Annotated in this window: 99 protein-coding genes and 1 pseudogene (1 of these 100 running past the window's edge); 26 read left to right on the top strand and 74 right to left on the bottom strand. The window is 61.4% G+C overall.

Features of this window, described 5'->3' with window-relative positions; translation table 11 throughout:
• The 8 genes from ACUN0E_RS19020 to ACUN0E_RS19055 all read right to left on the bottom strand — a co-directional run.
• A protein-coding gene (locus ACUN0E_RS19020) for an amino acid ABC transporter ATP-binding protein (RefSeq protein ID WP_408228230.1) crosses the window boundary here: on the bottom strand, positions 1-592 show its 5' portion. It extends 185 nt beyond the left edge of the window; 592 of the gene's 777 nt are visible here — the first part of the coding sequence; its start codon is at positions 590-592; its stop codon lies off the left edge, out of view.
• Positions 589-1,257 (bottom strand): amino acid ABC transporter permease, encoded by a 669-nt coding sequence (locus tag ACUN0E_RS19025; protein WP_408228233.1) that lies wholly within the window; start codon positions 1,255-1,257, stop codon positions 589-591. The genes ACUN0E_RS19020 and ACUN0E_RS19025 overlap by 4 nt, the downstream gene beginning before the upstream one ends.
• A 17-nt stretch (positions 1,258-1,274) precedes the next feature.
• On the bottom strand, positions 1,275-2,030 hold the full coding sequence (locus ACUN0E_RS19030; RefSeq protein WP_445567602.1) for a transporter substrate-binding domain-containing protein: 756 nt from the start codon (positions 2,028-2,030) through the stop codon (positions 1,275-1,277).
• A gap of 82 nt (positions 2,031-2,112) precedes the next feature.
• Positions 2,113-2,862 carry an IclR family transcriptional regulator gene (locus ACUN0E_RS19035; protein ID WP_445567603.1) on the bottom strand — a complete coding sequence of 250 codons (750 nt, stop codon included), beginning with the start codon at positions 2,860-2,862 and terminating at the stop codon, positions 2,113-2,115.
• A 222-nt stretch (positions 2,863-3,084) separates the two neighbouring features.
• Positions 3,085-3,975, bottom strand: a complete 891-nt coding sequence (locus tag ACUN0E_RS19040; RefSeq protein WP_408483959.1) for a transglutaminase family protein — start codon at positions 3,973-3,975, stop codon at positions 3,085-3,087.
• Positions 3,972-6,641, bottom strand: coding sequence for a circularly permuted type 2 ATP-grasp protein (locus ACUN0E_RS19045; RefSeq protein ID WP_445567604.1), 2,670 nt, complete (start codon positions 6,639-6,641; stop codon positions 3,972-3,974). Before ACUN0E_RS19045 ends, ACUN0E_RS19040 begins: the two co-directional genes overlap by 4 nt.
• A gap of 47 nt (positions 6,642-6,688) precedes the next feature.
• Positions 6,689-10,171, bottom strand: a complete 3,483-nt coding sequence (locus tag ACUN0E_RS19050) for a transglutaminase family protein (RefSeq protein WP_445567605.1) — start codon at positions 10,169-10,171, stop codon at positions 6,689-6,691.
• A 45-nt stretch (positions 10,172-10,216) separates the two neighbouring features.
• Positions 10,217-10,534 (bottom strand): hypothetical protein, encoded by a 318-nt coding sequence (locus tag ACUN0E_RS19055; protein WP_445567606.1) that lies wholly within the window; start codon positions 10,532-10,534, stop codon positions 10,217-10,219.
• Between the two features lie 29 nt (positions 10,535-10,563).
• Here ACUN0E_RS19055 and ACUN0E_RS19060 point away from each other — a divergent pair, with 29 nt between their 5' ends.
• Positions 10,564-11,874: a zinc-binding metallopeptidase family protein gene (locus tag ACUN0E_RS19060; RefSeq protein ID WP_445567607.1), complete on the top strand. Its 1,311-nt coding sequence runs from the start codon at positions 10,564-10,566 to the stop codon at positions 11,872-11,874.
• Positions 11,875-11,988: 114 nt separating this feature from the next.
• Here ACUN0E_RS19060 and ACUN0E_RS19065 read toward each other — a convergent pair whose 3' ends face one another.
• The 3 genes from ACUN0E_RS19065 to phaP form a co-directional block, all read right to left on the bottom strand.
• Positions 11,989-13,263, bottom strand: coding sequence for a DUF3443 domain-containing protein (locus tag ACUN0E_RS19065; protein ID WP_408228253.1), 1,275 nt, complete (start codon positions 13,261-13,263; stop codon positions 11,989-11,991).
• A gap of 11 nt (positions 13,264-13,274) precedes the next feature.
• Complete coding sequence (locus ACUN0E_RS19070) at positions 13,275-13,724, bottom strand: DUF2844 domain-containing protein (protein ID WP_408483991.1); 450 nt, start codon at positions 13,722-13,724, stop codon at positions 13,275-13,277.
• A gap of 648 nt (positions 13,725-14,372) precedes the next feature.
• Entirely contained in the window at positions 14,373-14,795 is a 423-nt protein-coding gene (phaP, locus tag ACUN0E_RS19075) for a TIGR01841 family phasin (RefSeq protein ID WP_408228256.1), read from the bottom strand.
• A gap of 351 nt (positions 14,796-15,146) precedes the next feature.
• Between phaP and ACUN0E_RS19080 the strand changes: the two genes are divergently transcribed.
• Together ACUN0E_RS19080 and ACUN0E_RS19085 are read left to right on the top strand one after the other, a co-directional pair.
• A complete protein-coding gene (locus tag ACUN0E_RS19080) occupies positions 15,147-15,590 on the top strand; it encodes a hypothetical protein (RefSeq protein WP_445567608.1) in 444 nt (147 codons plus the stop codon).
• 604 nt (positions 15,591-16,194) lie between these two features.
• Positions 16,195-16,965 (top strand): DUF4410 domain-containing protein, encoded by a 771-nt coding sequence (locus ACUN0E_RS19085; protein ID WP_445567609.1) that lies wholly within the window; start codon positions 16,195-16,197, stop codon positions 16,963-16,965.
• Positions 16,966-17,078: 113 nt separating this feature from the next.
• On the opposite strand, the gene ACUN0E_RS19090 is transcribed toward ACUN0E_RS19085, so the two are convergent.
• Complete coding sequence (locus tag ACUN0E_RS19090) at positions 17,079-18,176, bottom strand: NADH:flavin oxidoreductase/NADH oxidase (RefSeq protein WP_408228265.1); 1,098 nt, start codon at positions 18,174-18,176, stop codon at positions 17,079-17,081.
• Positions 18,177-18,263: 87 nt separating this feature from the next.
• Here ACUN0E_RS19090 and ACUN0E_RS19095 point away from each other — a divergent pair, with 87 nt between their 5' ends.
• Positions 18,264-18,593: an ArsR/SmtB family transcription factor gene (locus ACUN0E_RS19095; RefSeq protein WP_408228560.1), complete on the top strand. Its 330-nt coding sequence runs from the start codon at positions 18,264-18,266 to the stop codon at positions 18,591-18,593.
• Between the two features lie 39 nt (positions 18,594-18,632).
• Here the strand turns inward: ACUN0E_RS19095 and ACUN0E_RS19100 are convergent, their stop codons facing one another.
• From ACUN0E_RS19100 to ACUN0E_RS19130, 7 genes are all read right to left on the bottom strand, one after another.
• Positions 18,633-19,991 carry an ATP-binding protein gene (locus ACUN0E_RS19100; RefSeq protein ID WP_445567610.1) on the bottom strand — a complete coding sequence of 453 codons (1,359 nt, stop codon included), beginning with the start codon at positions 19,989-19,991 and terminating at the stop codon, positions 18,633-18,635.
• A gap of 27 nt (positions 19,992-20,018) precedes the next feature.
• A complete protein-coding gene (locus ACUN0E_RS19105) occupies positions 20,019-20,708 on the bottom strand; it encodes a response regulator transcription factor (protein ID WP_445567611.1) in 690 nt (229 codons plus the stop codon).
• Positions 20,709-20,718: 10 nt separating this feature from the next.
• Positions 20,719-21,537, bottom strand: a complete 819-nt coding sequence (locus ACUN0E_RS19110) for a MipA/OmpV family protein (RefSeq protein WP_408387905.1) — start codon at positions 21,535-21,537, stop codon at positions 20,719-20,721.
• 232 nt (positions 21,538-21,769) lie between these two features.
• Positions 21,770-22,381, bottom strand: a complete 612-nt coding sequence (locus ACUN0E_RS19115; RefSeq protein ID WP_408337176.1) for a glutathione S-transferase family protein — start codon at positions 22,379-22,381, stop codon at positions 21,770-21,772.
• Between the two features lie 180 nt (positions 22,382-22,561).
• A complete protein-coding gene (locus tag ACUN0E_RS19120; protein WP_408337174.1) occupies positions 22,562-23,539 on the bottom strand; it encodes a zinc-binding dehydrogenase in 978 nt (325 codons plus the stop codon).
• Between the two features lie 150 nt (positions 23,540-23,689).
• On the bottom strand, positions 23,690-24,280 hold the full coding sequence (locus ACUN0E_RS19125) for a TetR/AcrR family transcriptional regulator (RefSeq protein ID WP_408228283.1): 591 nt from the start codon (positions 24,278-24,280) through the stop codon (positions 23,690-23,692).
• Positions 24,281-24,404: 124 nt separating this feature from the next.
• Positions 24,405-25,661: a flavin-dependent oxidoreductase gene (locus ACUN0E_RS19130; RefSeq protein ID WP_445567612.1), complete on the bottom strand. Its 1,257-nt coding sequence runs from the start codon at positions 25,659-25,661 to the stop codon at positions 24,405-24,407.
• A 290-nt stretch (positions 25,662-25,951) separates the two neighbouring features.
• On the opposite strand from ACUN0E_RS19130, the pseudogene gtdA reads away from it, so the two are divergent.
• From gtdA to ACUN0E_RS19150, 4 genes and pseudogenes are all read left to right on the top strand, one after another.
• Positions 25,952-27,005: pseudogene (gene gtdA / locus ACUN0E_RS19135) on the top strand (gentisate 1,2-dioxygenase).
• 60 nt (positions 27,006-27,065) lie between these two features.
• Positions 27,066-27,764 (top strand): fumarylacetoacetate hydrolase family protein, encoded by a 699-nt coding sequence (locus tag ACUN0E_RS19140; protein WP_445567613.1) that lies wholly within the window; start codon positions 27,066-27,068, stop codon positions 27,762-27,764.
• Positions 27,765-27,823: 59 nt separating this feature from the next.
• Positions 27,824-28,468, top strand: coding sequence for a maleylacetoacetate isomerase (gene maiA, locus ACUN0E_RS19145; RefSeq protein WP_408228295.1), 645 nt, complete (start codon positions 27,824-27,826; stop codon positions 28,466-28,468).
• A gap of 121 nt (positions 28,469-28,589) precedes the next feature.
• Complete coding sequence (locus ACUN0E_RS19150) at positions 28,590-29,078, top strand: MarR family winged helix-turn-helix transcriptional regulator (protein ID WP_408228298.1); 489 nt, start codon at positions 28,590-28,592, stop codon at positions 29,076-29,078.
• A 79-nt stretch (positions 29,079-29,157) separates the two neighbouring features.
• Here the strand turns inward: ACUN0E_RS19150 and ACUN0E_RS19155 are convergent, their stop codons facing one another.
• On the bottom strand, positions 29,158-30,747 hold the full coding sequence (locus ACUN0E_RS19155) for an ABC transporter substrate-binding protein (protein WP_445567614.1): 1,590 nt from the start codon (positions 30,745-30,747) through the stop codon (positions 29,158-29,160).
• A 390-nt stretch (positions 30,748-31,137) separates the two neighbouring features.
• Here ACUN0E_RS19155 and ACUN0E_RS19160 point away from each other — a divergent pair, with 390 nt between their 5' ends.
• Complete coding sequence (locus ACUN0E_RS19160; protein WP_408228304.1) at positions 31,138-32,214, top strand: porin; 1,077 nt, start codon at positions 31,138-31,140, stop codon at positions 32,212-32,214.
• Positions 32,215-32,427: 213 nt separating this feature from the next.
• Here ACUN0E_RS19160 and ACUN0E_RS19165 read toward each other — a convergent pair whose 3' ends face one another.
• The 14 genes from ACUN0E_RS19165 to ACUN0E_RS19230 all read right to left on the bottom strand — a co-directional run bounded on the left by ACUN0E_RS19165 (position 32,428) and on the right by ACUN0E_RS19230 (position 46,521).
• On the bottom strand, positions 32,428-33,417 hold the full coding sequence (locus ACUN0E_RS19165) for an ABC transporter ATP-binding protein (RefSeq protein WP_445567615.1): 990 nt from the start codon (positions 33,415-33,417) through the stop codon (positions 32,428-32,430).
• Positions 33,414-34,400, bottom strand: a complete 987-nt coding sequence (locus ACUN0E_RS19170) for an ABC transporter ATP-binding protein (RefSeq protein ID WP_408228310.1) — start codon at positions 34,398-34,400, stop codon at positions 33,414-33,416. Before ACUN0E_RS19170 ends, ACUN0E_RS19165 begins: the two co-directional genes overlap by 4 nt.
• Positions 34,397-35,377 carry an ABC transporter permease gene (locus tag ACUN0E_RS19175; protein ID WP_445567616.1) on the bottom strand — a complete coding sequence of 327 codons (981 nt, stop codon included), beginning with the start codon at positions 35,375-35,377 and terminating at the stop codon, positions 34,397-34,399. The genes ACUN0E_RS19170 and ACUN0E_RS19175 overlap by 4 nt, the downstream gene beginning before the upstream one ends.
• A gap of 1 nt (position 35,378) precedes the next feature.
• Entirely contained in the window at positions 35,379-36,356 is a 978-nt protein-coding gene (locus ACUN0E_RS19180; RefSeq protein ID WP_408228315.1) for an ABC transporter permease, read from the bottom strand.
• Positions 36,357-36,497: 141 nt separating this feature from the next.
• The gene (gene hisC, locus ACUN0E_RS19185) at positions 36,498-37,625 is read right to left on the bottom strand and encodes a histidinol-phosphate transaminase (RefSeq protein ID WP_408337156.1); all 1,128 of its coding nucleotides are present in this window, start codon (positions 37,623-37,625) and stop codon (positions 36,498-36,500) included.
• An 80-nt stretch (positions 37,626-37,705) separates the two neighbouring features.
• Positions 37,706-38,470 (bottom strand): HD domain-containing protein, encoded by a 765-nt coding sequence (locus ACUN0E_RS19190; RefSeq protein WP_445567617.1) that lies wholly within the window; start codon positions 38,468-38,470, stop codon positions 37,706-37,708.
• Between the two features lie 58 nt (positions 38,471-38,528).
• Positions 38,529-39,197 carry a 4-carboxy-4-hydroxy-2-oxoadipate aldolase/oxaloacetate decarboxylase gene (locus tag ACUN0E_RS19195; RefSeq protein ID WP_445567618.1) on the bottom strand — a complete coding sequence of 223 codons (669 nt, stop codon included), beginning with the start codon at positions 39,195-39,197 and terminating at the stop codon, positions 38,529-38,531.
• A 64-nt stretch (positions 39,198-39,261) separates the two neighbouring features.
• Positions 39,262-39,927 (bottom strand): RraA family protein, encoded by a 666-nt coding sequence (locus ACUN0E_RS19200; protein WP_408228327.1) that lies wholly within the window; start codon positions 39,925-39,927, stop codon positions 39,262-39,264.
• Between the two features lie 2 nt (positions 39,928-39,929).
• Positions 39,930-40,613: an RraA family protein gene (locus ACUN0E_RS19205; protein WP_445567619.1), complete on the bottom strand. Its 684-nt coding sequence runs from the start codon at positions 40,611-40,613 to the stop codon at positions 39,930-39,932.
• A gap of 66 nt (positions 40,614-40,679) precedes the next feature.
• Complete coding sequence (locus tag ACUN0E_RS19210) at positions 40,680-41,687, bottom strand: DODA-type extradiol aromatic ring-opening family dioxygenase (protein ID WP_445567620.1); 1,008 nt, start codon at positions 41,685-41,687, stop codon at positions 40,680-40,682.
• A 40-nt stretch (positions 41,688-41,727) separates the two neighbouring features.
• Complete coding sequence (locus ACUN0E_RS19215) at positions 41,728-42,765, bottom strand: amidohydrolase family protein (RefSeq protein ID WP_445567621.1); 1,038 nt, start codon at positions 42,763-42,765, stop codon at positions 41,728-41,730.
• A 26-nt stretch (positions 42,766-42,791) separates the two neighbouring features.
• Complete coding sequence (locus ACUN0E_RS19220) at positions 42,792-43,547, bottom strand: FadR/GntR family transcriptional regulator (protein WP_445567622.1); 756 nt, start codon at positions 43,545-43,547, stop codon at positions 42,792-42,794.
• Positions 43,548-43,732: 185 nt separating this feature from the next.
• Positions 43,733-45,181, bottom strand: coding sequence for an NAD-dependent succinate-semialdehyde dehydrogenase (locus ACUN0E_RS19225; protein WP_408337144.1), 1,449 nt, complete (start codon positions 45,179-45,181; stop codon positions 43,733-43,735).
• A gap of 80 nt (positions 45,182-45,261) precedes the next feature.
• Entirely contained in the window at positions 45,262-46,521 is a 1,260-nt protein-coding gene (locus tag ACUN0E_RS19230) for a Rieske 2Fe-2S domain-containing protein (protein WP_408228345.1), read from the bottom strand.
• A gap of 258 nt (positions 46,522-46,779) precedes the next feature.
• Here ACUN0E_RS19230 and ACUN0E_RS19235 point away from each other — a divergent pair, with 258 nt between their 5' ends.
• Both ACUN0E_RS19235 and ACUN0E_RS19240 read left to right on the top strand, forming a co-directional pair.
• Positions 46,780-47,739, top strand: coding sequence for a PDR/VanB family oxidoreductase (locus tag ACUN0E_RS19235; protein WP_408483946.1), 960 nt, complete (start codon positions 46,780-46,782; stop codon positions 47,737-47,739).
• A gap of 155 nt (positions 47,740-47,894) precedes the next feature.
• Positions 47,895-48,644: a FadR/GntR family transcriptional regulator gene (locus tag ACUN0E_RS19240; protein ID WP_325046895.1), complete on the top strand. Its 750-nt coding sequence runs from the start codon at positions 47,895-47,897 to the stop codon at positions 48,642-48,644.
• Between the two features lie 160 nt (positions 48,645-48,804).
• On the opposite strand, the gene ACUN0E_RS19245 is transcribed toward ACUN0E_RS19240, so the two are convergent.
• The 4 genes from ACUN0E_RS19245 to ACUN0E_RS19260 form a co-directional block, all read right to left on the bottom strand.
• Positions 48,805-49,464: a hypothetical protein gene (locus ACUN0E_RS19245; protein ID WP_445567623.1), complete on the bottom strand. Its 660-nt coding sequence runs from the start codon at positions 49,462-49,464 to the stop codon at positions 48,805-48,807.
• A 121-nt stretch (positions 49,465-49,585) separates the two neighbouring features.
• Positions 49,586-50,599, bottom strand: a complete 1,014-nt coding sequence (locus tag ACUN0E_RS19250) for an alpha/beta hydrolase fold domain-containing protein (protein ID WP_408387941.1) — start codon at positions 50,597-50,599, stop codon at positions 49,586-49,588.
• A gap of 42 nt (positions 50,600-50,641) precedes the next feature.
• A complete protein-coding gene (locus ACUN0E_RS19255) occupies positions 50,642-52,126 on the bottom strand; it encodes an MFS transporter (RefSeq protein WP_445567624.1) in 1,485 nt (494 codons plus the stop codon).
• Positions 52,127-52,442: 316 nt separating this feature from the next.
• On the bottom strand, positions 52,443-53,471 hold the full coding sequence (locus ACUN0E_RS19260) for an AraC family transcriptional regulator (protein WP_445567625.1): 1,029 nt from the start codon (positions 53,469-53,471) through the stop codon (positions 52,443-52,445).
• Positions 53,472-53,715: 244 nt separating this feature from the next.
• Here ACUN0E_RS19260 and ACUN0E_RS19265 point away from each other — a divergent pair, with 244 nt between their 5' ends.
• From ACUN0E_RS19265 to ACUN0E_RS19275, 3 genes are read left to right on the top strand one after another with little or no spacing between them, the layout of a single operon-like run.
• Positions 53,716-54,627 carry an SDR family NAD(P)-dependent oxidoreductase gene (locus tag ACUN0E_RS19265; protein WP_408228363.1) on the top strand — a complete coding sequence of 304 codons (912 nt, stop codon included), beginning with the start codon at positions 53,716-53,718 and terminating at the stop codon, positions 54,625-54,627.
• Positions 54,624-56,204 (top strand): flavin-containing monooxygenase, encoded by a 1,581-nt coding sequence (locus tag ACUN0E_RS19270; protein ID WP_445567626.1) that lies wholly within the window; start codon positions 54,624-54,626, stop codon positions 56,202-56,204. The genes ACUN0E_RS19265 and ACUN0E_RS19270 overlap by 4 nt, the downstream gene beginning before the upstream one ends.
• Positions 56,205-56,229: 25 nt before the next feature.
• Entirely contained in the window at positions 56,230-57,195 is a 966-nt protein-coding gene (locus ACUN0E_RS19275; RefSeq protein ID WP_445567627.1) for an alpha/beta fold hydrolase, read from the top strand.
• Between the two features lie 109 nt (positions 57,196-57,304).
• On the opposite strand, the gene ACUN0E_RS19280 is transcribed toward ACUN0E_RS19275, so the two are convergent.
• From ACUN0E_RS19280 to ACUN0E_RS19290, 3 genes are read right to left on the bottom strand one after another with little or no spacing between them, the layout of a single operon-like run.
• A complete protein-coding gene (locus ACUN0E_RS19280; protein ID WP_445567628.1) occupies positions 57,305-58,117 on the bottom strand; it encodes a GDSL-type esterase/lipase family protein in 813 nt (270 codons plus the stop codon).
• Positions 58,117-59,442, bottom strand: a complete 1,326-nt coding sequence (locus ACUN0E_RS19285) for a glycoside hydrolase family 1 protein (protein WP_445567629.1) — start codon at positions 59,440-59,442, stop codon at positions 58,117-58,119. The genes ACUN0E_RS19280 and ACUN0E_RS19285 overlap by 1 nt, the downstream gene beginning before the upstream one ends.
• 32 nt (positions 59,443-59,474) lie before the next feature.
• Positions 59,475-60,860: a carbohydrate porin gene (locus tag ACUN0E_RS19290; RefSeq protein ID WP_445567630.1), complete on the bottom strand. Its 1,386-nt coding sequence runs from the start codon at positions 60,858-60,860 to the stop codon at positions 59,475-59,477.
• A 210-nt stretch (positions 60,861-61,070) separates the two neighbouring features.
• Between ACUN0E_RS19290 and ACUN0E_RS19295 the strand changes: the two genes are divergently transcribed.
• Positions 61,071-61,769, top strand: a complete 699-nt coding sequence (locus ACUN0E_RS19295; RefSeq protein WP_445567631.1) for a TetR/AcrR family transcriptional regulator — start codon at positions 61,071-61,073, stop codon at positions 61,767-61,769.
• Positions 61,770-61,962: 193 nt separating this feature from the next.
• Here the strand turns inward: ACUN0E_RS19295 and ACUN0E_RS19300 are convergent, their stop codons facing one another.
• Complete coding sequence (locus ACUN0E_RS19300) at positions 61,963-64,518, bottom strand: beta-mannosidase (protein ID WP_445567632.1); 2,556 nt, start codon at positions 64,516-64,518, stop codon at positions 61,963-61,965.
• 409 nt (positions 64,519-64,927) lie between these two features.
• Between ACUN0E_RS19300 and ACUN0E_RS19305 the strand changes: the two genes are divergently transcribed.
• Positions 64,928-65,551 carry a LysE family translocator gene (locus ACUN0E_RS19305; protein ID WP_408228387.1) on the top strand — a complete coding sequence of 208 codons (624 nt, stop codon included), beginning with the start codon at positions 64,928-64,930 and terminating at the stop codon, positions 65,549-65,551.
• Between the two features lie 15 nt (positions 65,552-65,566).
• Here the strand turns inward: ACUN0E_RS19305 and ACUN0E_RS19310 are convergent, their stop codons facing one another.
• Positions 65,567-66,982 (bottom strand): aminotransferase-like domain-containing protein, encoded by a 1,416-nt coding sequence (locus ACUN0E_RS19310; protein WP_445567633.1) that lies wholly within the window; start codon positions 66,980-66,982, stop codon positions 65,567-65,569.
• Positions 66,983-67,139: 157 nt separating this feature from the next.
• Here ACUN0E_RS19310 and ACUN0E_RS19315 point away from each other — a divergent pair, with 157 nt between their 5' ends.
• Positions 67,140-68,468, top strand: coding sequence for an aspartate aminotransferase family protein (locus tag ACUN0E_RS19315; protein WP_408228393.1), 1,329 nt, complete (start codon positions 67,140-67,142; stop codon positions 68,466-68,468).
• 84 nt (positions 68,469-68,552) lie between these two features.
• Here the strand turns inward: ACUN0E_RS19315 and ACUN0E_RS19320 are convergent, their stop codons facing one another.
• Positions 68,553-69,077 (bottom strand): DUF6496 domain-containing protein, encoded by a 525-nt coding sequence (locus ACUN0E_RS19320; RefSeq protein WP_445567634.1) that lies wholly within the window; start codon positions 69,075-69,077, stop codon positions 68,553-68,555.
• Between the two features lie 293 nt (positions 69,078-69,370).
• Here ACUN0E_RS19320 and ACUN0E_RS19325 point away from each other — a divergent pair, with 293 nt between their 5' ends.
• Together ACUN0E_RS19325 and ACUN0E_RS19330 are read left to right on the top strand one after the other, a co-directional pair.
• Entirely contained in the window at positions 69,371-69,622 is a 252-nt protein-coding gene (locus tag ACUN0E_RS19325) for a hypothetical protein (protein WP_063499960.1), read from the top strand.
• A 929-nt stretch (positions 69,623-70,551) separates the two neighbouring features.
• A protein-coding gene (locus tag ACUN0E_RS19330) for an IS3 family transposase (RefSeq protein WP_445565976.1) occupies positions 70,552-72,101 on the top strand; the annotation gives its coding sequence in 2 pieces (ribosomal slippage) (positions 70,552-71,026 and positions 71,026-72,101; 1,551 coding nt in all).
• A 242-nt stretch (positions 72,102-72,343) separates the two neighbouring features.
• Here ACUN0E_RS19330 and ACUN0E_RS19335 read toward each other — a convergent pair.
• The 11 genes from ACUN0E_RS19335 to ACUN0E_RS19385 all read right to left on the bottom strand — a co-directional run bounded on the left by ACUN0E_RS19335 (position 72,344) and on the right by ACUN0E_RS19385 (position 86,467).
• On the bottom strand, positions 72,344-73,552 hold the full coding sequence (locus tag ACUN0E_RS19335; protein ID WP_408228400.1) for an ABC transporter substrate-binding protein: 1,209 nt from the start codon (positions 73,550-73,552) through the stop codon (positions 72,344-72,346).
• Between the two features lie 167 nt (positions 73,553-73,719).
• Entirely contained in the window at positions 73,720-77,331 is a 3,612-nt protein-coding gene (locus ACUN0E_RS19340; RefSeq protein ID WP_445567635.1) for a molybdopterin cofactor-binding domain-containing protein, read from the bottom strand.
• A complete protein-coding gene (locus tag ACUN0E_RS19345) occupies positions 77,328-77,834 on the bottom strand; it encodes a (2Fe-2S)-binding protein (protein ID WP_445567636.1) in 507 nt (168 codons plus the stop codon). Before ACUN0E_RS19345 ends, ACUN0E_RS19340 begins: the two co-directional genes overlap by 4 nt.
• Before the next feature lie 31 nt (positions 77,835-77,865).
• Positions 77,866-79,065, bottom strand: coding sequence for an amidohydrolase family protein (locus ACUN0E_RS19350; protein ID WP_408387959.1), 1,200 nt, complete (start codon positions 79,063-79,065; stop codon positions 77,866-77,868).
• Between the two features lie 73 nt (positions 79,066-79,138).
• Positions 79,139-79,852: an ABC transporter ATP-binding protein gene (locus ACUN0E_RS19355; protein ID WP_408520048.1), complete on the bottom strand. Its 714-nt coding sequence runs from the start codon at positions 79,850-79,852 to the stop codon at positions 79,139-79,141.
• Complete coding sequence (locus ACUN0E_RS19360; protein ID WP_445567637.1) at positions 79,849-80,658, bottom strand: ABC transporter ATP-binding protein; 810 nt, start codon at positions 80,656-80,658, stop codon at positions 79,849-79,851. Before ACUN0E_RS19360 ends, ACUN0E_RS19355 begins: the two co-directional genes overlap by 4 nt.
• Positions 80,655-82,595, bottom strand: a complete 1,941-nt coding sequence (locus ACUN0E_RS19365; RefSeq protein ID WP_445567638.1) for an ABC transporter permease — start codon at positions 82,593-82,595, stop codon at positions 80,655-80,657. Before ACUN0E_RS19365 ends, ACUN0E_RS19360 begins: the two co-directional genes overlap by 4 nt.
• Positions 82,596-82,613: 18 nt before the next feature.
• A complete protein-coding gene (locus ACUN0E_RS19370) occupies positions 82,614-83,198 on the bottom strand; it encodes an amino acid synthesis family protein (RefSeq protein WP_408387963.1) in 585 nt (194 codons plus the stop codon).
• A gap of 113 nt (positions 83,199-83,311) precedes the next feature.
• On the bottom strand, positions 83,312-83,902 hold the full coding sequence (locus ACUN0E_RS19375) for an amino acid synthesis family protein (RefSeq protein WP_445567639.1): 591 nt from the start codon (positions 83,900-83,902) through the stop codon (positions 83,312-83,314).
• Positions 83,878-84,819: a UPF0280 family protein gene (locus ACUN0E_RS19380; RefSeq protein WP_445567640.1), complete on the bottom strand. Its 942-nt coding sequence runs from the start codon at positions 84,817-84,819 to the stop codon at positions 83,878-83,880. The genes ACUN0E_RS19375 and ACUN0E_RS19380 overlap by 25 nt, the downstream gene beginning before the upstream one ends.
• A gap of 40 nt (positions 84,820-84,859) precedes the next feature.
• Positions 84,860-86,467, bottom strand: a complete 1,608-nt coding sequence (locus ACUN0E_RS19385; protein WP_445567641.1) for a 6-hydroxynicotinate reductase — start codon at positions 86,465-86,467, stop codon at positions 84,860-84,862.
• A 383-nt stretch (positions 86,468-86,850) separates the two neighbouring features.
• Here ACUN0E_RS19385 and ACUN0E_RS19390 point away from each other — a divergent pair, with 383 nt between their 5' ends.
• The gene (locus ACUN0E_RS19390; protein ID WP_408228429.1) at positions 86,851-87,552 is read left to right on the top strand and encodes a TetR family transcriptional regulator; all 702 of its coding nucleotides are present in this window, start codon (positions 86,851-86,853) and stop codon (positions 87,550-87,552) included.
• A 145-nt stretch (positions 87,553-87,697) separates the two neighbouring features.
• Here ACUN0E_RS19390 and pcaC read toward each other — a convergent pair whose 3' ends face one another.
• From pcaC to ACUN0E_RS19415, 5 genes are all read right to left on the bottom strand, one after another.
• Positions 87,698-88,093 carry a 4-carboxymuconolactone decarboxylase gene (gene pcaC, locus ACUN0E_RS19395; RefSeq protein WP_279227941.1) on the bottom strand — a complete coding sequence of 132 codons (396 nt, stop codon included), beginning with the start codon at positions 88,091-88,093 and terminating at the stop codon, positions 87,698-87,700.
• On the bottom strand, positions 88,090-88,881 hold the full coding sequence (pcaD, locus tag ACUN0E_RS19400; protein ID WP_408228435.1) for a 3-oxoadipate enol-lactonase: 792 nt from the start codon (positions 88,879-88,881) through the stop codon (positions 88,090-88,092). Before pcaD ends, pcaC begins: the two co-directional genes overlap by 4 nt.
• Before the next feature lie 5 nt (positions 88,882-88,886).
• Positions 88,887-90,266, bottom strand: coding sequence for a 3-carboxy-cis,cis-muconate cycloisomerase (locus tag ACUN0E_RS19405; protein ID WP_445567642.1), 1,380 nt, complete (start codon positions 90,264-90,266; stop codon positions 88,887-88,889).
• Positions 90,267-90,673: 407 nt separating this feature from the next.
• Positions 90,674-91,333, bottom strand: coding sequence for a 3-oxoacid CoA-transferase subunit B (locus ACUN0E_RS19410; protein WP_408228441.1), 660 nt, complete (start codon positions 91,331-91,333; stop codon positions 90,674-90,676).
• A 10-nt stretch (positions 91,334-91,343) separates the two neighbouring features.
• Positions 91,344-92,048 carry a 3-oxoacid CoA-transferase subunit A gene (locus ACUN0E_RS19415; RefSeq protein WP_445567643.1) on the bottom strand — a complete coding sequence of 235 codons (705 nt, stop codon included), beginning with the start codon at positions 92,046-92,048 and terminating at the stop codon, positions 91,344-91,346.
• A 1,262-nt stretch (positions 92,049-93,310) separates the two neighbouring features.
• On the opposite strand from ACUN0E_RS19415, the gene ACUN0E_RS19420 reads away from it, so the two are divergent.
• The gene (locus ACUN0E_RS19420; RefSeq protein ID WP_408337098.1) at positions 93,311-94,240 is read left to right on the top strand and encodes a LysR family transcriptional regulator; all 930 of its coding nucleotides are present in this window, start codon (positions 93,311-93,313) and stop codon (positions 94,238-94,240) included.
• A gap of 123 nt (positions 94,241-94,363) precedes the next feature.
• On the top strand, positions 94,364-95,002 hold the full coding sequence (gene folE, locus ACUN0E_RS19425; protein WP_408228450.1) for a GTP cyclohydrolase I FolE: 639 nt from the start codon (positions 94,364-94,366) through the stop codon (positions 95,000-95,002).
• A gap of 185 nt (positions 95,003-95,187) precedes the next feature.
• Here folE and ACUN0E_RS19430 read toward each other — a convergent pair whose 3' ends face one another.
• Entirely contained in the window at positions 95,188-96,093 is a 906-nt protein-coding gene (locus tag ACUN0E_RS19430; protein ID WP_408337096.1) for a DMT family transporter, read from the bottom strand.
• 234 nt (positions 96,094-96,327) lie between these two features.
• Here ACUN0E_RS19430 and ACUN0E_RS19435 point away from each other — a divergent pair, with 234 nt between their 5' ends.
• Positions 96,328-97,365 carry a VTT domain-containing protein gene (locus ACUN0E_RS19435; RefSeq protein ID WP_408228456.1) on the top strand — a complete coding sequence of 346 codons (1,038 nt, stop codon included), beginning with the start codon at positions 96,328-96,330 and terminating at the stop codon, positions 97,363-97,365.
• Between the two features lie 143 nt (positions 97,366-97,508).
• Here ACUN0E_RS19435 and ACUN0E_RS19440 read toward each other — a convergent pair whose 3' ends face one another.
• Positions 97,509-97,676 (bottom strand): diguanylate cyclase domain-containing protein, encoded by a 168-nt coding sequence (locus ACUN0E_RS19440; protein WP_445567644.1) that lies wholly within the window; start codon positions 97,674-97,676, stop codon positions 97,509-97,511.
• Between the two features lie 57 nt (positions 97,677-97,733).
• On the bottom strand, positions 97,734-98,603 hold the full coding sequence (locus tag ACUN0E_RS19445) for a CHAD domain-containing protein (RefSeq protein WP_445567645.1): 870 nt from the start codon (positions 98,601-98,603) through the stop codon (positions 97,734-97,736).
• A gap of 187 nt (positions 98,604-98,790) precedes the next feature.
• On the opposite strand from ACUN0E_RS19445, the gene ACUN0E_RS19450 reads away from it, so the two are divergent.
• Complete coding sequence (locus ACUN0E_RS19450; protein ID WP_408228462.1) at positions 98,791-100,377, top strand: inorganic phosphate transporter; 1,587 nt, start codon at positions 98,791-98,793, stop codon at positions 100,375-100,377.
• A 102-nt stretch (positions 100,378-100,479) separates the two neighbouring features.
• Here the strand turns inward: ACUN0E_RS19450 and ppk2 are convergent, their stop codons facing one another.
• Both ppk2 and ACUN0E_RS19460 read right to left on the bottom strand, forming a co-directional pair.
• The gene (gene ppk2 / locus ACUN0E_RS19455) at positions 100,480-101,406 is read right to left on the bottom strand and encodes a polyphosphate kinase 2 (protein WP_408228465.1); all 927 of its coding nucleotides are present in this window, start codon (positions 101,404-101,406) and stop codon (positions 100,480-100,482) included.
• Positions 101,407-101,597: 191 nt separating this feature from the next.
• The gene (locus ACUN0E_RS19460; RefSeq protein WP_408390247.1) at positions 101,598-102,008 is read right to left on the bottom strand and encodes a VOC family protein; all 411 of its coding nucleotides are present in this window, start codon (positions 102,006-102,008) and stop codon (positions 101,598-101,600) included.
• A 254-nt stretch (positions 102,009-102,262) separates the two neighbouring features.
• Here ACUN0E_RS19460 and ACUN0E_RS19465 point away from each other — a divergent pair, with 254 nt between their 5' ends.
• Complete coding sequence (locus ACUN0E_RS19465; RefSeq protein ID WP_445567646.1) at positions 102,263-103,309, top strand: S1C family serine protease; 1,047 nt, start codon at positions 102,263-102,265, stop codon at positions 103,307-103,309.
• 189 nt (positions 103,310-103,498) lie between these two features.
• Here the strand turns inward: ACUN0E_RS19465 and ggt are convergent, their stop codons facing one another.
• The 6 genes from ggt to ACUN0E_RS19495 all read right to left on the bottom strand — a co-directional run bounded on the left by ggt (position 103,499) and on the right by ACUN0E_RS19495 (position 110,471).
• The gene (gene ggt / locus ACUN0E_RS19470; RefSeq protein ID WP_445567647.1) at positions 103,499-105,232 is read right to left on the bottom strand and encodes a gamma-glutamyltransferase; all 1,734 of its coding nucleotides are present in this window, start codon (positions 105,230-105,232) and stop codon (positions 103,499-103,501) included.
• A gap of 232 nt (positions 105,233-105,464) precedes the next feature.
• Positions 105,465-106,868 carry an MFS transporter gene (locus ACUN0E_RS19475; protein WP_408228566.1) on the bottom strand — a complete coding sequence of 468 codons (1,404 nt, stop codon included), beginning with the start codon at positions 106,866-106,868 and terminating at the stop codon, positions 105,465-105,467.
• 272 nt (positions 106,869-107,140) lie between these two features.
• Entirely contained in the window at positions 107,141-107,905 is a 765-nt protein-coding gene (locus tag ACUN0E_RS19480) for a phosphocholine cytidylyltransferase family protein (protein ID WP_408228477.1), read from the bottom strand.
• A gap of 27 nt (positions 107,906-107,932) precedes the next feature.
• Entirely contained in the window at positions 107,933-108,952 is a 1,020-nt protein-coding gene (locus tag ACUN0E_RS19485) for a flippase-like domain-containing protein (RefSeq protein WP_445567648.1), read from the bottom strand.
• Complete coding sequence (locus tag ACUN0E_RS19490) at positions 108,949-109,779, bottom strand: HalD/BesD family halogenase (protein ID WP_445567649.1); 831 nt, start codon at positions 109,777-109,779, stop codon at positions 108,949-108,951. The genes ACUN0E_RS19485 and ACUN0E_RS19490 overlap by 4 nt, the downstream gene beginning before the upstream one ends.
• Complete coding sequence (locus ACUN0E_RS19495; protein WP_408390255.1) at positions 109,776-110,471, bottom strand: CDP-alcohol phosphatidyltransferase family protein; 696 nt, start codon at positions 110,469-110,471, stop codon at positions 109,776-109,778. Before ACUN0E_RS19495 ends, ACUN0E_RS19490 begins: the two co-directional genes overlap by 4 nt.
• Before the next feature lie 240 nt (positions 110,472-110,711).
• On the opposite strand from ACUN0E_RS19495, the gene ACUN0E_RS19500 reads away from it, so the two are divergent.
• A complete protein-coding gene (locus tag ACUN0E_RS19500; protein WP_445570477.1) occupies positions 110,712-111,143 on the top strand; it encodes a hypothetical protein in 432 nt (143 codons plus the stop codon).
• Between the two features lie 237 nt (positions 111,144-111,380).
• On the opposite strand, the gene ACUN0E_RS19505 is transcribed toward ACUN0E_RS19500, so the two are convergent.
• The 3 genes from ACUN0E_RS19505 to ACUN0E_RS19515 all read right to left on the bottom strand — a co-directional run bounded on the left by ACUN0E_RS19505 (position 111,381) and on the right by ACUN0E_RS19515 (position 114,779).
• Complete coding sequence (locus ACUN0E_RS19505) at positions 111,381-111,971, bottom strand: hypothetical protein (protein ID WP_408228489.1); 591 nt, start codon at positions 111,969-111,971, stop codon at positions 111,381-111,383.
• A 99-nt stretch (positions 111,972-112,070) separates the two neighbouring features.
• A complete protein-coding gene (locus ACUN0E_RS19510; RefSeq protein WP_445567650.1) occupies positions 112,071-114,026 on the bottom strand; it encodes a PhoX family protein in 1,956 nt (651 codons plus the stop codon).
• A gap of 192 nt (positions 114,027-114,218) precedes the next feature.
• Positions 114,219-114,779: a hypothetical protein gene (locus ACUN0E_RS19515; protein WP_445567651.1), complete on the bottom strand. Its 561-nt coding sequence runs from the start codon at positions 114,777-114,779 to the stop codon at positions 114,219-114,221.
• Between the last annotated feature and the right edge of the window lie 564 nt (positions 114,780-115,343).

Here is a 115,343-nt window from a genome sequence, read left to right on the forward strand (position 1 = left end):
CGAGCAGCTTCATCACTTGTAGCACTTCGCCGACCAACTCGGGATCGAGCGCGGACGTAGGTTCGTCGAACAGCATCACGCGTGGTTGCATCGCCAGCGCGCGAGCAATCGCAACCCGCTGCTTCTGACCACCCGACAAACTCGCCGGCATCACATGCGCCTTGTGGGCGAGGCCAACTTTTTCCAGCAACGTGGTGGCGGCCGCTTCAGCTTCGGCCTTGCTGGCGCCACGCAACATTCGCGGACCGACAGTGATGTTGTGCAGCACCGACAGATGCGGAAACAGATTGAACGACTGAAACACCATACCCACTTCAGTGCGCAGCGCATTCAGTGAACGCTCCTTGAGCATCGCACCCTGATCCACCAGCCGATGCCCGCAGATATCGATCGTGCCGCCTTCAGCCTCTTCAAGCCCGTTGCAGCAACGCAGAAAAGTACTTTTACCCGAGCCGCTCGGCCCGATCACCACCACGACCTGCTGCGGCTGAATGTCGAAGTCGATACCGTTGAGCACGGTATGCGAGCCGAACGATTTGGTCAGTCCGCGAATGCTGACGATAGGTTCATCCACTTTGGCTACGGTATTCATTGCACCATCCCTCCTGCACGCAAGCGGCGCTCCACACGATGCAGCGCGTAATTGGTCACCTGCGTCAACACCAGATACACCAGCGCGATGGCCAGATACACTTCAAGCGATCGGTATGACACGCTGATGATCTTCTGGCCTTCGTGCATCAGATCGTCGATCGTCAGCAGCGATACCAGCGCCGAGTTCTTGATCAACGCGATGAACTCGTTGCCAAGCGGCGGAATCATGCGAACGATCGCCTGCGGCAGAATGATCGCGCGCATCGACTGCCCCGACGACATGCCGATCGAACGCGCCGCTTCCATCTGCCCGCGATCCACCGATTGAATCGCACCGCGCACGATCTCCGATACATAGGCCGCCGAATACAGGCCGAGCCCGAGCATCCCGCACACGAACGCCGGCAACAGAATGCCGAATTGCGGCAAGCCAAAGAACAGCAGGAAGAGCTGTACGAGCAAAGGCGTGCCGCGGAAAAACGTGAGGTACGCGGTACAGAAGGCGTATACGACGCGCCGCTTCGGCGTAAGCCGGCCGATACCGATCAGCAGGCCCAGCACACAGCTCAGCGCGAGGGCAGCAGCGGTCACTTCGACCGTCACCAACGCGCCATGCATGATGTCCGGAAAGCCGGCAATTACCGGCGAAAAATCGAGTTCCATTATGTCTGCTCAGCCGGTTATTGCGCGGTGGCGCCGAACCACTTCTTGACGATCACCGCGTACGTGCCGTCGGCCTTGATCTTTGCCAGCGCCGTGTTGAATGCCGCTTTCAGTTGCGGTTCGTCCTTACGCACGGCGATGCCGTAGGCTTCGGTCGTCAGCGGCTTGTCGAGCACGTGGAAACCACTGCGCGTCTTGACAAACTGATAGGCGGCGGGCTTGCCGGTCACGGCGGCATCGGCGCGGCCGATGCCGACCAGGTCGAACATTTCCTGATTCTTTTCGACTTCCACGCGGTTGATTTGCGGGAAATTGTCACGCAGGAAATTGACCGACTTCGTGCCGACCTGGACCGAGACTTTTTTGCCGTTCAGGTCGGCCACCGACTTGATCGGCGAGCCGTCTTTCGCCAGCACCACGAGGCCGCCGGCATAATACGAATCGGTGAAATCGATCACTTTCGCGCGTTCGTCGGTGATGTAGATACCGGAGATCGCCGCGTCGAAACGATGCGCGATCAGGCCCGGAACCAGGCCCTTGAAGTCGATATCGGTCCATTGCACGCGTTTGCCCATCGCTTTCGCAAGCGCATTCATCATGTCGACGTCGAAGCCGGTGCGCGCGCCGTTTTCGGTGTATTCCATCGGCGGGAAGGTCGCGTCGGTGGCGACGTTCAGCACGTCCGACGTTTGTGCGGAGGCGGCGCCGGAAAATCCGGCGAACGTCACTGCAAACGTGACGCATGCGAGGGACAACAGTCGATTCAGTTTCATGGGAGGGCTCCTTGTGGTGCGTTCAGTTCGCTCAGTTCGTTCGGTATCCAGATCGAATCCGGCCGGAAACGGCCTTGCCCGATCAATCGGTTTGCATATGCTCGGAAATAGCGCGGGCCGTGCGTAGCGTCCCGTCGATGAATTGGCTTTCGCGGCCAATGGCGCGGGTCGACGGTGCCATCAACGTGATCGACGCGCTGCTGCCGGCGCCGCGTCCGCTGCGGTGAAATATCGGCACGCTCACGCCCCACACGCCCGGGTCGACTTCGCTGTCGCTGACAGCGTAGCCCTGAGCACGAATCTGTTCGAGTTCGGCTTCGATCGCGGCGCGGCCGGCGGGGTCGTTGTCGAACACACTGTCGAGCACTTCGGTGCGTGCCTTGTCGGCCATGAACGCCAGCAACGATTTCGCCGAAGCGCCGGCTTTCAGCGGCACGGCACGGCCTTTTTCGAACGAACAGCGCAACGAGTGCTGGCTGTCGACCATTTCGAGGCACATCACCTGATGCTTGACAGCAACCACGAGGCCGATGCTTTCCTGCGAGGCACGCGCGAGTTGCTGCATTTCGCTGCGGCTCGCTTCGACGAGCAACGAATTCACATCGAATCCAAGCGCGAGTTGCAGGCTGATCGGACCCGGCGCGTAATAGCCCGCGTTTTCCGCGACGAAACCCCAGCGCTTGAGCAAGGCGATCTGCCGGTACAGCGTGCTTTGCGCGAGACCGGTGACAGCGAGCAGATCCTTGACCGACATGGCCTTGCCATGACTGGCGAGTGCCGCCAGCACCAGCAGCACCCGTTCAGCCCCTGTCACACCCTGTTCCGCGTTCACGATGAAAACTACCCACAATGAATAACGGAATCAGAATGCCAGAACATTCTCGGTTCTCAAAAATAAGATTCCCAATGAATGGGAATGAGAAGGAAGGGTTTTCCCCGAAAGCGGGATAAAAGAGCGTGCCGAGGCGGACGCGCGGCACGTCGGGTCAATTCATCCGACGAGAAAACGGCTTGCTGAAGGGTTGAAGCCGGAAAGGCGACTAAAAGCTACGGTTCAAAGCGCCAACACCGTCACCCCCACTTCCACGCGATGCGCCCCGCCCCCGAGGATCATTCCGCGTAGCAAGGACACATCGCTGTAATCGCGCCCGATCGCGAGCGTCACGTGGTCCATATCGGCGAGCACGTCATTGGTGGGGTCGAGATCGATCCAGCCACTTCCCGGGCAATACACCGACACCCACGCATGCGAGGCGTCCGCACCGATCAAACGCGGCTGCCCCGGCGGCGGATCGTTGCGCAGATAACCGCTCACGTAGCGCGCCGGCAAACCCAGCGAACGCAAACAGCCGATCATCACCTGCGCGAAATCCTGGCATACCCCGCTCTTCAATTCGAAAGCGCGCTCGGCGGGTGTGTCAAACATTGTCGCCGAGGGTTTGTAGGCGAAGTCTTCGTGAATCCGGTGCATCAGGTCGATCGCTCCCGCCACGATCGGCGTGCCGGGAGGAAAGCTCGGCAGCGCATAAGCGCGCAGCGATGGCCGCGGCACGATATTCGGCGACGCAAAGCAGAACTCCACCTCGGGCCGGAACTCGCCACCGACCCAGAAACGCAACGCGTCCGCCACGTCTTCCCATTCGGGCGTCTCATCGGGGTCGAGGTCGGTCCAGCGCGGCATAAGCGCCACCGTGGTTTCGCTGATGAGTTGCAGGCGCTCGTGCGGGGTGTCCAGAGCGAAGTACAGGACGTCGTTGCCGAATGCATCGATACGGCTATTCAGATACGACGGCTTCGGTTCGATCTTTTCGCTGTGCGAGACCACACGCTGCCACGAACAGGCGATCGGCCGGATCGTCGCGAGATGCTGCGCGGTCTCCACATACGTGGAGTAGTGGTAGGTGGTGCGATGTGAGACGGACAACACAGTGGGCGTGTTCTTCATGACCACACCTGCGATGCCACCGTACTGGCATGACTGAAATAGCGCGCGCTGATTTCATGCGCCGCCGCGCCGACATAGCCGCCGATCTGATCGCACACCGCAATCAGGTCGGCGTACGACTCGTTTTCGTCAATTGCGCACAAGGATTCGAGTGCCGGCAACGCATCGGCCCGCGGCATCAATTCCGCAAACGGACGATGCCGCATGCTGCCCGCGGCCACGGAGATCTCGTCGATCTTTTTGCGCAGGCGCTCATAGACACCATAGACGCCGCGCGGATTGGTCGGCTCGATCACCAGCAGGTCGAGCAAAGCCGGCACTTCGAAACGACCCGGATACAGCGAGCGATACGTCAGCGTGCTGTCGAACAATTGCAGCAGCAGATCGAACCCGGCCGGCGTCGCGAGCTGGCCGTTATCGGCGACCACGCGCAAGAACGACGTCATCGCCGACACCCGCTCGATGTGCCGCCCTACGAATAGCAGACGCCACGCTTCGTCGCGTGTCATGCGATCGCCCTGTGCGCCGCTGATCGCCGACAGCTGCACCGACAGACGTTCGAGCGCGTTCATCAGCGTCACACGGTCATAACGGTCGTAGCGTTCACTGCGCTCAGCACGGCCGTTACCATTCGCGCTGCCTTGAGATGAACCACCACTACCATTGCCACCGCCATTGCCGTTAGAACCCGCAGCCGGCATCAACGTCTGCAACGCATCGCGGAAGTCGTTGCGCGCCGCGAGAATCGTGCGCCAGTGATCGTTCGACAGACGTCCACGCACTTCGCCGTTCGCACGCGCCTGGTAGTTGAGATTCTGGCCGATGCTCGCAGCGCCGGTACTCTCGCTCAGATTCGCGACCAGCGCACGCTCAAACGCCTGCGGCGAATGTGGCAAGAACATATCGCCGGATTGCACGAGGCCACAATGCATGGCGAGCTCGACCAGCGTGGGGAACATCGCGTCGGCGTCGTTGCCTTCCAGCGAACCGAGAATCAGGCGCAACAGCCGCACATTGTTTTCGGCGCGTTCGCCGTAACGTCCGGCCCAGAACAGATTTTCCGCCGCCCGGCTCGACACGGTGCGATGCTTGCGCGCGAGGTCGGCGGGTTGCATCGGCGAAGGCAGCAGCGTGAAGGTCGACGTCGGCTGACTCGACAGCACCCATGTATCGACGCTGCTGCCGCCGTATTGCATCGATACCGTGGCCTGACGTTCGGCGGCCATCCGTGTGAAGCCGCCTGGCATTACATGCCAGCCGCCGTTGACGTCGGCAATCGCATAGACGCGCAGCACCGACGGACGGCGGCCAATGGTGCCGTCTTCGTAACGCGGCGTGCAGGAAAAGCGCTGCGGCTGCTGGATCGTATAGGCGTCGGGCATCGCTTCGATCCGTTCGCGCCATGTCGACAACCGCTGTCTGCCCTGTTCGATCCCGGGTGGCGCATCGCGTGGCGCGACCGGCCACGTCGGCACGATGAACGCTTCGTCCAGACGCCCGAACGCGTGGACGCGCGCCGCCTTTTCGCCGCACCACCAGGTCGCCACGCTCGGCAGCACGAGATCTTCGTCGAGCAGCACTTCGGCGATGCCCGGCAGAAAGCCATGCAAGGCCGGTGATTCGACAAAGCCCGAACCGGGCACGTTCGACACGATCACATTGCCCGCGCGCATCACCTGCAACAGGCCCGGCACGCCGATGCTCGAATCCGCGCGCAGTTCGACCGGATCGCAGAAGGCATCGTCCAGACGGCGCAGCACGACATGCACACGTTCGAGACCGGCGAGCGTCTTCAGATAGAGCATGTCGTCACGCACGGTCAGGTCCTTGCCTTCGACCAGCGTGACGCCAAGATACCGCGCGAGAAACACGTGCTCGAAGTAAGTCTCGCTAAACGGCCCGGGCGTAAGCAACGCGATATGCGGCGAACCGTCGGCCTCCGGACTGTCGTGCTGCATGGTGGCCTGCGCAGCCTGCACGAGCGTCGCGATCAGTTGCGAATAAGTGGGCGCGAGGCGGCTCACGCGCATCGTGCGAAACGGATCGGCGAATAGCGTTGACACGATCAGCCGGTTTTCCAGCGCATAACCCAGACCGGATGGCGCCTCGGTGCGGTGCGCCATGACGGTCCAGTTACCCCCGGGTGTACGCGCCAGATCGACGGCAACCACCTGCAGATATTGACCGCCAGGCGGCGTGAAGCCCTTCACGGAACGCAGATAACCCGGATGCCCGAACACCAGCGCGGGCGGCAACTGCCCACGCTCGAGCAAGGTTTGCGGCCCATAGATATCGGCAACGATCGCATTGAGCAGATGCGCGCGCTGCGTCACGCCACGCTCGATATGCGCCCACTCGGCCTCGCTGATCAGGAACGGCAGCAGGTCGAGTGCCCACGGCCGCGGCTCGCCGTTATCCGCGTAGACGTTGTAGCTGATGTCGTTGTCGCGGATCTGCTGCGCGATCGACGCGTAGTGATCCTCCAATCGCGCGATACCGTCTTCGCCGAGCCGCTCGAAGAATTGCCGCCACGGTTCGCGCAACGCGCCTGAGGCGTCGCGTAACTCGTCCCAATGTCCTTCGTAGGCCGGCAACAGCCGCAATAAGGACGAAGCGTTCGCGCGAGCCGCGGACGCTTCGAAGGGAAAAGTCGATTGAAAGGCCAAGGTCGTGTCGTTTTTAAAAGTGTGCTGCCGCTTTCCAGTCTACCAGGTTACCAGTACCGCAGGTCCAGCGTAAACGGAAACTCGAGGCTGCGCGGCGGTATGCCGACCGTGAGCGGCCCCGGCGTATGACCGGACGCCAGGAAGCGCGAGCGCCGCCGGCTTTCCGCCTCATAGGCGTTGACCGGGAAAGTCTCATAGTTGCGCCCGCCCGGATGTGCGACATGATACTGGCATCCGCCGACCGAGCGGCCAGTCCATGTATCGACCAGATCGAAAGTGAGCGGCGCATCCACGCCGATAGTCGGATGCAGCGCCGACGGTTGCGACCAGGCGCGAAAGCGCACGCCGGCCACGTATTCGCTGACGCGGCCCGTCGGCTGTAGCGGCACCGGCACGCCGTTGACGGTCAGCACATGACGGTTGTCGTTCAAACCGAGCGCACGCACTTCAAGCCTTTCCACCGACGAATCCACATATCGCACCGTGCCGCCCGGCGAGCCCTCCTCACCCATGACATGCCAGGGTTCGAGCGCGTTGCGGATGGTCAGCGAGACGCCGTTCACCGTGGCCTCGCCGACCAACGGAAAGCGGAATTCGAAGTGCGGCGCGAACCAGCTACTCTCGAAGGCGAAGCCCGCCTGGTTGAGTTCGCCGAGCACGTCGTCGAAATCCATCTTCGCGAAGGTGCCGAGCAGGAAGCGGTCATGCAGTTCCGTGCCCCAGCGTGTGAGCCGCTGCGTGTACGGCGTGTGCCAGAAACGCGCCACCAGCGCGCGCAACAACAACTGCTGCACGAGACTCATGCGCGCATGCGGCGGCATTTCGAAGCCACGCAATTCGAGCAGGCCGAGGCGGCCAGTCGGCCCATCGGGCGAATAGAGCTTGTCGATGCAGAATTCGGCACGGTGCGTATTGCCGGTCACATCGATCAGGATGTTGCGCAACGAGCGGTCGATCATCCACGCCGGCAGATTTGCGCTTTCGCGGCCGCCAAGCAGATCGATCTGCCGCTGCAACTCGCGGAACGCCACTTCGAGTTCATACACCTGATCGTTGCGTGCTTCATCGACACGCGGCGCCTGACTCGTCGGCCCGATGAACAGCCCGGAAAACAGATACGACAGCGACGGATGGTTGTGCCAATACGCGATCAGACTCGCCAGCAGATCGGGACGGCGAAGGAAAGGACTATCGGCAGGCGTCGCCCCGCCGAGCACGAAGTGATTGCCGCCGCCGGTTCCCGTATGCCGGCCGTCGGTCATGAACTTCTCGCTGCTCAGATAGCTCTCAGCCGCGGACTGATACAGATACTCCGTGTTGTCGACCAGTTGCTCCCAGCTCGAAGCCGGATGAATGTTCACCTCGATCACACCGGGGTCCGGCGTCACCTGCAGGATTTTCAGGCGAGCATCGCGCGGCGGCGGATAGCCTTCGAGCACCACCTTCATCTGCAACTCGGCCGCCGTTGCTTCGATCGCCGCGAGCAGATCGAGGTAGTCGTCAAGTTCGGTGAGTGGCGGAATGAACACATGCAGCAGCGAGCGGCCGCTGCCGAACGCTTCGGTTTCCGCCTTCGGACCCGCGGCGCGTTTCGGGTCACGCGCTTCGACGCAGATCGCCGTACGCAGCGTTTCCTTCGACGACTGCCCGCGCGCCGGTGCCGTCTGATCGTCAGTCTGAGGCGCAAAGGCCAGTACGCCGCTGCCCGGCATGCCGCTCAACAAATCCGCCGCTGACGACGACAACGCCGCCGCACGCCGCGCATCGGCGGAACTCATGGTGCGGCGGGACTCACCGTTGCCTTCGTATTGCATACGCAATTGCGCGGCCGGACGCAACGCCACCGGCGGCGCAAACGGATCGTGCGCGTGCTGATACGGATAGTCGGTCTTCGACACCCACGGCAGCGAATCGAGCGGCAAGCGATAACCCATCGGCGAGTCGCCGGGAATCAGGAACATGCGCTCGTCGCGGAAGAACCAGCGGCCGCTGACCCACTTCGGCGCCTCGTTCGGCACGTCGCGTTCACGCGCGAGCGGCAAGACAAAACCGGTCGGGCCGCCCAACCCCGCATCGAACACGCGCCGCAAACGCACGCGCTCCAGCTCGTCGTCCAGACGCGCATCGAGCGGATCGACGTTGACCGGCAGACGACGCTCGCGCCACAGGTAGTACCAGACGTCCTCGAAACCGGGCTGGATGCCGTCCGTATCGAGCGCCAGCTTGGTCGCCAGATGCGAGAGGAAACGTTGGGCGTCATCAGCCGTGTAGGTGCCCGGCTCGCGTTCGTCGGCGAAGAGCGCGGGGTCCTGCCAGCATGGCTCGCCATCGGCACGCCAGTAGAGCGACATGGCCCAGCGCGGCAACTGTTCGCCCGGATACCACTTGCCCTGGCCGATGTGCAGAAAGCCGTTTGCGCCGTAGCGCGAGCGCAGCTTGTCCATCAGCGCGACCGCGTAGCCGCGTTTGGTGGGGCCGAGCGCGTCGGTGTTCCATTCGTCGGCGTCACGATCGCGCACCGACACGAAGGTCGGCTCGCCGCCCATCGTCAGGCGCACGTCCATCTCGGTCAGGCGCTGGTCGACCTGCTCGCCCATTTTCAGCACGTCGTCCCACACTGCTTCGCTGAACGGCCGGGTGACGCGCGGCGTCTCCAGCACCCGTTCGATCGACATGATGTGCTCGAACTCGACCTCGGATTCGTCGACCGCACCGGAAATCGGCGCCGCACTGCCGGGTTCCGGCGTGCAGGCAACCGGAATGTGACCTTCCCCGGCGAGCAGGCCGGAGGTCGGATCGAGGCCGATCCAGCCCGCGCCCGGCAGGTACACCTCACACCATGCGTGCAGGTCGGTGAAGTCGACCTCGGTGCCGCTCGGGCCGTCGATGGATTTGACGTCGGGCGCGAGTTGCAGCAGGTAGCCGGACACGAAACGCGCCGCCAGCCCCAGTTGCCGGAGCGTCTCGACCAGCAGCCAGCCCGAATCGCGGCATGAACCCGCGGCGCTCACCAGCGTTTCCTCAGGCGTCTGCACGCCGGGTTCCATGCGGATCAGGTAGCGGATCTCGCGTTGCAGTCGCTGATTCAGGGCAACGAGGAAGTCGGCGGTAACCGTCGGCGTGAGGTCGATACTCGCAACGAACTCGGCGAAGCGCGGCGTCATCGGCCGCTTGACGCGGTACGGGGCGAGTTCCAGCGCGAGGCCGGGTTCATACTCGAACGGGAACTTCTCCGCCGAAGGCTCGAGAAAGAAGTCGAACGGGTTATAGACGGCCATCTCGGCGACCAGATCCACGGTCACCTTGAATTCGCGCGTCTTCTCGGGGAACACGAGCCGCGCCTGATAGTTGGCAAACGCGTCCTGCTGCCAGTTGATGAAGTGTTCGGCCGGTTCGACCCGCATCGAATAAGACAGAATGGGGGTCCGGCAATGTGGCGCAGGCCTGAGACGCACGACCTGGGGCGACAGCGTAACCAGCCTGTCGTAACGGTAATGTGTGACATGATTCAACGCGACGCGTATGGACACACAGGACTCCTGGACAAAGGATGGCAACCCGCCAAAAAGCAAGCTTCATGCCGTTAATCGAAAAACCGCGGGAACTGCCCGCCCCGCCCGGATTACCGCCTGCTGCCAAGTTTGCCGCGTCTGCCGGCCGTCCGGTCGATCGATCTGCGCGCCGTTCCACTGCCTTTTCGGATGCCGCGCACCAAAGCGGCGCAGCGCCGATGCACGATCATGCACGTAATGTGCGTTAAACCAGTGACGTCTGGCAAATGCGGCATGAAGATTGCGCGTTGCCTTCTCCTTTCTCTGCGGGCGCGAGAATGCCCGGAATGTCCCGCGGCCGACGCAGGGCCTGCTGACAAAGCGCCCCGCCTGTTGCTCCATGACTGCCACCCACCACCCGGGCCCGATCGATGAAAACTTTCCACTGCAATCGCTGCTCGCACCTTATCTTCTATGAAAACGTTCGTTGCGAACGGTGCGAGGCATTGCTCGGATATGTGCCTGAACTGGCCGAGATCAGCGCCTTCGAAGAAGCCGAAGAAGGACGCTGGCGGAGTCTGCATCCGCGTGCCGAGGGCGCGCTGTTCCGGCAATGCCACAACTATGCGGTCGAAAATGTCTGCAACTGGATGATCCCCGCCGACTCGCCCGACACGCTGTGCCGCGCCTGCCAGCTCACACGCACCATTCCGAATCTGAGCGCGCCGGACAACCGGCTCTACTGGTACCGGCTGGAGATGGCAAAGCGGCGCCTGCTTTACACACTGGCCGCGCTCGGCGTCGACGTGCCGTCGCGCCAGGCCGATCCCGACCAAGGTCTGGCATTCGAATTCCTCGAGGACGGCGACGATGGGGAGCGGGTCATGACCGGCCACGACAATGGTCTCATCACGCTGAACATCGCCGAAGCCGACGACGTCTACCGCGAAAAGGTGCGCAGCGCGATGGGCGAGCCCTACCGAACGTTGCTCGGCCACTTCCGACACGAGACAGGTCACTACTACTTCAGCCAGCTGGTCGCGAACGATCCGCACTGGCTCGAGCCCTACCGAAAGCTGTTCGGTGACGAGCGCGCCGACTATGGGGAAGCGCTCACCGCGTACTACCGCGACGGCGCGCCGGCAGACTGGCAGGCCTCGTACATCAGCGCCTATGCGACGATGCATCCCTGGGAAGATTGGGCCGAGACGTGGGCGCATTACATGCTGATCGTCGACGTGCTGGATACGTCGACCTCGTACGGTCTCGCCTTGTTGCCCGACGACCCGAGCGAGCCGACGCTGACCGACCGCACGCCCGTGGAAGATGCGAGTTTCGAGAATCTGATGAAGCGCTGGTTTCCGCTCACGTACGCGTTGAACAGCCTGAACCGCAGTCTCGGCATGCCCGACGGTTATCCGTTCACGCTGGCCTCGCCGGTGGTGGATAAGTTGCGGTTCGTGCATCGGGTCATTGCGGCAGCCGGTGACAAAAAGCAAGTACGCGAAGCGGCGAAACCGGCGAGCGAAGCCGGGGTGGTGCAAACGCCGTTGCAATCGACGCATAGGGCGCATACGGCGCGCGCACGCGCGTTGCAAGCGGTGGCGGCACAACCTGTCATGCTCCAAGAACCCGAGCAGGCGCCCGTCATCGGGACAACCCTGCCGTCAGCGCCGCCGTTGCAATCCGGGCCCAACGCCGCCAAAGCACCACCCGCCAAACGGGCCGCACGCCGACGCTAGTCCAGTTGCCGTACCCGCACATAACACGCTTCCAGCGCCCACAAAAAAGCCCGCTGCCAAATGAACCGGCAGCGGGCTTTTTCCCATCAGCGCCAAACCTGGCTATCGGTCAGGTCAATACGCGACGTAAGGCCCCGTACCACCAGGTGTCGCCTGCTGCTCGACAGCGGCATACACATTACGACCGTAGAAGAACGGCAGGCCCCAGTCGAAAATCGACGACGTCACAAAGGCCGGTCCCGCCAGCAAGGGCAACGCCGAATCGCCACTGTACGTCTGCGAAATCGTATTGGCATTGCCGACGCTGAAGTTCACCGCGCTCGTCGTGCCGTTCGCTCCCTGGATCATTGCACTCAACGACTGAGTCGACACCGGGCAGTAGTACGCGCTGTTGGGGCTCGCGCAGGCCGGCATTGCGCTGGTCTGGAAGAACAGGCCCGTCGAGCCGCTGTCCAGAATACTGCTCGAATACGTCGAGCCATTCTGCACCGTCGTAAACGTGCCGTTCGATGGGCTCACACCGATCACCTGCGCGCTGCCCAGCGCATTGTTGCTCTGCGTGCCGATGCCGAACACCAGTTGCCCGGTAACGGACTGCGCTCCGCCAGACACCATCGGCAGGCTCAGCATGGAACCGTTGTTGTCCGTGGTGAAGTACGGCACCGGATTGGCGACCTGCAGCGCTTCAGCGAGCGGGATCGATTTGCATGCCGTGCCATTGCAACCGTAATACGTACCGGTTACGGCCTGCTGCACGCAGTTCGCGCCGCAGTCATGCTTGAACACGCCGATACCCAGAATGCCATTAGCCTGCAGCGTACCCGGCGTATTGCGCGACGCACCGAAGCTGGCGCAATCTGACGGCAGCGACGCGTAGTTCGGGTCGATCACCTGAATCGGCAGAGAGGCCGCTTTTTCACCGGCGATCTGCAGGTCGGCAAGCTTCACCGAACCCCACGTGTAGCCGTCGAAGAACTGCATGCATTCGGCGATCAGATTGCCCGAGCCGTCCTTCTCTTGCGGCAGCGTCATCGAAGCGGGCAATTGCGAGGCGAACACGCGCACGCCCCACGAACCGGTGTCCACCAGGATGTGATCGATGGTTTGGCACTGGCTGGTCCCAGGCGCGCAAATCGTAATGCTGACGAACGGCATGTTCGGCACGTTGCTCACACCGGAGTCGACCGTCACGCGCACCGCGTTGGCAGCCACCACTTGCGGCGAAGGCGAGGTATTGGTGACGGTGGGACCGGCCGCGCTCGTCGTGCTGCTGGAATTCGCCGAGGAGCCGGAGCCGCTGGAGCCACCGCCCCCGCCGCCGCAGGCACTGACGAGCACGGCGAGCAGCGCCGCGCAGAACAAGGTAAGCAACGAAGACTGATGACGCATGATCGGCCCCGTTATTGAATGACGCCGACATCGACGCCCGCGGGCACCGCTTGCGGCAGATAGGCATAACCGGCAAACGCGCGCAGATGGCCACCGGAGTAGACAACCAGATCGCTGCTGGACACCGCGAGCGGCGTGCCACGGCGCGTCGCGGTTGCGGCGACGTATTGGTCGAACGAAGTGCCCAGCATGGATCTCAGATCCGGCAGCGTCGGACCTTGCCACGCGACGCCGAACACGATGCCGTTGGGCGCGACGTACTCGCGCACCAGCGTGCCGGACGGCATCGTCATCAGGTGCACGGAATACGCGCTTTGCGTAGTGGCCGTATGAGCAACTGCGTGCAGGCGTGTCTGATCGCTGTCGACAGTGCTGACGTTCTGGCCGAGCGTGGCGTGCGCGGCAAACGACAGCGCGCAGCTTGCCCCGAGCATTGCGCGAGCAATGCTTGTAGAAAGCATCGGTTTCAAGAGATTTCCTTCGAGGTGAAACGTTCGTGGCCGGCGGGTAAGCCGATCACGAGCGGGAATTCAGGGGCGCACTCCTGACCGGCGGTGCCGGTATTGCATTCAGACCGGTTGGGTTGCGTGAATGCGTCTACGGAGTGGCAGCGCGAAACTTTAGGCATCGCGCGGGGGTGAAGCAATCGTTTGCGAGACGATTTAAACCTTCTGCAATCACTGCGTCGTTCGATACCGTTTGATGTTTTCTGACAGGATCACCAAGGGGCGGTGCTTAAGCGCATATTTTTCCGATGTGTTCTGTTTAAAGCGAACATACGCATCAGGTAACGGGGCCGCAGCAGAAAAATATCGATGCGTGCAGCATGTGTCGAACGATGTAAGCGAACGCTGAATAATCCGAGGCTGTGAGCTTATTCTTTAGCTTATTCATCTGACAATTGCGGCGTGTACAGACCGCTTTTGCGTGAACAGAAAATCACGGGACAAGCGCGACTCGAGGCAAAAAAAATGCCGCGGATAACTTGATCGTTATCCGCGGCACTGGGTACTTCATTGCGACTTTCCTGCTAATTCATTGCGGCTTCCGCGCGCCGCGCCGGATCTGGATCTGGATCTGGATCACAAGATTCAGCGCGGCCGCGTCCGTTACTTTTTCTGCTGCAAGAGCGACTTAAGCTCCTGCACATTTTCTTCTACGCGTTTTGCGATCACCGCATACGACTCAGCCTGCGTCTGATATGCGGCTTGCGCCAACTGCTGCATGTCGGCGAGCGACTTATGCAGGCTTTGCTGGATCAGCTCGGCGGCTTTCGCCGGAGGCGCAGCGCCACCGGCCGACAACTGCCCTGTGAGCGACTGCAGTTCGCCCAGCGTGGTGCGCAGCATCTCGGTCTGTTTCTGGGCGAGCGACTGCATGCCCTGGAATGCCGTCTGATTCGCCTGAACCAGTGCTTCCATGTCCTTGCGTCGCGCTTCCATGATGGCGGGTACGTCGAAGCCGGGAAGCTTGAACTGCTCCAGCATTTTGGTGAAATCGCCAAACGGATTGGCGGCGTCAGGTTGGCTCATGCGAAATCCTCCTTAACGGTTGAATACTCGCCCGTGTGCATCGCCGCGATGCTTCTCCGGCATATGCACCCGTAGCGTCGCGTGCGCCGCGCCTCCCGCAGACGCCTGCTGCTTCTGGGGTCGGACGGCACATTGCGTTAATCATGCGCCATCCGGCCACATTGCGCCAGCGGGCACACCCTGGCGTCGGCCGCCTCCTTGCCGGACTGTTTTACCGGTTCGGCCACGCAGAATGCAAGGCTTGGTAAGTTACAGAACGGCTTCAGTAACCCGGTAAAACGGCATGTCGACTATCGTTGCCGATGTGCTGGCGCACTGTTGCGCCGGCGCTGTCTCAATGGGAGCGACATCATGAAAAAAGGATTGCTGGGCGCGGCACTGGCCGCCGTTTTGACCGTGGCTGCGACGGGCGCGTTTGCACAGGAAGCGGCATCGCCGCCCCCCGCCGCTCACGCGCATGACGAGCCGCATCGCGGCGACAAGCCGTTTGGGCCACACGGGCCGATGGGGCCGGGATTCGCGGTGGTCAACGATCTGGAACAGTTGCGCCGCCTGTATGCAATGAGCGGGCGTGAAGGCGAGATCGTCGCCGTGTATCACGAGGTGTTGAACAAGACGCAAGATCCGATGCTGCGCCACTACGTGTACGACTCGCTGGCCCGCGAGCAGTTGAAGCCGGCCAATACTGACCAGGCCATTGCTACGCTGCGCACCAGTCTGTCGGAGGACCTCGGCGCAGCGAACAGGTCGCCGCACGGCATGCCGGCGGGGATGCAACCGCCTGTGCCGCAATAAAGCGCGGCCGGCTACGCCGCTGGATCACCCCACGTTCGAACGTCGCACGGGAGAGCGGGCATCCCGCGACCCGTGCAATTCATTCCGACGCAAGACCAATTGGAAGCGCTCCCGCCAAAACGCAGCGCAGCCGTTCGGCGCGCTACGTTAGCTTTCGCACATAGCAGCCTTTCTGCCTACTTTTCATCTTCCCTCAGGTGATTAGGATAAGAGCACTGCAACGCTAGTGCCTGGTGAATAATGCGCTACCCGCTGAATATGGCCGTCGCCGCCGCCCTTCTCGTCTTCGTTCTTTGCTGCATCGTCAAGCTCGCCTTGAATTGATGCCCTGTCGCCGTACTTTCACCCCATGCCAAACCCGCCTTGCAACTGCATGTTTCGCCGTGACATAGCGCGAAATAATTGCTGAATGGAGTTTGCGAAGCGACACACCCATACTTCGTTTCGCTGCCGGTGCGTACGAAAAAAGACGCATGAGATCAAGGGTGCTTTTTGTGCAAATACGCGTTCGAATGCGTTCCCGATGATTAACGATCCACGGTTGCCCGATCATCGGAAGATGCGTTCGAACCTAATGGCACCGCGTGCCGACGACAGGATGAACATGTTCACTTCAGTGAGTTTCCTCAAACAGAATGCCGCCCGTTTTGCATGCATCGCCATGGTCTGCGGCAGCGCGCTCCTGACCGGCTGCGCCGGCGGCAGCATCAACAACGCAAGCCAGACCAGCGCACAGCCGCAAGTGCGCCCGGACACCATTTATGTCTACACCTTCGACAGCAATCCGGAGCAGGTGAAACTGGACAATGGCGGCATGCTGCAGAAATTGAAATCGCAGCTCGACGGCTCATCTGCCGCGCAAAAACAATCCGCCGACGCGATCGCCGTGCGTGAGCAGGTCGCCAACGAAATCGTGCATCAGTTGCAATCAATGGGGCTGCGTGCGATTCGCTCGGACATCCCCGCCCCCGCCGATCAGAACGTTCTGCTCGTGCAAGGCAGCTTCGACACGATCGACTCGGGTAATCGCCGCCGCCGCGTGCTGATCGGTCTGGGCGCAGGCAAGAGCGAAGTGAGCAGCTCCGTGCAGATTCTGTACCAACCGGCGGGCGGCACGGCGCAGCTGGTGCAAAGCTTCAACGCCACCGGCGACAGCGGCAACGCACCCGGCATGGCAGAAACAGCCGGCGTGGGCGCGGCAGCCGGGAGCATCGCGACCTCGGCGGCCGTGGGCGGCGCCTTGCATGGCGTATCCGAAACGAAGAAGGCCGGCGTTTCAGCAGACGCAAAGCGTCTGGCCGACGCGGTGGCAAAACAGGTGGCGCAGATCGGCGTAAGCGGGGGCTGGCTCTCGACGGAACACGTCAAAGGATAAGCAACCCGCAGCAGGTTCGGACTGTTGTAGATCGCGCGTGGCAGAGTGAATGGAATTCACACCCTGCCACGCGCTATTTTTTATGCATTCACAGCCTTCACGTAGCGCCGCACTCAGGCAACGGCGTAACGTTCGAGCCAATGCGCGTACGGTGCCGGCAACGTCCACGACGGACGTTCGATACCCAACTTGCGCGCCGCGTGGTACGGCCAGTGCGGATCGGCCAGATGCGCGCGACCGACCATCACCAGGTCCAGTTGCTCGCTCTTGACGGAGCGGTCGGCCAATTCCGGCGTATCGATGCCCCATGCCGACGAAACGGCGATACCGGCCTCGCGGCGCACCCGCTCAGCGATCGGCGCGAGAAACGCCGGCGCCCATGGAATACGTGCCGCAGGCGTGGAGAAACCCACGCTGACGCTCAGCATATCGAGCCCCTCGCGCTTGAAATTTTTCGCCAGTTCGATCGATTCAGCGAGCGTTTCCTCGTCGCGGCCGTCGTATTCGATCACACCGAAACGCGCCGTCAATGGCAGATGCTCAGGCCACACCTTGCGCACGGCGGCCAAGGTTTCCAGCAGGAAGCGGCTGCGGTTTTCGAGGCTGCCGCCGTATGCGTCGTCACGGTGATTGGAATGCGTCGAGAAAAAGCTTTGGCCGAGGTAGCCGTGTGCGAAGTGCAACTCAAGCCATTCAAAACCCGCATCAAGGGCTCGTTTGGCCGCGGCGACGAAATCCTCACGCACGCGTGCGATGTCGTCGAGCGTCATCGCCTTCGGCACTTTCGGCAAACCACCGCCGAAGGCAACCGCCGACGGCGCAATGGTCTGCCAGCCACGCGGATCGGTGTCGGCGATGTGGTCGTCGCCTTCCCACGGCCGGTTGGCGCTGGCTTTGCGCCCCGCGTGACCGATCTGAATGCCCGGCACCGCGCCCGCGGCCTTGATCGACGCGACCACTGGCGCGAAAGCCTGGGCCTGCTCGTCGGTCCAGATGCCCGCGCAGCCCGGCGTGATACGTCCCTCGGGCGATACGGCCGTCGCCTCGACGATCACCAGCCCCGCGCCGCCACGCGCCAGACCGGCGAGGTGCACGCGATGCCAGTCGTTGATCAGGCCGTCTTCGGCGGTGTACTGACACATCGGCGGAATGGCGATACGGTTGCGTAAGGAAACACCCTTGAGCTTGTAGGGCTGAAATAATGCGGACATCAGGCTAAACTCCTGTGAATACGCTTGTACGGTAGTTCGACAAACATCGAACTATGGAGTATGGCAGAAACCTTTATCATCCGCAGAATGCGCACATATACCCATCCTGCCGCTGAGGACTTCACGCTCGGGCGGCTCTTCCATGCTCTTAGCGACCCGGTGCGCCTCGAGATCGTCCGCCGGCTTTCAGGTGTCGACGAGGCCACCTGCGGCGACCTCGACGGCGGCCGTCCCAAGTCGAGCGTCTCCCATCATTTTCGGATCCTGCGTGAGGCGGGGCTGGTGCGCACGCGCGTTGCCGGCACCGTGCATCAGAATTCGCTGCGGCGCGCCGAACTGGACGCCCGGTTTCCGGGCTTGATGAAGGCGATCATCGAACAGATCGTCAATGAACCGGTGTTAAGCGAACCAGCCTGATAGTCGATTGAAAATCGACTGGGAATCGAGGGTGCGGTGCTACGAAAACCACACTGCGAAGCGCGTGCCCGAGACCAGACTGCTCACGGTCAAACGCCATTCGTGCGCCGTGGCGATCTCCTTGCAGATCGCAAGACCGAGTCCGGCGCCATCATGCTGCGCATCCGGCGCGCGCCAGAACCGCTTGAAGAGAAACGGCAGGTGCTCCTGCCTGATGCCCTGCCCTTCGTCCTGAACCTGCACCGAGACGGCATCGACAATCAGCACAACCGCGCTATGCGCTGGCGACGCATTGATCGCGTTCTCGACGATGTTCTTCAGCAGAATGAACAACGCGCTTCGGTCCGCCCAGATCGACGGTGGCGCGACGGTGGTTTCGAGCCGGAGCTTCACCGCCTTGCGGTCGGCCTTGCGTGCGAGATAAACCATCACATCCTGCACCACGTCGACGATATTCACCTCGCCGAAACTGAAGTTCTGCGACTCGCTGACTTCGGCGAGATGCAGTAGTTGCCGAACCTGACGCGCCATCAGATCGATTTCGCGAAACAGCAAATCCTTGTCGTCGATCCCGGGTTGCAGTTCGATCTGACCGCGGATCAAGGTGAGCGGCGTCTGCAACTCGTGCGCGGCCGACGCGAGAAACTGCTGCTGCACGGCGAAGCCGTTTTCGAGCCTGTCGAGCGCTTCGTTGAAGGCATGGATCAGCGGCTTGATTTCACTCGGAACGCCCTCGATCGAAAGACGCGTCGTGAGGTTGCGCGGCGTGATGCGCGCAGCCGCACGCGATGCCTCTCTAAGCGGCTTGAGCACCCGATGCACGGTAAATGGGAAAGTCAGGCCGAAAATGATCGTGGCCACGACAATGATCGTCTTGATGATGGCCGGTATCGGCTTGACCTTGTTGGCTATCAGCGCGTCGACGAAACGCTCGGCCGTTGCGGTCTGGATGTAGAAGATCGCCGGGCCATGCGCAACCCGCAGCGTCAGGACTGCGAATGGCTTCGTGCCTATCTCCGCCCGCTGAACATCGCCGACGGACCCGGATAGATCGCCTGCAATCCATGCTTCACTCCCCTTGGCACCGTTCGAAGCCAGCAACACGTTGCGGTGGTCGTCGAGTACCCGGTATTTCAGTTCCGTCGGCGCCACCTCGAAGAGCCACGCCATCTGCGTGGGAAGCGCCACGGAAACCGGACGGCCGGCACTGTCGAAGCGGAGTCCGTGCGCGATCGCTTTGGCACTTTCCATCTCCTCGTGCAGCCCGAGCATCTGCTGAGGGAAATGATTGAATGCATAGGTGGCGGCCGTTGCCAGCACGGTCAGGCTGATGGCGAGCGCAACGATACTGGTCACCCAAAGCCGCGCGGACAAACTGCGAATCCAGTGATTGAGCATGTTGAGCAATTGGCCGTTGATTTAATGCTACCCGGTGAGCCCTGCGGCTACCTGGAGCGCGAAGCCCGTGCCGCGAATATTGGCAAGCCGCGTCGTCGCGCCAACCGCGGTCAACTTCTTGCGCAGACGATGCAACGTGACTTCGAGCGCGTTAGGCGTGACGGCGTCGCCGAGCCCCCACGCAGCATGTTCGAGCGCCGCATGCCGCACAGTGGTGCCCGCGGCCTTCGTGAGGCACAGCGCAATCTGCAACTCGGCGGGCGCCAGCAGAACAGACTGCGCGCCACAGCGCATTGCATGTTGCTGCGGATCGACCGTGATGTCGCCGAACGAGATCACCAGTTCCGCCAGCGCCACTGGACGGCGCATCAGCGTACGCACCCGCGCAACCAGCTCACTCATGGCGAAGGGCTTGGTCACGTAGTCGTCCGCGCCGTTTTCCAGTCCGTCGACGCGGTCATGCAGCGCGTCGCGTGCCGTCAGCATGAGCGAGGGCGTCATCTGCCCTACCGCGCGTAATGTCCGCAGAAAAGCCAGGCCGTCGCCGTCCGGCAAACCACGATCGATGATGAGCACCGCATAGTTGGCGCGGCTCACACCATAATGCGCGGCCGAAATGGTGCCGAACACATCGGTCTCGATGCCTGCCGCGGAAAGCGCCTGGCGGATCATGCCGGCCAGGCGCTCGTGGTCTTCGATCAGTGCGACTCGCGACATGCGGCGGGGCTCAATTGAATTCGTAAAGGTAACCGACCCTGGCTTGCGGAATATAGCGCTTACCCACCAGTGGGCTGTCGGTGATGCCGCTGCCAAGGTGGGCGACGCCGACGTCGAGGATCAGGATCTGATGGCGGGTGAACTTGTAGTCGATACGCGTTCCCACCGAGATGTCGTAGGTCGCCTTGCCAGTATATTCCGGGCGCCCGGCGCGCACTTCGGATGAACGCACGCCGTAATAATAATCGACATATTTGCTGCTCAACCAATCCACGCCGGCGTGAGGTTCGAACTCGAATTTGCCGTATTCGAACGACTTGCTGAAGTCGATGGTGGCTTTCTGCCCTCTGTTACCGCCTTCCAGAAAATCCCCCGAAAGCGTGCCGTATGCGGTGTGCCAGGCGAGTGCCGGGCCGTACCAGAACGTGCCATTGCGGTTCTGCATGCCGCTCAGAATCGGGGCATCGGACGCTTTGTAGCCGTCGCCGATCGCGTATTGTCCGCGCAACGCGAGACTGACGTTGTCCCACTTGCCGATCTTCAGATCGACAGCCGTACCAAACGCATGCACCCATTTGTTGTCGAACGAAATCAGCGGAATCGGCGTGTATTTCGTGCCGTAGCCTTTGTAGGGCGCCTGCTCGATGCCCGCGCCGACGCCCAGGCCCCAATGCGTCACATTGGTCGAATTGTTCAGCACGGCGAAGCCCGTATCGTCCGCCGTGGGCGGTTCCGGGTTCTCGCCGTCGGCCCATGCGGCCCCCGAAACCATGAAGAACGATGCGATCGCCAACGGAAACCAGCGCTCACGGCAAAGAGATTTTTTCACGTCGAGTCCTGAGTTGATGGATGAGGCGGCATCGACTCTACGACTGCTGGACTTACTCGTTACTTACTCAAAGCGGTGAGAACTGGCATCTCCGGCGGCGGGGGTAACGGCGAATGATCAGAACCGGTGCCTCATACCCGCGGCCACCACGACCTGCTCGCGGGTCGACGAAGCCACCAGCTTCGTTCGAGAAGCCGTAAAGCGCGCCGAATCGGCAGCAGCGCTCAACCGCTTACGCGCCGCCTTTTTCCATCGCGCGTTGGTACGCAGGACGCGCCTCGATACGATCGACGAACGCCGTGATATTCGGGAATCTGTCGCGCCCGCAAAACTTCAGGCACGTCTGGGCAACGAACGAGAGTTGGATATCGACGCCCGTCAGTTCATCGCCCATGAAGTATTCGCGGCCTGCCAGTTCCTGATTCAGAAAACCCAGGTGATTCCTCAACTCGCTTTCGATTCTCGGTTGCAAGGGGGCCGCACCGTCGCCAAGACGTGCCGTGTACACCTTCAACATGAGCGGCAGCATGGCAGAGCCTTCCGCATAGTGCAGGAACTGCGCGTAACGGTCGTACTCGTCGGTTCCGTATGCCGGCGCGAGGCGCCCATTGCCATGGCGGCGAATCAGATAATCCACGATCGCGCCCGATTCGAAAACCACCTTCTCGCCGTCGCGAATCACGGGGGCCTTGCCCAGCGGATGAATTGCCATCAATTCCGGCGGCGCGAGACGGGTTTCCGGATTGCGCTGGTATTGAACGAGCTTGTAGTCGAGGCCGAGTTCCTCCAGCAACCAGGTAATGCGGCGCGAACGGGATTCGTTGAGATGATGGACTTCGATCATGGATTGGGATTTTGAGTCGGTGAGAGAAAGTGCGGGCAAAGTCTGCGCTGAAAACCCTCGACGATTCGCGTAGTTCCAGGGCAGACGTTGGAAGTAGTATCTTGCGATCTTGCATCGGCATGGCACTGCATGGCACGAGCTTGTGTGCCATGCAGCGACACGCCTCTGTCCGTTGGAACGTTAGAACCGCAGCAGCACCTTGCCCTTGCGCGCGCTCTTCTCGCTCGCCGTTGCCGCTTGTGCCACGCTCCCGACATCGAAGACGGCTTCGACCGGCAGCTTCAGTTCGCCCGATGCAGCGAGCCTCAGCAGTTCGCCGATCATGCGCGCTTTATCCGCACCCGACGTGACCTCGAAAATTTTGCTTGCCCAGAAACCCTTGACGGTCGCCTGCTTGAAGATCGCATCGCCGGAACTGATCCGCATCAATTCACCGGACATGGCGCCGAACGAAACCAGGGTGCCGTTTTCACCAAGCAGACCGAAGATGTCGCCGCTGGCATCGCCACCGACCGAATCGACACCTGCCACGAGCGGCGCGTCGCCAACGATGTCACGAACCTGCGTCTTCCAGCCATCGCTTTCGGTCGATACCGCATTGCCGATGCCCACTTCGGCCAACTCCGCAATGCCCGCCTCGCGCCGGACCAGATTGACCACATTGATGCCGCGCGCGTTGGCCAGCATCGCCAGCGTCTTGCCAACCGCACCGTTCGCCGTGTTCTGGATGAACCACTGACCGGGTTCCAGATGCAGATACTCGAGCAGCATCACCGCGCTCAACGGCATGGCGATCAACTGACAGCCCGTTTCGTCGCTGATCGCATCGGGCAACGGGACCACCACGGCCGCCGGCGCCAGAACGTAATCGGCCCAGGCTTCGTGAATGCCGGCCACCACCACGCGCTGACCGGGCTTCAAGTGTTCGACACCCGCGCCGATCGCGTCGATCACACCGGCAACTTCAGTGCCGCCCACGGCCGGCAGTTGCGGCTTGTAGCCGTATTGACCGCGAATCGTCCACAGGTCGTGATTGTGGATCGGCGACAGGGTCGATTTGATGCGCACCTGCCCCGCGCCGGGATTCGGCGTAGAACGTTCCGCGACCTGCAGCACGTCAGCGGGATTGCCGAAAGAGGAATAGATAACGCTACGCACAATCGATCTCCTGGAATGTCCAACGATAAGGGCTCCGCGCTGCACGGAGTGAGTGCTTTTGTGAGTTTCTTTGAGTGCTTCTTCGAATGCTTTGGCTAGTACTTCTGTTCGCTAAGCTTCAAGAGCGCACCGGCCTCGGCCGCGGAAAAATCAAGGCGCGCGAAGTACGCTGGCGGTGACCGCCATGGCTTGCGCCATCGCGCTTCCATCCTGTCGCAGCTTGGTGACGAGCGCCGCGCCGAGCCACATGTGATAAAGGAGTTCGGCCGCTTCTTTGGCCCGGATCTCCGGCGAAAGCGAACCGTCTGCCTGACCTTCTTCAATCACGGATGCGAGACGCATCATCAAGCGGTCCACGCCGTCGCGCAGCACCACGCGCATCTCATCCGACAGGTCGCCGACTTCCGCGCTCAGCTTCACCACCAGACACTTTTCGTCGCCGTTCTGATCGAGTTGTTCCTGTTGCCATGCGGCCCAATAGCTCAGCAGCTTGTCACGGCCGTTGACACCGGGCTGGCCGAACAGCGCGTCAAGGCGCGCCGCGTAGTCGGCGACGTACTGCTGCAATAGCTCGCTGCCGAACGACTCCTTCGAACCGAAGTAGTGATAGAACGACCCCTTCGGGATCTCGGCAGTTGTCAGAATCTCGTTCAGCCCGACCGCGACAAAGCCTTTGCGCGCGATCAGGGCGCGCCCGGCGTCGAGGATGTGCCTGCGAATGTGGGGATGGCTAGCTCTCATAGTTGGCGGATTATGGCCTCAATTAGACCAGTCGTCTACAAATTCAGTAAGCGCGAGGAAATGACCGGCTATTCCCATTGCGGAGACCGCCCGACCGGCGGTGCCCCGTTCATCCCGCCTCAAATTATCCTACCCGCTGCTTCGCCTTCAGATCGTCGAGATGAAAACCGGCGACCGTCTTGTACTGATTCGCGATCTGGCTTAGCTCTTCCGCGCTGACCACATCTTCGATCCGCCCGAAACGCTGTCCCTGCGTGCGCTCGTAAACCACCTGCAAAATCCGGTCAGGCGGTGCCTTGCGGTTCATCAGCACGACATCGCCGGTCGCCTTGACGCGTGCCCGGTCATAGGCAAGCAGCGCTTCCTCGCAGACACCCAGTTCCGCGCAACGGTCTGCCAGAAAGCGTGCGTCCAGAATCGCCTGCCCGGCACCGTTCGAGCCGCGCGGCACCATTGGATGCGCCGCGTCCCCCAACAGCGTGATGCGGCCGAACGTCCAACGCGGCAATGGATCCTGATCGACCATCGGATATTCCAGAATCGTCTCCGTCGCTTCAATCATCGCAGCCACGTCCAGCCAATCGAAATGCCAGTCCGCGAACGCAGGGAAGAAATCGACGAGGCGCCCTTTTCCGTTCCAGTCGCGGCGTGCGGGTTGCGGCGATTCGATTTCGGCGACCCAGTTCAGCAACTGATTGCCCGCGGCATCCACGTTGTCGCGAATCGGGTAAATAACCATCTTGCCGTGCGTCAGCCAGCCGGCACGCACCATGCTGCCACCGGTAAGGAACGGCGGCGCTGTGATCGTTCCGCGCCACATGTTGAAACCGGAATAGCGCGGCGCGCCTTCGTTCGGGTAGAACTGTTTGCGAATCGCCGAGTGAATGCCGTCGCATGCCACGATCGCCGCGCCACTAACGAGATGATCGTTGCCGGCACTATCGGTAAAGCGCGCGATGGCGCCTGTTTCGTCCTGGGTTGCGCTGATACACCGACGGTCTGTCACAACGCTGTCTGGCCCCAGACGTTCAAGCACCGCCTTGAGCAATATGCTTTGCAGGTCGCCGCGATGGATCGAGAACTGCGGATGATCGTAACCGGCGTAACGCCCAGCCGGCTCGCGATAAATCAGTTGCCCGTGACGATTGAAAAACACCGACTCCTGCGTCGTCACGCCGACCGCCGCCAGCTCGGCGAGCAGATCGAGTTCCGCCAGTTCACGCGTTGCATGCGGCAGCAGGTTGATCCCGACCCCGAGTGGCCTGATTTCAGGCGCCGCTTCAAAAATTCGACTCGCGATGCCTGCCTTGTGCAACGTCAGCGCCAGCGTCAATCCGCCAATCCCTGCACCAACGATGACGACCTCACTATCCTTTTTCATCTGTCTCCTCTTTCGTGATGAGCGCGTAGCAGCGCGCTGTTGAATCCGTCTCCCGCGCCGCATGACTATGTGCAATTTACGCAGACGTCTGCCGAAATATAGTGAGCCATTCCGGCTTCGTCAAGCGATTCATCCGGACAACGGAATTCGTTTGACACGGCGATCAAGATTCAATATCTTTTAGACATACGTCTGCCGATTATTTATCGGCAGCGCCATCATGTATCGCCAGATATACCTACGCCGTTCGACGAAACGCGGCATTTCCAGAAAAGAACAGGAGACAAGCAATGAACACCGGCCTTCCCACGTCAGACAGGAAAGCTTTCTACGAGCAGATCCGCGAACTCAACATGATTCCCCTGTGGGAATCGCTTAGCACTTTGGTGCCGCATCAGCCCAATGGACCCTGTGTGCCCGCGCTGTGGAAATGGCGCGATGTGCTGCCTTACATCGAGCAGGCCGGCACATTGATCACGGCGGAGGAAGCCGTGCGCCGCGTGCTGGTGGCTCGAGAACCCCGCCCTGCCCGGCCACGCCAGCGTCACGCAATCGCTCTATGCCGGATTGCAGCTGATTCTGCCGGGCGAGGTGGCGCCGGCCCATCGTCACGTGCAATCGGCGTTGCGTTTTATTGTGCACGGCCGTGGCGCTTATACGGCGGTTGATGGCGAACGCACGACTATGATGCCGGGCGACTTCATCATTACACCGGGCTGGACCTGGCACGATCACGGTAACGACGGCATCGACGGCCACAGCGAACCGGTTGTATGGCTCGACGGCCTGGATATTCCGATGATTCGCTTCTTCGACGCGGGCTTCGAGGAAAAAAGCACGGCCATGTCGCAACGCGTTACCCGGCCCGAAGGTAATGCGCTGGCGCGCTATGGGCACAACCTGTTGCCGGTCGACTATCAGCCTTCGTCGCCGACCTCGCCCATTTTCAGCTACCCCTACGACCGCACGCGCGAGGTGCTCGAGCGCCTCTATCGCGATGGTGACGTCGACGCATGGCATGGCGTCAAACTGCGCTACGTCAACCCTGCAACCGGCGGCTGGCCCATGCCGACGCTTGCCACGTTCATGCAATATCTGCCGGCCGGTTTCGCCGGCAAACCGTTCCGCAGTACCGACGGCGCCGTGTATTCGGTCGTGGAAGGAACCGGACGCGCGGTCATCGACGGGCAAAGCTTCGAGTTCGGCCCGAAGGATCACTTCGTCGTGCCGTCATGGAAAACGTTCACGCTGCACGCGAACGACGACGCGGTGCTGTTCAGCTTTTCGGACCGGCCGGTGCAAACCGCGCTCAACATTCTGCGCGAAGAAAAACTGGACGCGTGAACGCAACACTGGCGATCGCAGCGATCAGCACAAAACACAATCACACATGGAGAATATTCAATGAATCTGGTCTTTGAGTCCGCGCCCGCGGTAACGGTCCCGGTTGCCGGGTCGGACGACGCGTTTCCCGTCCGGCGCATCTATTGCGTCGGGCGCAACTACGCCGCCCATGCGCGCGAGATGGGTTTCGATCCGGACCGCGAGCCGCCGTTTTTCTTCTGCAAACCGGCCGATGCCATCGTGTATGTCGCACCGGGCACGACGGGTGAATTTCCGTATCCGTCCGAGACGGACAACTGCCACTACGAAATGGAACTGGTCGCTGCAATCGGCAAGGGAGGTAAAAATATCTCTGTCAACGAGGCACTCGAACATGTATTTGGCTATGCACTCGGACTCGATATGACGCGCCGCGATCTGCAAATGGAGATGCGAAAAATGGGGCGCCCATGGGATATCGGCAAGGCGTTCGATCACTCAGCACCGATCGGCCCGCTGCATCGCACTGAACAGACGGGGCATCTGAAAGACGGCGCGATCTGGCTGAACGTCAATGGAACGTCGAAGCAACGCGCGGACGCCTCGCAGCTGATCTGGTCGGTCGCGGAAACGATCGCCTATCTGTCGCGCTTCTTCGAACTGGTGCCGGGCGATCTGATCTATACCGGCACACCGGAGGGTGTCGGCGCAGTGATCAAGGGCGATACGATGCATGGCGGCATCGACGGTCTCGGCGAACTCCAGGTCAAAGTGGTCTGAACGACTCATGTCACAACGGAGCATAACGCTCGTCATGCTCCGTTCATCGAGGATATTCCGTGCAGCTTCACAATTTTTTTCGCAGCTCCGCATCGTATCGGGTGCGAATTGCGCTAGGTCTGAAAGGCCTGCCGTTCGACTACCTTCCCGTGCATCTGTCACGCGACGGCGGTGAGCAATTCGCGCCCGCCTATCGCTCGCTCAGTCCGGAGGCGCTGGTCCCTGTGCTCAGGAACGGCGAAGTGTCGCTCCATCAGTCGCTTGCGATCATCGAGTACCTGGACGAACTGCATCCCGAGCCACCGCTACTGCCGCACGATCCGCTCGGCCGCGCCACTGTGCGTGCACTGGCTTTAGACATCGCGTGCGACATCCATCCACTCAATAACCTGCGTGTGCTCAAATACCTTGGCGACACGGCCGGGCTGACAAAAGAAGCACGAGACGCCTGGTATCACCACTGGGTCCACACGGGGTTTTCCGCGCTGGAAACAAGGCTTGCACAAAGTCACACAACGGGTCAATTCTGCTACGGCGATCAACCGACGCTAGCCGATCTCACGCTCGTGCCACAGGTTTTCAATGCGCAACGCTTCAACGTCGATCTGAGCGCCTATCCGGTGCTCAGTCGCATCGCACAGCGCTGCCTGCAGTTGCCTGCATTCGCTGCGGCTGCCCCCGAGCAGCAGCCTGACGCACAGTAACCTGCGCGGATGACGCCCGTCATCCACCCCGCTCTGCGACCAGCCGTCCGCACTGCGCGATAATATCGGCCAGTCACACTTGCCGCCCGACCGCGGGCGGCCCACTTCCAGATACGAGTCCATGGCAAAGAACCCTGTGGCGCGCGAGACGCGCCAGACTCCGCTCGACCGTCTGTACGCCCGCCCCGGCTTCATGATCCGGCGTGCCCATCAGATCTCGACCGACCTCTTCATCGAAGCCTGCGCTGCGCTCGATATGACGCCCAGCCAATACGGCGTGCTGTATATCCTCTTTCACAGCGGCCCGCTCGAACAGATTGGCATCGCGCGCCTGATCGGCCTCGACCGCTCGACCACCGCACTCGTCGTCAAGATTCTGAGTGAGCGCGGCCTGCTCGAAAAAGCCAAAAGCGAAACGGACCAGCGCAAAGTGGAAATCTCGCTGACCGAAGCGGGCCGGCAATGCTTCCGTCAATGCGAGCGCTACGCACAGAAATCGGTCGAAGCGTTGCTCGCGCCATTCGAGCCTGCCGAGCGCACGCAATTTCTCGCGCTACTCGACAAGTTCGTTTCGCACTTCAACGACAACACACGCGTGACCTTGGGATAAAACGAATCGGCGAGTCCATGCTCGCCGATTCGTTTGCCGCTAGTGCATCTCGCAAGAGGCACACGGCGGCACTCACCGATTACTTCGCCGGTGCGGCGTCGAACCCGTACATTTGCGAATCGACGCGCGGCACGATATGAATCCCGTTACGCGCGGCGAAAGTCGAAACCTGCAGATGTGTCGGGATGATGCCTACTTCATCGTGCAATACCTTCGACGTTTCCTGGTAAAGCGCTTCGCGCTTCGCATCGTCGACCGTTGCCAGCCCCGCATTCAACGGCTTCCAGAAGTTTGGCGAATCGTACGTCTGGATATTGATCTTGCGGAACGGATTGTTGGTCGGATTCGAAAACAGCGACTCGAGCTGCACACCCATGTCGCCCGCATCCGCACCCCAGCCGATCATGAAGAAGCCCAGTTGCAGCTGGTTCACGCGCGAGATGAACGTACCCATCGGCTGCGTCTCGACCTTGGTCTTGCAACCGATGCGTGTCAGCATTTGCGCGACACCTTGCGCCAGTTGCGAATCGTTGACATAGCGATCGTTCGGCGCAAAGAGTGTCAGCGAAAAGCACTCGGGATAACCGGCTTCGGCCAGCAGCTTTTTTGCTTCATCGGGTTTGTACGGATCGGGCGGCAGCGCCGGGTTGTAGCCGAACATCGTGCTCGGCACGCTGTTCTGCGTCGCCACACCTAAACCCTGCAAGACGCGATCGACCAGCACCTGGCGATTGATGGCGAGCGAGAACGCACGGCGCACACGCACATCCTTGAACGGATTCCTGCCTAACGGTTTACCGTTGTTGTCTGTCACATACGGCGCGTTGTCGTTTAGCTGATTCATCACCCAGAAGACCATTAACGTGCTGGGCTTCGTGTAGACGGCAAGCTTTTTGTCAGCCTTGATGCGCGTCACATCCGCGCTTGGCACATCGATCACCGCGTCGACGTCGCCCGACAGAATGGCCGCCACACGCGCCGCCGCGTTCGGCAGGATGCGCACCGTCACCTTGTCATAGGCCGGCTTGTCACCCCAATACCCGTCGTTGCGAACGAGTTCGACGCGGTCGCCCCGCAAAAAGCGGGAGAACTTGTAAGGCCCTGTACCGACAAGGCCCTTACCGGTTTCGAAGTCTTCGCTCTTGAGTCCCTGCGTGTCTTTCTTCGACAGCATGAAAATCATCGACAGATAGTTTGGCAGCACTGCCAACGGACGGGCCGTGGTCAATTTGACCGTGTACGGATCGACCACCTGCACCTTGGTGATGTCTTTCGTGAAGACCCCGAACGTAGCCGGCGAATTGGTCAGCGTGTCGGGACGCGCGAGCGAATAGACCACATCGTCTGCCGTGAACGACGAGCCGTCCTGGAACTTGACGTTCTTGCGCAGCTTGATTTCCCACGTCTTATCGTCAAGCGGTTTCCACGACTCGGCGAGACCGGGCTGCAAGCGGCCATCTGGCGACATGTCGATCAACGGTTCGAACACGTTACGCGCAACGTTGCGGTTGCCCGGCAAGTTGGCGAACTGTGGATCGAGCGACGTGACGTCCGCACTAACCCCGTACTTGAATTCCGCTGCACCTGCATTCTGCTGCACGAACACGCTCGCGGCCAACGCACCGGCCATGACTGCCAGCCGGCCCCAGCCCCGCAATGTTGTTCCCATCTCCGTCTCCTATATGTGCAGAACCCGCAAGGGTACCCGCTTTATTGAGGGAACCGTCAACGGTTCCCATCTGAAAACAGCGCGCCGAACTGAGCACCCGCCCAATAACGGCAAGTGCACGGCTGCGTCACTTCGTGTTTACGAGCATCTTCATCGCGTCAAAATGCCTTCTGTATAACTATATTATCGTTATACACTTCTATCGAAGTCAAGCACTGCTCAAGTTGATGACGGGCGATGCAGGACCGCCGCGCGGCCTTTCGTTCACACAACGAAATGGTTGCGCGTGCAACACGTTGCGAGGCACGAATAACTGCGAACGAAGCCTCGCAAAACATGCGGCATCTTCAACAAAACTGGCGCAGACTATTCATGGAAAGGAGACAAACAATGAGAAAGACCCTCGCCGTACCACTTGCTGCCGTGTCACTTTGTACTTTTGCAGCAGGTGCACAGGCGCAGAGCAGTGTGACGATTTACGGGATCGTCGACTCGGGCATCAGCTACGTTAGCAACAGCAACGGTCATTCCGCGTGGGTCTTCGACACGGGTGTCCCACAAGGCAACCGGCTCGGCTTCCAGGGTACAGAAGATCTCGGTGGCGGTATGAAAGCGCTGTTTCGTCTCGAGAACGGCTTCAATCTGAACAACGGCACGCTCGGACAAGGTGGCATCTTCGGGCGCCAGGCTTACGTCGGCCTGTCGAATCAGATCGGTACGCTGACGATGGGCCATCAGTACGACTTCATGGGCGACATCATCGGCAACTATTCGATCGCCTACGTCGCCGGCGTGTATGCGTTCCATCCGGGTGACTACGACCGCGTATCGGGCGACCGACTGGACAATACGGTCAAATTCGTCAGCAATAATTTCGGCGGCTTCACCGCTGGGGCGATGTATGGTTTCGGTAATACAGCCGGCAACTTCCATCAGAACAGCTCGATGAGTTTCGGCCTGACCTACGATCATGGCCCACTCAGTCTCGGCGCGGCCTATACGGACATCAACAACTTCCGCATCGATCCGATCAACGATCTGGGCGTCAACACGCTGTTCGGCCAGCCGCTGACGGGTCCGATCGTGGCGGACAGCATGAAGACATGGGGACTCGGCGGCAGCTATTCGATCGGCAAGTTCGGCATCATGGCGAACTACACCGGTACGCGGATCTCGTACATGGGCAATGCGTCGACACTCACTTCACTGGAAGGCAGCTTGCTGTACCACTTCACGCCGGCGCTGGTCGGTGGCGCAGGGTACACGTGGACGAAGCTCGAGAGTTCGCACTGGGGCCAGACGTCGGTCGGGCTCGACTACTTCCTGTCGAAACGCACCGACGTGTATGCAGAAGTGAACTATCAACAGGCGAGCGGTGACGGTACGCGCGCGGTGATTCTGACGCTGCCGACGTCGAGCACCAACAAGCAGGTCGTCGCTGGCATTGGCATACGCCACAAGTTCTGACCGATTGATCGCGAGACGTGCCGCTTGATGGCGAGAGTCGAGCGGCACAAATTTATGCCGGCGTAAGCCGGTTTTTTTTGCGCCGCCGGATTGTGGCACACACGGATTCACTCACGTTCTGGTTTTCTCCGCCCATGAAAAAGCCCGATGTGAACCGCCAGCATCGCTGCCGGACAGGTCACACCGGGCCAGACTTCAATCGCGAAGGCGACGTCAGTCGATCAGATGACACGCTGCGAATTGCCCATCGGCGGTGCGCTTTAGTACGGGCACGACCTCCTTGCAAACGGGCAACGCGTGTGGACAGCGCGGATGAAAATGACAACCCGAAGGTGGATTCATCGGCGACGGAATCTCGCCCTTGATTGCATAGAAGGTCTTCTTGCGCTTGTCGAGCGAAGGCACTTCCGCCAGCAATGCCTGCGTGTACGGATGCTGCGGATTCTGATAGACCTGCTCGGTGGGGCCCGACTCGACAATCTTGCCGAGATACATCACGACAATGCGATCCGCGATATGACGCACCACGCCCAGGTCGTGGCTGATGAACAGATACGTCAAACCTAGCTCTTCGCGCAGCTTGATAAACAGATTCAGCACCTGTGCCTGGATCGACACGTCGAGCGCCGCCACCGATTCATCGCAAACGAGAAACTTCGGATTCACCGATAGCGCACGCGCGATACCGATCCGCGCACGCTGGCCACCCGAGAACTGATGGGCGAAGCGGTCCATCGAATCCGGATCGAGGCCCACCCGTTCAAACAGCGTCCCGACAAAATCGCGCGTATCCGCCTTGCGGATGAAACCATGCACGTGCGCCCCTTCCGCGACGATATCGGCAGCCCGCATACGCGGATTCAGCGACGCATACGGATCCTGGAAGATCATCTGGATATCGAGTTCGGCGCGATTGCGCTCGCGCCGTCCGAGCGCCGCCATATCCGTGTCCTGCCAGTAGCGTTTGCCGCTCGTCGGCCAGTAGACGCCGGCCGCCAGGCGGCCCACCGTCGATTTACCGCAGCCTGATTCGCCGACCAGCCCAACCACCTCGCCGGCGCTCACACTCAGGCTCAGATCGGTGACCGCATGCACGCCCTTCGGCGGCTGCCGTCCGGTGACTGCCCGGACGAAGCGCCCGGTCGCATCCTGTCTGGGCGCGAACGTCTTCGTGACATTACGCAATTCGAGCAGCGGGGTCATGCAATCTCCTCGTGTTCATCGACGACGGGCCGGATACAGCGAACCATGTGGCCGTCGTGGTCAATCGATTCGGCTATCTCATGCGCGCATTCGGGCACTGCGGATGAACAGCGCGTGCGAAACGCACAGCCCTCCCCTAACGTGAGCAGCGAAGGTGGTGCGCCGGGAATCTGCCGCAGCATCACGCCTTTTGGATTGCGGCTCGGAATCGAATTCATCAAGCCGCGCGTGTAGGGATGACGTGGCGTGTCGAGTACCTGATCGACACTGCCGTGTTCTGCGATCCTGCCGCCGTACATCACGCACACGCGATCCGCGAGGCCCGCGACCACCGACAGGTCGTGCGTGATCCAGATAAGCGCTGTGCCCGAGTTGCGGCAAAGCTGCTGGATCTCACCGAGAATCTGCGCCTGGATGGTGACGTCGAGCGCGGTGGTGGGTTCATCGGCGATCACCACCTCGGGCCGGTTGATCAATGCAATCGCAATCGCAACGCGTTGACGCATGCCGCCGGAGAACTGATGCGGATAACACTTCAAACGTTCGTCCGGCGCCGGGATGCCGACCTGCGCAAGCGCCATGCGCGCTTCGTCGAGCGCTGCGCGACGGCTCATCGGCCGGTGCGCGAGCACCGCCTCGACCATCTGTGTGTCGATACGCAGAACGGGATTGAGCGTCATCATCGGATCCTGGAAAATCATCGAAATCCGGTTGCCGCGAATCTTGCGCCATTGCGCTTCGGTGCATGCGGCCAGTTCCTCACCCGCGAGCTTGATGCTGCCGCTCACTACCTTGCCCGGGGGATCGATCAAACCCATGATCGAATAACCGGTTTGCGATTTACCGGAACCGGACTCGCCGACCACGCCCAGAATTTCGCCGCGTGCGACGCTGAAACTCACACCGTTCACCGCTTTCACGATGCCCCGCGGCGTCGTGAAGTGGGTGCACAGATTGTCCACCTGCAATGCGGGCTGCGTCATTTCTTCAACCTCGGGTTGAGCACATCGCGCAGGCGATCCGCCATCAGATTCAGGCACAGCATCAGCAACAGCAACGCAACGCCAGGGAAAACGCTGATCCAGTAGGAACCGGACAACAGGTAGTTATAGCCGTTCGAAATCAGCAGACCGAGCGACGGCTCCGTAATAGGCAGCCCAAGACCCAGAAACGACAGCGTCGCTTCAAGCGAGATCGTGGTCGCCATCTGCACGGTTGCGACAACCAGCAGCGGCGGCACGCAATTGGGCAGCACATGGCGAAAGATAATCCGCGTATCGCTCAGTTTCAGGCAGCGCGCCGCCTCCACATACTCCTTGCGTAACTCGACGAGTGCAGAACCGCGCGCGGTACGCGCATACACCGCCCATTGCACCAGTACGAGGGCATAGATGATCTTGTCGACGCCTTTGCCGAAAGCAGCGATGAACACCAGCGCAATCAGAATCGAAGGAAACGAAAGCTGGATGTCGGCGAGACGCATGATCAGCGCATCGACCTTGCGTCCATAGAATGCGCCGACAAGACCCAGCGCAACACCAATGACCAACGCGAGCACGGTACAGGCGAGGCTCACATACAGGCTCGTGCGCATGCCGTAGAGAATCGCGGACAGCATGTCGCGCCCCTGGTCGTCAGTGCCGAGCCAGTAGATATGCGCGCCCATCGACGCGTGCGCAAGCGGCGGAAGCTGCGAATCGCCAAGATCGAGTTGTGCGAGGTCATAGGGATTCTGCGGCGCAATCCACGGCGCGAATACTGCCAGCGCGGCAATCGCGACAAAAAGCACGAGCCCAATGAGCGCGAGTTTGCTCTGACGGAATTCGCTCCATAGCGCGCTCAGTTGGCCACCCATGCGTGCAAACCGATGCGGACGTTTCACCGGCTTAACGGCGGAAGCGGCAGATGCAGTAGTTTGGGCGCGCGGCTCGGCCACGGTCGTTCCTGTAGTGGGTCCCATGTCAATTCACCTCCGCCGTCACCGAGATGCGCGGATCGAGCAGTGAGTACAGAATGTCGACGACCAGATTGATCAGCATATAGATCGCCCCGACGGTCAGCAGATAGGCAATGACCACCGGGCGATCGAGCGCATTGATTGAATCGATCAGCAATTTGCCCATGCCAGGCCACGCGAACACGGTTTCCGTGACGATCGAAAACGCGATCAACCCGCCCAGGTTGATACCGATCACCGTCACGAGCGGAATCATGATGTTCTTCAGGATATGCACACCGACGATACGCGATGAACTCAGCCCTTTGGCCCGCGCGAACTTCACGTAATCGGTCAACGCGGTTTCACGCGTCGATGAATACGCGAGCCGGATGATCAGCGCGATGTTGAAGAGTGCGAGATTGAACGCCGGCAACAGCAGGTGCTTCCAGCCGTCGAGCGTCAGAAAGCTCACCTGCATGCCGAGCCATGACGTCGTGGTGCCGCGTCCGCCTGAAGGCAACCAGCCAAGGAGCACCGAGCAGACGAGAATCAGGATCAGGCCGACCCAGAACGTCGGCAGACTGAAACCTATCGTCGACGACGCGGTAATGATCCGCGAGGAGATTTTCTCGGGGCGCAATCCTGCGTACATACCAAGCGGAATGCCAATGACGATTGCCATCAGCATGGCAATCACCGACAACTCGAGCGTCGCGGGCATGCGCGAGACGATCATCTGCGCAACCGGCGCGCCGGTCAGGAACGACGTGCCGAAGTCGCCGCGCAACGAGTGTGTGAGGAAATGCCAGTACTGGAGCCACCACGGCTGATCCAGCCCGAGCGAGGCAATGATGCGTGTGCGCATCTCGGGTGTGGCGCTGTCGGGGACCATCAGCGCAATCGGGTCGCCCACCACGTAGACACCGGCAAACACGAGCAGCGACATCGCCCAAAGCGCAAGGAGGCTTTGGAACAGTCTCCGCAGAATAAACTCAAACATGGATTGTCTCGCTCCGACGGGGAATGACTTCAAGCGACAGGACTTGTTTTTGCCTGCTTGTGGCCACGGATGCTGCGGGCAGTCTGTGGCCGGGCTTTGTCTCGAAAGTATAATATAGTTTAATTTAGGTGAGTTTCTATCTCACGCATTGACCGGCACGAGTTCACGCAACGCCGTAAAGAACCTTTCGTTTTCCTGCGGCAATCCGACCGTGACGCGCAGCCACTCGCCGAGCCCGTAGTCCACCACCTTGCGGACGATGATGCCGCGCCTGAGCAGCGCATCGAACAGTTCGACCGAATTACCCACCTTGATAACAACGAAATTACCCTGGCTTTTCACGTACGGGAGCCGGAGCGCCTCGCAGACCTCGTAGAACCGCTCGATCCCTTCACGATTCAGCCGATACGATTCGTTCAGATAGTCGTCGTCGTTCAGTGCGGCGATAGCGGCTGCCTGCGCCAGCGAATTAACATTGAACGTCTGCCGCACACGATTCAGAAGATCCGTGACGTAAGGCGTAGCGATGGCGAAACCGACCCGCAGACCGGCCAGCCCGAACGCCTTCGAGAAGGTTCGCGATACAACAAGATTCGGATAGCGCCGTACGAGTTCGGTACTGTCGTAACGATGGTGCGGTTCAAGATACTCGTTATAGGCCTCGTCGAGCAGCACAACGACATTAGCCGGGATGCGATCGAGAAACGAGGTCAGTTCGTCGACGCTGAAGAACGTTCCCGTCGGGTTGTTCGGATTCGCCAGGTACACCACGCGGGTCTCAGCGTTGACCGCTAGCGCCATGGCGTCGAGATCATGGCCGTAGTCTTTGGCGGGCACGGCGACCATCCGCGCGCCTGTCGCCTTGACCGCGTTCTGCCATGCCATGAATGCGTATTGCGACGACACGGCATTGCAATCGCTGTCCGGTTGCGCGGCCTGCAGGAACGCACGTGCGACGAGTTCGAGAATGTCGCTCGAGCCGTTGCCAAGTGTGATCCAGTTGCGTTCGACGTTGTACTTCTGGCCCAGCGCTACTTTTAGTGCATGACCGTTCGGATCGGGATAGCGTGCACCACTGTTGACGATCGCGTCGATTGCCGCGCGTGCCTTCGGCGGCATGCCGAGCGGGTTTTCATTCGATGCGAGCTTGATGATGCTGGCTTCCGGCAGCCCGTACTCGCGCGCCGTTTCTTCGATGGGTTTGCCTGCCTGATAGGGCTTCAACGAGCCGATGTAGGTGGGAGCAACAGGACGCAATTCGTTTGTCATGGGAACACCTTTGCTGACTTCTAGATAGGAATGAGGATGAGTGGCGCGCCCCCGGCGCACCACTCGCAGCCGCCGGGCTATTACAGGAACTTCGTCGGCCAGATCATCGTGCGCCAGATATGCGCCGACGGACTGCCGTCAAAGCCGAGCCCTTCCTTCGGTTGCCGGAAATTTCGCCCGATGATGTCGACGAAATCGTCGAGGCTCACTACCGCGTTCGGATCGAACGAATAGATGTCGTGCAGCGTGATCGAGCGGCTCGACATGTACCACTTGTGATTGCGCGCGTATTCGTAGTCACGCTGGATATACGGCTCCGGCTCGTAGTCCTTGCCGAAATAGCGTAGATACGCGTCCGGATACCCGTAACCCATCGACTCATCCGCAAAAAACCGCAGTGCCTGGTGATACTGGATAGCCCAGCTAACCTCTTCGTCCACATACGGCGCGATCATCTGCGCGCCCCAGTAGCCATGATCGCCACGAATGAAACCGGCCACGCTGATGTCATGCAGCAGGCAGGCCAGCACGATCTTCTCGTTCTGCCCGGCCTTCAGTGCGTGCGTCGCGCTTTGCAGTACGTGATTGGCCGGCCCGAAGCGGTACTTGAAGAAGTCGATCAAGGTGGGCTGCGACGGCATCTTCTGCAGGCGAGGATCGTCGCCCATCATGAAGTGCCCCGTGCCCGGCGGCGGTGGAATGGCCTGCGTGGGGTCGCGCTCGCCTGACGTGTAGATCACCGATTTCACCACGCGCCGGTCCAGCTCCGCGATCATCTCGTGTTCAAGCGCGTCGGCGCGCTCGGAAAGCGTAGGCTCATGCCCGCTTGCGGTTTGATTGCTCATTGCGATTGCTCCTCTGTCCCTTCTTTCTCTTCTGTCTCTTCGATATCGAACCGCGCGTCTAGCGATTCCAGCCGTAGATATCGAGCGTCAGTTCGCCTGCGGCGATGCGCGCAAGTATTTCCGCTTCCTTGTCCTCGCGTTCGCGCGCGGCACGCAACGTCGCGTCGATCGATTCCTGGGCGAGCACCACCACGCCGTCCGCGTCGCCCACCACCAGATCGCCCGGCCGCACGGCGACATCGCCGATACGCAGAGGATGATTGATCCAGCCGCGTGCCGCGAAATCCTTGGTCGTGCCGCGAATGCACAAGCCGCGCGAAAACACCGGGAAGCCGATACGCGCAAGCAGTTCGGCATCGCGAACGCAACCGTCGATGACCAGGCCCGCCACACCGCGCTCTTTGGCTGCCGTCGACATGACTTCACCCCAGTAGCCGGCTTCGTAATAGTCGCTCGTGTACACCACCAGCACGTCACCCGGTTGCGCGACGACCAGCGCGCGATGCAACCAGAGATTGTCGCCGGGCGGCGAATGCACAGTAACCGCCGGACCGCAGACGCGGAACGCCGGACTGACTGACTTGATCGCCGACGGCAGCGCGCCCAGTTTGTTGGCCGCCTCGAGCAGGGTCGCGGCCGGAAAGGCGCGGGCCGCCTCGATCACTTCGGCGGCCGGCCGCCCGATCGAAGCAGTGACCAGCGGCGAATCGATGAAAGGGTACGACATGGTGTCTCCTGATGGATATTCTGATGGCTCGCGTGGCATAGCGTGGCGCCGTGAGCGCCGGCGCTCAGGCGCTTACTTTGCTCTGCAGCGCGTGATAGCGATGCTGCTGGCGCGCCTCGTCGAGCCGCATGCCTTGCCGCGCCGCCTCGCGAATCGCGTGCTCCGCTGCGTGGATCTCTTCGGCTGCGGCCAGCACGCGGTCTTCGTGAGCGCGCGGAATCACGATCACGCCATCCGCATCGCCGACTAGCAGGTCGCCCGGCAACACGCGCGCGTTGCCGATATTGACCGGCACCTGCGTACTTTCGACCTGCACACGGTCTTTGCCGGTACGCATCCAGTGTCCCTTGCTGAATACAGGGTAACCCAGCGACAAGCACAGGCTCACGTCACGGCAGATACCGTCAATGACAGTACCGGCGATTTTCCGCCGATGCGCGATTTCCGTGAGAATGTCGCCCCACACCGTGCAGTCTTCGCGGCCGGCGTTATCCAGCACGATCACGCCGCCTTCCGGAACGTCGTCGATATAGTCGCCAACCGTGCCGGGCGGGGTCGTCGGCGGTCCGTAAAGAATCGTGAACGCACGGCCGCACAGCCGGAAACTCGCATCGCGCGGCTTGATGCCAGTACATTGACCGACAATGCCGAGGCGATCCAGCGCATCGCTCAGTGTCGCGGTATCGAGGCGCTGCGCGCGCCCCATAATCGTGTCGTTCGTGTCGCTCATGTTTATCCCCTGTCCTGCAGCATATATTCGTAGTCCGCACCCATCACCAGTGCAATAGGCACACCATTCAGCAGCTTTTTCGCCATCGCCGCTTCCTTGCCGGCGATCTGCTCGGCAGCGGCCAGCACGCGCTCGATGTCCGCGGCGGCGATAAAGATCACCGCGCTGTTATCGGCGATCACGTAATCGCCCGGATTGACGCGAACCTGTGCCACCGTGATCGGCACATTGGTGCCGGCTTCGGCGACGCGATTGCGCGCGGTGAAGGCCGTCAATGCTCGCGCGAAAACCGGAAAATCGTATTGCCGCGCTTCATCGATATCGCGCACGGGGCCGTCTGCAATCACGCCCTCGATGCCGCGCAACGACGCGCCGAGCGAGAGAATGCCGCCCCAACTGCCCGCGTCGAGCCCCGTGTGCTGTTCGACCACGATCACATCGCCCGCGCCGGCGGATTCGACGGCCGTCGTGCCGAGATGACGCGGCGCACCCGTATGAGCGGCGGCGCTCACCTGCGCGGCCTCCACCAGCTTCACGGTCACAACCTTCCCTGCGATGCGGCGCGAGGTCGAACGTTGCGGCAAGCCGGTAACCGTGCCGGTCAGACCGAGCTTGTCGAGTGCATCCGATACTGCGCAACAGTCGAGCCGCTGCAGGCGTTGGGTGGTGTCATCTGCTTTTTTCATGCGTGTCTGCTCCGTTCCTCATGTTCGCTTTTTTCCAGCTAGTGCCGCTGTTGCTGCTGTGGCTGTTCATTCCCAGCAGGCAAACGCCATCCCCGAGCCCGTCCCGGCTTCCGATCGATAACATGCGACGTAGTCGATCAGCTTCATCTTCAGCGACGCGCTCGCGGCAAGACCGACAAGCGGTAGCCAGCTCTTGATTTCCGACGTATTACCATTGAAATACGGCTCCGGAATATCGCGTAGCGAAGCTTCGTCGCGGTCGGCGAGTGCAGCCAGCACGCGGTGATCGAGCGCTTCATCGACCACGAAGTGACTCATGCCGCCAGAGACGACCACCACCACGCGAAGATCGGCCGGCAAGCGCCGGATCGCCGCGCCGAGCGCGTGGCCGAGCGCCAGGCAGCGCGCCACGCGCGGCTGATTCGGCGCCACGCCGACATTCAGAAACAAAGGCACCGACGGTGGTGGCGCATCGCGCATGACGCGGCGATAGACGAAACCGAACGCGTGAGGAATACCGTGCTGGCGATCCTCACCCTTGGGCAGCCGGTTCGAGACGGCAATATCGAAACCGTCATCGACAAGCGACTCCACCAGCTTCAACGCGTGATCCGGCGCACCGGGATAAACCGCTCCTTCCGGCGGACAATGACCGTCCTCTGCCTCGGCGACGCCCGGCGGCAGGCGTCGGCGCTGTTTGTCCGACAGCGGCAGGTTCTCGATCTGCTCACCGCTGAATATCGTCATTGCCGGCGTCAGGTCGTCCTTGAACACCTCGCGCTGATCGTTGCCGAGCACGATGACGAGATCAGGCTTCATGGCGTGGAAGCGTTCGGCGAGCGTATCGAGCGCTCGCTGGCAAGCCGCATAGCGTTCCTGCTTTGACGCTTCGGCGACCTCTGCCGCAAAACCCGGTGCGCGTGCTTCCAGCAACGCCGCGTAGTCGTATGAGCGCCCCTGAAACCAGTGCGACGGATTTTTCATATCCGCGCCGGCCCGCAAATGCCAGAGCTCGGGCGGCATCGACAGCAAGGGGCCGTGCGACGTGGCGATTGCGCCGATCATCGTTGCCATGCTGCACTCCCGTTGAACGTGTTTTTCATGACCGATGGTTTCAACGTATCGCGGCTGTGCCGGCCGGCGTGTCGAGGCGGAATACCTTGCGCGCGTTGCCTTCGAAAATCATTCGTTTCTCCTCGCCGCTGAGCCATTCGAAACTTTCGATGACGGGACGAATGTCATCCAGCCAGCGACCCGTCTGCGGATCCTTCACCGTGCCAACACCCGGACGCTCCGCACCGAAGATGCAACGATCCGCACCGACCGTCTTGATGAGCAGACGCAGCGCCTCTTCCGAATACAGCACCGTGTCGTAGTAAAGACGCCGCAAGCTGTCGAGAAACGGCTCGCTTGCGCGCCCCGGCCGCAGCGACGGCGCCTGGAAGCGGCCGAACTGATACGGCACCGCGCCGCCACCGTGCGAGACAACGATCTTCAACTGCGGGAAATCCTTGAACACGCGCGAACGGGCGAGCGCCATCACCGCAATCGTTTCTTCATTGATGAAGTGCAGCGAATAGTTGTGCCGCTCCGAACGGCATCCTGCCGAATGCAGGTACGCGGGCACATCGAGTTCGACGAGCTTCTCATACAGCGGATACCAGTATTCGTTGCCGAGGTCCGGCACCTCGTTGGTCGCCAGCCCCTCGCTCGGGTCGGTATTCAGCAGCACGCCGACGAGACCGAGCTCCTTGATGCAGCGTTCCAGTTCCGGCAGACATCCGCTGACCGGTTCGCCCCACGCCTGCGGCAAGCCGCCGACACCACGAAACGTCTGCGGCATGAGACGCGCCTGCTGCGCGATCATGTCGTTGGTTTCCTCGGTGAACCAGTGGACGATCTTCGCGGGCTTTTCGCTATGCATCATCTGGTACGGACGCGGCGAGATCAACTGCAAGTCCGTGCCGATGTCACGCAACTGCTCAACGTGCGATTTGGTGCCGAAAGTCGGCGCATTGAGCACCGCCAGCATTTCGTCGTCGCTGATCTGCGCAGTACCACGGCCGTGCGCGCCGCGATGGGAAACAAGCCCGGATTTCCAGACGTAGAGAGAATCCGGCGCGGTAACGTGCGCGTGCGCATCGATGATCATGAATGTCTCCGTTAAATAGTGGGGGTTCAGGCCCGGACCGCTTCCGGCTCGGGTTGGATGTACGCCGTCGGCGTCATCGGAATGAAGCTCGTACGAACGATCTGGATCCGCTCCTGCATCAGACGGCGAGCCAATTCAACTTCGCCGCGGCACACCGCGTCGAATAGACGCCGATGCGAAGCGATCACGCGATTCGCTGTGTCCGCACTCGTATGGGTGGCGAGCAAAGGTGTCAGCACGAAACGCAGCGCCTTGAATTGCGCGAGCAGAACCCGATTGCCTGAAGCTTTCACGAGCGCTTCGTGAAAGCGCAGCGACGCATCAGTAAATGTCCCGAGTTGCTTGCGTGCGTCTTCCACGCCATGCAACGCATCACGCAGTGCCGTGCGATGGGCCACTGTCAGGTTTTCCGCCGCCTTCTCCGCGGCCAGCACTTCGATCGCCATTTGCGCATCGAACACTTCGCTCGCGCCGGCGCCAATGAGTCTCAGCTGTATCGACAACGCGTCGGCAAAGCGCTCCAGGTTCGCACTGGCAATCCACACGCCACCCTTCGCGCCCATACGGATCTCGACGATGCCGACTGCTTCCAGCGTTCTCAGCGCATCACGGGCGGCAGTACGGCTCACGTTGAATTGCTGCGCAAGCGACGCCTCACTGCCGAGAAAGTCGCCCGCCTTCACCTGCTTCGAAAACAGCGCGGCACGCACTTGCGATGCGACACGCCATGAAAGCTTTTCCGTTTGCACGGACTCCCAGACTGTCGAAGTCCGAGCGTTCATGGTGTCGTGCTGGCTATTTTCTTTCATTAGTTATACGAATCGTATTGGCTAGTCTATGAACCGGCTTCGAACGATACTCAAAGGGTTCACTGCGTCAGGGGATCACCGTTAACTATAATATATATAACTTATTTGAGATTGGCCAGCGACGATCGATGTTTCGATCCCCCGCTGGCGCAACATGATCAGGACACGGCTTGTTGAACGAACTTCGTGACCAGGTATGCCTGCAAGCCCTCAATGCCGTTTTCGGAGCCAATTCCGCTCTCCTTAACGCCGCCGAAAGGCACTTCCGGCCCTGAGACCAGCATGCTATTGATGCCGATCATGCCGGCCTCGAGACCATTCGACAGCTGCAACGCGCGTCGATCCGAACCGGTGAACGCATAGGCCGCAAGCCCATATTTCAATCGATTGGCACGCTCGAGCACCTCTTCGACGGTCTTGAATGAACTGAAAGGCACCACCGGACCGAACGGTTCTTCATTCATGATCCGCGCCTGTTCGGGCACATCGGCCAGAACTGTCGGCGCGTAGAAGAAGCCGGGACGATCCAGACGCTGGCCACCGAGCAGCAAGCGTGCACCGTGCGACACCGCGTCCTTGACGAACTCATCCGCCGCGGCGAGCCGGCGTGCGTTGGCAACCGGACTCGCCTGGGTGTCGGGCTCGAAGGCCGAGCCGACCTTCAGCTTCGATGCCACGTCGACGAACTTGTCGATGAAGGCGCCATACACGCCCTCCTGAATGTAGAAGCGCGTCGGCGAAATGCAGGCTTGCCCGGCCTGGCGAAACTTGGCACTGGCGGTCATTGTGGCAATGCGCGCCACGTCGACGTCGTCACAGACGATCATCGGCGCGTGGCCGCCCAGCTCCATCACCAGTTTCTTCAGGCCGTGCGTGGCAGCCAGGCTCGCGAGATGCTTGCCGACCGGAATCGACCCGGTGAATGCCACTGCCTTGATGACGTCCGAGGCGATCAGATATTCGGATACCTGGGACGGCACGCCGAACACCAGATTCAGCACGCCGGGCGGCAAACCCGCATCCTGAAAGCATTGCACCATCGCCGTGGTGGACCCGGGCGTTTCTTCGGCGGCCTTCAGAATCACCGAGCAACCTGCCGCGAGCGCGGCCGCCACGGTGCGCGCGGGAATCCGCACGGGAAAATTCCATGGCGTGAACGCCGCCACCGGTCCAACCGGCACTTTCAGCACGAGCTGGCGCGAATTCGGCAGCGGGCCAGGCACCACGCGCCCATAGGCACGACGCCCTTCTTCCGCAAACCATTTGACGATATCGGCTGAGCTGTGCGCTTCCTGCAGGCCGTCGGCCAGCATCTTGCCGTGCTCGAAACTCATCAGCGTGCCGATTTCGTCAGCGCGTTCGTGCATCAGCGCAGCAGCTTTGTCGATGATGGCAGCCCGCTCGGACGTGCTCATGCGCGACCACGTCGCAAAACCGGCCGCCGCCGCGGCGAGTGCGTCGTCGAGGTCGGATTGTGTGGCAAGCGGCAAGTGAGCGAGCACCGTTTCGTCAGCGGGATTGACGACGGGCCGGGTGTCACGCCCCTCCGTGCGCCACTCTCCGTTAATGAACAGGCCGAGTTGAATGTCGTAACTTCTGGTATGCATCTGCGTCTCCGAAATCTGATATCCGGTCGGCGCCAGGCGCCGCCGTGTGCTGTTTTCGCACCGTTACTGTAGCGCGGACGTCACGGCTCCATGCCCATCGCGTCGAGAAAAGCCTGCCGGACATGTTCCGGTTGACCCGCCTGGAAGCGGAAATCCTGCAGATGATGCTTCCACAATGGATGATTCGCGATCTCCGCACGGGTCATGCCTTCAACGAAAGTAGCGCGTGCGGCAATCGGTAATTGCACGCATTCATTGAGCTTCGGATCGCGGATGATGCCCTTCGGCTCGCCGCCGTTCGCGACCACGTCCAGCTCCTCGAAGAAACGCCGGCGCAGCATGACGATGCCGCGATCGCTGCTGCCCAGATTCTCTTTCGTGCGATCGGCCACCACGCCCTGCCCCGCCCACGCGACAAAATCCTGGTTCATCACATGGCTCGTGATCCAGCGGCCGGTTTGCGGATCGGTCACCGGACCGTGCCACGTCGGCACGCTCTTTTGCTCGTACGGTTCGCTTTCCTTCGGCACGCGGGTGAAAGCCCACGTCACACTCAACGTGCGCGAATCGTCGACCGGCACGCGCCACTCGAAATGCTCACCGAGAAAAAACGCATTCGGCCACAGACACACACGGCCGATCGACCAGAGCGGATCGTTTTCGTCAGCATCGCCGCGCAGGCGCTTGTAGATGAATCCGTAGTCGAATTCGTCGAAATCGAGCTGTTTATGAGCGGGCGAGTACGGGCCTGTGTGACCATTCAGGCGTGCGGTCCAGTTGTTGTGCATCCATTCGAAGTGGATTGGATCGATCGAGTTCTCCTGGCATTGCAGCCAGTTGCATGGCACCTCGGAGATCACGATTTGCACGAAGCCGTTCTTCCAGGAGAACGGCTCCCAATTCGGCACGAGCGGCGCAGGTTGCGGCCCAAGGTACGCCCACAGAAGACCCGCCTTCTCCTCTACCGGATACGCCTTGATCTTCACACGTTCTTTGAGCTTCAACTGCGGATTGGCAACGTCTTCATACGGCTGCTCCGTACATTTTCCGCCCTGGTCGTAGAGCCAGCCATGATAGTTGCAGCGCAATCCGCACTTCTCAACGAAGCCATAGGCAAGATCGGCGCGGCGATGCGGACATTGACGGTCGATCAGTCCGAAATTACCGCTCAGGTCCTTGTAGAGCACAAGGTCTTCACCGAGCAGACGCACCGGCTTGACGGCCACTTCGTCGAATTCGCTCACGCCGGCAATCGGCATCCAGTAACGGCGCAGCAGTTCGCCCATCGGCTCGCCCGGCCCAACCTTCGTCAAGAGTTCGTTCTTCGCTTGGGACAGCATTCTTCAAGTCTCCATTGTTATCGCCCGGCCGATGCGTCGGGGCACACAAACGCTTCGGCAGCCTCGGCCGGCTGTCATTCTTGTCGCCTCCACCATCGATCTAATGATAATACACATTAGACATTATAGAAGCATTGATCTATTCAATCCACTTCCGCTTCGCGCTTGTCGGCGCTGTTTCGATAATATATATTACACATCGAAGCACGCGCAACAGAATTTGCGTCTGCGCGGTGAGACAACTCCGGACGAGTCAACATGAAGAAGGCTATGGATACGCTACAGGTGCAACTTCGCGCGATCAGATACGAGGCGCCCACCATCAATACGTATGAATTTCACGCACTTGACGGCTCACCGCTGCCGGGCTTCACGGCCGGCGCTCACATCGATCTGCATTTGCCCAACGGGATGATCCGCAGCTATTCGCTTTGCAATTCTCCGGAGAACACGCACCGCTATGTGATCGGCGTGAATCGCGATCCGTCGAGCCGCGGTGGCTCATCCTGGGTGCATGAGACGCTGCGCGTCGGCGCCGTGCTGACGATCAGTGCGCCCGCCAACAATTTTCCACTGGTCGAGGACGCCGCGCATACGGTGCTCATCGCGGGGGGAATCGGCATCACGCCGCTCATGGGCATGATTCATCGCCTGGAAGCACTGGAGCGGTCGTGGGAGCTGCACTATTGCACGCGGACCCGTGAGGCCACCGCATTCGTCGGCGCGTTGCGTCAATACGGCTCCCGTGTACAGTTTCATCACGACGGCGAACCGGGTGGAAAGCGGCTCGAATTCGCCGCCGTATTGAAGCAGCGCGACGACCGCACGCATTTCTATTGCTGCGGCCCGACGGCCATGTTGAATGCGTTCGAAGCAAGCGCTGCGAGTTGTGGCAGCGGCGCACGTTTTCATGTGGAGTATTTCGCCGCGGGCGAGGCGCCCGCAACGTCTGGCGGCTTTAACGTGCAACTCGCACGCTCAGGCCGCCTGATTCAGGTAAGCGCAGGCAAGACGATTCTCGATGCACTGATCGCCGAAGGGATCGACGTCAGTTACTCCTGCTCACAGGGCGTGTGCGGCACGTGCGAAACGCGTGTGCTCGCAGGCGTGCCGGACCATCGCGACATGGTGCTGACAAAGGGCGAACAGGAGGCAAACCGGTCGATGATGATTTGCTGCTCGGGCAGCAAAAGCGAGTGTCTGATACTCGATTTGTGACGCTGGACAACCCGAGCGCACATGCGAATTGTATAACCGTATGATTATTCAACGGCTATGCTAACATCGCGATCAGTCTTTCGGGGTCGCACCACGCCTCTCGTGCGTGCGGCTTCGGCTCACCCCGTCGCAACGCTCAGGTCCGGAGATCCGAATTGAAAAAAGGTACTGTCGAAACTACGCCGCTGTGGGAACCGGTGCAGACGGAAACCTTATCCTGGCGCATCGTTTCACAAGTGCGCGCAGCCGTCTTTTCCGGTCAGATCAAGACGGGAGATTTCCTCGGCAGTGAAACCTCGCTGTCCGCCCAATTCAACGTGAGCCGCATGGCCGCTCGCGACGCATTGCGCACGCTCGAAGCCGTCGGCATCGTGGAGATCCGCATGGGCGCGAAAGGCGGCGCATGGATTGCGCAGGGCAATCCGGAGCGCTTCGCGGACGCGCTGGCCATTCAATTGCATCTGATCGGCGTCACCGGCGAAGAAATCTTCGACGCGCAAATGGCGATTGAAGTCACGTCAGCAGAACTTGCGGCGCAAAACGCCACCGAGGAAGACCTCAAGAAACTGAGCGGGATCCTGGCCGAACTCGACAAACTGCGCGACGACCCGCTTGCGTTCACGGATGCGTCGCTGCGCTTTCATGAGGCGATTGTGGAGTCGTCGCACAACCGGGTTCTGCTCGCGCAATTCCGTGCGCTGCGTTTTGTGTTGCAACCGCTACTCGCGCCGAACACCACGCATGCGATCGCCGCGCGCGTGATCCGCTCGCACAAGTCAGTGCTGAATGCGATCGAAGCGCGAGACGGCGTCAAGGCACGCGAAATCATGCAGCAACGGGTGAAAGTGATCCGTTCGCGTGTGTTGTCAGGCACCGCCGCTCAACACGCCGCAGACGACGAATAAATTTCGTCCGTCACCCGCCGGAAATATGGCGATGGCATGATGCTGCTTCGTACCCGCCCCTGCGGCTCGAGAAATTGCAGCCGGATGCGCTGCAGTCCGACACCGCCCGGGCGGGCACGCCGCCTCAAGCTAAGCCTTGCATCGAATCACGAAGCCGGGTTTAGCCCTTCGCGGGACGCCCCGTCTTCACCGTCTCGAGCGACGACACCGCGGCAAGCAGGCGCTGCGGCGCTGCTGATTCCAGCATCATTAACCCGGCTCGCAACAGTTCACTCTTCTTGACCGGCACACCGGCGTCGAGGCACTTCTGCTTGAGAGCCGCAATCCGGTCGTAATCCGATTTCGGCATCGTGAAGCTGTCGCGCACAACTTTCTCTTTCTTCGGCTGCTTGGCTTTTTTTGCTTCGGGCGCGCTGACCGGCGCGGCTTCCGCTGCTGTCGAACCCTTCGCTTTGGCTGCCTTCTCAACGGCCGGTGCCGGTGCCGCTTCCGCAGCTACCGCACGCTTCGCTTTGACCGCTTTCTTCGCAGCCGGTGCCGTTTCCGCAACTGCCGAACGCTTCGGCTTGGCTTCCTTCTTCACAGCAGGCGCGGCTTCCGCAGTTGCCGGACGTTTCGCTTTGACGGCCTTCTTGACAACAGGCGCCGCTTCCACGGTTGCCGAACGCTTCGGCTTGGCCGCCTTTCTGGCGACAGGCGCCGCCGCTTGCGCCGAGTGTTCTGGCGCGACTACCGGCTCCGCGCCATCCGGCGCGTGCTTGCTGGCCTTCGGGAAATGAGACGCTTTCTTGGCGTGCTCTTGAGTAACAGGCGACGTCATGCTTACCTCCACGTTGATAACGGTATAAACAGTATATACCGTTTATTTGATGTCAAAATCGTGGAGCGATAGCAATGCCAGGACGGCTGTCACGACAATCACCAACACATCACTGTGCCGGCTAAGCCGTTGACCGCTGTAACCAGTGTCGCAGGAACTGCGCGGTCTTCCGGCAGGCGAGCATGGCTTCCGGCGTCTCGGTGCCGGTAGGCCATGACTGATGCACGTGCGGCATGCCCTCATAGATATCCAGTTTCACCGTACATCCGGCAACGTCGAGCGCCTGGTACAAACGCACGGAATCGCTTAGCAATATCTCGCGGGTTCCAGCCTGAACCAGCGCAGGAGGGAATCCCTTGCTGAAATCGCCGTAGATCGGCGACGCATAAGGATGCGTCAGGTGGTCAGGACCCGCATACATGTTCATGTTGAAGGCCAGTTTCTCCGGATCGAAAAAGTCGGCGTGACGCAGAGTCCGAATGGTGTCTCCTTCACAACGCAGGTCGACAAACGGCGACCACAACGCGGTCGCCGCCGGCATCGGCTTGCCCTGGTCTCTAAGCTTGAGTATCGAGGCCACGGCAAGACCGCCGCCCGCCGAGTCGCCGAACAGCACAGTCCGGTCAGTGGGCATCCCGCCGTTCGCCAAGGCGTCGAACACGGCTACCACTTCGTCGGTTACCGTGTCGTAGCGGCCACGGGGCGCCAACGTGTAATCGATCGACAACACAGGCTCTTCCAGCAGGTCCGCCATCACCGCAGCGGCAACAGCATTGGCCCGTGCAGAGCCGCCCGTGTAGCCGCCGCCGTGCGTGTAGATAATCCGTGCGCCGTTACGCTGCGGCTTCTTCGGGATGTATTCCACCACGGGCACGCCGCCCAGTTCTCGTTCGACCCTTTGCGTTCCCAGTCGAGTCAAAACCGGCGCGGCTAGTGCCTCGGCAAGGCGGTTGGAGAGCACATTGGCCGCGTCCCATTCGTCCGGATTGTCGGTGTGTGGCTGGGGTTGAAGTCCCCCCGTCTTCATGACCTCCTCGACCATGCGGCCAAACGCGTCCTTCCACTGCGCAGAAACGGTGGACGGAAGAACAAATTGCAATGGTGTTGTGTCGCTTCCCTGCTCGATCTCAGACATGTCTATTTCGCCATTTATTCAATCATACTAATTAACTTAATTTCAGCCCGTGCGCTGCTGTATCAGCTTCTCGAGAATCCTCGCATGCGTTGGGCGATCGAGACGATACAAAAGCAGGATCAGTACGCCCGCAATCGAAAAGAGGGCCGCCCCAGGCCCGTAACACAAGCCAAGGAGGGTGACAGTTTCGGGACGGAGTGCAACCTGCGCGCCCGCCTTTGCCGCCGCGCCGCTGGGAAATCCGCTGAACTGCAGGACCAACCCGGCAATCAGCGCGCCGCCACCCGTGGCAACTTTTCCTGCGAAAGCCCACCCGGCGAAATACAGGCCTTCGCGCCGGGAGCCGAAAATATATTCGTGCTCGTCGGCCGCGTCCGCCAGCATCGACGAGACGGCGATGGCCGCAGCAGTCAGGCCGAAGCCGCCGATCGCCGCGTTCGCGGCAAGCATCGTTGCCAGGGTCATGCCTTGGAAAGGCAGCATGCCGGCAAGGCGCAAGCTCGCAGGGAGTGCCTGAGTCACGATCAGGACACCCAGGCTGACCAGCAACATGCGTTTTTTGTCGAATCGATGCGAGAACATGCCGATCAACGGCGCCCCCGTCAGCAAGCCGCAAAAATAGGCTAGCATCACTATCTTGATGCTGTCGCCGGACAGCCGCCAGAAATAGGTGTTGGCATGCAACCCAAGCGAGAGTGCCACGCCTTGCGCAACAAAAAACAGCACCGACGATCCGAACAGAATGCGAAAAGACCGGTTGCGAAAAATTTCGGCGAGTCCGGCCAGCAGCGCGCGCAGCCAGCCTGGGCGATCCACGGCAATCGGATGCGCACGATCGCGCAGGACGAACGTTCCCCATATTGCAGCGAGCGCACCGGCAATGGCGACCGCCGCGCAGGTCATCGCGAAGGGAGGATAGGCTGCCTTCTGCGACAAGCCGTCAGGGCCCCTGAAGAAGATGCCGAAGCCGATGAGAACCGTGGCCAACCCGGCGATCATGCCAAGCCCCCACCGCCATGCCGCGACTCGGGATCGCTCCGCGTAGTCGTCGGTCAGCTCGGCACCCAGCGCAAGGAATGGCAGGTTGAAGAGCGAGACCGACACACGCAGCACGATGGAGAGCAGCAGCAAGGTGACAAATAACGTCGTTGCCGACGCACCCTTGGGCAGCGAGAAGATCATCACGAAGGCAATCATGGAAAGCGGCAGACCCAGCAGCATGAACGGCAGCCTTCGTCCGAGCCGCGAGCGCCAGCCATCGGATATTGAACCGATCAACGGGTCCAGCACCGCATCGACAACAAGTCCTGCCGACAGCGCCACGCCGGCAGATCCACCGGACACACCGCACACCGCCGTTACGTAGAACAGTCCGAAAACGGTCAGCACATTGTTCGTCACTGCGTCGACAAACGAGCCCGCGCTATAAGCGATCTTGGATGACAGCGGTAGCGGCGTCTGCCGCAACGCCGTTGCATCGATCAGATGATCCGGGGTGGTCTCTAGCGTTGTCACAGCTGCGCTCATAAGGGGTACCGATCAATGGGGGCATTGTGCTGTTGGAGCAGCGGAAAAGCGCGGCTAATCATTCATGCCGGGCCTTGGATCTGCTCGATCGCAGCGGTGCGAACGGCTGCGCGACGTGGGTTGCGGAACGCACTTTTCGTCCTCGCGAAGCGAACCGCATGAATGCGGTTACGCGCAAAGTCCGGCCGATAATAGTCGCTTATTTGGAAACAGGATAGTCTGTTTTGTTATTAGATGCGGTGAACCAGGGCAATTACCGAGCGGCGCACCACGCAATTTCCAGCGGCGGCGCGCCTTCATACTTCAGGCTCAGCGCTTAGGCGGCGCGAGTAGTCTTCCGGTAGACATTCGGCGCCACACCATGCCAACGCTTGAAGGCCTGAGAAAATGTCGAAGAATCGCTAAAGCCCAGACGTACAGCAATATCCGCCATGCTCAACCGGCGGTCTTTCAGCAACTCCTCCGCCATCGCCCGACGCGATTCCATCAGGAGCGTTCTGAACGTAGTCCCCTCCTCTTTAAGCCGGCGTTTCAGGGTGCGTTCGCTCAGATTGATGATCCTCGCCATTGCGGCCAGATCCGGCAGCGAACTGCCAGGCACGCTCAGGTACTGGCGGACGATCGCCGATGTCCCGGATTGCGCCTGCCGGCGTTCAATGAGCTCCGCGCACATCTGTTCGCACATGGCCGCCGTGATGGCATTGGCATGCGGCAGCCGCCGGTCCAGATATGCGAGGTCGAACGACAGGCTGTTCATCTTCGCCCCGTAATACGGCGTCGCGCCGAATACTTTGCGTATCGCGCCACGACGGGGATTCTTGCGGTTCGGCTCGGCCCTGAAAGTAAGCCGCTCGAGTTTGAAGTCCGGACCGGCGACTTCGGCAAGCAGGACCGCTGCGCCCGCCATGTCGCCTTCCACCAGAAATCGCGTGAGATCAGCTCCCAGGTCCGGTTCACCGAATGTCAGCACGCCAAGATTGCCCTCCTCGTGATACGAGATCAACGTGAACGCAAACGTAAGTGGAATGAAGCGAAGCGCGAGCGTTAATGCATCTCGCATGGTGGCGCTGCTGATCAGACCAAAGCCCCACACGCCGTAAGCCGAGAAGTGGTAACGAAGCCCCAGGTCGATGCCGAGTTGATCCGGCGCACCGGTCAGCTTCAACAGGTTGCCGATCACGCGAAGCTCCTGAGCGGCCGATAGTTCGGCATTCGGGTCGTCGAGTTGCGTGAGCTCCAGCCGGCTGCCTTTAAGCACCTCGGCTGAGGAAAAGCCCTTCGCGCGCGCGTAGTCCACCAATAATCGGGTACGTGTAGGACCGCGCTTGAAGTCCCAAAAACTCATCAGGAGATACCCCTAAAGGACACAATCTGGCCTGAATACTAAAAAACCTGTCCCGTTACGCCATTGGCGTATTCCCGATACAACCGCACTATGTCGTCCAACGGGGGCTGATATTCAATGCGGCCTGAGAGGCGCTACGCGCCGCGCGAATCCGGCGACGGAATTTCCGGGGTTAGCGTTTTACGCCCAAGCGGAACGTGCTGGATTTTCGTCATTGAAAAGGCGGTTTGCAAGGGGTGTGCTCATGAAAAGTTTTGAAGGAAAAGTCGCCGCGATCACAGGTGCCGGGTCGGGCATGGGCCGCACGCTCGCGATCGAGCTCGCTCGACGCGGCTGCCACCTCGCCTTGAGCGACATCAACGAGATCGGGCTGGTTCAGACAATGAACGAATGCGTCGTGTACGGCGTGCGGGTCACGGTGCAACAACTCGACGTTGCCGATCGCGCGGCCGTTTTCTCGTGGGCCAGGCAAGTGTCGGAAGATCATGGTCGCATCAACCTGATCTTCAACAACGCCGGCGTATCGCTCGCGGCCGCTGCGGAGACGGCCAGAATCGAAGACTTCGAGTGGATTATGGGCATCAATTTCTGGGGCGTCGTGCATGGCACGCAGGCCTTCCTGCCGTATCTGCGCGCGTCGGGAGATGGCCACGTGATCAACACGTCGAGTCTGTTCGGCATTATCGCGATGCCGACCCAAGGTACCTACAATGCCAGCAAATTTGCGGTCCGCGGTTATACCGAGGCGCTGCGCATGGAACTGGAGCTGGAAGGTGTGTCCGTGAGCGCGACATGTGTTCATCCCGGTGGGGTTGCGACCAACATCGCAACCGCATCGCGGGTCGACGACAGCATCCAGTTACTGACCGGGCTGGACGCGGACGCCCATCGCCGTCAGGCCAACCGCCTGATCAATGCAACGCAGCCGGACGATGCAGCGCGCCAGATTCTTGCCGGTGTCGAACGCAATGCCCGGCGCGTGCTGATAGGTAGCGACGCACGGCGCGCCGATCGCATCGCGCGGCTTCTGGGTTCGGCCTACCAGATTTACGTGCTGCGCTTTCATCGCAAACTGCAGGGCCGCCGCGCGAAATTCGCACATGCGGCACCCCGGCCGGCCCAGGCCGCCTCTTCCACCAGCAAGGACATTGCATGACGCCGGCTACCCAGGCAAGCGGCCTTTCGTCCGCGCCTTCCCCCACCTCTTCGTCCGATAGCAAACACATTGCGGGCGCCGACCTCGACTATGACGTCCTGATTGTCGGAGCCGGATTGTCCGGTGTGGCCGCCGCGCATCATTTACGGGAGCGCTGCCCTGCGGCCCGCTTCGCGATACTTGAGAGCCGAACCACGATGGGCGGCACGTGGGACCTGTTCCGCTATCCTGGCGTGCGCTCCGACTCGGACATGTTCACGCTCGGCTACAGTTTTCGCCCGTGGCATAGCGACAAATCAATAGCCGACGGCCAGACGATTCTCGACTACATCAAGGACACGGCACAGACATCCGGGATCGACAAGACCATCCGGTTCGGCCACAAGGTGACTGGCGCTAACTGGGATTCATTGACTGCGCGCTGGACGGTACGCGTGCAGCGAACCAACGGCAATGTCGACATTGAAACACGCTATACCTGCAAGTTCCTTTACATGTGCAGCGGTTATTACGACTACGACGAAGGTCACGCACCCCGGTGGCCCGATATGGAGAAGTTCAAAGGCCGCGTCGTCCATCCGCAGCATTGGCCGGCCGATCTGAGCTACGCGGATAAGCGCGTTATCGTGATCGGCAGCGGCGCCACGGCGGTCACGCTGGTCCCCGCGATGGCGGACACGGCGAAACACGTGACCATGCTGCAGCGCTCACCCACCTACATTTTTTCGCTGCCTGCGCGTGACAAGATCGCAAACGTCATGCGCAAGTGGTTACCGTCAACGCTTGCGCATCGGCTTATCCGCAGCAAAAATGTACTGCTGACGATGTACCTGTACAACCGCTCGCGGCGCAAACCGGAAGAAACCAAACAGCTGCTCATCAGGGCGGCAGGCAAGCAGCTGGGCCCGCAGTTCGACGTCGACAAACACATGACGCCCCGCTATAACCCCTGGGACCAACGCCTATGCCTCGTACCAAATGGCGATCTGTTCAAGGCAGTGCGGGCCGGCAAGGCATCGATCGCCACCGATGAAATCGAAAGTTTCACCGAGACCGGTGTGCGGCTGCGAAGCGGCGAGCATCTCGACGCGGATCTGGTGATTACCGCCACCGGATTGAAGCTCAAGATGCTGGGTGGTTCGGTGATTTCTATTGACGGGCGCCCGGTATCCCTCGCCGATACCGTGTCGTACAAAGGCATGATGTATAGCGATGTACCGAATCTCGCATCGTCGTTCGGATATACCAATGCTTCGTGGACCCTGAAAGCCGAGCTGATCGCGCAGTACGTCTGCCGGCTCATCAATCATATGCAGGCGAACGGTTACGACGTTTGTGTCCCGCGATTGGGGGGCGATGAGACGGGCTCGCTGCCTGCCGTCGACCTGACGTCGGGCTACATCCAGAGAGCGTCGGGTATCCTGCCTAAACAGGGGCTGCACAAACCATGGAAGTATCATCAGAACTACCTGCTCGATCTTGCATCGCTCAGGTTCGGAACCCTCCACGACGGCGCCATGCAATTCGAGCGGCGCCCCACAGCCAGGCTTGCGCGCGAAACGCAAGAGAACACATAAAGACAAAGGTGAGTACGTGACATTCATGACCCTGTCCATCATCCCCGCGTGCAGCATCGTCATTGTGATCGCGGGGCTCGTCGCTTTTTCGCTGTACGTTGCGCGCCGCGTCGAACAGGCGCTACCCGCGCAGGGCCGTTTCATCAATATTGGTGGCGACCGGATTCACTATGTCGAATTCGGCAATGGGCCGCCCATTGTCTTCGTTCACGGGTTGAGCGGACAGCTGCGCAACTTTGCGTATCTGCATATGAAGGAACTCGCGCAGTCTCATCGGGTAATCCTGATCGACCGGCCGGGTTCGGGACATTCAACGCGAGGCGCGCGTTCGTCGGCCAGCATCTCCGCGCAAGCGCGAACCGTGGCAATGTTCATCGACGCCATGGGATTGAACAAGCCGCTGCTGGTCGGGCATTCGCTCGGTGGCGCCATTGCGCTTGCGGTCGGCCTGAATCATCAGCAAAGCGTCAGCCGGCTGGCATTGATTGCGCCGCTCACTCACATGGCTGATCCGGTCGCGGCCTTTCGCGGCTTGATGATCCGATCTTCGCTGCTCCGACGCATCGTGTCGGTTACGCTGGCTACACCGTTCGCAATCAAGGGCAGTCGCGCCATCCTGGACATCGTATTCGGTCCCGATGATGTTCCGAAGGATTTCCCGACGAAAGGCGGTGGCTTGCTCGGCTTGAGACCCCGTACTTTCTATGCGGCGTCATCCGACATGATGGCGATCCCGGACGAACTCCCGGCAATGGAAAGCCGCTACGCCACCCTTCGCCTGCCCGTAGATGTGCTCTATGGCCGGGAAGACAGAATCCTGGATTGGCGGCATCACGGTGAGGCCCTCAAGCGAAAGCTGGATCACACCACGCTGCGATTGGTGGACGGTGGCCATATGCTGCCGGTAACAGCGCCTGTTGTAACCATGGAATGGCTCCAGGCCATTGCAGCCGAATCGCTTACCAGAACGTCTTCGAAAATCGCTCTGTAGCCATTGTCAGTCGGCGGTGTGTCGGCCCTCAGTGACGCACTTGCACCGCCGCCCTTCTGTTTTCAACGCACGGTCGAAACAACGCGATCGCTACACTTACGATCCGGCCTCATTCCATCGCGGCGGCCAACGCAGCGATGGCGATCGGACGCATAACTTCGTATCCCGCTGCCGTGGGATGAACACCGTCACGCGTCAATTCGGCGCGCAGGCTACCGTCCGGTGCCGCGAGCGCAGTGTGATAGTCCGCGAAAATCAGTCCATGCTCGTCGGCTAGTCCCTTGAACCATGCGTTGATCTCGGTAATGCGGGCACGCGGATCGATTCCTGGGCGCCAGGCGAAGAAGCCGGCCGGTGTGACACTGCCGAGAATCACTTTCACGTTAAACGCACGCGCCAGCGTAACCATGGCAACAATGTTGTTCTGGTAGTCGGCGAATGTCGTCGGCCCGGTATTGCCGGCGAGATCGTTGCCGCCGCACAGCAGGTGAACGACAGCGGGTTTGAGTTGAATGACGTCGGCCATAAAGCGCAGCAGAATCTGCGGACTGGTCTGTCCGCTGATGCCGCGGTTGACGACACCGCCGCTAAGAAGCCCATAGCGGAACATTTCCGGATCGCCCGCGAGCCAGAACTCAGTCAGCGAGTCCCCAATGAACACTGCCTTGGGCGAGATCCCCGCCAGCACGCGGTTCGCGTCACGGTACTGACCAAGATTGGGCCAATCCCGCGCTCGCAGTGCTTCTACACGGACGTCTCGTGCCGCGAGCACTGCCGGATCGTGTGCGCGGGCCAGCAATTCCGGGTCCAGCGGGCCCGGCGCCACATAGGCATGCACGAACCGTATTTCGTCCTCGGTCGGACCGCTTCCATGCGAGTCGAGTTGGTCGACCATGCCGACAACAGGTGATGCATCGCTCATTAGAGTTCTCCCCGGCGCGCAATGGCGCCCAAATGAAACGCGCTCGGTTTAGGCGTGCGCTGGAAGGTTTCGAAATCGACTCCGACCAGACCGAAGCGCTGATCATAGCCCGATGTCCATTCGAAGTTGTCCAGCAGGGACCAGTGAATATAGCTGCGTACGTCGATGCCATCGTCGAGGCATTTCCGCACTTCCGCCAGAGCCGCGTCGATATAAGCTATGCGGCGCGTATCGTCATCCGTCGCAATACCGCTTTCGGTCACGTAGACCGGCCGGCCGGTCCGGCTCGCGGCCAACCGGATCGTGGCGCCCAGCGCCTGTGGATAGAACTCGTAACCTGCCGCCGTCATCTCCGTATCCGGCGCAAGCGCCGCCTGGCCGCGCGCATCCACGCGTACGCGCGTATAGGTTTGAACGCCGATAAAGTCGGTCATCGCCGCTTCGTCGAGCCAGGGACCGTAGAGACTATCGGTCATGTATTCGGCCAGATTGCCGTCACCGACGCCCTGCACTTCCTGCATCGTCAAATTCAGGCCGACAGGAAAATTGCCGGGACCGGCCTTGATCGCCTGCAGCGCTTTTCGGTGCGCATCGATCAACACCGCTTCCGTTTTCTCGGCGTCTGCGAACAGCAGCGACGAAAAACGCGGCGAGCCACAGCGCTGTGCACACGCGGCTAGCATCGCATCAATGGCCGGTTGTGCTTCAGGCTTGCTCAGCAGCAGTTTGATGAGCCGCTGGATATTCGCTTCGTTGAACGTCGTCGCGGCAATGAGATGCTCGCCAAGGCGCCGCGTTGCAGTTTCCGCAAAACGGGCGAACAGGTCCGCGCCGTCGGCGACCTCGAAGCCGCCACGCGCCGCGAACCAGCGCGGTACGGTGAAGTGGCTGTACGTGAGCATTGGCGCGAGGCCGCGTTCCAGGCAGCGATCGATCAGTCGCGCATAGCGGTCGAGTGCGGCGCTTGAAAACTGGCCCGGTTCCGGTTCGATGCGCGCCCACTCGATGCCGAAGCGGTAGCAGTTCAAACCGAGATCCGCGGCGATCGCGACGTCGTCGCCAAAGCGGTGATAGCTGTCGCACGCGTCACGTGAGGGCTCGGCGAACACCGTCGGTGTAACGTGTTCGGCGAGCCATACGTCGGAAGCGACGTTGTTTCCTTCGCTCTGATGCCCTGAGATGGCCACGCCCCATAGAAAGTCTTTGGGTACCGCGCGCGGTGTACGGTCGTTGGTCAAAATCGCTTTCTCCAGTGTGAGATCGCGCCGCCCGTTGGCATGCGGCGGCGCAGGGTTATCGGCGCGCGCCGGCATGAGCGCGTCCATTCGGGACGCCGTGCGGCGCAGCCGGCTGATGGCTAGAACACGACGGTCGCGCCGGTGGTCAACAGCAGGGCGGCGGCGTGCGACGGTGCGAGCACCGGTTGCGTCGTATAGGCAATACTGTTGGTCCAGTAGACGCCGCGCATCACGTGCATTGCGTACGACACCGAATACGTGTTGCTGCCCGCGATCATCGGTACGCCGGTGGCGAGCAGCGAGAACTGCCGCGTTCTCTGACTGATCCACTGGTGCGTGAAGCCGGCGCTCACCATGTCGTAGGGACGCGATGCGAACGGTCCGAGGCTGTAGATCGTCGCAGCGACGTCGCGGCTGAACGGGTTCTTGCTCGCGTCCGCGTAGTCCACCTTGAGGTCGGCGTAGATGCCGCGATAACTGTAGAACGCGTCGGGCTGCGTGAACTGCCGTGTCAGTGCGAAATAGAAGCCCTTGTTGCCGTAGGTCGGGCGGCCTACGCCGTAATCCATGTAGTCGCTCGTGTTGTACAGCGCGCCCGCACGCACCCAGAACGCGCGCTGGTTAGGGGCTGACAGGATGCGGTAGCCCACTTCGTCCATGAAGAGTGCGCGGGCACCCGGCACGCTGAAGCTCAAGCCCGACGAGTTGTCCTGCGAGTCGGCCTGGAAGCCCTGCGGGCTCATGCTGCGCGTCACAGCGAAGTGGTTATAGAGCCGCATGTCCGACGCGTAGACGCGAATGTCAAAGGTGGGTGCCGGTTTGATCGACGGAACGCCCAGTTCGTAGAACATGCTGCTCGCCGGGCCGAGTGCCGACGACGCGACAGTCGTGCCCAGCGTGAAGCCATAGAACTCGTTGGTCGGTGTCTGGAAGCCGTAGTTGATGCGGACCTGGTGGTTGAAAAACTCCTGCTCGATCGAGAGTTCGCTAACAAATGCACTGCGCACGCCTGCACCGAGATAACTGGTTTCATTCCACATGCCCGCGACGATGAACTGTGAGTCCTTGCTGAAACCGACCCGAGAAAGGTCGTAGGTCAGCACGGCCAGCGCAGATTGACCATAAGTCGGCCGCTGCCCTGTGTACGACTGCGGCACGCTGTTGCTGGGATGCAGCACGTCGTAGGTCAGACTGCTCGAGATGCCGCCCTGGAGCACCCAGCCGTTTTCGTACATCTTTTCGCGTAGCCCACCCATGCCCGGCGACACGCTGTCGCAAGTGGTCGACAGCGGCGTCTCGAGACCCCGCGCGCGGTTCTGGTCGTAGGCGAGGCAGTTACTGGTCTTCGCGGCTTCGGCGATGCTGTCGTCGGCCTGCGCGGCACGCGCGGACAATGTCATTGCGATGCCGAGGCCCACTGCGTAAAGCAGTCTTCTGCGTCGTGCTGCGGTATGGATACCCGTACCGACGGAACGCGCCGGCCTCCTTGAAGCGGTAGTCGTCATGAATCCCTGTCTCCTGATGTTTTTCTGGCGGCTTGCGTGCAGCAAGTGGCATCAAGGTAATCTGCAAATAACAAACAGGCAAGACTGTTTGTGAATTTTGCGGGTATTCACCGACCCTCCGCCTCTCGAAAACGGAGGCAGTTCAAAAACCAATAGACTGGTTTGTTTGTTTTAGTCTATCGTCAGGGTACATTCCCCGTTAAGCCACCCATGACACAGCGAACGAAAGAGAAGCCTCCTCAGACGTCGAAACACGACGCCGCATCCACGCCGGCGGCCCCGCCCGGTCGGCGCCCGCAGGCACAACGCAGCGCGGAAACCCAGGCCAAGCTGATTGCGGCCGCGATCTCCTGTCTGCATCGCTTCGGCTACAGTGCGACGTCCGTGACGATGGTCGCGGAAGAAGCCCAGGTGAGCCGCGGTGCAATGACCCACCAGTACCCGACCCGCACCGACCTGATGCTGGCCGTCGTAGAGGCTGTGTATCAGCAGGACGTCGCGCATTACGAGCGCACAGTGAAGGAGATGCCGCCGCTACAGTGGATGCGTGAACTGCCGTCGACGATGTGGGACGTGATGAGCCAGCCGTCCGGTACCGCTGTGATGGAGATCATGCTGGCATCACGCTCGGACCCGGAACTCGCCGACAAACTGCGTGAAATACAGACTGGCATCGATCGGATGTCGCACCCCTGGATCGTCGAGCGCCTCGAAGCGGCGGGTTTGCGCGATCATCCGAACGGCGAGGCGATTCACCGCGTATTCGTCGCGGCGATACGCGGGCTGTCGCTCGAAGCGCTGTTCCGGCGCGACCGCGCCGAGGACGAGAACGCAGTCGCTGTGCTCAGTGAAATGCTGCGCCTGCTTTATCCGGAAATCGAAGCCGCGCCGAAGAAGAAGCGCAAATGAAACGGTCCCGGAAAGCCAATGGCCATACACGGCATTGACACGCGGGCCCGATGGATGAGGCGCTGCTCGCACGCGTAACGAGTCCTGAAGGCGGAACGCTGCGCAGCGAATTCACCCGCGACGGCGTTCATCCGACCGCAGCCGGCGATGCGGCGATGCGGCGATGCGCGCAACCGCGCTCGCCGCACTCACCTCAGCGATGGAATGAGCCGAGCGAAACGCTGGCTGGCGTCAGCATCACGCCGCCTGCTGCGACACGAACCGTGCGCGTTTCGCCCGGCTGCAGATCGAAGTAGTTGTCGCTGAACGTCGCATGCGCGTCGGCCGCCAGCAGATGCACAAAGTGGTGATAACCGATACCGGTCAGCGTCACGGAAAGCGCGCCGTCGTCGCCGGCTTGCACGTCCATCCGTGGTTCCATTGCGGCGAACGGCAACGTTTTGATTGGCGCGAAGAACAGCCGGTTGTCCGCGAACTTCGACGAGCGCACCGTCAGCACGCGGTCCGGCGCCGCGCCGGGACGATCCAGTGAACTGCGCCAGACCGCCCGGCTCCCGGTCGCCGGCACGGTGCCCGCCATGGTTTCCTGCCAGAGCGTTGCGCCATCGAACGTCATCATGGTGAGCGTCGCGTCGAATTCGACGTCCGCGCGCGTGTCGTTGGTGACCCATAGTTCGACGGTGCCGTCGTCGAGCGTCTTGAACGACCCCAGCACCGGTGCATAGGCGCGCGCGACGTAGTACCAGCTCGCCTTGCGAACCCGATCGTAATCAATCAGGCTCCAGCTAATGCCCGGCCAGCAGTCGTTGTATTGCCAGATCAGCGTGCCGGAGCAGTGTGGTTTACGGCGCCGGTAGTGTTCGATGCCGAACTTGAGTCCCTCGGCCTGTACGAGCTGCGTGAACGTCACGTATTGGCGGAGCGTCGCCGGCAAACCGGTGACCGGAATCAGCATCGCATTGACCTTGTCCTGCGGATGATCCTTGATCCGGTTCAGAAACCCTTCGCTGCCGAGTGTCATCTGGTCCGGTGCGATCCATCGCGCCAGCGTGCTTTCGGCGGGTGCGGCCTGGATGCCAAATTCGCTGACGAAGCGCGCCTTGTCTTCCGCATAGCGCGTGTACGCGACCGCTTCCGGCGAATGGTCGAAAGTGCCGACCGGCTCCGCGTCGGGAACCGGCGGCAATCCATGCCAAACCGTCCAGTTGTGCACGTCGCCGGCGCGCATGCTGTTGTGACTGGGACCGCCATAAGGGCTGCCCGGCCAATAAGGCGTGGCCGGATCGAGGGCTTTCAGCGCCTGCGGAATCATCCTCTGGAAAAACAGATCGCCCGGATAGGGTGTGTTCACGCCGGTCATTCGGCTCATGAACTGGTGAACCGCCTGCCCCTCGTTGTTACCGCACCATAGCGCCAGCGAGGGATGATTTCGCAACCGCGTGATCTGGTAATCGACTTCCCGTTGCACACTCTCGACAAAAGCAGGTTCGTCCTCCGGATACGGCGCGCAGGCGAACATGAAGTCTTGCCAGACAAGCAGGCCCAAGCGGTCGCAGGCGTCGTAGAACGCGTCGGTTTCATAAAGGCCGCCGCCCCACACGCGGACCATATTGACGTTCACAGTGGCCGCTTCCTTGAGCAAGGTCTCATGATCCGAGGCAGTCGTTGCGCCGACAAAGGAACTCGCCGGGATCCAGTTCACACCTCGCGCAAAGATCGGCACACCGTTCAGAAGAAAACGGAAGAAATCACAACCCGGTTCGTCCAGATCAGCCGACGTGTCCAGTTCGATGCTGCGAATTCCGACCTTCAGCGTCCGTTGATCGAGCGTCTGCTCGCCGTGCGCCAGTTCCACGCGCAAGGTGTACAGGGAAGGCAGACCAAGCTCGGGAGTCCACCATAGGCTCGGTGTATCGACAGTCAACTGACACGCCGTGGATCGACTCGCGCCGTCAAACGTCAGGGTCGTGCCGGCAACCTGCACACCGGCCGGGTCCAGCAACTGGATCACGGCCCGCAAAGGCCCGCGAGAATCGCCCTCCGCTGCGAAAGCATCGATCGTTACCGCGACATCGATCACGGCTGCGGGTTCGATTACAAGCGTGGTAAAGCGAACATCCCGAATAGCCGCGATTCGCTGGCGCTCCAGACGAACTGGCCGCCAGATCCCCACGCTGGGCAGTTGCGGACCCCAATCCCAGCCCCAGCCGAATTGCGCTTTGCGATGGAAATTGCGTTTCGATTCTTTGATCGGATCGGCAATGATGTCCCAGGTTGCCATCGACTTGTCGGCCACCCGCAGCGCCGGAGGTGTGAAACAGATGAGCAGCAGATTGGGTTCGTCGTCACGCAGCAGCGGACCGGCGTCAAAGCTGAAAGCCGCGAACATGTTGTCCGTCTTGCCCAGAAGACCGCCGTTAAGCCAGATCGACGCGTACGTGTCCAGTCCCTCGAACGTCAACATCACGCGCTCATTGGGCCCGGGCTTCATGGCGGGAAACCGGCTACGCCACCACCATTCCCGGTCCTTCACCCAGGCGCAGGCGGATTCGTTTTGCTCAGCGAACGGATGAGAAATCCGACCTGCTTCGTATAAGGCCAGATAAGTATCGCCCGGCGCAGAGGCAGAGATCCAGCCATCGCCGCCTGTGAGCAGCTCTGCTGCCGAAACCTCGTTGGGTGCGTAATCCTTGATTTCCCACTCGCCAGGCAAGGTCTGCCCGGCGTTGTTGACGTCACTCTCTGCCACTGTTTGTGCTCCTGGTCCATTCATGGATTTCAGACCAACAGGCTGATAGGCTGACAGGCGGCACGCGCGGCGTCATGCTTCGTATGACGAATAGTTCTTTCCGCGATATCGTCCCCGATACAGGGGCGATCGGGTGGTGTACCACCAGCGTAACCGTCTCCTGATGTTTTTCTTCCGACTCGCATCGAGCAAGTTCGAGAACAGTAGCCGAAATTCAACAAACAGACAAGACTGTTTATTTTTTTGCGTTAGCGGGTCGAACCACCGCAGTTTTATTGTCCCCTAGACCGCTCTCGCCCCCCACCTGCACGTCCGTACCGGACACCATCCTCAAAACCGTACAGGTACTGTACCGGCATGGTTCGCTAGAATGCTCCAAAGGTCCTATCGACTGACACCGGAGCCACCCATGTCTTATCTGAGCCTCAGCGCGCTGCCCGCGGGCATCCTGTTCGCGCTCGTCACCACCATCACGCCCGGTCCGAACAACACCATGTTGCTGGCCTCCGGCGTCAACTTCGGCTTTCGCCGCACGCTGCCGCATCTTTCCGGCATCAGCGCCGGGGTCGTGCTGTTGATGCTGTCGGTCGGGATCGGTCTGGGCGAAGCCTTTGTGCACTTTCCCGTGCTGTACACGGTGCTCGAAGTTGCGAGCGTCGCGTATCTGCTGTATCTCGCGTGGAAAATCGGCACGTCGGGTGAATTGAAGGTCAGGAAAGGCGATCGCCGGCCCATGAAATTTCATGAAGCCATTGCGTTCCAGTGGATCAATCCGAAAGCGTGGATGATGGTGCTGACCGCCGCCACGACGATCCACCTCAGCGAGAGCACCAGCATGAACGCTATCGCGATGGCGGCGATCTTCTACGTGATCGGTTTTCCATGCATCTGCCTCTGGGCCGGTTTCGGCACCGCGATGCGGCGCGTGCTGTCGGACCCGAAGCGGCTGCGTATTTTCAATGTAGCGATGGCGCTGCTGCTGGTGCTCTCGCTGTATCCGATCGCGCTGAAGCTGCTCGGCCAGGCCGCTTAAGATTGAGCGCGGTAGCTAGATCGCACCCTGCCCGACTCGCTCGATGAAACGCCACAACGCATCGTCGGTCGAGTACGGCGCGTTGAAACGGAACCAGGCACTCGGCGCGTCGTCGGGACGGAAATAGGAGCCAGGCGCGAGCCAGATGCCATGCGTGAGCGCCGCCGTCGCCACTTCACCGGCGCGCCCGGCTTCAATCGGCAGGCGCGCCCACAGGAACAGGCCGGCTCGCGGCCGGTGAAACAGTTCGAGGCCTAGCGAGTCGAGCCGCTCTTCGACGGTCGCATGCGCGAGCTTGAGCCGCTCGTTTACGGCTTCCACGTGGCGCGCATAGCGCCCTTCGAGCAACACCTTGTCGACGATCCGCTCGATCGCTTCCGACGAGGTCAATCCCACCGCCATCTTCGTGCGCGCCAGTTCGCGCAACACAGCCCGCTCGGCGACCACATAGCCGCAGCGCAGCCCCGGCGTCACCGTCTTCGAAAAACCGCCAACGTAGAGCACGCGCTGCAAGCCTTCCATTGCGGCGAACAAAGGCGCGCCGGGCGGCGCCAGTTCCCGGCTGACATCGTCTTCGATCACCCACATGCGCTGACGCTCGGCGATCTGCAACAGACGGAACGCCGCCGACATACCGAAGGTCGCGCCAGTCGGATTCTGCAGCGTGGTGTTGACGAAAATCGCCTTCGGCTTGTGCTGCGCGACCAGCACTTCGAGCACGTCGGTGTCGACACCGGCCGGCGTGCGCGGCACCCCATGCACCACCAGCCCCGCCAGCTTGAGAATCTGCAGCAGATTGCAATAACCGGGATCTTCGACGATCACGGCGTCGCCCGCGCGCAACAGCGTCCGGACGATCAGATCCAGCCCTTGCGTCGCGCCCTGCGTGAGCAGCACGTTGGAGACGTCCACCGGCAAACCGCGCCGGTCGAGTTGCTCGGCGATTCGCTCGCGCAGTGGCGCAAAGCCGTACGGATGCCCGTAGTCGCCGAGACGCGCCGCCGGCACCCGGCTCATTGCGCGCAGCGCATGCTGCAAACCGGTCTCGTTGATCCACTCGTTCGGCAACCAGCCGCCGCCCGCCTTGATCGGCACCGAATGGTCGGCGAAGACGTCGGACAGCAGCCAGGTCGCGGTCAGGCTTGGCGGTTGCCAGTCGGTCGGCGCGACCCGCGTGGACTGCGCGCGCGCCGCCACGCGATAGCCGGAACCGCGCCGCGCCACCACGAGACCCATCGAAACGAGACGGTTGTACGCTTCCGTGACCGTGAAGGTGCTCAGTTCGTGGCTTTGCGCGAGCGCCCGCACCGACGGCAGCAGCGCGCCGGCGCGCAGCGACTGCGCCTCGATGGCGCGCTCGAAGCCTTGCACGACCTGTTCGACGAGCGTGGGAGCGGCGCGCCGGTCGCGCTCAAGTTGTAATTCGATCATGATCGGGAATGAGGAGTCGGCACAGTTATCGCAATTCCACCAACACAGTTAGCGCCACACTGCGTCAACTGTTTATGCCGCCATTAAACCGCGAACGCTACAGTTTTGGCTATGCCCCGAAGGAAGTCCCTTGGGGGACCACCTCGAGGAAAAAACCATGACTTCGCGCCCCGTCATCGACGACCTGTCGTCTTTCTGGATGCCCTTCACCGCCAACCGCCAGTTCAAGGCCGCGCCGCGCCTGCTGGAATCGGCCAAGGGTATGTACTACCGCACGACGGACGGACGCGAAGTGCTCGACGGCTGCGCGGGCCTCTGGTGCGTGAACGCCGGCCACGGCCGCGACGAAATCGTCGCCGCGATCACCCAGCAACTCTCGACGCTCGATTTCGCGCCGACCTTCCAGATGGGCCACCCGTTGGCATTCGAAGCGGCCACGAAAGTCGCCGAACTGATGCCGGACGGCCTCGACCGCATCTTCTTCACGAACTCAGGTTCGGAATCGGTCGATACCGCCCTGAAAATCGCGCTGGCGTACCACCGTTCGCGCGGCGAAGGCCAGCGCACGCGCCTGATCGGCCGCGAGCGCGGCTATCACGGCGTGGGTTTCGGCGGCATTTCGGTCGGCGGTATCGCGCCGAACCGCAAGACGTTCTCCGGTGCACTGCTGCCGGCGGTCGATCACCTGCCGCACACGCATAACCTCGAACACAACGCGTTTTCGAAAGGCCAGCCCGCCTGGGGCGCGCATCTTGCCGACGAACTCGAGCGCATCGTCACGCTGCACGATGCCTCGACGATCGCCGCGGTCATCGTCGAACCGGTGGCCGGTTCGACGGGCGTGCTGATTCCGCCGCAAGGCTATCTGCAAAAGCTGCGCGAGATTTGCACGAAGCACGGCATCCTGCTGATTTTCGACGAAGTGATTACCGCTTTCGGCCGCGTCGGCAAGGCGACAGCGAGCGAATATTTCGGCGTGACGCCGGACCTCATCACGATGGCCAAGGCGATCAACAACGCCGCGATCCCGATGGGCGCGGTGGCTGCGAGCCGTACGATCCACGACACGATCGTCAACGGTGGCGCACAGGGCGCGATCGAACTGTTCCACGGTTACACGTATTCGGCCCACCCGGCCGCGGCGGCTGCCGCGGTCGCAACGCTCGACCTGTATCGCCGCGAAGGCCTGTTCGAGCGCGCGGCAACGATGGCGCCGAAGTTCGAAGCCGCCGCTCACTCGCTGCGCAACGCGAAGCATGTGAAGGACGTTCGCAACCTCGGCATGATTGCTGGCGTCGAACTCGAATCGCGCGACGGCGCGCCGGGCGCGCGTGCTTACGAGGCGTTCGTGAAGTGCTTCGAGGCAGGCGTGCTGGTGCGCTTTACCGGCGACATCCTCGCGTTCTCGCCGCCGCTCATCATCGACGAAGAGCAGATCGCGCACCTCTTCAAGACGGTGGGCGACGTTCTCGCGACGGTGCAATAAGCCTGCGGGCGAGATGCGGCGCGCATGAGTCGCGCGCGTCGCATCTCGACGATTGTCTGCGTCACTCCCTCTCGAACGCTAGCGTTAGTGATGCGCGCGCGAAGCCTTGGTGTGCGCAGCCTTCTTCGCTGCAGCCGAGCGGCCTGCTGCACCTTTCGTCGCGGCGGCCTTCCTGGCGGCTGCGGAACGGCTAGCCGCCGGACGTTTGGCCGCTGCCGACCTGGTCTGCTTCGACAAAGCCTTGTGCGACGCACCGGCGCTGCTTTCACGCTTCAATGCGCTGGTTGCGGCACGTGAGCGCTTAGCCGTCGACTCGCTGCTCGCACGTTTCTTCGCTGTGCTCTTGTGCTGGCCTGCGGCGTTGTCCTTGTCCGCTTTCTTCCGGGTTGCCTCGCTCGTTGCGCCCTTCTTCGGCGACTTCACGGCGATGCCTGCGCGTCGTGCTTCCGACAGGCCGATTGCAATCGCCTGCCGGGCCGACCTCACGCCATGCTTGCCGGCGCGCACCTTATCGACCTGTTCCTTGACGAATTCCCCGGCCTGGGTGCTCGATGACTTGCCGGCACGTTTGTCGGCTTGGGCACGCTTGATGGTTTTCTGTTCGGGCATGACAGTCCTCCAGTTAGCTGTTGGCTTTGTGGGTGCAGCAACGCGTGTGCCGGGGTTATGCGCGGTGCGCGCGAATGCGGCTGGAAAGGCCGTCTGAAGGGGATGTTGGCGCTTTGGGTGCGGCGTGGGTGTTTGCGAAGGGTACTGCCGGTGGTGTGGTGAAACTTCAGGGAAGCTCGACGCGGCGCCGCGAAACTTCAGGAAATTACCTGACAAGACTCGCGCCTCGCATCTGGACGGCGTATGGTGACAGCTAGGGTTGGCACCGTGGTTCGACCTGACGGGAGACGTCCATGAAGATACCTACCGTTCGCGCAGGTGCGCATATTGAAGGCGTGCACTGGATTGCCGAGTACGCTGAAGACGTTCACGAGATTCGTGTGTTTCGGGAAGGCCAGGAAGTGGATGTGCATAATGCGCCGTCCACGTTGTTTGGCGATGAGGAGAATGCCGGGTCAAAGAGTACAGCCGATCATCGGGCGGTTGAGGCCGCTGTGCTTGCTTATTTGAGGCGGTTTGTTATTGAGCATGATGCGGAGGAGTAGGGGTTTTTGCCTGCTCGGCGCTTTGTTTGCTGGTTTGTCTGCGGCCTTTCTTTGATTTGGTTGCCTGCGCGGCGCTTGTTCGTGTGTTTGCCTGTGGCGTTGGCCTTTTCTTGCTCTGGCTTCTTTGGCCTTTCCTTGCTCTGGCTTCTTTGGCCTTTCCTTGAATTCTTATTGGTCTATTAGCGTCGCCCCTGTGCGGGGCGGGCACTTACTTCTCTTTGCCGGCCGCAAAGAGAAGTAAGCAAGAGAAAGCGGCTCACCCCGCTAATTCTTCAGCGGGTCCCCCGCGCAGCCACGGTAGCGGTGCATCTGGAATCTGTGTTCCCGCACATTTTGCCTTGGTGACAAGGCAGTCATGCTTCCCGCCTCGCACTGCGCGCTCGCCGGAAGGGTTCGCCCGGAACCACCTGATTCGTTTTGCCTGGCCGAAAGCCATCGGCTTTGCCTCGGCGATGCGCTGACAATACCGGATGGATCTGGAAGTGCCGCTGGGCGCATCAAGCGGTTAGCGACCACCAGTGCCCCTAACTCCCGGAAGCACCTGGTGGTTCAACGGAGGCACCTGGTGGTTCAATGAAGTAGCCGTGAGCGCGACGATAGCTGACGGTTTGCCGGATGCCGGCAACATCGCACGGTTCGATGAAATAACCCCGAGTATCGGCAACAAGCACCCGGTTTGGTGAGGTACCGCGTCGGCGCGCGCAGCGCCGCCGGAAGTATGATGCCCTTGTCACTGGCGCCGAATGTGCGAGGGCGCGGATTCCAGATGCACCACTACCGTGGCTGCGCGGGGGACCCGCTTAAGAATTAGCGGGGTGAGCCGCTTTCTCTTGCTTACTTCTCTTTGCGGCGGCCCCTCCATGTCAGGCTAGTTGTCGCCTCACCCGAACCGATTGATGTAAAGATGGGGGGCGGGCAGCGAATGGAAGATGAAACGCTATTCAGCGGAAACCCGGGAGTGGGTAATCCAGCAGATGATGCCGCCGTTCAATCGTGCGGTCATCGAGCTGGCGGGGGCGACGGGCATCACCACGGTGACGCTGCGGACCTGGCGGCAGCATGCAAGAGATACAGGGAAATTCATGCCGGGCAATGGCAAAACGGGCGATCAGTGGTCAAGCGCCGGGAAGTTCAGGGCGGTGCTGGAGACGGCGTCGCTCAACGAGATCGAGACCTCACAATACTGCCGCAGTAAAGGCATTTATCCGGAGCAGATCCGGCAGTGGCGCGAGGCGTGCGAGCAGGCCAACGCGGTGCCTGAAACGAAGCCCACGGCGGCCCGGCGCAACGAGGCGAAGGCTGCGCAAAAGCGCATCCGTGAACTGGAGCGCCAGCTCAAACGCGCTGACGCGGCCCGTGCGGAGGCGGCGGCATTGCTGAACCTGCGAAAAAAAGCCGAAGCGATCTGGGGCAAGGAAGAGGACGACTGATCAGCCGCCCGGATCGTGAAGAAGCCATGCAGCTGATCGATGAAGCCGTACAGCAGGGGGCACGCCGTGCGCGTGCATGCGAGCAGTTGGGACTCAGCGTGCGCAGCGTCCAGCGCTGGCGCCTGTCGCCGCAGGACGGGCGCGCTCAGGTGAAGCGTGCAGCGCCGCCCAACAGGCTGAGTGAGGCAGAACGTCAGGCCGTGCTCGATGCGGCCAACCGTCCGGGCTACGCGAGTCTGACGCCGCACCAGATCGTGCCGAAGCTGGCGGATGAAGGGATTTATCTGGCTTGCGAATCGACGTTCTACCGGATACTGAAAGCAGCAGGACAGGGCCAGCGCCGAGGTCGGGCCCGGGCGCCGCAACGACGCACGCTTACGACGCATTGTGCCGATGGTCCGAACCAGGTGTGGTGCTGGGATATCACGTGGATGCCGGGCACGGTCAGGGGCCGGTACTTTTACTGGTACATGATGAAGGACATCTACAGCCGCAAACTGGTGATGAACGAGGTGTGGGAGCAGGAGTCGGCTGAGCACGCGAGCGAGTTGCTGAACAAGGGATGTTTGCGTGAAGGTATCGCCGGGCGTCCGCTGGTGCTGCACTCGGATAACGGCAGTGCAATGAAAGGCGCCACGATGCGCGCGGCCATGATCGATCTGGGCGTGCAGCCTTCGTTCAGCCGGCCGCGTGTGAGCAACGACAACGCCTTTGCCGAGTCACTGTTCCGTACGGCCAAGTACTGCCCGTTATGGCCTGAGCAGCCGTTCGACACGCTGGAGGCGGCCCGCGCATGGGTGCAGCGCTTCGTCCAGTGGTACAACGAAGAGCACTGTCACAGCGGCCTGAAGTATGTCAGTCCGGGGCAACGGCATCGCGGCGAAGCCAACGATCTGCTGGCCCGCCGGTGTGCGCTGTACGAAGACGCGCGCAGGCAGAACCCCGCACGCTGGTCAGGTGCCATCCGCAACTGGCACCTGGCAGACTCGGTCTATCTGAACCCGGAGCGAACTCACGCGTCGGCCAAAATGTATAAGCACGCAGCGTAACGGTTCATGCGACAACTACCTTGACACACACCGCGGCAAAGAGAAGTAAGTGCCCGCCCCGCACAGGGGCAACACTAATAGACCAATAACAATTCAAGGAAAGGCCAAAAACCCAGATCAAGAAAAAGCAATCCGCAGGCCTACAAAAAACGAACAAGCGCCGCGCAGGCAAGCAAGCAAATCCAAAAAATCCAAACCCAAAAAAACCACCCTAATGCCGCCGCAAAAGGCAAAACCCCACCTCATTCAGCAGGCCGCAACTTCTTAACCTCAGCATCCGACGGCTGCACACTAGCGCCGTCAATATACCGATATGAAGTCATCACGCCCTTGCCATCCTTGAGCCCTGTCACGCCGACAAAAGCCCCCATCGTCGACTGATTATCCTGCGCCCGATAAGTGATCGACCCAAACGGCGTCTCCACCCCAAGCCCCTTGAACGCGGCAGCGAGCTTATCCGAATCCGTAGACCCAGCCTTCTTGATCCCATCCGCTATCGACATCAACGCCGAATACCCCACCACCGACCCAAGCCGCGGATAGTCATGATATTTCGCCTGATACGCATCGACAAACTTCTTGTTCGCAGCCGTATCGATCGAATACCACGGGTAACCCGTCACGATCCAGCCAGTCGGCGCCTCCGCACCCAACGGATCGAGATAGTCCGGCTCGCCCGTCAGCAACGAAACCACACTCCGGTCCTTGAATAAACCGCGCGTATTGCCTTCACGCACAAACTTGCCGAGATCCGCGCCGAACAGCACGTTGAAAATCGCATCCGGCTTCGCATCGGCAATCGCCTGCGTGACCGCGCCCGCATCGACATTGCCCAGCGGCGTCGCCTGTTCGGCGACAAACTGCACGTCCGGCTGCGCCGCCGTCATCAGCCTCTTGAACGTGGCCACCGCCGATTGCCCGTACTCGTAGTTCGGATACACCAGCGCCCAGCGCTTCTTCTTCAGCTTCAACGCCTCGGGCACCAGCATCGCTACCTGCATATACGTCGAAGGACGCAGACGGTACGTGTATTTGTTGCCATCGGCCCAAACGATCTTGTCAGTCAACGGCTCGGCCGCGAGGAAGAAAATCTTCTTCTGCTTCGCAAAATCGGTCAGCGCGAGACCCGTGTTCGACAGGAAACCGCCAAACAGCAACTGCACCTGCTCACGCGCAATCAACTCCTGCGCGACGCGGATCGTGTCGCCCGGATTGCCGTTGTCGTCGCGCGACACTACTTCGAGTTGTTTACCAAGCACACCGCCTGCCGCATTCACCTGCTCGAGCGCGAGATTCCAGCCGTTCTTGTAAGGCCCGAGAAAGGCGGGCTGCGCCTTGTAGCTGTTGATTTCCCCGATCTTGATGGTCTGCTGTGCGCTCGCGCCAAAAGCAGCAAGCGATAGAACCGTTGAAACCGTGAGGCGAGAGATCCATCCTGCGCGCGTGGTCATGCGTTTCTCCGTTATCAAAAGGATTGCGGGAATGCGGTCGTTTTTATCAAGCGTTGAAGCATTTCGCGATTCGTTCAGCGAGCCGTGCTGCGAGTTGTGCTGCGAGTCGTGCTGCAAATGGTGCTGCGAGTGATGCTGCAAACCCTGCTGCGATGCGTTTGGCGATTTCACTCCGCCCGCGGCGTCGCACGGATTCTGGCGACGTTTGCCGTGACGCCCTCCCATGCCGGCTTGCCGCCGGCGAATTGCTGACGCAGGTACGACACGAGCTCGGCGACCTGGGCATCATTGAAACTGTCACGGTAAGCCGGCATCGTACCGAGTTCGGGGCGCGCAGGCGAGCCGATACCATCGAGAATCACGCGAATCAGATTATCAGGCGTCGTGCTGTGCAGATTCGTGTTAAGCGCCAGCGACGGATGCGCGCCAAACAATTGCGGCCCACTACCGGTGTGATGACAGGCGGCACACGCACCATCGAAGAGACGTGCGCCGAGGCCCGTTGCCGTACCCGTAATCGTGCTGGCCTGCTCGTATTGACGCGCCATCGCGACAGGATCCGCGTTCGGCTCCAGGGGACTCAAAGACGCCAGATACGTGGCCATTGCGCGAATGTCGCTGTCGGGCAGCGCCGCCAGATCGCTGACAACCGGCGCCATCGGCCCGGCCGCGACGCCATGCAGGGGCGCATGCCCATAGCGCAGATAGCTGAACAGTTCGTCCTCACTCCAGGGCACGGGTGAGTTGGAAAGCGTCGACAGCGCGGGCGCTTCCCATCCCTCCGCCATGCCGCCGCCCATGAACGCCGCGCCGGTTTTCTCGGCGCCGAATGCATTGCGCGGGGTATGACAGGCGCTGCAATGGCCGAGGCCGTTCACCAGATACGCCCCGCGATTCCATTGCGTACTTTGCGTCGCGCTAACGGCAAACGTATTGCGTCCGAGAAAGAGCCCGTTCCATACGGCCATCAACGGACGGACGCTGAATGGATACGCCAGCTTCGTTTCCGGCGGACGGGAACGCACCGGCGTTTGCGCCATCAGGTACGCGTAAAGCGCTTTCAGATCGTCGTCGGACGTGTTTTTGAACGACGTGTAGGGGAACGCGGGATACAGACGGTGCCCGTCGCGGCTGATTCCTTGCCGCATTGCCCGCACGAATGCGTCGAGCGACCATGTCCCGATGCCGGTCTGCCCATCGGGCGTGATGTTGGTGCTGTAGACGGTGCCGAATGGCGTAGCAAGCGGTTTGCCGCCCGCATTCGGCACGCCGTTGTGCGCGGTATGGCAAACCGCACAATTGCCCAGCGATGCAAGCAGTTTGCCGCGCGCCACCAGTTCGGGCGCAAACGCGCTCGCGAGCGGCGGCATAATCGGTGCAATAGCGTGCGGCGACATCGCCAGCGCCCCCAGCCAACCGGCCGCGCCCGCGGCGAAAGTGCCAAGCAAGCCGAGCCGCCAGCGCTTCTTTTTGCGCGCGGCCGCTTCTTCCGCTTGCGCATCGGCAAGCGCGGCGCGAATGGTCTCCGGTGTGAACGGCGGCCTGCGAAAACGCACACCTGTCGCGTCATACAGCGCGTTGGCGATCGCCGCGGCGCCAGGCAGCGACGCCGATTCGCCGGTGCCCATCGGCGGCTCGCCGTGACGCGGCATCATCACCACGTCGATCACCGGCACTTCGCGGAACGTCAGGATCGGATAGGCGCCCCACTCCTGACTTGTCACCGCGTTCTCGCCAAATGTCACGCGCTCTTTCAGCGCTCGGCTGGTCGCCTGAATCACGTTGCCATGTATCTGATGACGCACACCGTCCGGGTTCACCATCGTGCCTGTGTCCTGGCCGACCACCACGCGCGTCACAGCAAGCTCGCCGCTCCTGCGATTCACCTCGACGTCGGCGACCCAGGCGGACCATGCCGCGCCGAAGCCGGGAAATTTGCTATGCACGTAGCGAGCGTAAGCGAAGCCTCTGCCGCGCACAATGTCGCCCTCTTCCTGCGCGTCTTTCAAAGCGATGTCACGCGCTTGCCAGCCGGCTTTCTCGGCCACGGCCTTGACGAGGTCGATCGCACGCGGATCAGTGAGATGTTTCAGCCGAAACGCAACGGGATCGACACCCGCCTCCACTGCGAGTTCGTCGATGAAGGACTCATGTGCGAACGTGTTCGGCAAAGCGGACACGCCTCTTAGCCACGACGCCCGCACGATTGGCGGCGTGTCGTCGCAGACAATGCGCATGGTCCGGTAATCGTATGGTGGCACGGCCGTGCGATCGCCCATTTCGAATACTTGCGGCTGCGCGGAGATGGTTCCGGTAAGCAGCAGCGCTAACGTGGGGGCATCGTTCGACGGATAGCGCGTCGCGAAATCGTAGGCAGCGAGCTCGCCTTCCGCACTCAAAGCGCCGCGCACATCCATCAATTGCGCGGCGCCTTTGGGTTCCCACGCATGCTCGTCTTCGCGCGAGAGTTGCACGCGCACCGGACTGCCGGTTGCACGCGATAGCAGCGCGGCGTCGGCGGCGACATCGTCCGCGCAATTGCGGCCGTAACAACCCGCCGCGTCCATGCGCACGATTTCGATGTGCGCTTCGTCCAGCGCCATCAGCAAGGCGAGATCGGCACGCAACGAATGGGGATTCTGCGTGCCCGACCAGATTTTCAGCTTCGCATCGCGGTAGTCGGCTACCGCGCACGACGGTCCAATCGACGCATGCATCTGAAACGGCCAGACGTAGGTGCGTTCCAGCGTTCGAGCCGGGTCCTGAGCGAGTGCCGAGTCGACATCGCCCTCGATCACCAGGTCGCGCCGGTTGGACGGATTCGCTCTGAGCGCAGCTTCCACTTCCTCGCTGGTCTCGAGCGGCGGCAAACCTTCTACTGCTTTCCACCGCACATTCAACCGCTTCACCGCCTGCTGCGCGACCTCTTCGCGCTCAGCCACGATGCCAACGAAATCGCGAATCACCACGACCTTGACGATGCCGGGCAAGTCACTGATGGAATCTTCATCGACATGCAGCAGACTATTGCCCATGAAGTCGCCCTGCGCGACACCCGCATAAGGCGGCCGCACAACGCGGCCGTGCAGCATGCCCGGCACGCGCACGTCATGCACGAAACTCAATTCACCGGTTGCCTTTGCCGGGATATCGACGCGTGGCGTGCTCTTGCCGACGATCTTATACGCGTCTGGCGATTTCAACGGGGCATCGGTGGCGAGCGTTAATTCGACGCGCCGCCCGGCGACCAATTCGCCGTAGCTCATGCCCTTTGTGGTGTCGCCCTCGCGCTGCACAACCACACCATCGCGCACATCGAGCATGTCAGCGCTCACGCTCAGACGTCGCGCAGCTTCCGTCAGTAGAAACTGTCGCGCCTGCGCCGCCGCATGCCGCAATGGCACGGCCGAAATCTGGATCGTGGCGCTCGCAATCGTGGGTCCCTGATTCGGTGCTTCGTTCGTGTTTCCAAGCACGATCGATACACGCGTCAACGGCACGTCGAGTTCTTCCGCGACGATCTGCGCGAGCGCCGTGCCGATACCGGTGCCCAGGTCGACATGTCCATTGAACGCGACCACACTGCCGTCGTCGCGCACGACGAGAAACATGTCCGCCTCCGTCGGCACGAACGAGGACCGCGACCCTGGCTGCCCAACCGCCGCTCGCACCGGCGCTTGCGGCGGCCGCGTGACGATCAGCACATTCTGCGCGTCATAGAGCTGCTGCCGCGACGGCGGCGCGGCCCGGCGATCGACACTGAAATCCGGCCCGGTCATGCGCGCGCTCCCGGATCCAGCACCGGTTGCATGGCGAGCAAAACCGCTGCGCGCTGTACCGCGCGCACGATCTCGACATGCGTGCCGCAGCGGCAGAGATTGCGTGACAGTTCACGCCGGATCGTCTCGACACTCGGATCCGGATCGCGATCGAGCAACGCTTTGGCGGTCATGATCATGCCGTTCAGGCAATAGCCGCACTGCGCGGCCTGTTCTTCGATAAACGCCTGCTGCACCGGATGCAGCGCGTTACGTGTGCCCAGCCCTTCGAGCGTGGTGATCTCACGTCCCAATGCGACCTTGGCGGTCGTCACGCATGAACGCGTCGGCATGCCGTCGAGCAGCACCGTGCACGCGCCGCACTCGCCGAGTCCGCAGCCGAATTTCGGACTGTTCAATGCGAGGTCGTTACGCAGCAGATAAAGCAGCGGCGTGTCAGCGGCTGCGCTGACGAGATGCGTCGCACCGTTGACGCGCAGCGTAAGCGGCGCCGGACGGTTCATGACCATACCGGCCACGCCGTGCGGCGCGCGTTCAAAGCACCACCGGCACTTCAGTCGCCGGAGGTGTATTGCGGCTGCGCCGGCAGCGGATCAAACCATCGATCATCACCATGCCGACCCCGGGGATATCGCCGAGCTGCACGCTTTCCAGCAGCGTATCGGCAGCCGTGTGCTGCGCGCGGTCCATGAAGACGAGGTCGGCGGGACGGCCCACTTCGATCAACCCTTGCCGCAGATTGCGTTGCCGCGCGGTATTGCCGGTCGCGAAGCAGAAGGCGATTTCAGCGGGAATGTCGGCGAGACTGGAGATCAGCGCGATCATCCGTAGAATGCCGAGCGGCTGCACGCCGGAACCCGCCGGGCTATCGGTGCCGAGAATGATCCGATGCGGACACTTCAATTCGATCGCATGACGTGCGGTGAGCAACGCGATTCGCTCGTTGCCGTTGTGAACGATCTCCAGCGCGCGGCTCGATTGCTCGCACAGATCGCAGACATGCCGATAGGACAGCGACGTATGGCCGCCGTTGATATGGCCGATCACGTCCGCGTCCGCCGCGAGCACCACGTCTCTATCGATCAGGCCCGAGCCGGGAATCGACGGGCCGCCTGTGTGAATCGTGCTTTGAATGCCGTACTTGCGTGCCCACGCGACCATCTGCCCCGCTTCCTCGCCGCCCTTCACACTGCCGAGACCCACTTCGCCGAGCAGCTTCACACCCGCTTCCGAGAGCTCCTTGAAGTCCTCCTCGACCATGCCCTTCTCGATCACCGGCGCACCCGCCATCACTTTCACGCCGCCACCGACACCCGCGCCGCGCATTCCTTCGAACGAACGTTGAGCGGTGATCGCAAGCGCCTTGACGCCGACCACGTCTTTCGGACGGCCAGGCAAGTGCACTTCACCGGCGGAGATCATCGTCGTCACGCCGCCGTTCAGATTCGATTCGATCCAGCCCATCTGATTCTGCCGCGGCGTCCAGTCGCCGAACACGGGATGCACGTGCGAATCGATCAGGCCAGGGGCAACCGCGGTGCCTTTGCAGTCGACCGTCGTTCGCGCGCCTTCGAGGTCGCAATCTTTCTCGCGGCCGATCGCGACGATCACGCCGTCTTCGATCACCAGCGTATTCGCGTCGAGAATCGGCTGGTCGATGTCGCCGGATAACAGCAAACCAATGTTCGTTACCGCGACCTTGCCCGACAAGCCTGTCAACGTCTCTGCTGCCATCTGCCTCTCCTTTCGCAACGACTGCCCGGCGCGGCATGCGCGCACACCCTGCACGCTTCATGCGCCGATGGAATCACACGCTCAGATAAGCGCGCCTCACTGTTTCGTTCTTTGCGAGTTCACCGATCGTGCCGCTGAAGCGGATCTGTCCTTTTTCGAGGACATACGCGCGGTCACTGACCAGCTCGGCGAAGTGCAGGTTCTGTTCTGACAACAGAATCGACAACCCTTCGCGCTTGAGTTCGAGAATCATGTTCGCCATCTGCTCGACGATCACGGGCGCGACGCCCTCGGACGGTTCATCGAGCAGCACCAGATACGGATTGCCCATCAGCGTGCGCGAGACGGTGAGCATTTGCTGCTCGCCGCCGCTCATCTGGCCGCCTGGGCGCTTCGGCATTTCGCCAAGATTGGGGAAGAGCCGGAACAGCTTTTCCGGCGTCCATTGCGGCGCGCCTTCGCGTGGTGGCTGGCGGCCTGTATCGAGGTTCTCCATCACGGTCAGATCGGAAAACACGCGGCGGTCCTCGGGCACAAAACCCATGCCCATGCGTGCGATACGGTACGGTGGCCACGCCGTGATGTTTTGCCCGCGAAAACGCACTTCGCCCTGGCGGCGCGGCAGCAAACCCATCACCGCTTTCATCGTCGTCGATTTGCCGGCGCCGTTGCGGCCCATCAGCGCGACCACTTCGCCGCGGCCAACTTCGAGGCCGACATCGAACAGAATGTGCGCGCGGCCATAGAACGCATTGAGACCGGAGACTTTCAGCATTGGCTCGCTCATTGCCGCGCTCCTTGCCCTTGATGACCGCCTGCCGCTTCATGCAGCGGCGCGCGTGGCTGAAAGGTCTTGCCGGTGCCGAAATAGACTTCCTGCACGCGTGCGTCGTTACGGATCGTTTCGGCGTCGCCTTCTGCGATCAGCTTGCCGCGCGCGAGCACGATCATGCGATCGGCGTACGCGAATACAACGTCCATGCTGTGCTCGGTAAACAACACACCAATTTTGTGCTCCGTGACGAGACGCTTGGTCAGCGCCATCAACTCGTTGCGCTCCTTTGGCGCCATGCCGGCAGTCGGTTCGTCCATCAGTAACAGCTTCGGGTGGTTCGCCAAAGCGATAGCCAGCTCGACACGCTTGACGTCGCCATATGCGAGCACCCCGCAAGCGCGATTCGCGTCGGCACCCATGCCGACCTGTTCGAGTAGCGTCATGGCTTCCCCGGCGTAGCGCGAGCCCGCCGGTTTCCACAAACCGAAGGTTTTTCGTTCACGCGAGACCAAGGCCATCTGCACGTTTTCGAGCACGGTCATCGAATTGAAGGTCGCGGCAATCTGAAACGTGCGGCCGACACCCAGCCGCCAGATATCGCGCGGCCGCATGCCGACCAGTTCATGATCGTCGAGGCGAATCGAACCGGACGACGGCTGCAGTTGGCCATTAACCATGTTGAAGCAGGTCGACTTGCCCGCGCCATTCGGACCCAGCAGCGCGAGAAGCTGACCGGCTTCCAGGTTGAAGGAAACATCGTCGACCGCTTTCAGCCCGCCGAACGACTTGGAGAGGCCAGAGACGCGCAGCAAGCTCATAGCCCCTCCTTGATCGCGGTACCTTGCGATGGCGACGAAGAACGCTCTTCAGCCTTATCCACCGTGTCGTCGCCAAAACGTTCACGAATAAAACCGACGATGCCTTGTGGAAACGCAATCACCAGCAGCAGAATGGCGAAGCCCAGCAATGCCTGCCAATAATCGGTTTGCCGCGCGACGGTGTCCTGCAGCCACGTGAACACGGCTGCACCGACGATCGGGCCAGTCAAGGTCTGCAAACCGCCGAGCAGCACCATCACGAGGCCATCCACTGAACGGCTCACGCTGATGACCTCCGGTGAGATCGTCCCCTTGGAGAAGGCATAAAGCGATCCGGCGAGTCCACAAAACAGCGACGCGACGACGAAGGCCGCCCACTGCACGCGTTTCACGTCGATACCGATCGCCTCGGCGCGCAGCACCGAATCGCGCGATGCCCGCATCGCGTAGCCCAGCGGCGAGAACAGCATCTTGCGCAGCAACCACACGCCGATCACCGCGCAGGCGAGCGTCAGATAATAAAAGGCGACTGGTGACGACAGCCAGTTCGACGGCCACAAGCCGAGAATGCCGTTACTGCCGCCCGTCACGTCGTCCCACTGGAACACGACCGACCAGACGATCTGCGCGAATGCGAGCGTCAACATCGCCAGGTAGACGCCTGAGAGACGTACGCAAAACCAGCCGAACACGAGCGCGCCCGCCACCGCGAGCAGGGGGCCGAGCAGCAACGCGGCTTCCATCGGCAGATTCAGAACTTTGAGGAACAGCGCGGCGCCGTATGCGCCCAGGCCGAAGTACGCCGCGTGGCCGAACGAATGCATGCCGCCGGGGCCCATGATGAAATGCAGACTCGTTGCGAACAGCACGGCGATCAGGATTTCAACCAGCAGCACCGGCATGTAAGGAAATGCATTGGCCGCAAGCGGCGCGAGTACCAGCACCAACAATGCGATTGCCGCCAACCACTTCAGGCGCTTGCCAGCGGGCCTTAATGGCGCTTCAGGCGCGGCCATGCCACGCACCGCGGCGCTCGCCTTCCCTAGCAAACCCCAGGGCCGCACTACCAGCACCACCGCCATCACGACAAATTCCGCGACCAGCGTAAAGCGGCTCAACGACAGATCGATACCGAACACCGACACATGGCCGATACCGATGCACAACGCCTTGATCTCGGCGATCAGCAATGCCGCGACGAACGCACCCGGAATCGACCCCATCCCGCCGACCACGACGACGACGAACGCATTGCCGATGGTCTCCAGATCCAGCGACAGATTCGCCGACATTCGCGGTCCTTGCAGCGCACCGCCCAACCCGGCGAGAAACGCACCGACAAAAAACACGCCGGTGAACAGCCACGCCTGATTGATGCCAAGCGCACCGAGCATCTCGCGATCCTGCGTCGCGGCACGCACCAGCGTGCCCCAGCGCGTACGCGTCAACGCATACCAGAGCAGCAGCAACACCACCGGTCCGATCACGATCAGCGCGATATCGTAGGTCGGCAGCGGGTGGCCGAGAAAATCGACTGCACCTGCCAGATGCGGCGCGCGGGGACCGAAGAGGTCTTCCGGGCCCCACAGCCACAGCGCGGCGTCGCGGAAAATCAGCACCAGCGCGAACGTGGCCAGCAGGTGAAACAACTCGGGCGCCTGGTAGATGCGCCGCAACACGATCATTTCGACCAGCGCACCGAGCACGGCGACCACCAGCGCGGCAGCCAGCACCGACAGCCAGAAGCCACCCGTCGTGTGGCCAAAGCGGCTCGCAATGCTATACGCGACATAAATGCCGAACATATAGAACGAACCATGCGCGAAGTTGACAATGCGCGTCACGCCGAAGATCAGCGACAAACCAGCGGCGACGAGAAACAGCGTCGACGCGTCGGCGAGTCCGTTGACCAGCTGTACCAGCAAATTCGAAAGCATCGCGACCCTTGAAAGAACTCAACGCAAACCGTCTTCGCCCTTGATCTCACTCACCTGCAAGCCACCAATGCGTGGCAGCGGCCGGCCGGAAGCCGTCACCGCAACCGCCACGACGATTTCATTCGCACGCGGCGCGTCCGACACGCGCGCTTCGATTGCGTCGAAATGACTGCGCACGAAGGCAGCGTCCTTGTGGCCCAACGGCACGTCGATCGCGGTGCCGAGTGTGCCCATTTTTTTCGCCGACGGCACCAGCGCCGCGCCCTTTTCGACCGCTACCCGTAGTGGCGCACCGAGCTTGGGGTGCAGGATCGCAGCCGCATGTTCCAGTTCGCCGGCTTCACCGACGATCGCCGCCTTGCCATAGCTTTGCGCTTCGCCAGGCTTGATGCCGAGCGCTTCGACGCATTTGTTGCCGAGCAGCGCGCCCAGTTCCTCACCGGCTTCGATCAGTGCGTCCAGCGTGGCCTCATAACGGCCCGCATAGGGATTGTCGATCACCGCGATGGCGACTGCACGGCGTGTTGGCGGCTCGATAGTCTGCCCCATTTCAATGCGTGTTTCATCGACCTGCACGACCAGCTTGCGAAGCTTGATTGCCATTTCGATCTCCGGGATTCGATTCGTGTACTTGTACTGTCTGACTGCTTCAGCTAATTGCTTCGGCCAGCGCTTCAATTCAACGCTTCAGCGCATTGCGTGGATCAAGGCGCCGCTCAGCGCAAGCCGTCCTTACCCACAATCGCCTCTTTCGCCAGGCCGCCGACACGCGCATGCACGCGCTGGCCCGTGCTCATCACGAGGATATATACCAGTTCGTCCGCGGCGGGTGCACCGGGCACACGCACTTCGATCGCGTCGAAGTGGCTGCGCACGTAGCTTGCGTTGACGTGCGTCAGCGGTACATCGAGTGCGGTGGAAGGCGCCCCGACTTTCTTGGTCGACGGCACGATGGCATTCGTCGGCACCCCGTTCTTCTCCAGCAATTCGCGCATCGCATAGCCACCTGGGACATGCCACAACGCGCCATGCTCCAGTTCGCCACGCGAGCCGATGATCGCACCCTTGCCGTAACTTTCGATCGACGCGTGCGGCACGGCCATCGCCGCGAGCAGCCGTTGCGCCATGTCGAAGCCGATCGGCTTGAGCGCTTCCATGCCATGTTCGATTCTGGCTTCGTAGCGGCCGGCGAACGGATTCGTCATCACCGCGGCAATCGCGCCGCGCCGCAACGGCTGCGCGGGCGCAGGGCCGAACTCGTGGAAAATGTCTTCGACGTGCGTCAGCACGCGGCGTATTTCGAACACGGAGCCTCCGTAGTTATCTGCGCGTGATGCGTAAACAACGCGCCATTCTGACGAGCACCACCGGTGACTCGCACGCGCCCTTGCAGGAACAACGCGGCACCTTCGATCAAACCCTGCTTCTGTAAACGCTGCGCGGCGTCGGCACCACGCGCCAGCGCGAAATCGATCAACGGTTGCGGTAAAGACGGCACGTCGACGGTCACGAGCATGTCACCGAGATCGCTATCGTCCTTCAGCGAGGAAGCCGGCCTGCGCACGATGCCCGCATGGTCCAGATTGACGGCGTTGGCGATCACCGTCGCGGCGGCGTCGGCGGTGGCGGCGTTGCGGGCGAGCACGGTCACGCTGTCGGCAATGCCAAGGCTGAAGCTGCGTCCGCGCCATCCGCTTGTCGCGATACCGCGAATCGGGGTGACATCGTCGAGCGTCAGGTTTGCGTCTAAAGGCAGATCGCCTGACAGCCTCGCACCGGAGAACTCTGCCAGATCGGCAAACACACCCACGCGGTATCGTTGTCCTTCCGTCAAATATAGAGCGATGTCGCCGCCATTGTTGATGAAAGCACGTGATACGCCTTCCCGCGCGAACGCCGCGATCAATTCGTCTGCGACACTGCCTGCCACGGCCGCCATCGGCGTAATGTAGCGCGCACGGTGAGGATGGCAGGCGTTCCACATCCGGCGTGCTACTGGACCTTTCAACGCACAATCGCTATGAGCCGCATGGCTCGGCACAGGTTGCCGCAGCAGTCTCAACTCGCCGACCAGCTCAGGCAGCACGTCAGAAAAGCGCGCCCAGCACGCCTCGTAGGCAGCCTGCACGGCCAGGGGCTCGCCGTCCGCGCTGAGAATCAGATCGATGGGCCCATGCTGCCAATGCCAGCGGGCCGCATCGAGTTGGGTACGGGTTGCGTTCATCGTGTTCGTCGCATTCGTCGTATCGGTCACGTTATGGCCGTTAGCCGAGCATCGGCGGCATGGCGGGCGGCCACGGATTGTCCGGATTACGCGCCAGGGTCCTGCGTGCGAGCGGCGCCCCTTCCGTATGTTCCGGTCCGTTCGCCAGCACGCTTGCCAGTGAACGCACCGCGTCGAGATGGCCGCCGAGATCACGATACGCGTCATAGGTCATGGTGAATTCGATCGGTGCGACGATCGCGGGCGTCGGCACGGTGCCGAACGATCGATCGGGCATGCGCGAAACATCGACCATCACGGTAATGCCGCCCCCCGGCCACACATAGGCCGGTGCACCACCACACGTTACGTTCACCAGCTTCTGTTTGATCGCGCGTGTGAGCAGGACCGGATTCTCCGTGGCCCCCGCTCGCAAGCTGCCGCCCGCGCCGCCGAGAAACAGCACCGTCGCAAGCGACGGCTCGCAGTTCTCACCAATTCGTTCGACCGTGCGGCGCACCGCGTCCGGCATGGCCGCCATGCGCGGCACGAGGTCCTGATCGAGTTCATACCACTGCGCATGTTCGCCGGTGGTCGACACCATCAGCAAGCGCATGCCTGGTTTCGCCACGGCGGGATCGAAACCTTCGACAATCGCCAGCGGGTCCTGAATATCGGTGCCGCCCCAACCGGTGCCGGGATTCGCGACCTGAAAATAGCGGCCCGGGGTCGATTTGCGTCCGCGAATCTTCAACCCCGAGCGCGTCATGCCCAGGCAGCGGCCCGCCTGGTGTTCGGTGAGCACCCCGGTGATGTGATCGTCGACCACTACCACTTCATCCGCGTGACCGAACCATTGTTTCGCAAAGATGCCGATGGTGGCCGACCCGCAGCCCACCCGCATACGCCGCTCCTCGACACCGTCGACAATCGGCGCCGCGCCGGCGCGAATCACCAGACTCGCACCGCCGTCGATGGTCAACTCCACCGCTTCCTTGTTGCCGAGTGCGAGCATCATGTCGCACGTCACGCGGCCTTCTTTCTTGCTGCCGCCAGTCAGATGGTGAACACCGCCGAGGCTCAGCATCTGCGAGCCATACTCCGCCGTGGTCACATGACCGACGATCTCGCCATGGCAACGCACGTTCGATTGCTCCGGCCCGAGAAAGCGGTCGGTATCGATCTTCACCTTGAAGCTGCAATAGCTGAAAATGCCCTCGGTGACGACGGTGATCATGTCGACATCGTCGAGCTTCGAGGAAACGATAAAAGGTGCGGGTTTGTAGTCGGGATAGGTGGACGATGCACCAATGCCGGTGACGAATAGCGCCTGTTCCGCAGCGGGATCGTGCACTTCGGACGATGCACCAAATTCGACCGTGGCATCCGCACCGTTTGTGATCGTTTCAGGCGAACCCGCGGCGCGCGACAGAAACACCACGGGGTCGACGCGAATCAGACGTCCCTCCGCATTCGCATAACGATCGCACGCGCCGGTACGGCCCTCCGATATCTGGCACAGCACCGGGCACGCATTGCATTCGATCTTGTTCGACGCCATCCGCTCGCTGCGCGGCACCGCTTTCTCGAGCACGGTCGGACCCGGCGTCGAGGCGGTGTCACCGTCCACGCGCTCTGCACCGAAATCGACCTTCGTATGTTCTGTCATGGTGGGGTTCCCATACGGCGACATTACAATCGGCCCTGCCCGGCTGACGAATAGCCCGTATTTAAAGGGGTTTTCGCGTGATCCGCATTTTTCCATGTTGCGGTCACTCACCGTTCGTGTAGTATTCACTACACCAAACATGCTTGAAATCTACTCGATCAAAATAGACTGCGCAACGAGTTTCCCGGCGAACAGCGGAATGCTGCGGCGCGGCATCGTCGTATGAATCACGAGTCAATCTACGCCGAAGCACACGATCGTGCAGGGCATTTCGTCGCGCGTGATATGGGCTGTATGATGAAGGCGCGCCGTGCTCAAGCGTGCCTTAGCGGCTGCGGCGCATGCCGTTCAACCTGACGCAAACAAAGAGATCCGAGACCGCCATGAGTCCCACTGTCGCCCGCAAGCCGGGCGCTATCGGCATCCGAGCGAAACAGGCGCAAGACACGCGCGCCAAGATTCTCAAAGCGGCAATCAAGGTCTTTGCAAAACAAGGCTATGCAAGCGGCCGGGTCGAAAGTATTTCGAAGGCCGCGCGTTCGCACGACCGGATGATTTATTACTACTTCGGTAGCAAGGAACAGTTGTTCGTGGAAGTTCTGGAGACGATCTACACGCAGTTCAACGAGGCCGAAAGCAGGCTCGATCTCGATCTGGACGATCCCGTGCACGGCCTCGAGCAGATGGTCGAATTCGTCTGGCAGTACTACCTCGATCATCCCGAGTTCGTCACGCTGCTATCGAGCGAGAATCTGCATCAGGGCAAGCACGCGAAGAAATCGTCAAAGCTGAAGGAGATTTCGGGCTATGCGATTTCGGTCGTGCAGAAGTTACTGGATGCGGGCAAGGCGCAAAACGTCTTTCGTAGCGACGTCAAAGCGCGTGATGTGTATCTGATGATCGCGTCGCTCGGCTATTTCTATAACGCCAATCAGTACACACTGGGTGCGTTTCTTGGTGAACCGCTGATGGATAAGGCCGCCCTCGCGCATTGGCGCGAGGTCATCAAGGATACGGTGTTGCGCGCGGTGCGCTTGCACCCGTCGGCTGATACCGCTGCGATGAATGAGAGCAGGATTGCCTGAAGCGCGTTTTGTCTGATGTAGGCTCCAGGCTGCGCATCATGCTTTGATGCGCTTCTTTCCCGTGGGGAAATACGGCGACGTCATGACGGGGCGCGGCGGCGGCGCGGCAAGCGGTGGCCGGTGCCGCGCCACGCGTGCAGCGTCGTTACGGCTTTGCCGCCGCGGCGTCGTCTTCGCGGAACAGTTTATCGGCCAGATGAAACGCCGAATTGGCCGCCGGCACGCCGCAATAGATTGCGGTTTGCAGCAGCACTTCCTTGATCTGCTCGCGCGTCACGCCGTTGTTTTTCGCGGCGCGCAAATGCAGTGCGAGTTCTTCGCTGCGATTAAGCGCGACCATCATCGCGATGGTCAGCAGGCTGCGCGTGTGACGCGGCAACCCTTCGCGCGTCCAGATTTCGCCCCATGCATAGCGGGTGATCAGATTCTGGAACTCTTCCGTCAAATCAGTGCGATTCGCGAGCGACCGATCCACGTGCGCGCTGCCCAGCACCGCACGGCGCACACCGAGTCCGGCTTCGTAGCGGTCTTCGTCGTTCATTTCTGCTCCGTCAGGAAGTCGAGCACGGTCTTCGTGAAGGCCTCGACTTTCTCGATGTTGGAAATGTGCGAGGCGTCCAGTTCGACGTAACGCGCGCCCGGAATGGCTTGCGCCAGTTCGCGGCCTTGCGCCGGCGTTGCGGCCAGATCGTGCGTGCCGCTGATCACCAGCGCCGGCACCTGGATGCCAGGCGCTTCAGGGCGCAGATCGGCGGCGTCGATGGCGTCGCAATTCGATGCGTAACCTTCCTTGTCGGTGTGCACGAACACGTCGCGGATCATGGCAAGCACGACCGGCTCCCGTTCGATGTAGTCGGCGGTAAACCAGCGCGGCAACACAGCATCGGCCAGTGCGAGCATGCCTTCCGTGCGTGCCTTCGCAGCGCGCGGCACCCATACTTCCGGCGAACCGATGCGCGCCGCCGTGTTGGACAGCACGACGCGTTCGAGACGATTCGCGTGGCGTGCGGCCAACGCGACACCCGTCAGACCGCCCATCGACAGACCGCAGAAATTCGCGCGCGCGATCTTCAGCGTGTCCATCAGGCCGAGCACGTCGCCGGTCAGTTGTTCGATCGTGTACGGACCTTTCGGCGCTTCCGAGTGACCATGACCGCGTGTGTCGTAGCGCAGCACGCGAAAGTGTCTGGACAGCGCCGCGACTTGCGGCGTCCACATCGACAGATCGCTGCCGAGCGAATTCGACAACACGATCCACGGCGCATTGCCGTGACGGTCACCGTCGATTCGATAATGAAGCTCGGTACCGTTGACTGCGGCGTAGGGCATGCCGGTTACTCCTTGGAAGTAGCGCGTTTGGCGCGCGTGTGATGAAGTGCCAGCGCAGCGTCCACATAAGCGTGCGCCTGGCCGACGTATTGAGACGGATCGAGCAGTTGTTTCAGGCGCTCGATCGAAAGATGTTCGGTCACGGCGGGGTCCGCCGAGAGCACGTCGAAGAGCGTCTTGCGCTCGGCGATTGCCGTTTTCGATGCACGCTCAATGAGATGATGCGCATCGAGCCGGCCGATGCTGTCGCCGAGCGCGAGCATCACCGCTTCGCCGAGAATCAGTCCGTGCGTGACGTCGAGATTGGTGGCGAGACGCGGCACGTTGACGTTCAGCCCCGCCGCAATCTGTTCGATGTTGGCGAGCGCGCCGCCCGCAAGGCGCGCGAGGTCGGGCAGCGCGTCCCACTCGGCTTGCCAGCCGCCGAGCGCGCGCTCGTGCTCCTGCACCATGCCGGCGAACACCGTGGCCACCAGTCCGGGCGCGCGCGTCGCAGCCGTCAGCACCGCAGCGCAGCCGACCGGATTGCGCTTGTGCGGCATCGTCGACGAACCGCCCTTGCCTGCCGCGGCGGGCTCGGCCAGTTCGTCGATTTCGGTTTGCATTTGCAGGGAAATATCGCGCGCAATTTTGCCCAGTGTGCCGATCAGCATGCCGAACAGCGCGGCTGTTTCGGCGATGCGATCGCGCTGCGTGTGCCACGGCAAGGTGGGCACAGCGAGCTTGAGTTCCTGCGCCAGCGATTGCGTCACTTGCGGCGCCGCGTCGCGCAGGCTCGCCAGCGTGCCGGCCGCGCCGCCGAATTGCAGCACCAGCACACGCACACGCAACGCATCAAGCCGCTCGCGATGACGCAGCAACGCGTCGAGCCATTGCGCGAATTTCAGGCCAAGCGTGATGGGCAATGCCTGCTGCAACCAGGTGCGGCCAATCATCGGCGTCGCGCGATGGGTGGCCGCGAGTTTTGCCACCGCGTCGCACGTGGCTTGCAAACCGCTGTCGAGCAGATCGAAGGTGTCGCGCAATTGCAGCACCGTCGCCGTATCGATGATGTCCTGGCTCGTTGCGCCCCAATGGACGTATTTCGACGCTTCGGCGTCCGCCGCTTTGACGCGCGCGGTGAGTTGTTTGACGAGGGGAATCGCGAGATTGCCACCAAGTGCCGCATCGCGCGCGAGTGCGTCGGCGTCGAGTTGATCGGCCTGGCAGGCGCCCTCGATTGCGGCCACGGCGGTGTGCGGAATCACGTTATGGGCTGCCGACGCGCGCGCGAGCGCGGCTTCGACGTCGAGCATCCGTTGCAGCGTGGCACGCGGCGCCCAGATGTCGTTCATCGGCTGCGTGCCGCAAAGAAGGCCGGTCAGACGGGCGCTGGAGTCGAGCATGATGGCGTCGATGAGGAAATCGAAAGTGAAAGTTTCGCCGCGGCGATCTGGGCGTGCTGCGAGGCACACCAAGACGCACCCGAGGCGCTATCTATCGAGAGCGTACCGCACGCGGCGTTGCGGCGCATTCTGCTTCGCATGCCGACGCGACGCCTCGCCGTGACGCCAGGACATCGGACCACGCGCATGAAGCTTGCCCGATGCGTGCTCCAGACTTGGCTGGCGGCACGCTGGCGTGACGTAGCGGCACGAGAGAGCGTTGCCCGTTGCGTCGCACGCGTTGCGGATGCCGCGCAAGCTTCGCCGCTACGTCGCCAGCGCTGCGCTTGCCGCTTAAGCGTCGCCGTCGCCTCGCCAGCATTTCGACTCCGCGGCAGCCTCTATGTTGACGGCTGCCGCGCCTGTGCTCAGGCTGCGCGAGCCGCTTGAGTGCCGTCGATCAGCGGCACGCCGGTCAGTTTGTGCAGTGCATCGAAATCGATATCCGAGAATATCTCGCGCACCACGAGACCCTTGTCGGTGACGTCGATCATCGCCATGTCCGTATAAATACGGTCGACACAGGCCACACCGGTCACCGGGTACGTGCACTCAGCGGCGATCTTGCTTTCGCCCTGCTTGGTCAGGTGTTCCATCATCACGTAGACCTGCTTCGCGCCGATCGCCAGATCCATGGCGCCCCCGACTGCCGGAATCGCGTCGGGCGCGCCGGTGTGCCAGTTGGCCAGATCACCCTTCTCCGACACCTGAAACGCGCCGAGCACGCAGAAATCCAGATGGCCGCCGCGCATCATGGCGAACGAATCCGCGTGATGGAAGTACGCACCGCCCGTGAGCAGCGTGACGTGCTGCTTGCCGGCGTTGATCAGTTCGTCGTCTTCCTCGCCCTTGGCGGGCGCCGGGCCCATGCCGAGCAGACCGTTTTCGCTGTGCAGGAAAATTTCCTTGTCGGCAGCGAGGTGGTTGGCCACCAGCGTGGGCACGCCGATGCCGAGGTTCACATAAGCGCCTTCAGGAATATCCTGGGCAACGCGCTTGGCCATTTCATCGCGGGTCAGTTTTTTCATGTCGGTCTCCTCAGGCTGCGGTCACGGATGCAAGCTCGGTTTGATGCGGTGCTTGCGGCACTTCGATCACGCGTTGCACGAAGATGCCCGGCGTAACGATATTTTCCGGATCGAGCTCACCGAGCGGCACCACTTTCGACACCTGCACAATGGCCGTTTTCGCCGCGCTCGCCATGATCGGGCCGAAGTTGCGCGCAGTCTTGCGATAGACCAGATTGCCCCAGCGGTCGCCCCTGAATGCCTTGATTAGCGCGAAGTTTGCATGCAGCGGCGACTCCAGCACGTAATGCCTGCCATCGATCAGACGGGTTTCCTTGCCTTCGGCGAGCTTGGTGCCATAGGCGGTGGGCGTAAAGAAGCCGCCGATGCCTGCGCCTGCTGCACGGATGCGTTCCGCGAGGTTGCCTTGCGGCACGAGTTCGAGTTCGATTTCGCCAGCGCGATAGAGCGCGTCGAACACATACGAATCGGTTTGACGCGGGAACGAGCAGATGATCTTGCGCACGCGTTTGGCTTTGAGCAGCGCCGCGAGGCCGATATCGCCGTTACCGGCGTTGTTGTTGACGATGGTGAGTTCGCGCGCGCCCTGTTCGATGAGCGCGTCGATCAACTCGGACGGCATGCCGGCCGTGCCGAAGCCGCCGATCATGACGGTCGCGCCGTCGTGGACATCGGCAACCGCCGATTGAAGTGACTCGAAAATCTTGTTGATCATGTCGAATTTCCTTTTGGGGCGCTGCGTGCCGCTGGGCTTTTTGCCTTGGCAGGCAGGGGCTTTGGCGGGACGGTCTCCGGGCCGGTGCTGGCGGCGGCTCGCGGGTTGGAGATGCGGGCTGGCGCCTTTGGTTTGTTCGCTTTCGATTTGTTCTATATATGAACATGGATTCGTTTAGCGAACGATTGGCAGATTATGGTTGCGCTTTGGGCGGGTTGTCAAGGCGGGGGATTCCCCTTAATCATAGGTTTTTTGCCTGCCCGGCTGGGGGTGTTGATCTTGAGTTGGTTGCCTGTGCGGCGCTTGTTCGTGTGTTTGACTGTGGCGTTGGCCTTTTCTTGCTCTGGCTTCTTTGGCCTTTCCTTGAATTCTTATTGGTCTATTAGCGTCGCCCCTGTGCGGGGCGGGCACTTACTTCTCTTTGCCGGCCGCAAAGAGAAGTAAGCAAGAGAAAGCGGCTCACCCCGCTAATTCTTCAGCGGGTCCCCCGCGCAGCCACGGTAGCGGTGCATCTGGAATCTGTGTTCCCGCACATTTTGCCTTGGTGACAAGGCAGTCATGCTTCCCGCCTCGCACTGCGCGCTCGCCGGAAGGGTTCGCCCGGAACCACCTGATTCGTTTTGCCTGGCCGAAAGCCATCGGCTTTGCCTCGGCGATGCGCTGACAATACCGGATGGATCTGGAAGTGCCGCTGGGCGCATCAAGCGGTTAGCGACCACCAGTGCCCCTAACTCCCGGAAGCACCTGGTGGTTCAACGGAGGCACCTGGTGGTTCAATGAAGTAGCCGTGAGCGCGACGATAGCTGACGGTTTGCCGGATGCCGGCAACATCGCACGGTTCGATGAAATAACCCCGAGTATCGGCAACAAGCACCCGGTTTGGTGAGGTACCGCGTCGGCGCGCGCAGCGCCGCCGGAAGTATGATGCCCTTGTCACTGGCGCCGAATGTGCGAGGGCGCGGATTCCAGATGCACCACTACCGTGGCTGCGCGGGGGACCCGCTTAAGAATTAGCGGGGTGAGCCGCTTTCTCTTGCTTACTTCTCTTTGCGGCCGGCAAAGAGAAGTAAGTGCCCGCCCCGCACAGGGGCGACGCTAATAGACCAATAACAATTCAAGGAAAGGCCAACGCCATAAAAACACAGACAAACAGGCACCGCACAGGCAAAAAAACCACTATCCCAAACAAAGATTATTAAACTACCCTCTATCCATATACGAAATACCCAAACCCCAAAGCGCCGCAGGCAAAAAACCCCAGCATGCCCGACTCAAACCTGGATCTAAACCTGATCCCCTACCTGGTAGCAATGGAAGACACCCGCAACGTCAGCCGCGCAGCGGAGCAATTAGGCGTCAGCCAACCCCGCGTGAGCACCGCGCTAGGCCGCCTGCGGGAATACTTCGACGATCCGCTCTTCGTTCGAACCTCGAAAGGCATGGAACCCACGCCTCGCGCGCTCGCCATCCTCCCCGCCGCCCGCGACGCGCTTCTGCGTATCGAGAAAGGCATGCTCGACGTGCAGGACTTCGATCCGGCCACCAGCACCCATACCTTCTCCATCGCACTCTCCGACGTCGGCGAAATCGTCTTCCTGCCGCGGCTCCTGCAACTCTTCGCCGAACGCGCGCCCTATGCGAATCTGCGCTCGGTGTCGCTCTCGCCTTCGCACGTGGAACGTGGACTCGAATCGGGCGACGTCGATCTCGCCGTGGGTTATTTCCCCGATCTGTCGGGCAATAACTTCTTCCAGCAACGGCTCTTCACCCATCGATTCATCTGCCTGATGCGCACCGGACACCCCCTTTCGAAGGCGCCGCTCACCCTGCCTCAGTACGTGGCGTCGGGCCATGCAGTGGTGCGTGCCGAGGGACGCAGCCAGGAAGTCCTCGAACATTACCTGGAAAAGAAACGGATCAAGCGCCGCGCCGTACTCGAAACGCCCCACTTCATGAGCCTGCCGTTCATCCTCGCGCGCACCGATCTGCTCGCGACGGTGCCGCACGCAATCGGCTTCGCGTACGTTTCAGAGCATGCGTCGATCACGCTGGTCGAGCCGCCGCTGCCGTTGCCGCGCTTCGATCTGCGGCAGCACTGGCATCGCAAGTTTCATAACGATCCGCGGGCAAGCTGGCTGCGCAGCATCGTCGCCGAGCTCTTCAACGACGATATGGATGAATGGCCGAAGTGAGCTCATGCCCCAGCCGCAAAAGGGGCATCGACACGATTCGACGCAAAACATGGAACAATGGCCTCACTCATTGACCCCGCGCGCTCCGTTTAGCGTCGACGCGCGATCCCGGAGGAGCGACGGATGGCCAGCAGCAAAGCAAAGAAAACCAAACCCGCGGCCGCAGCAGACCGCCCCAGCCGCGACGAAGCGGAAGCAGCGGTACGCGTGCTGCTGCGTTGGGCCGGCGACAATCCCGAGCGCGAAGGCCTGCTCGATACGCCGGCGCGCGTGGTGCGCTCGTATGAAGAGTTCTTCGCGGGTTATCAGGTCGACCCGCGCGAGATCCTCGCCCGCACCTTCTCCGAAGTGGACGGCTACGACGAAATGATCGTGCTGAAAGATATCCGCTTCGAAAGCTACTGCGAGCATCACATGGTGCCGATCATCGGGCGGGCGCACGTTGCGTACCTTCCTCAGCACCGCGTGGTCGGCATTTCGAAGCTGGCGCGCCTCGTTGATGCGTTCGCCAAGCGTCTGCAGATCCAGGAAAAGATGACGGTGCAGATCGCCGATACGTTGAACGAAGTGCTGCAACCGGCAGGCGTCGGCGTGATTCTCGAAGCCGCGCATCAATGCATGTCGACCCGAGGCGTACACAAGGCCGGCGTCACGATGGTCACCTCCCGCATGCTCGGCACGTTCCGCACCGATCCGTCGACGCGGCGCGAATTTTTGTCGATCGTGGGCAATCCGGGTGTGGTGGCAGTCGCCAATACCTGAATAGCGATGCGGCCGCGCCGTGGATCAAGCTGCGGCGCGGGATGCCAATTCATGTCTACTTTGGCCCGCATGACGGCCTCTGGGCCAGGCTGCTGCTTTGCTTCCTCTCAGGTTGGACTTCATGTCACGGCTTCGAACCATGGGCCGGGAAGCACGACCCGAAGGCCTACCTCCCGGCCACCACCTCAGGCCGTGCTACGCACAGTACGCATCTGCCCGAAGGTCGCCAGCAACACTGCACCCAGCACGCACGCGACACCCGCCAGTTGCGCCGCACTCACGGGTTCCCGCAACACGACAGCGGCTAACGCCACCGCACTCACCGGCACGAGCGCGGTCATGAGTCCGGCCTCCGCGCCGCTGATGCGCGCAGCGCCCGCATACCAGAGAACAAAGCCCGCCACGGTCGGCACGAGCGCGTAATAAAGCACGCCGTTCAGGGCAGCTGCATTGAACGGCACACGCCAGGGCCTTTCGAAGCATGCCGGCACGATCGCCACCGCGAAACCAATGCCGCACATCAACGCCGACAGCGGCAGCGGCGCGACCGGCGTGTGCAACTTGCGATTAAGCAGAATGAAGAGTGCCTCGCAGACGATCGCCGCGAACACCAGGGCGTTACCTGCCAGCGAACTGGCCGCATGAGGCGCGGTGAAATCATCGATACGCACGGTACACACCAGCACGCCCAAGGTGGCGAGGACGATAGCTCCGATCAACGCGGGCGCGGGGCGCTCACCCAGCGCGAGCATGGCGACCACGGCCGACACAGCCGGCAGGGTGCCGGCAATCACGCCGGCATCGGCGGCCGATGCGAGCTTCATACCGCTGATGAGCAACACCGTATAACCGACGCTGCCCGCCCCCGCCTGGGCGATCACGAGCCACGTATCGTGTCTATCGAGACGTGGCCAGCGCACGCCACGCCAGCGCATCACCAGCACAAACAGGGGAAACGCGATGGCAAAACGCAATGCGGTCGCGCTGAACGGCGGCAATCCGGTTGCGATCGATTTGCTGACGACTACCGTACTGCCGACCCCGATCATCGCCAGCGCGCAAAACACGTATCCGACATATCGTGAATTCATGCTGCTGTCCTATTCCTTTGAAGAAGCAGGCAGATTAGACGTGGAGAACGCGCGCGGTCTTGAACGAAATTGCAGAGAACAGGCCTGCCTACGAATCGCGGCGCAGCGTCGGCTTCACGAAATACGGGCGCGAATCCGGCTTACGGTCAGGTGAGGCCGGCTGGCACTGCGACCAGGTTCATCGAGTATCCTGATTGAAATAGAACCCCATCCGTCATAACAGGAGTTCCGCAATTGGTAGAGTTTCCGTCGTCGGCAGTTTCAACCTGGGGCGGCGCGGTCGTTTTTCTCAACGTCCTGTTGACACGCCTCGGCTTGCCGATCCCCGCGGTCCCCATGCTGCTCTTCGCGGGCTCGGCAATTGCCGCCGGCACACTGTCTTTCTGGCCGGTCCTGTTCGCCGCCGTGCTCGGCGCGCTCATCGGCGACGGTGCATGGTTCGCCGCCGGCCGCATCTACGGCCGCAAACTGATCGCCGCCCTGGGCCGGATCTCCCCGGCAATCGATGCCAGGGTCGACAAGGCGCGCTCGCTATTCGAGCGCTTCGGCGTGCCGCTCGTGTCGATCTCGAAGTTCGTCCCTGGACTGGGGCTCATCACGCCGCCGCTCATGGGCACGACCGCCGTGGATGCCCGCATCTATGCTGTATGGGACCTCGGCGGCGCGCTGGCGTGGGCCACCTTCTGGCTGCTCGGCGGCGCCGCAGCGGAAAGGCAGTTGCATATGCTGCTCGCCTTCGTCAAAGCACGCGGCGGCACGGTAATCGACATCCTGCTGGCTGCGGCGTTGGCCTATCTGCTCTATCACCTGCAGCAGCGCCGCCGCGAACGACGCCGTTTAGCGCACGCCGCCTCCGCGACTGCGTCGCAAGCAACATCCGGCGGATGGCGCGGCATCGCGCCGCCCAAGGTCCTGGATGCCCGCCCACCCCCATCGGTTGATGGCGCGCTGCGCCCTATTCCCGGCGCGCTGACGCTCGACCCGCGCTCGCCTGAACAGATCGATGGAGCGCTACTCGTCTATGACAGGGTGATTTACTGCATTTGCCCGGACAGCGCGACCGCAGTGGAGATCACGCAGCGGATGCGCCTGAACGGCTACACGCGGATTCGCGCACTGAGGGGCGGCCTCGACGCCTGGCAAAGACGCGGGTTTCCCGTCGAACCGCTAGCGCCGGCAGACCAATTCACTACCGGCAAACACACGCCGGAACCCTACGACGAAACACGCGATGCGGTGACCCTGCGCGGTTTTGCCCCCCGGCGCAGCTAAAGCATCTGGACAAGCCGCTGAGTGAACGCCCGGCCTGGCGCCGGAACGTCATCACAAGCAAGGCGTTGTCATCACACGCTACGGTTCACGGCGACGAATCCTGCACCATCGAACGTCCGGTCCACATCGCCGAGTTGATCCGGTTACGCCCTGCCGCCTTGGCCGCGCCAGCAGATCGAGCGCCTTCGCGCCTTGCGGCGAATCTTCTCCGCGAGGTGGAGCGCGCCCTCCGCCATTGTGTCCGGCAAGATAACAGCAAACTCCTCGCCGCCACTCTTCGTCGAGACGGCTGTCGAGCACACCGGACGCACTGCCGGCGTGCTGATGCGAGCCGCTTCGTTCTAACGTGCAGCCGCCCTCAGGCCGCCTCAGAGTTTGCGCAGCAGTCCCGCCGCCGCGCGCATCCGCCGTTTGCGCTCCTTCCTGAGCCAGTCGAGCGCTGCATCGGCGTCGCCGGATCCGGCCAGCAGACCCGTATTGTCGCGCAGCAGCATCTCGCTCGCGACAACATCGTTCAGCGTACCGAACCGCTTTTGAATCTGCTTCAACCGCTTCTGGATACGTTTGCGGTTGCCATGGAGAACCGGCTCGAAAAACTCGAGCAGGTAGCGCAATTTCTTTCCCGCCTTTCTGACATCGTGAAACGCGGCGTAATTGGAACGCTTCGCGTGAGACGCGCGTTTTATACGCTTTTTCAGCGAACGCTCGGAAACAGCCACGCGCTTATCGACGAATTTTTGCAGCGGCACGCGCTCATGGGCCGTAGTCAATTCCTTTTTGGTGCTGGTCAGGGCGTCTTGCAGCAGATGTTTGACGTCCGCGTTCGACAGCGTTTCACGGCTCGTTGCCAATGCGCCGCCGCGTGCCTTCTGGAGCCTCGGCGTCATCTCGTGCGCCACACGCTCGTCCTGGGTAATCAGTTCGATCAGAATGTCCCAATCGCGCGTCTTGCCGGCTGCCGTCGCCAGATATTTATACAGCGCCCGTTGGCGCGTATTCTCGCCTTTGTCCAGCAAGGGTTCGAACGCCCACCACAATGAGCGCAACCGCCGCAGCGATACGCGCAGTTTGTGCAGCGCTTCGGGCGACGCATCTTCCCGCACCGCACTGGCGTGTTCGATGGCGTCGTCGACAAGGGGCGCCGCGTACGATGCAAAGGCCGACTCCGCCGAAGGTGCTGCCCCGACCGGCTTGCTTTTCACAGCCTGTTTGTCGATTTTCCGGCTCGCTTGCTTCATCGGACGTCCTTCAAGGCCGTTTATGCCAGCCTAGCAAAAAAAGGCCTGGTGAGTATCCGCTGGTTATCCCATCGCGAACACCCGTCACGCATAGCCGTCACGCATAGCCGTCACGCCATTGTCATCATTACGACACGCAGCCCCCGCAGGATCAGTAGCTCCGCGACAAACTTTTGGGGCTCACGTCATGCCGGAACTTTCGTACCCGCAACCGGGCACTGCAAGTGGAAAGGGGCGCAATATCGGCCTCATCATCTTCCTCGTTGTGATTGCGATCGGTGCAGCTTATTGCGCCATGCATCTGGCAGACGATTTACAACCGGTGCGCGAAGCATCGTTTTTGCCTTACCTGCTACTCGGCGTTGCGCTCCTGATCGCGCTCGGCTTCGAATTCGTCAATGGCTTTCATGACACGGCCAACGCCGTCGCCACCGTGATCTACACGCATTCGCTGGCGCCGAACATTGCGGTGGTCTGGTCCGGCGCATGGAATTTCCTCGGTGTGCTTACTTCGACCGGCGCGGTCGCGTTCGGCATTCTGCAACTGTTGCCTGTCGAGTTGATTCTGCAAGTGGGTAGTAGCGCGGGCTTTGCGATGGTCTTCGCATTGTTGATCGCAGCCATTATCTGGAATCTGGGCACCTGGTATTTCGGACTGCCGTCATCGAGCTCGCATACGTTGATCGGCTCGATCATCGGCGTCGGTCTGATGAATCAGCTGATCCACGGATCAAGCGGCACAAGCGGCGTGGACTGGGGTCAGGCACTCGGCGTGGGCAAGTCCTTACTGTTTTCACCGCTGGTCGGCTTTCTCGCCGCCGGTTTGCTGCTGCTGATCCTCAAAGCCGTGGTGCGCGTTCCCGCGTTGTATGCGGAGCCGAAGGGCAAGGAGCCGCCGCCGTTCTGGATTCGCAGCCTGCTGATTCTGACCTGCACGGGTGTTTCGTTCGCGCACGGTTCGAACGACGGGCAGAAAGGCATGGGCCTCATCATGCTGATCCTGATCGGTACGGTGCCGACAGCATATGCGCTGAATAAGGCGGTTACGCCGGCTGAAACGCAGACCTTCCTCGCGGTGGCGCAGCAGGCTTCGACAACGCTCGCCAGGTACACCCAAGGGACGACACCGTCCACCAATCCGCGCGCCGATGTCGAAGCGTACGTGCGTACGCGTCAGTTGACGCCCACCACGTTACCGGCCTTGCAGGAATTGACGACTCAGATCGGTAACCAGGTCAGCGAGTCGGGATCGATGGCTGCAGTGCCGCAAAACATCGTCGATAACGTGCGTAACAACATGTATGTTGCGTCCGAAGCAATTCGTCTGATGGAGAAAAGCAAACAGCCCGCCTTCTCGCCGCAAGACGCCAAAGCGATCGACAACTTCAAGGCGCAAACCGATCACGCCACCAAATTTATCCCGACGTGGGTCAAGGTCGCAGTTGCTATCGCTCTGGGTCTCGGCACGATGGTCGGATGGAAGCGGATTGTCGTCACGGTCGGCGAAAAGATCGGCAAACAGCACCTGACCTATGGACAGGGCGCGTCGGCTGAAATGGTGGCGATGCTGACGATCGGCGCGGCCGACATGTATGGCTTGCCGGTCTCGACGACGCATGTGCTGTCGTCAGGCGTGGCCGGCGCGATGGCAGCCAACGGCTCCGGCTTGCAATGGGCCACCGTGCGCAGTCTGATTCTCGCCTGGGTGCTGACGCTGCCGGTTTCGATCGCGCTGGCCGCAGGTCTGTACTGGGTGTTCCGGATGGTGTTCTAAGACTGCTGAAACCGCTGGTGCCGGGCGAAAATCCGGCCACAGCGAACGTAAAAAAGCGCGGTCTTTGCCGCGCTTTTTTCATTCCGCCTGGCCGAAACCCAATCAGTAAATTTCGGGCACGATCATCGACGCCGGCACCGCCTGGCGGCTATATTCGTCGTGATAGACCCGCGCGGGCAACTCGACACGCGAATGCTCGATCTCGTGATACGGCACCTGGCCCAGCAGATGGTGAATGCAATTCAGGCGCGCACGTTTCTTGTCGACCGCCTGCACGACCCACCACGGCGCCTCGGGTATGTGCGAGCGTTGCAGCATGACCTCTTTCGCCTGCGTATAGGCTTCCCAGCGGCGCCGGCTTTCCAGATCCATCGGACTCAGCTTCCACTGCTTCAGCGGATCGTGGATGCGGTTCTGAAAGCGGATCTCCTGTTCTTCGTCGGTGATCGAAAACCAGTATTTGAGAATCTGCACGCCGCTTCGCGCCAGCATCTTTTCGAATTCCGGCACCGAGCGGAAAAACTCCTCGTACTCGTCGTCGCTGCAAAAATTCATCACGCGTTCAACACCCGCGCGGTTGTACCAGCTGCGGTCGAATAGCACCATTTCGCCGCCGGCCGGCAGATGCGACACGTAACGCTGGAAATACCATTGCGTGCGTTCGCGGTTGTTCGGCGCCGGCAACGCCGCCACGCGGCATACGCGCGGATTGAGCCGCTGCGTGATGCGTTTGATCGCGCCGCCCTTGCCGGCCGCGTCGCGCCCTTCGAAAATCACCACGAGACGATGGCCGGTCTGCACAATCCAGTCCTGCAGTTTGACGAGCTCGCCCTGCAACCGGAACAGTTCGCGGAAGTACATCTTGCGCGCCTCGCGATGCTCAGGCGTGAAACCCTCCGCGCCGTCGATGATGCGGTCGTCGACCTCCATTTCGAGTTCCTCGTCGTACGCGTCGATGAGGTCTTCCTCGAAACGGCGTTGCCGTTCTGCCATGACTTCGGCCTCCGGTCTCGGATCCAGCTCTTTCATTGCGACTCTCCTGGCAACGGAAATGGTTAGGCGCGCGGCACATACGCGTCGCGAACGCGTTCGATTATCGAAGCGCGAAGTGTCAGCCGTGTTACCAGCGCGGCAACCGCGCTGTGGAGCGATGGGCGCGCCCTTGCGGCCTGCGCGCCTTTGAAGGTCCATGATAGCGAGTTTTGCGCCGCCGGCTGCCGCTAACGCAACGGCCTCGCGAAGCTGAGTTCGTGGCCGTCGGGATCGGTGATGTGGAAATAGCGCTCGCCCCATGGCGCATCGGACGGTTCGAGCGACGGCTTCAAACCCGCCGCCAGCGCCTTCCGGTAGAGCGCGTCGACATCCGAAACATAAATGATCACGCGGCCCCACCAGTTGACTGGCGCGCGGGTATCGACGATCAGATTCAGATACGAACCGCCGAATGCGAACGATGTAAACGCTTCCTGCGAGCCGCCGAACTTCTTTGGAAAACCGAGCGTCTCGTAAAACAGCACCGCGCGCGGCATATCGCGGGTGGCGAGCGTGATGGCGCTGAGGGACTCGATGTGCGGTTCGGCCGGTGTACCCGGCGAAGTGGACGCTGTGGCTGACGTGGCTGCTGAGTTCATGGCGGCGGTCTCCCTGATATGGCGGCACCTGACGGCGGTTGCATAGCGTGTGCCCGGGTGTTGCGGGTGGGGACGTGGGCGTGAACGCCGGTCCAGGCATTGGCCGGCGTCCCTGCTCGGGCAACGACCCCGGCGTTAGCATGGCCCGCACGGGAAAGTGTCTCATAGGCCGCGTCCGCGCACCCTGCCCCGCCCGCACTTGAAAACCCTCCCTCCGCCCCGCATCTGGATTCCCGTTTATCCGGAGCATCGCCATGGGAAGCCGTCCGCGCTTCATCGATGACCTGTCGCGCGCCGCATCCGACGCCCCCGGGTCCGATCCACTCAACGCTCTATCCGACGACGCCCTGCTCGACGCCTATTCCCGCACCGTGATCGGCGCGCTGGAACGTGTTCAGCAGGCGGTCGCCTTCATTTCCGTCGAACACCGGCTGCCCGGCGCCCCCTCCGGGCCCAATAGCCGCGGCGCGCGCGGCGGCACTGGCTCGGGTTTTCTGTTCACGCCCGACGGCTATTTGCTCACCAACAGCCACGTCGTGCACGGCGCCACGCACATCAAGGTGACGCTCGCCGACGGCGCGAAATTCGACGCCGATCTGGTCGGCGACGACCCCGGCAGCGATCTCGCCGTCCTGCGCATCGGCTCGCCGGAGCCGTTGCCGCACGTCGAACTCGGCGAATCGTCGAAGTTGCGGGTGGGCCAGATTGCGATCGCGGTCGGCAATCCGCTCGGCCTCGCGCAAACGGTGACGACGGGCGTGGTCTCGGCGCTTGGCCGCTCGCTGCGCTCGAATTCGGGCCGCATGATCTACGACGTGATCCAGACGGATGCCGCGCTCAATCCGGGCAATTCGGGCGGCCCGCTGATCAATTCGGCCGGTCAGGTGATCGGTGTGAATACCGCGATCATTCCCGGCGCCCAGGCGATCTGTTTCGCCACCGCGATCGATACGGCCAAGTGGGTCATCATGCAGCTCTTCTCGTACGGCCGCGTGCGGCGCGCGTACATCGGCGTGGCCGGCACCACGAGGCCGTTGTCACGTCGCGTGCAGCGCTATTTCGCGCTGAACTCGGAGAGCGGCGTGCACGTGATGGAAATCGTCAAAGGCAGCCCGGCGGCGCTCGGCGGTCTGCGAACTGACGACACGATCGTCGCGATCGACGCGCTTGCGGTGCAAGACGTCGATGGCCTGCAACGCACGCTCGACGCATCGCGTATCGACAAGCCGGTCAGCGTGACCGTGTTGCGTGGCGCGCAACGGCTCGAATTGACCTTGACGCCGGTCGAGCAGACTAGCTGATTCGTCAGCCAGCCTGCGGGGGACGAAGGCTTCACGTTCAATCGAGCTCCGGGATAAAAAGCCTCTCACACTATCAATCTCGTGAATAAAAAAGCCTCGCGCTCAATAGAGCGCGAGGCTTTTTTTTGCATGCGACACATCCGCAAAGATGTGCCGCTCAGATACACCCGACCGAGTTAAATCAAACCATCACTGAATCACCCGCGTCACACCACGGCCGCGCGGATCGGCTGCGGCTTCCGGCGTATCGCCATTGACCTTGATCGCCTGGATGTCGCCGCTGAAATCCTGCCCCTTCAGCACGTAGCCCTTGGCTTCGATCTGCTTGGCGAGCTCGCCGTCGATTGGCTTGTACGGCTCCCAGAAGATCGTGTTCGGCGGCAACAACTGGTGATGGAAGCGCATCGCGCCAACGGCTTCCTGCAACGGCATGTTGAAGTCGTAGATGTTGTTGATCACCTGGAAGATCGACGTGAAGATGCGCGAGCCACCCGGCGTGCCGATCACAAGCGACACCTTGCCGTCCTTCGTCAGAATCGTCGGGCTCATCGACGACAACGGGCGCTTCTTCGGTTCGATCGAATTCGCGTCGCTGCCCACCACCCCGAACATGTTCGCGACGCCCGGCTTCGCGGAGAAGTCGTCCATCTCGTCGTTCAGCACGATGCCCGTGCGATCCGCCACCACACCGGAGCCGAAGTAACCGTTGATGGTGTACGTGTTCGACACCGCGTTACCCCACTTGTCGATCACGGAGAAGTGCGTGGTTTCCGCTTTCTCCGGCATCGTCGTGCCCAGACCCGGCTGCACGCTCTTTGTGTCCGACGGCGTAGTCGGATTCACTTCAGCGGCACGCTTGGCGATGTAGGCGTCGTCGGTCAGTTGTGCGACCGGCACCTTATAGAAGTCCGGATCGCCGAGATACTGCGCACGATCGGCGAACACGCGCTTCTCGATTTCAGCGATCAGGTGCACGTACTGCGCGGAATTAAGCGCGACGTCCTTGAAGTCGGGCGCAATGTCGGCTTTCATCTTCAGCAACTGCACGAGACCGATACCACCCGAGCTCGGGGGCGGCGCGGTAATCACGCGATAGCCGTTCCAGTCCGCCTGGATCGGCTGACGCCACACGGCCTTGTACTGCTGCAAGTCAGCCTTCGTAATCAGGCCGTGGCCGCGCATGGACGCCGCGATCAGATCAGCCGTCTTGCCCGAGTAGAAGTCTTTCGCACCCTGATCCGAAATGCGCTGCAGCACAGCGGCGAGATCCGGTTGCTTGAAGTTGACACCCTGCTTCAGATTGCCGAAGTAGGTGTCGAAGTTAGTCTTGCCGTCAAAGTCTTTCGCGGCGTCGTCGCGACGCTGCTGCAATTGCTCGCTGACTTCAAAACCGTCACGTGCGTAGTGAATTGCCGGTGCGAGCACCTGCTTCCATTTGAGCTTGCCGAAGCGGCGCTGCGCTTGCCACATCCCGTCGACGGTGCCCGGCACACCCACCGCGCGATAACCGAACAGGCTCATGCCTTTGATGACCTCGCCCTTGTCGTCGAGATACATGTTCTTGGTGGCGGCCAGCGGCGCACGCTCGCGATAGTCGAGGAAGTACGGCTTACCGTCGACATAGAGCGTCATGAAACCACCGCCGCCGATATTGCCCGCTTCCGGATACGTCACGGCAAGCGTGAAGGCGATCGCAACGGCTGCATCGACAGCGTTGCCGCCTTCCTTGAAGATCTGCTCGGCGGCGTCCGCGCTGTACTTGTCAGCAACCGCGATAGCGGAAGCAGTGAGAACGGCCGGTTGCGCCTTGGCAGGCGCTTTGGCGAAGGCCGGTGTGGCTTCGAGAAAGCCTGTTGAAACGGTGACGAGCGCGACCAGCGCAAGTCCGTTAGCGGACAATTTGGCGTTGTGAAGCAACTTCATTGGATATCCCCCAAGACGACTCTTTCATCTCACGATAACAAAAGCTGCCCCCGGCTTATAACATGCCGGTCCGGCATTTGCGAAGCTGTTGCACGCATGTGGTGCATGCTGCGGCACACAAAAACAGTGTCATTCAATAACGCTGAATGTCAGCGATCGATCCCATCCGAAGCGGCATCGATCGCGGTAAACAAAGCGCGCCGCAAGCCAGAACGCGCCCCAGACTCAACACTCATGCGCGCCCACGATTGCCACGCGCGATCTCATCGCCCGCGCCTTGCGGCAAACGCGCGGTCACCGGAATCGACAGGAACGAGAACAGGCCGACCACCACAAACGCCGGCCAGAAGTCGGAGAACACAATGGCCGAATGACCCTGCACGTTATGCGAGATTTGCAGCACGATGCCCCCGATCGTTACACCGAGCCCCAACGAAATCTGCTGGATCACGCTCGCAACGCTCGTCGCGCGGCCGACGTCGCGGCTCGGAATATCCGCATACGCCAAGGTATTCAACGAGGTGAACTGCAACGACGGGAAGAAGCCGCCGAACAGCACGACGCACCAGATCAGCCAATGTGGCGTACCGGGGAAGAACAGACCGTAGACCGCGATAGCCAGGCCCGCGCAGCCCGCATTGAACATGAGCACCGAGCGGAAACCGAAACGCCCGAGTATGCGTGACGCAGCCGCCTTCATGAAGAGCGAGCCGAACGCGGACGCACAGGTGATCGCCCCCGACTTGAACGCCGTCATGCCCAGTCCTTCCTGCAACGCAAGCGGCAACAGAAACGGCACCGCGCCGAGGCCGATGCGAAACAGCGAGCCGCCAATCACGCTCGCGTGAAAACTCGGGATGCGCAACAGCCGCAAATCGAGCACCGGCAATTCGACGCGGTTCGCGTACAGCACATACATCACCAGCAGCACCACGCCGATCACGCACATGCTGACCGATACCGTGTTCGAGACCAGTTCGCCGCCTACCAGCGAGAGTCCCAGCATGAACAGCGACGCCCCGCTCGCCGACAACGCGAAGCCAGTCCAGTCGAGCCGACCGGGATGCGCTTCGCGCACATTGGCGATGTGCTTGTTCGCGAGCCAGATGCCCAGCAGGCCAATCGGAATATTGATGAAGAAAATCAGACGCCAGTGCAGATACGTCGTGATGAAGCCGCCGAGCGGTGGCCCGACTACCGGCCCGAGCAACGCAGGCACGGTCAGATAGTTGACCGCGCGAATGAAGTCCGACTTCGGCACCGAGCGAAAAATGATGATGCGGCCCACCGGTACCATCATCGCGCCGCCGATCCCCTGCACGAAGCGCGCAACCACGAATGTGCCGAGCGAAGTGGAGGCGGCGCACATCAGCGAGCCGGCGATGAAGATGCCGATTGCCGTGCGAAACACCGTGCGCGAACCGAAGCGGTCGGCGACCCAGCCACAAATCGGAATGAAGACGCCGAGGCCGATGACGTACGCCGTCACGGCAAGCTTGAGGGTGATGGGATCCTGGCCGAGATCGCGTGCCAGAACTGGCAGCGACGTCACGATGACCGTGCCGTCCACGTTTTCCATGAACATCGCACACGCGACGATCAGCGGAACAATGAAAGTGCCTAAAGCGAGAGGCATTGGCATAACGACGGGTTGCAAAGCCGCCGGTGTAAAGCTGCGATTATGGCATCGCATCGACAACAGATGTTGTTGCGCGAGGTCTTTTTGTACTCGTGTCAATGGTGCGCCGCGACCTGAAGCCCGTCGGTTGAGTGCACAACGAAGCGGAAAGGCCTACGAAAAACAGGAGTGGAAACAACAAGAAAAGCGCAGGGAAAAGCGACGCGACGGTGAGCCGGCGTAGAGCCGGCTCACCATGCAATACAGCAGCAAAAATGCAGAAAGAAGACTTAACGCGACGCGCTGACCAGCGGTTGCAGCTGCGGCAGAATCTCGGTGCTCGCACGAGCGACGTCGTTCGGGAAGTCGATCTCGATCCACGGCGAGCCGGTCACGTCGGCGGTATCGAACACCTGGCTGCGCTCCAGCAGCAAGTCGCGCACCGCTTCTTCGTGTGGCATGTTGGCACGGCCGCTATCCACGTAGCCCGCGACGATCTCCGTGAAACGTTGCGCGGTTTCCTGGCGGAAGCGGAAGAAGCCGACCGATTCACCGATGGTGTCGTACTCGAGATTGACGGCGAGCTGCTTGCGCAATTCGACCGGCACGCCGTCTTTCAGACACAGCTTGACGGGTTCGTCGCCGGCTTCGAAATCACGGTCGATCAACAGACGGTTGACCGTTTCGCCCGCCACCAGTGCACTCAGAATGCGCTCGTCGTAAAGCACGTCGGCGTCCATCAGCAGCACGTCGTCGCCGCGCGTCAACGCCTCGGCCACCGTGTGCACCGTCAGCACGCTGCCCAGGTCGTAGCGCGGGTTCAGCACGGTTTCCACCTTATGCGGCCAGTTGATCCGTTCCAGTTCCGCCTGCACCGATTCCGGCTGAAAGCCGAGCGCCAGCACGACGTCGGTCACACCGGCGGTTTCAAGCATCTGCAGATGCCGTTCGAGCAGGCTCATGCCGTCGAACTGCAACAGGCACTTCGGGAACTGTGCCTGCGGCGGTTGCTGGAGACGCAGGCCGAGGCCCGCTGCGAGGATAATGGCACGCATGCGCAGTCCTTTGAAAAAATACGGAGATTAATCGGCAACCGGCACGCGCGCCGTGGCGCGCCGCCGTTGCCAGCTTCGTTCGCTGAAGTGCAAAACCAGTAGCCCCGGCAAACCTAACAGGATTTCACGTGCGCGCTTGGCGAGCGACAACGCCAGCGCCGCATCCGGCGGCAAGCCCACGAGCGGCGCGAGCAGCAGATAACCGCCTTCCTGCACGCCGAGCGAGCCCGGGATCATGAAGGCTGCGCCGCGAATCGCCTGCCCGAGACTTTCGAGCAGGAGTGCATCGACCCAGTCGACCGGATGGCCGAGAAAGCGCAACGCGAGCCACACCTCGACCGTGCCGACGATCCAGCCCACCAGACTCAGTGCGAAGCTCACCGCGACGCGGCCACGCTCGCGGTACATCGCCTGCACGGCGGCGTCGACGGCTTCGGCGCGCGTGGTGAGCGACGACCAGTCGCGCTTGCCGAACACCTTCGACACTACACCCAGCAGACGACTGAACAGGCCACGCCGCTGTGCATAGTAAAAGCCCACGATCATCGCGCCCAGCACGCCGGTGGCGATCAGCGTGGCGGTTCGCAGGTCGTGAAGCGCGCCGTGCGCGGCGTAGGCGCCGAACAGCAGCAGCCCAAGCAGGGCGAAGACGATTTGCGCGAGGGCCTGCGCAGTCGTGCTGACGGTGATCGCGGCAGCCGCGTCGCGCATACGCATGCCGCGCTGGGACAGTTGCCGCACCATCACCACGGGCCCGCCGATCTGGCCGGCCGGCAACAGGCTGTTCACCGATTCGCCGATCCAGCGCGCGAACAGCGCGTCGCGCAGCGTCACATCGTGATGCACGCCGTCGCGATGGCGTTGGAACAGCACCGAGATCGCGCCGGCGTCGAGCACCAGCGGCACGAGGTGGAACGCCGCGACGAGCGCGAGCCCCCAACCTGCCGCAGCCAGCGCCGAGGCAACCGAGCCGAAACCCTGCCACGCGAGCAGACCGACAAACAGCGCCGTCCCGATCGACAGCAGAATCAGGGCCGCGCGTGTCATGCGTGGTCCTTGCCGCGCCTCGTCATCTGACGGAAGACCTGGCGGAAACCGAAGTACGCGATCGCGTCCTTCATGTTCGAGATGAAACGCCGCCACGGCCGCATGTTCGGGTCGGTGACGTATTCAAAGGTGAGCGACACGCGCATTTCGTTCGCGGCAGCCGGCGTGATGCGATGGCGCAGCTTGTCGCCGTCGAAAAACACCAGACCGCCCGGCGGGATCTGCACCGAACCAGGCTGATCCGGCACGTCCGGATTGCGCGTATGCAATTCGTAATCAAGGCGGCACGACGATTCGTCTATCACGCCGAGCAGCAGCGTATAGCGGCGGCCGTCATAGTACGAAGTATCGTAGTGCCAGCCGATGTGGTCGCCGGCGCGGGTGTAGTAATACAGCGCGTACGCGTGCGGGTCGTCCACGGGCGAAACTTGCAGCTTGTCGCCGCTCAGCCGCTCGAGCCAGCCGATCAGTTCCTTCGAGTGATACAGCTCGGCGATGAACGGTGCAAGGCGGTCGATCGTATGGCGGCTTACACTGCCGCCCTGCTTGTGGCCCGGCAGATAGTTGCGGTTCACTTCGTCGAGGAGGCCCCGCGCGCTCTGGACGAGCTGGGCGGTGACCTCGGGCGCGAGGAAATCTTCCAGATACAGGAACGCGCCCTGATCGGTGAAATCTTTGGACAGACGCGGGGTGTCGAATGTACGCGTGCGGCTCTCAACCGCGCGATCGGCATTCGGCGCGGGCGTAGCCGGCATGGCCGGCAACGAGGCCGGCGAACGTTCAACTGAGATTGGTGCGATCACGTCGTCTTCGGCGTGCATACTCATTCGCTGGCCCACATTTGACTGGTTTCAGACCCCTTGGCGGGAGCAACCGCCGACTGTGCGGCGCGGCGCGAAACGCGCCAGTAATCGATCACCACCCAGGCGGCAAAGAGCGGCGCGCCGATCGACGCGACCACGACGAACGGCATGACAACGCTCGTCAGCGTGACAATGGGTAGCAGATACAACACGTCTTCGGTTTCGAAACCGCCAACAGACGCCTGCTTTGTGCCCGCCTTGCCCGCCATATCCTCAATCCGCATGCGCAGGAAGAAAATCAGCGCGACAGCCACACCTGCCACGGCACCCAGCCAGCCGGGTGCAACTTTCAATGCGCCAACATGGGTGGTACCGACACCCATGCCGACGAATAACATAACGGTTACGAGTGCGTCGCAAGCCAGATCGTAAAAGTGACCGATCCGGCTCGACTTTCCGCCGATGCGCGCGAGTTCACCGTCCGTGTGGTCGACGAAGTTCGACAGCACGATCAGAAGGGCGCCCGCATTGGCCCAGGCAAACCCGCCGTGCGCGAGGCACAGCGCGCCAGCCACGCCAATCAGCAGGCGCAGCGTGGTCAGATGGTTCGGCGTGACCCAGGTATTGACGAGCGGCGTAACCAGACGGCGGGCGAGCCTCGCATCCCATGTTCTGGGGGACGGAACGTTGGTTGGAATTGATGGTCGCGAATTCATAACCCGGAAATATATACGGGATCGCAAAAGCGTGCTTCGTTCCTTAACGTTTTCTTAAGGACTCTTTGTCGCCGCTGCGGGTCAGGCGCCGCGCAAGATATGCCGAATCACGTTAAAGTGCGAATCCAGTTGCGCCTGTCACGCCAGATCGCCTCGATGCGCAACGTCTTTCGGGTCGCGACATATCGCCGCCGCCCGTTGCGAACACACTACATCGAACGCGGGCCGCCATTCACGTATATGAAACGCTTCTTTTCGTCTGTACTCCTTGCGCTGGCCGCCGCGCTGCCGTTCAGCAGTCATGCTGCCGCCCTCGACGCACCGCTCGCCTGCAATGAGAGCGGTCATCAGTTCATTGCCGATCTCGCCCAGCAGCAGATGATCGATCCCAAGCCGACGCGCGTCGAAAGCAACTCGATCAATGCATTTTCGCCGGCGTCCGGCGCCGACCTGACCGCGTTCGGCTTTCACGTTTTCGCGGTGGTCGGCTACGAAAAAGACGACCCCATGTTTCGCGTCGGAGACGGTGAGCCGGTGGCCCGTTCGGCCTATGGCGTCGTGGTGTTTGGCGGTGAGTCCAAAGTGCAGAATGCGATTGCCGAAGCCGGCAGCACGGCGATCGTCCATCGGGTGGCGCCGCTCGTGACCGCGATTTTCTGCAAACGGAGTTGAGGCGGCGGGTGGCTGCGAGGCCCCCTGGAATGGCCGATTGGGAGATAGAAGCGGGACGTCTTACGCGTTATAATCGCTGCAGATGGATTTTCCGGGGCCCGCAAGGGCGTCTATCTGCCTCCTGGTCAAACAGGGTCCAGCCGTGCTGGTTACGTCGGGTCATACCGATCAAGCGCACCCGCGAAGTTATGAGGCCCCCACGTGGGGCCTCACCTGTTTCTGGTGCATGGTTTCCAATTAAGAGCGGTTGAGGTTCGGATCGCGGATCGACTCGCCCCTCAGTATTTTTGCCGCCATCACACGAAACCGCACGATGCTCCGCCGATTGCGTGGGATTCCCACCCTCCCCTTGCTGACGTCGCGTACATAGGCGCTCTCGATCACCAGCCGCAACGCGCTCGCTCCCGCCCGACGCAGGCGGAAAAACACTTCGTATTCGACCGGCTCACCGCGATGCGTGACGTCTTCAATCACGAGCCAGTTCGAATGACCCGTGAAGTAACAACGCCGCTCCCCTAACTGCGCCACGATCGCGGGCAGACGAAACGACCAGTGATACCTGTCGAAGCAAAATGCGCGAGCGATATGCCGATGGTCGAGAATTTTGCGCTCATCGCCTAGCGTTTCGAAGTCCAGCGGCCCTTCGGCACCGGGACCGAACGAGACGCAATGGGATGTGTACTCGACATGGATGGTCGCCGTCGCGGTGGGAAACTTCGCAGAAGAGGGAATTACGAGGGGGAAGGCGCTGGCGAGCAGATGTGAAAGGCCATATCGAACGCTTGCTACGTCGATATAGCCTTGCCGTAAAAACGAGATCCAATTCATACGCCAGTTGAGGGGGAAACCGCAAATTATCGCGAGAATCCCTGTGGCTGGCGCCTCAGCCGAATGGCCTATATCGCGCCTATCGCCCCACTCCGCTCCCTACAGCTTGATCCCCATCGGATCCGCCGTCAGATACCCCACCGTCGCGCCGAAGCGGTCCTTATAGTTCGCCCGCACGAGCGGATCGAGCGTCGATTGGACCTTATCGTGCAACGGACTTTCCCAATCGCCGACGTGCTGGAAGTTGCTCATAACGTATGTCCAGCCGTTGATTTCGTCGACCGCATGCAGGCCCGTCGATTCCGCGCCCGCAGGGCACGACAACACGCGCGCGAGCGTCTTCGTATCGACGTTGTAGGCCCACAGAAAGTTGTTGACGTGCATGCCGCTGTCTTCGCCGATAAAGAGTGTGCGCAGTTTCTCCGAGAACTTCAGGTTGTCCGGATTCGCGATGCGATCCGGGTTCGCGGTATTGCCGAGTGCATCGGCGGGAGACAGATCCTGGCCGACCAGCGCCGCGGGCGCGGCCATGTCCACCGGCACCCAGTCGCTGTTGATCGCGCCGCCGCTGCGGTCGCGCTGGCCGCCCGTCATATTCAGCGCGTAAACCGCGCCTGCGTTGATTGCCTTGTCGACGGCGACATCGGTCGACGCCGCATGACCGCGCACCATCGATTTCTCGATGCGTGACATCGCCGAATACAGCACCTTGTCCTTGATATTGACCGTCGTGCCTTCGAGCTTCGTGAAACCCATGCTGCCGCCGGCCAGAGCCGCGTAGCGATGCGTCTCGAGGAAGGTCGCCGCGCGGGTCATGCCCGGCTTGATGCGCACCCAGTTGAACGTGCCGTTGTAATTGATCTTCGTATAGCTCGAATCAGCCGGGTCTTTGGTCGCGACGTCCAGGATGTCACTCGCACGCAGCTGGTTGGCGAGCGCCTCGATTTCGTCGCTGGTCGCGTGGCCCAGATTGATCCAGGAGAGCGTCGCCGTGCCCGCGCCGCTCGCCGACACCTGTGTCCACTTCGCGACATACAGCGTGCCCGCCGACAGATCGGCCTCGCGGTCAGCGATGAACATGAAGAGGCCGCCGTTGGTCGCGTCGTCGCCCATCAGCACGGTGCGCTTGTCCGGCATCACCTGAATCAGTTCGTGCGAGATGCGGCCAAGGCAGTAGTGCTTTTTGATCGTGCCGGTGCCGTCGGGATTGACGGTCACTTCCGGCAGATGACCGTAGTGATAGGGGTTGGCCGTGGTTTCGTCACCGTAGAGGCTGCGGCTGAAACCCTTGAACTGACTATTGGCGGCGATCGTCGTGGCGTCCGGCTCGTACTCTTCGCTCGACAGATGCGTGTTCCACGGCGACAGACTCGCGCCACAGGTGATCCACAAGCCGTGTGCCTTCGATGTATCGACGTTGTGATAGCCCGCCAGCGTGAGCTTGCCGGTCGCAGGGTCCTGATCGAGCGTCAGCACGGCGATCGGCGACGGCAACTGACCGTACATCGACACAAGACTCTGATCGCGGGTGGCGTATTCGAACTGCACGACGGCGAACACCGTATTGCCCTTGAGGCCCTTCACCGTGGGCTTGTCGAGACGGATCAGCGAACTGCCGTCCGGACAGTCCGAATAGAACTGGCGTTCTTTACCGGCTACCGATTTATCGATGATCGGCCGATTGTTGATGTCGAAATAGCCGCCGGCCAGGATCGTCCCGCCCTTGATGTTCGGGACGCTATCGCCGGTGACAAAGAACGGCTGGTAGGCGAGCCTGAACGTGCGGCTGCTGCCGTCGCTCAGTTGCACCGAGAGGGTCGAGCCGACCGTGGTTTTCGCCATCGCGGCGGGATCGGCCAACGTCGGCGCGGCCATGCCGTTGAATGCCGCCGAGACGAACCTGGCCATCGGTTTGACCGGTGTCGTCAGGTCGTCGCCTCCGCCCCCGCACGCGCTCAGCATCGACGCCGTCGCGAGGCCGCCTAATGGCAGCATCGGCGCACCGGCAAGTAGTTTCAGGGCCTTGCGGCGGGAAAGGTCGAACGGCTCTGCCATGTTGTCGTGATCCAGGGTTTGGGTAGCGTGGGGTGATTGCACAGCCGGCACGCACTCAGACCCAAAACCGCATGGTTCACGCTCGCGCCGCTATGACGCGAGGATTCTATGTAGCAAATGTGAAAGTATATTGACAGGATTTAGTAATATTAAATTCGGCCACTCATCGGCTGAAACCCTGCCGTCGCCAATCTAGCCCGGACGGCGAAATTCGTTTTCAACCCACGCAGCGGCACTCGCCTTGCTCAGCTTGAAGTTCGGTGCGACCTGCACTTGCGCGAGCTGTTCGCCGAATGGGTCGAGTGCGGTCAGCAGCGCGTACGGCTCGTCTTCGTCGGGGACGATGTCGAGCGTGATGTCGAGTTCGTCGTTGCCGTCCGCGCCGGCCACGCGCACTTCTTTATGCAACTGGGCGCGCAATTGTTGCTCATGGCGACGCAGCACTTCAGACGCGGTTTTCACCAGCGTGTTGAACGCCGACGTGTCGAGCGGCTTCGGATCCTTCTTGTTGCGGCCCATCGTCCACGGGCCGACGAGCGCCGGTTCCACTTCGCCGTCCTTGATCATTGCGACGGCCCAGCCTTCGTCGTCTTCGTTCTTGATGACGCGCGCGGTCCAGCCGTCGTCGCGCCACAGACGCGCTTCGTGCAGGGTTTCGGGCTGGCTTTCGTGCAGGTCCTCGTTCATTCCGGACGCGCCCTCCCTCGTGGAATCAGCAGCGGTGTCGGACGATGGAAGGGGTGTATCGGTCATTACAGGTTTACTCACGTTCGCGGAGGGCGGAAACACATCTCAATCCTGCGATTCTACCCGTCCCGGACATGCCCAATGCGGCCCTCTGCCGAACGGACAAGCCGGGGCAAGTTCCTCGCCAATCGAAATAGTGCATTTCGTTATTCGCGGGAGCTTATAAATTGATTATAAAAAAGTCGAAAAAAAAGCGGCCCGAAAGCCGCGTATAAAAAGATGAAAAAGACACCCTTGGTCAAAGGGTGAAGTGAATTGTAGAACGGTAATTCGCCAGGATAGAGCACATGAACTGGAAGAGTGCGTTGCAGAAAACAGAATGAACTGGAGATTGCCTGACGACGCCCGACAATCCTTGCAAAGCAAGGCCCAACGGGGATGTCGCGATCGAGCAACACCACAAGGATTGACAAGCCCCTTGCGGCAATCACTATCCAACAGATTTTTTCTTTATTTACCCGCACTTACACAACTCCGAATCCGCTGTTACGAATTAGAAAATGCATTGTTGTGCCATATACGCTTAAAGATAGGAATAGCAGGAATACACTTCGCAGCGGATCGTCAGAC

It is taken from the genome of Paraburkholderia sp. D1E (assembly GCF_052682275.1).

What these genes read in the sequence shown, in the direction of transcription:
- ACUN0E_RS19245 (WP_445567623.1), bottom strand. Translation starts at nt 49,464, where the DNA reads ATGACGTCGCCTGTTACTCAAGAGCACGCCAAGAAAGCGTCTCATTTC.
- ACUN0E_RS19090 (WP_408228265.1), bottom strand. Translation starts at nt 18,176, where the DNA reads ATGTCCGCATTATTTCAGCCCTACAAGCTCAAGGGTGTTTCCTTACGC.
- ACUN0E_RS19305 (WP_408228387.1), top strand. Translation starts at nt 64,928, where the DNA reads ATGTCTTATCTGAGCCTCAGCGCGCTGCCCGCGGGCATCCTGTTCGCG.
- ACUN0E_RS19250 (WP_408387941.1), bottom strand. Translation starts at nt 50,599, where the DNA reads ATGTCTGAGATCGAGCAGGGAAGCGACACAACACCATTGCAATTTGTT.
- ACUN0E_RS19235 (WP_408483946.1), top strand. Translation starts at nt 46,780, where the DNA reads ATGAAGAAGGCTATGGATACGCTACAGGTGCAACTTCGCGCGATCAGA.
- ACUN0E_RS19335 (WP_408228400.1), bottom strand. Translation starts at nt 73,552, where the DNA reads ATGACCACGCGCGCAGGATGGATCTCTCGCCTCACGGTTTCAACGGTT.
- ACUN0E_RS19290 (WP_445567630.1), bottom strand. Translation starts at nt 60,860, where the DNA reads ATGACGACTACCGCTTCAAGGAGGCCGGCGCGTTCCGTCGGTACGGGT.
- ACUN0E_RS19100 (WP_445567610.1), bottom strand. Translation starts at nt 19,991, where the DNA reads ATGCTCAATCACTGGATTCGCAGTTTGTCCGCGCGGCTTTGGGTGACC.
- ACUN0E_RS19350 (WP_408387959.1), bottom strand. Translation starts at nt 79,065, where the DNA reads ATGGCAGCAGAGACGTTGACAGGCTTGTCGGGCAAGGTCGCGGTAACG.
- ACUN0E_RS19165 (WP_445567615.1), bottom strand. Translation starts at nt 33,417, where the DNA reads ATGACCCCGCTGCTCGAATTGCGTAATGTCACGAAGACGTTCGCGCCC.
- ACUN0E_RS19450 (WP_408228462.1), top strand. Translation starts at nt 98,791, where the DNA reads ATGCCGGAACTTTCGTACCCGCAACCGGGCACTGCAAGTGGAAAGGGG.
- ACUN0E_RS19210 (WP_445567620.1), bottom strand. Translation starts at nt 41,687, where the DNA reads ATGGCAACGATGATCGGCGCAATCGCCACGTCGCACGGCCCCTTGCTG.
- ACUN0E_RS19260 (WP_445567625.1), bottom strand. Translation starts at nt 53,471, where the DNA reads ATGAGTTTTTGGGACTTCAAGCGCGGTCCTACACGTACCCGATTATTG.
- ACUN0E_RS19175 (WP_445567616.1), bottom strand. Translation starts at nt 35,377, where the DNA reads ATGGGACCCACTACAGGAACGACCGTGGCCGAGCCGCGCGCCCAAACT.
- ACUN0E_RS19070 (WP_408483991.1), bottom strand. Translation starts at nt 13,724, where the DNA reads ATGCTTTCTACAAGCATTGCTCGCGCAATGCTCGGGGCAAGCTGCGCG.
- folE (WP_408228450.1), top strand. Translation starts at nt 94,364, where the DNA reads ATGGCCAGCAGCAAAGCAAAGAAAACCAAACCCGCGGCCGCAGCAGAC.
- ACUN0E_RS19255 (WP_445567624.1), bottom strand. Translation starts at nt 52,126, where the DNA reads ATGAGCGCAGCTGTGACAACGCTAGAGACCACCCCGGATCATCTGATC.
- ACUN0E_RS19080 (WP_445567608.1), top strand. Translation starts at nt 15,147, where the DNA reads ATGAAAAAAGGATTGCTGGGCGCGGCACTGGCCGCCGTTTTGACCGTG.
- ACUN0E_RS19265 (WP_408228363.1), top strand. Translation starts at nt 53,716, where the DNA reads ATGAAAAGTTTTGAAGGAAAAGTCGCCGCGATCACAGGTGCCGGGTCG.
- ACUN0E_RS19195 (WP_445567618.1), bottom strand. Translation starts at nt 39,197, where the DNA reads ATGTCGTACCCTTTCATCGATTCGCCGCTGGTCACTGCTTCGATCGGG.
- ACUN0E_RS19025 (WP_408228233.1), bottom strand. Translation starts at nt 1,257, where the DNA reads ATGGAACTCGATTTTTCGCCGGTAATTGCCGGCTTTCCGGACATCATG.
- ACUN0E_RS19125 (WP_408228283.1), bottom strand. Translation starts at nt 24,280, where the DNA reads ATGAGAGCTAGCCATCCCCACATTCGCAGGCACATCCTCGACGCCGGG.
- pcaD (WP_408228435.1), bottom strand. Translation starts at nt 88,881, where the DNA reads ATGCCCTACGCCGCAGTCAACGGTACCGAGCTTCATTATCGAATCGAC.
- ACUN0E_RS19130 (WP_445567612.1), bottom strand. Translation starts at nt 25,661, where the DNA reads ATGAAAAAGGATAGTGAGGTCGTCATCGTTGGTGCAGGGATTGGCGGA.
- ACUN0E_RS19475 (WP_408228566.1), bottom strand. Translation starts at nt 106,868, where the DNA reads ATGCCTCTCGCTTTAGGCACTTTCATTGTTCCGCTGATCGTCGCGTGT.
- ACUN0E_RS19345 (WP_445567636.1), bottom strand. Translation starts at nt 77,834, where the DNA reads ATGAACCGTCCGGCGCCGCTTACGCTGCGCGTCAACGGTGCGACGCAT.
- phaP (WP_408228256.1), bottom strand. Translation starts at nt 14,795, where the DNA reads ATGAGCCAACCTGACGCCGCCAATCCGTTTGGCGATTTCACCAAAATG.
- ACUN0E_RS19060 (WP_445567607.1), top strand. Translation starts at nt 10,564, where the DNA reads ATGAAAACTTTCCACTGCAATCGCTGCTCGCACCTTATCTTCTATGAA.
- ACUN0E_RS19085 (WP_445567609.1), top strand. Translation starts at nt 16,195, where the DNA reads ATGTTCACTTCAGTGAGTTTCCTCAAACAGAATGCCGCCCGTTTTGCA.
- ACUN0E_RS19445 (WP_445567645.1), bottom strand. Translation starts at nt 98,603, where the DNA reads ATGAAGCAAGCGAGCCGGAAAATCGACAAACAGGCTGTGAAAAGCAAG.
- ACUN0E_RS19155 (WP_445567614.1), bottom strand. Translation starts at nt 30,747, where the DNA reads ATGGGAACAACATTGCGGGGCTGGGGCCGGCTGGCAGTCATGGCCGGT.
- ACUN0E_RS19280 (WP_445567628.1), bottom strand. Translation starts at nt 58,117, where the DNA reads ATGAGCGATGCATCACCTGTTGTCGGCATGGTCGACCAACTCGACTCG.
- ACUN0E_RS19105 (WP_445567611.1), bottom strand. Translation starts at nt 20,708, where the DNA reads ATGTCGCGAGTCGCACTGATCGAAGACCACGAGCGCCTGGCCGGCATG.
- ACUN0E_RS19385 (WP_445567641.1), bottom strand. Translation starts at nt 86,467, where the DNA reads ATGACAGAACATACGAAGGTCGATTTCGGTGCAGAGCGCGTGGACGGT.
- ACUN0E_RS19065 (WP_408228253.1), bottom strand. Translation starts at nt 13,263, where the DNA reads ATGCGTCATCAGTCTTCGTTGCTTACCTTGTTCTGCGCGGCGCTGCTC.
- ACUN0E_RS19380 (WP_445567640.1), bottom strand. Translation starts at nt 84,819, where the DNA reads ATGAACGCAACCCGTACCCAACTCGATGCGGCCCGCTGGCATTGGCAG.
- ACUN0E_RS19495 (WP_408390255.1), bottom strand. Translation starts at nt 110,471, where the DNA reads ATGAATTCGCGACCATCAATTCCAACCAACGTTCCGTCCCCCAGAACA.
- ACUN0E_RS19270 (WP_445567626.1), top strand. Translation starts at nt 54,624, where the DNA reads ATGACGCCGGCTACCCAGGCAAGCGGCCTTTCGTCCGCGCCTTCCCCC.
- ACUN0E_RS19420 (WP_408337098.1), top strand. Translation starts at nt 93,311, where the DNA reads ATGCCCGACTCAAACCTGGATCTAAACCTGATCCCCTACCTGGTAGCA.
- ACUN0E_RS19490 (WP_445567649.1), bottom strand. Translation starts at nt 109,779, where the DNA reads ATGAGTATGCACGCCGAAGACGACGTGATCGCACCAATCTCAGTTGAA.
- ACUN0E_RS19230 (WP_408228345.1), bottom strand. Translation starts at nt 46,521, where the DNA reads ATGCTGTCCCAAGCGAAGAACGAACTCTTGACGAAGGTTGGGCCGGGC.
- ACUN0E_RS19500 (WP_445570477.1), top strand. Translation starts at nt 110,712, where the DNA reads ATGAAACGCTTCTTTTCGTCTGTACTCCTTGCGCTGGCCGCCGCGCTG.
- ACUN0E_RS19220 (WP_445567622.1), bottom strand. Translation starts at nt 43,547, where the DNA reads ATGAACGCTCGGACTTCGACAGTCTGGGAGTCCGTGCAAACGGAAAAG.
- ACUN0E_RS19200 (WP_408228327.1), bottom strand. Translation starts at nt 39,927, where the DNA reads ATGAGCGACACGAACGACACGATTATGGGGCGCGCGCAGCGCCTCGAT.
- ggt (WP_445567647.1), bottom strand. Translation starts at nt 105,232, where the DNA reads ATGAAGTTGCTTCACAACGCCAAATTGTCCGCTAACGGACTTGCGCTG.
- ACUN0E_RS19340 (WP_445567635.1), bottom strand. Translation starts at nt 77,331, where the DNA reads ATGACCGGGCCGGATTTCAGTGTCGATCGCCGGGCCGCGCCGCCGTCG.
- ACUN0E_RS19460 (WP_408390247.1), bottom strand. Translation starts at nt 102,008, where the DNA reads ATGAACTCAGCAGCCACGTCAGCCACAGCGTCCACTTCGCCGGGTACA.
- ACUN0E_RS19355 (WP_408520048.1), bottom strand. Translation starts at nt 79,852, where the DNA reads ATGAGCGAGCCAATGCTGAAAGTCTCCGGTCTCAATGCGTTCTATGGC.
- ACUN0E_RS19515 (WP_445567651.1), bottom strand. Translation starts at nt 114,779, where the DNA reads ATGACCGATACACCCCTTCCATCGTCCGACACCGCTGCTGATTCCACG.
- ACUN0E_RS19115 (WP_408337176.1), bottom strand. Translation starts at nt 22,381, where the DNA reads ATGATCGAAGTCCATCATCTCAACGAATCCCGTTCGCGCCGCATTACC.
- ACUN0E_RS19295 (WP_445567631.1), top strand. Translation starts at nt 61,071, where the DNA reads ATGACACAGCGAACGAAAGAGAAGCCTCCTCAGACGTCGAAACACGAC.
- ACUN0E_RS19140 (WP_445567613.1), top strand. Translation starts at nt 27,066, where the DNA reads ATGAATCTGGTCTTTGAGTCCGCGCCCGCGGTAACGGTCCCGGTTGCC.
- ACUN0E_RS19320 (WP_445567634.1), bottom strand. Translation starts at nt 69,077, where the DNA reads ATGCCCGAACAGAAAACCATCAAGCGTGCCCAAGCCGACAAACGTGCC.
- ACUN0E_RS19310 (WP_445567633.1), bottom strand. Translation starts at nt 66,982, where the DNA reads ATGATCGAATTACAACTTGAGCGCGACCGGCGCGCCGCTCCCACGCTC.
- ACUN0E_RS19160 (WP_408228304.1), top strand. Translation starts at nt 31,138, where the DNA reads ATGAGAAAGACCCTCGCCGTACCACTTGCTGCCGTGTCACTTTGTACT.
- ACUN0E_RS19180 (WP_408228315.1), bottom strand. Translation starts at nt 36,356, where the DNA reads ATGTTTGAGTTTATTCTGCGGAGACTGTTCCAAAGCCTCCTTGCGCTT.
- ACUN0E_RS19190 (WP_445567617.1), bottom strand. Translation starts at nt 38,470, where the DNA reads ATGAGCAATCAAACCGCAAGCGGGCATGAGCCTACGCTTTCCGAGCGC.
- ppk2 (WP_408228465.1), bottom strand. Translation starts at nt 101,406, where the DNA reads ATGAAAGAGCTGGATCCGAGACCGGAGGCCGAAGTCATGGCAGAACGG.
- ACUN0E_RS19390 (WP_408228429.1), top strand. Translation starts at nt 86,851, where the DNA reads ATGAGTCCCACTGTCGCCCGCAAGCCGGGCGCTATCGGCATCCGAGCG.
- ACUN0E_RS19405 (WP_445567642.1), bottom strand. Translation starts at nt 90,266, where the DNA reads ATGCTCGACTCCAGCGCCCGTCTGACCGGCCTTCTTTGCGGCACGCAG.
- ACUN0E_RS19480 (WP_408228477.1), bottom strand. Translation starts at nt 107,905, where the DNA reads ATGCGTGCCATTATCCTCGCAGCGGGCCTCGGCCTGCGTCTCCAGCAA.
- ACUN0E_RS19410 (WP_408228441.1), bottom strand. Translation starts at nt 91,333, where the DNA reads ATGAAAAAACTGACCCGCGATGAAATGGCCAAGCGCGTTGCCCAGGAT.
- ACUN0E_RS19215 (WP_445567621.1), bottom strand. Translation starts at nt 42,765, where the DNA reads ATGATCATCGATGCGCACGCGCACGTTACCGCGCCGGATTCTCTCTAC.
- pcaC (WP_279227941.1), bottom strand. Translation starts at nt 88,093, where the DNA reads ATGAACGACGAAGACCGCTACGAAGCCGGACTCGGTGTGCGCCGTGCG.
- ACUN0E_RS19030 (WP_445567602.1), bottom strand. Translation starts at nt 2,030, where the DNA reads ATGAAACTGAATCGACTGTTGTCCCTCGCATGCGTCACGTTTGCAGTG.
- ACUN0E_RS19275 (WP_445567627.1), top strand. Translation starts at nt 56,230, where the DNA reads ATGACCCTGTCCATCATCCCCGCGTGCAGCATCGTCATTGTGATCGCG.
- ACUN0E_RS19095 (WP_408228560.1), top strand. Translation starts at nt 18,264, where the DNA reads ATGCGCACATATACCCATCCTGCCGCTGAGGACTTCACGCTCGGGCGG.
- ACUN0E_RS19285 (WP_445567629.1), bottom strand. Translation starts at nt 59,442, where the DNA reads ATGGACGCGCTCATGCCGGCGCGCGCCGATAACCCTGCGCCGCCGCAT.
- ACUN0E_RS19510 (WP_445567650.1), bottom strand. Translation starts at nt 114,026, where the DNA reads ATGGCAGAGCCGTTCGACCTTTCCCGCCGCAAGGCCCTGAAACTACTT.
- ACUN0E_RS19430 (WP_408337096.1), bottom strand. Translation starts at nt 96,093, where the DNA reads ATGAATTCACGATATGTCGGATACGTGTTTTGCGCGCTGGCGATGATC.
- ACUN0E_RS19365 (WP_445567638.1), bottom strand. Translation starts at nt 82,595, where the DNA reads ATGCTTTCGAATTTGCTGGTACAGCTGGTCAACGGACTCGCCGACGCG.
- ACUN0E_RS19170 (WP_408228310.1), bottom strand. Translation starts at nt 34,400, where the DNA reads ATGACGCAGCCCGCATTGCAGGTGGACAATCTGTGCACCCACTTCACG.
- ACUN0E_RS19360 (WP_445567637.1), bottom strand. Translation starts at nt 80,658, where the DNA reads ATGAGCTTGCTGCGCGTCTCTGGCCTCTCCAAGTCGTTCGGCGGGCTG.
- ACUN0E_RS19415 (WP_445567643.1), bottom strand. Translation starts at nt 92,048, where the DNA reads ATGATCAACAAGATTTTCGAGTCACTTCAATCGGCGGTTGCCGATGTC.
- ACUN0E_RS19325 (WP_063499960.1), top strand. Translation starts at nt 69,371, where the DNA reads ATGAAGATACCTACCGTTCGCGCAGGTGCGCATATTGAAGGCGTGCAC.
- ACUN0E_RS19465 (WP_445567646.1), top strand. Translation starts at nt 102,263, where the DNA reads ATGGGAAGCCGTCCGCGCTTCATCGATGACCTGTCGCGCGCCGCATCC.
- ACUN0E_RS19040 (WP_408483959.1), bottom strand. Translation starts at nt 3,975, where the DNA reads ATGAAGAACACGCCCACTGTGTTGTCCGTCTCACATCGCACCACCTAC.
- ACUN0E_RS19205 (WP_445567619.1), bottom strand. Translation starts at nt 40,613, where the DNA reads ATGAAAAAAGCAGATGACACCACCCAACGCCTGCAGCGGCTCGACTGT.
- hisC (WP_408337156.1), bottom strand. Translation starts at nt 37,625, where the DNA reads ATGACAAACGAATTGCGTCCTGTTGCTCCCACCTACATCGGCTCGTTG.
- ACUN0E_RS19485 (WP_445567648.1), bottom strand. Translation starts at nt 108,952, where the DNA reads ATGACACGCGCGGCCCTGATTCTGCTGTCGATCGGGACGGCGCTGTTT.
- ACUN0E_RS19225 (WP_408337144.1), bottom strand. Translation starts at nt 45,181, where the DNA reads ATGCATACCAGAAGTTACGACATTCAACTCGGCCTGTTCATTAACGGA.
- ACUN0E_RS19150 (WP_408228298.1), top strand. Translation starts at nt 28,590, where the DNA reads ATGGCAAAGAACCCTGTGGCGCGCGAGACGCGCCAGACTCCGCTCGAC.
- ACUN0E_RS19370 (WP_408387963.1), bottom strand. Translation starts at nt 83,198, where the DNA reads ATGGCAATCAAGCTTCGCAAGCTGGTCGTGCAGGTCGATGAAACACGC.
- ACUN0E_RS19055 (WP_445567606.1), bottom strand. Translation starts at nt 10,534, where the DNA reads ATGGAGCAACAGGCGGGGCGCTTTGTCAGCAGGCCCTGCGTCGGCCGC.
- ACUN0E_RS19505 (WP_408228489.1), bottom strand. Translation starts at nt 111,971, where the DNA reads ATGAATTGGATCTCGTTTTTACGGCAAGGCTATATCGACGTAGCAAGC.
- ACUN0E_RS19315 (WP_408228393.1), top strand. Translation starts at nt 67,140, where the DNA reads ATGACTTCGCGCCCCGTCATCGACGACCTGTCGTCTTTCTGGATGCCC.